The organism is Clostridia bacterium, from assembly GCA_026414765.1.
Taxonomy (GTDB): domain Bacteria; phylum Bacillota; class Clostridia; order Acetivibrionales; family DSM-27016; genus SKW86.
On the sequence record JAOAIJ010000009.1, the window covers coordinates 57,672 to 173,014 of the forward strand.

The window sequence follows — 115,343 nt, forward strand, 5'->3', positions numbered from 1 at the left end:
CTTCTTCTATTGTCTTAATGGAAGCAGCCTCCAGCTTGTCAGCAAACTCTACAAGCTCTGGTATATTGTCCAGCTCTCCACGTTTTCTTAAAGCGCCTGTCCATGCAAACAACGTAGCCATCGCATTTGTGGAAGTTTCCTGCCCTTTCAGGTGCTGGTAGTAGTGTCTTGTAACTGTTCCATGTGCCGCTTCATACTCGAAATGTCCTTCAGGTGAAACAAGTACTGAAGTCATCATTGCAAGGCTTCCAAAAGCAGTAGCAACCATATCGGACATTACATCCCCGTCGTAGTTTTTACAGGCCCAGATAAAGCCTCCTTCCGATCTTATAACACGTGCAACCGCATCGTCTATCAGTGTATAGAAATATTCAATACCTGCAGCTTCGAATTTATTCTTATATTCTGCATCAAATATCTCCTGGAACAAATCTTTGAATCTATGGTCATATTTCTTTGAAATAGTATCCTTTGTAGCAAACCACAAATCCTGCTTCTGATCCAAGGCATAGTTAAAGCATGCCCTTGCAAAACTGATTATTGATTTGTCAGTATTATGCATGCCCATTATAACTCCTGAATCTTTAAAGTCATGGATTGTCTGTCTTGTAACTTCTCCATTTTCCGAAGTAAAAACAAGCTCGGCTTTTCCGGCACCAGGTACCTGAAATTCAACATTTTTATATACATCACCATAGGCATGTCTTGCAATGGTGATAGGCTTTACCCAGCTTTTTACCGAAGGCTTTATACTGTCTACTACAATCGGAGCACGGAAAACAGTTCCGTCCAGGATAGCCCTTATTGTACCATTTGGGCTTTTCCACATTTGTTTGAGTTTGTATTCTTCCACTCTCTGAGCATTAGGAGTGATTGTTGCACATTTTACAGCAACTCCGTACTTTTTTGTAGCCATAGCAGCATCAATAGTCACCTGGTCATCTGTCTTATCCCTGTACTCAAGGCCCAGATCATAATACTCTGTCTTCAGATCTATGTACGGTTCTAAAAGTATGTCTTTAATCATCTTCCAGATGATCCGGGTCATTTCATCCCCATCCATTTCAACCAGCGGAACGTTCATTCTTATTTTTGCCATATCAATTTCTCCTTTAAAATTGGTTGTTAATCTTTTAACGTATGTTTACATTTTGAGAAACTAAGTTTAAACATTATAATTGTAAGCTAAAATTGCTTCATAATCAAGATAGATAATAGGACTATTAGCATTTTTATGCTTCTGCCTCTAAATCATATTTTTATTTTGTCCAGGCTTTTATTATGTCATTTCTCGCTTTAGTTATTGATAACCTTATTCTACCCTGTTTTTCAGGCTATCTGCCATAGAAATCCTGATTACCTTGCTTCTGCTAATCAGCTTTGATAATTCATATGTGAAGACAATGGCTATCAATCCTATTAAGATACTAACCCAGCCAAGTTTTGCCGGAATAGTGATATCCATTTTTGATGTAATCTCCAGCAAGATATTATCGACAGCAGATATTATAAGCGGAATGGATATTGCGTAACCTAAAATAACCAGAATAAAGTTGCCGTTCAGTATCAGCGAGTATATTTTCTTCCTGCTGTAGCCCAGAATTTTCATAAGTGATATGTTTGCCCTATTTTCTTCTATCACAAGAGAAGTAACTATATAAACGATAATCAAACCAATTATAAGTGCAACTCCCCCTATTATCCCTACTATCATCCTTAAAGGCTCCATCATATTTTTATAGCCGTCTACTATATCACTTATTTTTAAAGTTGAAGCAAGTTTCCCTCGCTCAATATCCATTTCAATTTCCGACATCAAGCCAGAATATCCCCCCTCCGGGTATTTGAAAGTAGAATTAAATCTGTCTATTGGCATGAAAATAAAGTCGCCAATAAATGTCTCTGCTATTGAATCAACTACAATATCCGCTTTTTTTGAATCTATTTTATTTTCAACAGAAATGCTGTCTCCTGCTTCCAGCATAAGTTTATCTGCCAGCGGCCTGGTGATTATCACCCGTTCAAAGCTTAATAGCTTGCCGCCATTATCTTTTAATACAATGAGGCGTGCATTTCCCTGAATCCCTTGTATTTTAAAGGAAATTCTTTTCCCATCGCTGTCTTCTGCCGAAAACGGCATAACGGAAGTTTTCTCGCCACTAACCGGTTTATCCGTCTGTATGGAGTTAAGCCTGTAAAAATAGTTATATTTGTACACATTTATATAGCTATCCTTAATCATTCCGTTCATAGAATCAGAAAGTGAAAATCCGAAAAGCAGAAGCATAGAAGCAAAGGCAACACCTGCAACCATGAGAATAGTTCTCGGAATATTTCTTACCAGCTCTCTGATCTTAAACTTAGTATCAAACCTAAACCTGTTAAGTTTAACCTTCTTTTCAATAAACCCAACCTTAACCTTGTTTCCACCGCCCCTTATCAAAACAAGAGGTGACATACAGAGCGCTTTCATAACAACGAAGGCTGTAGTGGGAACTAAAAAGGCAAAAGGCAGTATGAGGCTGAAAATAATACTCACAGCATTATATTCAACGGTAAAATCAGGTACATTATATTGGATATAAATGCTGTAAAACAAAGTTTTCACAAGCATGAGTCCCGGTATGGTTCCCAGGATACTCCCGGAAATAGAAAGTATGACAGCATAGCTGAGATAATGCTTTAATATCTCAATCTTCCTGTATCCTAATGCATATAGTGTACCAATCTGGACAAACTCACCTTTCAGCAGCCTCCACAATACTACTGCAATAAGAAAACAGGTAATTATCAGAATAATGACAGGTATGATTTTCCCTGCCTTGAAGTTGGCTTCAGCATCACCATCAATACCAGAAATTCTTGGGTTGTCTTCGCTGTTGACCCACTTTAGAATTATGTTGCCGTTATTAAGATAGTCTTTCAGCTGCTGAATATTGTTTGCGTTAAACTTAACACTGAAATAACTGAGACTGTCTTCAAAACTCTTGAAGTCTTCTCTTGAAACGACAGCAATACCAAAGGCATCGGGATTATGCAGCAAGTCACTTTCTGTTTTAAGGGGATTTATATAGTCAGGCGACGCCATATAGCCCACAAGTTTAAAGTCAACCCCATCTATTTTCACATACTGTCCAATATTCAGATTATGTGCTTCCGCAAATTTGGGATCTACCAAGATCTCTTTACCATGTTTGATTTTTGAACCTTTTGAAGCTACATATCTGTCCAGCTTTTCCGTTTCCATTAGAATCCGCAGTGTAGTTTCAGTATCATACTTGTAATCTATGGACTTCCGCTCTTCCAGAATAATATCAAATTTTTTCTCAAGCAAATCTATACTCTCAAGAGGCTTCTGTATAGAAAAATAAGCGTCTTCTACCATGTTTTCTGTTCTGAAAGCATCTATACCGTCCATTATGTTCGGACCTGCAATACTAAAGGATACATACAGCATACAGCTTAATAACACCAGAAAAAAGGCCCCTATGTATCTTGATTTATGTTCTTTCATAGTTCTCAGAACTTTTTTATTAAGTACCATTACCACTCAACCCCTTCTGCCGGTATAACATTAACATTGGTCCTGTCTTCTACTATCTCCCCGCTTCTTAGCTTTATCACCCTGTGAGCCATTTCACTGATAGGGCTGTTATGGGTAATTATCAGTATAGTCGTATTGAATCTTTGATTCACACTCTCAATAAGCTTAAGTATTTCTTTTGATGTAGCAAAATCGAGAGCCCCTGTAGGTTCATCGCATAAAAGAAGCTTCGGATTCTTTACCAGAGCCCTCGCTATAGATACTCTCTGCTGCTGTCCCCCGCTCAGCTCTCTGGGGAATCTGTCCCGCATGTCCTTCATACCTACAGCTTCAAGTATTTCATCGATCGGCAACGGGTTTTTACTGATATTCGCTGACACTTCTACATTTTCGTATACAGTAAGATTAGGAATAAGATTATAGAATTGAAATACAAATCCTACAGACTCCCTTCTGTACTCAGTCAACTGATTGTCGTTCATTTTACTGATGTCACTTCCGTCTACAACTACAGTACCGCTGTCAACAGGATCAATACCACCTATCGCATTTAGCAATGTGGATTTACCCGATCCCGAGGGACCCAGTATAACTCCAATCTGCCCTCTGTCTATAGATGTACTTGCATTATTCAGCGCTTTAAATATGACTGTTCCGGTTTTATAAATTTTAGTTACATTCTTTATCTCTAAAAACATCTTGACCACTCCTTGTTCTAGTCTTTTAAAAAATAATTTGAAATCATGTCTGCAAAAAGATTTATTACTTCCGGGAAAATATCACTGCCTATATCATCCTTATGAAAACACATAAAAGCCAAGCCCCTAAACATGCCCGACAGGATTTCAGGATCGCACTCCCTAATAATACCTTTTTTATCCAGCATTTCGTAAATCAAGGTTGTGAAGTTTGTGTCTTCGTTCATATGTGACTGTAATTTTTCAGGCGGCAGCTTTCTCATCAGATACTCCAGCTCTTCCTTATTCAGGCTTTTCATTATGGGGTGCGACGCCAGTACTTCCAAAGCATTCCTTACCAGAGTCTTAAAGCTGCTTTTAGTTACTTCCCCGGATTTTATGAAATCCCCAAAAAGCTGTTCCTTGATTTCCTTTTCAAATTGTTCAAATATCTCAAAAAACAGTTCTTCCTTTGAATTATAAAAAACATAAAATGCACCTTTGGATATTCCTGCTGCTCTTGTAAGATCCTCAACACTTGTTTTCTTTATACCGTATATCGATAAAAATTCTTTACCTTTTTCAATAAGCTTTTTGTTTATGATTTCCTTTTCGCGCTCAGTAAAACCTTTCGGCATATTCCCTCCTGTTTCTATATGACTATATTATTTATTTAGTCATATGTACATTATATTATGCTCCTTATTATTTGTCAATGTAATCGACTAAATATGGGTATACATTTTTATTGTCTTTCACTAAGTTACTTAGATTGTTTTGCTGATTGCCTGGAATTGTTGATGATGATGTGATTCTAAGGAAGGTATAAAATACAGACTGCCTATGACAGCGAAATAAAAGTTTTGGATTGTGCTGGGGAGGAGAATGATGCATTAAAGTTTTTCTAAAAGCCCCTTCCAAAATCCTACATTCTGAAAAGTAGCATTCATGAATACATGTGTAAAGATAGTTTAGCCGGTTTATTTTTGTGCTAGAAATCGCTCCACATTCCCCTTATCGTCTCATAAGCAATCCCTCTTTCCAACTGTTCGAGAAAATCCTTGCGCGGGATTTTCACAGCACCCATTGATTCAAGATGCTCTGTATAAACCTGGCAGTCTATAAATAAAAAGCCTTTCTCCATAAGTTTTGAAGACAGAGTTATAAGTGCTGCTTTTGAAGCATTATCCATAGTAGAAAACATTGATTCTCCAAAAAAACATTTTCCCAGTGATACTCCGTATAAACCGCCGACAAGCCGGTTCTGATACCAGGTTTCAACCGAATGTGCAAAACCTTCATAATGCAGTTTGCAGTAAGCATCTATCATATCTCCGGTAATCCATGTATCATCCGACCTCAATCTGCCGCATGCAGTCATTACTTCTTTGAAACACTTGTCAATAGTTATTGTATATACTTCCTTTTTAAGAAACTTCCTCATGGATTTTGACACCCTTATGTCTCCCGGAAAAAGCACAAACCTGGGGTCTGGTGACCACCAAAGTATGGGCTGTCCCCGGGTATACCATGGAAATATGCCATTGAAATATGCCAGCAGCAATCTTTCAGAGGATAAATCTCCACCTACAGCCAACAAACCGTCCTTGTCCGCCAGCTCGGGATTTGGGAATATCAAGTCATTATTAAGCCTATATACAGGCATAACCCATCTGCCTTTCCTGTATGTCATTAGTAGTGGTTTGCTTTCTACTTTTCCTTATGGATGTCTATCTCCCCATCCTTTATATCTATAACTGCAGTTCCGCCTGCAGCCAGCTCTCCGAACAATACCTCATCCACAAAGTATGTTTTTATCTTCTCCTGTATCAATCTCAGAATTTCCCTGGCTCCGTAAACTGATGAAATACCTTTCTCAGCAAGCCACTCATAACAAGCACCTGTAACCTTTAGTCCAATCCCCTTAGCCGCAAGCTGCTCTTCAAACCTGCCAATTGCCTTCTTTGCAATCAAAAGTGCCATATCTATGTTTATGTGTTTGAAAACAACTACATCATCCAGCCTGTTCCTGAATTCGGGAGAGAAGACTCTCTCAACTTCCTTAATAATAGCCCCATGGTCTATAACTCTTTTTTCAAAGCCTATCATTGTACGCCCTATCTCTCTTGCACCTGCATTTGAAGTCATTATCACTATTACATTCCTAAAATCAGCCTTCTTACCATTATTATCCGTCAATGTAGCATAATCCATAACTTGAAGGAGTACATTAAATATGTCCGGATGGGCCTTTTCTATTTCATCCAGCAGTAATACACAGTGCGGTGTTTTCCTGACAGAATCGGTTAATAGTCCACCCTCTTCATACCCTACATATCCAGGAGGAGCTCCTATTAACCTCGCAACAGTGTGTTTTTCCTGATATTCGCTCATGTCAAAACGTATCAGCGGAATACCCAGCAGCGAAGCTAGTTGTTTTGATAGTTCAGTCTTACCCACCCCGGTTGGTCCTACAAACAAAAGTGAAGCTACCGGTTTTTCTCCTTCGCTGAATCCTGCTCTAGATCTTTTTATCGCTTTAACTACAGTATCAACTGCCTGATCCTGTCCAAATATATTTTTTTTGATAAGTATATCCAATTCTTTTAGTTTTTGCGTCTCATCTCCTGATACACTTTGTTCCGGTATTTTTGCTATAAAAGATACTACTTTTTCTATGTCCTTCCCCGTTATGTCTACAATCTCATTCTCATCGTCAGCTTCCAGCCTTGCTCTTGCACCTGCTTCATCAATCACATCTATGGCCTTATCCGGTAAATGCCTGTCATTGATATATCTGGCAGATAACTCGGCAGCAAGTCTCAATGCATCCTCAGAATACCTCACATTATGATACTCTTCATACTTGTCCTTTAATCCAACTAATATTTTACACGTATCCTCAACTGAAGGTTCCTTAACCTCAATCTTTTGAAAGCGCCTTGATAGCGCCCTGTCTTTATCAAAATACTTTTTATATTCTTCATAAGTGGTAGAACCTATAAACCTGAGCCTACCCGATACAAGGAAAGGTTTAAGTATGTTCGATGCATCCATTGCACCACCCGAAACTGCGCCTGCCCCAACTACTGTATGAATTTCATCTATATAAATAATAGCTTTGCCTTGCTTTTCGATTTCATGTAAGACTTTTTTTATGCGTTCTTCAAAATCGCCTCTATACTTCGTCCCTGCTATCAGTGAACCCATATCCAGATAGTATATTTTGCTGTCCTGTAAAATCCTAGGTACTTTCCCTTCAATAATCAGCTTGGCCAATCCTTCTGTTATAGCTGTCTTTCCGACACCAGGATCCCCCACATGTACCGGGTTGTTTTTAAGCCTTCTGGATAAAATCTGTATAGTCCTCAGAAGTACGTCTTCCCTTCCTATCAGAGGATCAATCTCACCTCTTCTGGCCTTTTCTGTAAGTTCTATGGTAAATAACCCGATAAACTCCTTTTCATTTTCACTTTTTTTCTCTTCTTCATATTTTATAGAATCTCTTGTCTCCCGGGAGCTTTCATCATCCTTTTTTGAAAAAACAGAAACACCGTGTGATATAAATTTAAGTACTCCCATTCTGGTAACACCGTTTTTCTGGAGATAATAACCTGCAAAAGATTCCTTTTCCTCCAGGATTGCTGCAAATATATCCCCTACTTTTATTATCTTCTTTCCCGATGACACCGCATGAGATGCAGATATCTGCATTATACTGCTTACCCCTGCAGACGCCACAGGCTCAGCATCTTCAATCACTGGTATGTTTTCATCCAAAAATTGGTGTATATCTTTTTTCAGAGCCTCGATGTCCCCTCCTGCGTTTTCTATTATCTCCACTGCTTCAATAAAAAACAATGAAGAATACAATATATGTTCAGGCGTAAAATACTCATGGCTGCGAAATTTAGCTTCGTTATAAGCCGCAACCAGTATCTTGTCCATAGTGTTGTCCAGCCTCAAATTAACCTCCTCCTTCTATTCCTCTTCTATAATTGCCTTAAGAGGGAATTCCCTTTCTTTTGCCATATCCTCTACCTGAATTATTTTTGTTATGGCTACATCATAGGTATAAGTACCAACTATACCTTTCCCCTTCTCATGTACATCTAGCATGATCCTTGTTGCATCTGCAGCTGATTTGTGAAATATGACTACAAGTACTTGTACTACAAATTCCATTGTAGTATAGTCATCGTTAAGCAATATTACTTTATACATTTTAGGCCTTTTCAGCTCATATTTTACTTCATCTTTAAAAATAGCACGTTCTGTCATTAGCAAGCACTCCTGTTTTATAAAACTGTTTATATGATTACTTTATAGTGCTGATAAACTTTCTTATGGATTGTCCTACCTGATAAAATTATAGCAATGTATTTTGTAATACACAATATACCTTAATATTTGGCATAGTTTACAGATCGTTTGCCCAGATATTGAATAATACTCTATAAAAGTCTTACAACTCTTAGTAAAAGTGTTTTTAGAGTGCCTGATTATAATTATTGCCATATAGTATAAAAAAAACCAGGTAACCAAATTCTTTTTTGGATTACCTGAATCAATCCGGCTAGCGTTACTAGACCGGATATATAGGTACTACAAGCTGCTAGCTAATCTATAACTGTTCCTGTTCTTCCTATTCCTACAGCCCTTGATGTCAGTGCCCTCCACGTAGCACATCCTGCTACGCCATCCGTAGTAAGGCCTTGAGTCCTTTGAAAGCCCATGAGGGCGTCTCTTGTACCAGGTCCAAAATATCCGTCAAGTCCTGCTCCTGGAAACCCTACTGCATTCAATGCATCCTGAAGCACTAATACATAAACTCCCACACTGCCCTGCGCTAGTGTAGGAAAACCGGCGCCACATGCCGGAACTCCCGTCCTTTTATCTACATGGACCCATGTCGGAGTAAGATACGCGGGTTCCACATACGTCCATACTCCCAAGCTTTCGGCAAAATTCCGGAACCTGTTTCTAGTAGCAGGGTCATACGCTTGTGCTACATCCAGAGCAGTACCGGCATAATGTTGTGATTGGGGAGAATGCCCGCCTTCCCATATTCGCTTAAAAGCAAATCCAACAGGAATACTACGCCCCCAGGCACTTCTTGTAGCATTCCATGCGTCCATTGTTCTTCTGTCCGTCCATATTACGTTTGCTCTTGAGTTAGCACGGAATTCATCAACACTTAACGTATTGCCCCTATTATAAGGCATAGGCTCACTTAAGCCACGTATATAAGTTTCCATAGAGTTTGAAGCAGGATTATAAACATAAATAACTGCCATATTACCAACCTCCTGTAAATATTACATTATATGCATAAACTTACAGTAGGTTTACTTATGTATACTAAGTTTAATCAAAATCTATCCCCGCCATCTTCATCAGATAGATGGCATTCCTGGTTTTTGATATACCCTGATGGAGCTTAAAATCGAAAAATATTTCATTTCCCTTGTAATACTCTCTGAAATGATAGTTTTTTATTCTTTTATCCTCATCCTCAAGCTCGCCTAGCTCAAGATCATGTGTTGAAACAAGACCTATCGAAGCACTCTCAGACAGCTTTTTAACCAGTACCTTAGCTCCGGTATGCCTGTCTGCTGAATTAGTCCCTTTAAAAATCTCATCCAGAAGGAAAAAAATCCTCCTTCCCTCGCGCGCTGCCGTAACTATAGCCTTTATCCGGATTAATTCAGCATAAAAGGACGAAATACTCTTTTCCAGATTGTCACTAACACGCATGCATGTATGAATATCAAAAATTGAACACGAAAACTCTGCAGCACAAACGGGTGACCCTGCATATGCCAAAACCAGGTTAATGCCTGCCGTCCTAAGAAGCGTACTTTTCCCGGACATGTTCGAACCGGTAATCAATAGAACTTTTGCATCCTGATCAAAAACCAAATCATTACATATCCTTTTATTACCTAACAAAGGATGTCCCATATGCCTCGCTTTAAACAAAACCAGTGACTCTTCCAGTCTAGGCATTACCCAATCCGGATTGTCATACGCAAGTTGTGAGAGACTGGAAAGTGCCTCTATCTCCCCAATAACCTCAAGCCACCTTCTCAGGTAAACCCCTGACGCCTGTTTCCAATCCTCAAGTGAAATCTGGCATTGATAATCCCACAACGTAAAAATATCAAATACCATATAAAAAGCATTGTAGCGGTTTGAAATAGAGTCTACCAGCTTTGAAAGCCTGTATATCTGTTTTGAAGCCGTAAGGCCGTTTTCATTAATAAGCTTTTCTTTTAAATCGACCAGGTATACGGATGAAAACTGTTTGCTTTCAACCAATTTAAACAGCCTGTCATAAACCTTTATACTATCCCTGTACCTGCTTACAGCCTCCAGTTCCTTACCTCTATCCTTGGAATTTATCTTTAGCACTACCAGCTGTACTGCCAAAAGAATCAAAGGTATATAAAAAGAAAGTATGCCGGTAACCAATGAAATTGAAAACAGTATAAATGTAAAAGCAGGAAATAACTTAAATGCAACCTTCACCCAGGTCTTACGGTAAAAAAGGTTTTCTTTTTCTGCCCAATCAAATAAAAACTGTGGGTCCAATGCTTCACTAGATATACTCATTCCTTCAGCTGTAAACCGCTGCCTCCAACTCAGCTTTTGAGAAAGCTCTTCTATCGCCTGCTGCCTCTTTTCAATTTGACTAGCCTGTTTTTCAGGTTTGACAAGAGTATTTTTCAGTATTGTCCTGCCTGAAAATGTCTGAGTTACATTAATCATTTGAAACAATGAGCCCTTTCCGAATAAATCCAGGTCAAAAGAATACTCATGCTCCTTATCGGAGTACTCTTCTCCCGTATCTTCAAACTCTTTCCATTCACCAATCAGTCTTTTTAGCGAGTTTTCATTTATTTTGACAATAGAAGTCGTACAGCTTCTATTATTTATCAATCTGATGTGGTTCCATACTATATAAATGAATGCGCATATAGCTGACAAAGCTGAGGCAATACTCAGAATACGCAATCCTATATAATAAACTACCAGCGTAACCAATATGCCGGCAATAAAAATCAAAAGCCTGACATTACTAATGGTATTTACCAGTCTGTTTTGTTTCCTGTTAAGCTTTTTATATCGTTCTATCCTCTTTTTATAGAATACTTCCGGCTTCTTCATACTATAGGTCCTTTCCGATTATTAGTAAGGCAGTTACTGCGTTACTTTAGAAAAAGGAAAATATGCCTGCAGGACATTATTTTCATAAGGCAACACAGTAAAACCGGTAAACTTCAACTCTTGTCTATTCTATCACTTAACTATATTTCCAACAACTTCAATAATATTATTGTCTGAACAGCTTAATATCTGAGATTTGCCTAAGCTGGTTCAGAAACTCAGAGTTTGTAAACTTAGTGATTTATTAATATAATGTTCTCTGCACTTTAAACAGGTAATAAAAATGGTATGCAATTTATTTTATAAATTGCATACCATTCTTTAGTATCTCTTGGTTTAAATCAATTAGTCAACCATATACATCTTGTAGTAATAATCTTCCACCATTCTGGCAGCTGAGAATTCCCACTGAGACATTTTTATACTGGCCATCATCATTTCCAGCCACTTTTTATTATCATTGTAGAAGGTTGGTATTACTTCGTTTAAGAGAACTTTATATAATGACTCGGAATCTACCTTGTCACAATCATCGCCTTCATAGCCGTCTCCAATCTGCCATCCGGTTACTCCATGAACACACCCTTCTGGCCACCAGCCATCAAGTACGCTCAGATTAAGAACTCCGTTCATAGCAGCCTTCATACCGGATGTACCACTTGCTTCCATAGGTCTGATAGGGTTGTTAAGCCATACATCGCAGCCTCTTGTGAGAAGCTTTCCAATTTTCATATCGTAGTTCTGTATGAAAACTACACTTTCAGGGTACAGTTTTGACATTTCATAAAGATTCGATATTATCTTCTTACCTGTCATGTCATTTGGATGAGCTTTTCCTGAGAAAATTATCTGAAGCTTTCCATTTTTAAGTAAGGGCTCAATGATATCCTTTTTCCTGAATATCAAATCACTTCTCTTATATGGAGCAGCTCTTCTTGCGAAACCGATTGTAAGTACGTTTTCCTTAAGCTTGATTCCATTTCTCTTATATATTTCTTCTATCATTTCCCTCTTACCTGCAAGGTGAGCATCCCACAGGCCATTTCCGCCATCATTGTAAGCTTTTACAACTCTGCTGTCCTGCCATGTTCCATTATGAACACCGTTAGTTATAGCTATGATTTCTGATGAACCGGTTACATCCTTCCACATCTTTCTTGCAGTTTCACCATGCAGCTGTGCCACTGCATTTGCTTTTCTTGAAAGCCTTAAGCCTGCAACAGTCATACTGAACGGATCTCCACCAAGTCTCAACATCTGACCGTGTGTAAGGCCATTATAAGCGCCCATGTACTTAAGAAGCTCGTGATCATGTGTTTCATTTCCAGCCACAACAGGTGTATGAGTAGTGAATATTATCTTGCTTCTGGTATCTTCCCATGCCTCTTCAAAACTCATCCCGTCTACATCCATCTTCTGTCTTATCAATTCAATACCAGCAAGCACTGGATGGCTGTCATTAAAATGATATAATTCAATATCAAGACCTAATGCTTGTAAAGCCCTTAGTCCCCCTATACTGAGCAGCATCTCCTGTGCAATTCTCTCTTCAGAGAACCAGCCATATAACTGGCCTGTCAGTAACATATCATTGTTATCCGGTACAAATGTATCCAGCAGATAGAGCGGTACATTATCATACTTGGTACATTTCCATACCTTTGCACTCACTTGTCTTCCACGGATTTTTACCTTAACAACTACACCTGTGTCTTCAAGGAAGTCATATCTGTATTCCGGATAGCTATCAAATGGTTTCCCATCTTCACCTATAAGCTGCTGCGTATAGCCCTGTCTCCACAGTATTCCTACCCCTACCATAGGGAATTCACAATCCTTGGCTGCCTTCATTATGTCTCCGGCTAATATACCAAGTCCTCCTGAATAAATCTTGAAATCCTCATGTAAACCGTACTCCATACAGAAATACGCTACTTTAGGCATCTTTTCGCGATTTTTTTCATTAATTTTAACCACCATTTTACCTCCATTCATAATCTCATCTGTTTTTATTCTAAACAGCCTATAATGATTTCTCCCGGCTGAAGCATTCCCTTCTTACCGTTTTCAAACTCAATATCACACAGACTGCCGTTTTGATATATTATTTTTATGTCCTTCTGCCTTGTTTTTAGTCCTTCAGGGATAAGTGATTTTAAATCTATCCTTGCCCTTGATTCCATACTTCTGTTAGCAACGAAGAACACATACTTGCTGCATTTACTATCATAATAACTAATGAAAGTTATTTTTTTGTTTTTTGTTACTTCATCTCCGCCAATGAACAAATCTTTTCTAGAGATCAAATCTGTGAATCTCTTTCTCAAATCTGCCGCTATGATCAGGAGGTTCTGCATCCATTCCAATTCACTGTTTTTCCAATGTATATAATAGTTATCAAAAAATGCAAGTTTTCCATACATCGGGTCATCTTTTTCCAATACAAACCTACCAGCTTCCGTATTATCCAATCCTAAATTCATCGGCTGCACTTCTACCGCTTCAAATCCATTATTGATAAAAGGAACTGCATTAGGTATAAAACAGTTTAAGAATAAAAGAAGTTCAATCTTTTTCTTATCCTTGTGAACGTGAGCCGCTCGCGGAGTATCCGGCGTTTCCATAGCAGCAGTAATAGGCAATGCCGATTTCATAAGAGTATTTTCAAATAACTTTTTATTGAAGCTCGGCTTCTCAATATCCTTATAAATTGACCAAATAAATCCGCTTATGAAATGGAAACCGTCATCCTTTGCTCCCTGTGCCTTTTCAGGTTCAAATACTTCAGACCATAGAATAAACTGTTTGTTTATTGACTTCGTCCTTTCTACGATATCCCTGTTCAGCTCGGGGGGAAGCGCATGCCCCATATCTATCCTTGCGCCATCTATTCCGTAATTTTCCTGGTAATATGGTATTACATCAGAAACATATTTCCACAAAACTTCATTTTTTATGCTTCCACGATACAGGTTCAAGCAGACTCCATCCTGTAATATATATGGAGGCTGATCTTTTTCAACAAATTTCGCAGCCTTCTCATGGTTATCAAAGTAAAATTTGAGGAAGGTAGCATCAGTCCATGGAGGCTGGGGATCATTTAATACGTTGGAAAATCCCGGTATAGTAGTAATTCCATACTCTTTCTCAATCAGATCCAGAATATTCAATCCCTGCTCGGCTGCCTGCTTCTTTATGCTCTCCCACTTATCAGGATTCAGCTGATTAGGAGGAAGTGTGAACCATTTAAGATATTCAGCCATATCCTTTGATCTGTATAATCTTGAAAGATTCTTATCATTAAGATGTAAAGATTTTTTATCTATATCTATTGATGGTGTCATAAAACTGTCATTGTACTTTAAATCAATCCAATAGAACCAATCCGGATTGTTTTCTATCAATTCATTATCTCTGGATACAGTTCTGAAAACAAAATCAACCATCACTTTTATTCCGAGAATATGACAAGCTTCTACAAATGCTTTAAATTCCGTCTCAATCATTTCTACCGAAAAATCCCCTAAAAGAGGATCGTGCATGTTGGGGTCGAGCCTGTAAATGTTTTTTATTGCATATGGGCCTCCTATTTCACCTTTTTTGTATTTATTGCTATACTCAAAAATGGGCAGGAGGTATATAATATCTACGTTCATTTTCTTCAAATAAGGTAATCTGCATATTGCCTTTAAAAATGTACCCGAGCAAATGCTCCCCTGTTCGTAATGCTCCCATGCTGTAAACATTCTCGGAAGCATACTATAAATCGTATTCTTTGCCAAATCCAGTTCCTGATCATCTTCTTTACATGCCGCTGCTAAAGTGTAACTTTCACCTTTTTCAGGTATGATGTATTTTTCTATGCAAAAAGCTATAAAACTGTATGGATTGATACAAACCTCACCATTTCGTTTTTCATCTGTGGAGTATTTGTCATATCCGGTAAAGTTCCATGCTTCAGGTATAAAAAACTGTCCTGAAAATGTCTTTTCTTTTTTCTTCAAAATGTCCAGTACACTAAATAAATTCTTCATACACCACTTCAGGGAGGGTTTGGGAAATATGTATCAGCTATTTCCCCTCCCTTTACTCACCTCATCAATTTTTAGTTTTTTTTCTTGCTCTAACAATAAGAATTGCAACTATAACCGCGACAACTATAACAACAGCTGCACACACAACTATAATTGTAATATTTGCCATATTTGTTTCTTTAACCTGAAAAACTTTTACACCCCTTGGAGCTACACTTAATTCAAATTTTCCTTTTTTGAATTTTGTCTCAGCCGGTTCAAGAAGGCTAGTCAGAAGACCGCTTTTACTGCCGATTTTATCATCAAATTGCATCTCTGTAGTCTTTTCTTTATCCGAAATGTTAAATGCAACTATTACTGTATTATCTTCAAAGCTTCTTCTATAACATATAAAATCATCTTCTAGCTTGATTATCTTGATATCACCATGAGTCAAGGCTTTATTGGCTTTTCTGACGGAAGCCAGTTTTTTCACATAATCCGTTACAGCTGATTTGGCATTCCAGTCCATATCCCTTCTGTTGTCCGGATCTGCTCCACCGTCTAAAGCTATCTCAGTACCATAGTACATAACAGGTATACCGGTATATGTCATTGTAAATGCTATTGCCTGTTTAAGCCTCTCTTCAGTAAAATCAGTTATCTGACTTATAAACCTAGGTACATCATGGTTGTCAATAAATGTTCCCATCAGGTACTTATTGGGATAGGCATTAGCTTGTTCAATACCTTCAGCCAATCTGCCTGCCGGTTGGTTATTCCCAAATACATCTCCGATAACATAGTGCATTGGAAAATCAACCAGTCCATCCATACCTGTCTTCTGGTATCCGGCAACATAGTTCCAGTTTCCGTCAAATACTTCGCCTATGAAATAAAAATCCGGATAGTCCTTCTTTATCTCATTTACAAATTCAGTCCAGAAGCTTTTTGGTACGTGACGTACGGTATCAAGTCTGTATCCATCTATTCCGGTTTCCTTGATCCACCATTTTGCCATGTCTATAAGATATTTCTTAACTTCGGGATTGTCCTGATTAAAATCTGGAAGTGATGACAACTTGCCTTTTTCAACCTCTTCCTGATTGCTATAGTCAGAAATATTTCCCCAGTCATTGAACCAGCTTTCATACTTGGGATCATCATTCCATGGATGCATCAATCCTGTATGGTTTACAACTATATCAACAATAACCTTTATACCCTTTTCATGCGCTTTTTGAACCAATTCCTTAAGCTTTTCCAAACTTCCGAAGTGTTCATTCGTCTTATAGAAATCAGTAGCCCAATAGCCATGATATCCCGCTACCTGGTTTTCTACAACAGGAGATATCCATATTGATGTAAAACCCAGATCCTTAATATAATCGAGTTTATCGATTATCCCCTGAAAGTCTCCACCGTGGTAACCACTTAGACTGTCCGGCTTAATATCCTGGTCGTTGCTGTTATCACCATTGTAAAACCTGTCAGTCATTAAAAAATATATAAGGTCTTCCTGACCTATCTTTGTTGATTTACCTTCGGCAAGTGCTACACCAGGCATCGACAGTGTGAATATTACTGCCGCTAAAATTATCTTTACAAAAATGCCTCTGTTCTTCATTTCTACCCCCTACCGATTATTACTCTTTTACACCACCAAGTGTCAAACCGTTTATCATAACCTTGGACATCGCCGAGAAAATGATAATTACCGGTATAGCTGTCACAACACACGCCGCACTGAATATACCCCAGTCAGAGCTGAGAGCACCAGTCATGGTAAAGAGTCCTACAGGGAGAGTATGCATTGTTTCGTTTGTAAATACGATGTTTGCCACAACAAACTCATTCCATGCAGCCATAAATGAATTCAGTAAAACCACACCTACAGCAGGTAAAGCCAGTGGTACCATTATACGTCCCAGTATCTGTACAATATTTGCACCATCTATATAAGCACTTTCTTCAATCGATTTTGAAATTGTATCGAAATACCCTTTTAAAACCCAAACGCTAAAAGGTACGGAAGTAGCAATATAGGGGATAATACCACCTGCATATGTGTCTATAAGACCAAAGTTCTTTAAAAGTACATAAGTAGGTAAAAGTGTCATAGGTGCAGGGAAAATCTGTGTTAACAGCATACTAACAAGACCTGCACTTCTACCCTTGAATTTGAATCTTGAAAAACCGTAAGCTGCGCTTATTGAAAAAATTACACCTACCACAGATGCTACAAGTGATATAAACAAGCTGTTCTTTAGCCATGTTGTATACGGTCTGTCTATGAGAGCCCTGTAATAATTGTCAATTGTCGCATTTTCCGGTATAAGACTCAGGTCAGTTGAAAAAAGCGCACTTCCTGGTCTCAGTGATATTTTCACAACATCAAGAAGAGGATATAAGCATACAAGTACAGCTAGAGTCAGCATGATGTATATGAAAATGATTTTTCCATGTGAATCTCTTTTTTCAAACCTTTCACTCTTCATTATTCATATACCCCCTCTCCGCCTTTCATAGCTTTGATAATTGTTGATGAGAATATCAGGAGCAATACGAATATTATTACTGAGAATGCAGCCGCTTTACCGTAGTTAAAGAACGTGAACGCATCCTTATATACTCTTGAAACAAGAATCTGAGTGTCATTGTCACCATTTCTTGCTGTCATCATGTAAATAACGCTTACCATGTTGAAGGTCCAGACAGTTGAAAGTACTATTGCAGGCGTCAACACAGGCTTTATGAGAGGTATAGTTATTTTTAAATGCTTTGTCCAGCTCTTTACTCCATCCAGCTGACCAACCTCATAAAGCTCATGAGGTACACTCTGCATAGCGCCAAGAGTGATGATCATCATGAAAGGTACACCAAGCCATACATTAACGATTATACATGCAGTAAATATCCAGAACGGATCTCCAAGCCAGGAGATACCGGTAATTCCCATGTTATTCAAAACTATGTCAATGGTTCCGTACTGCTGTTGAAACATATTTCTCCAGGTAAGTACTGCAATATACTGCGGTACTGCCCATGGAAGCATCATAATTACTCTGAATATATTTTTTGATGGCAATTTTCTGTTATAAAATAAAGCAAATATAAAGCCGAGTGTAACCGTTAAAATAATATTTATTATAGTCCAGACAATAGTCCTGATTGTAGTGGTATACAGTTCAGTATCCTTGAATATATCCTTGTAGTTATCTATTCCGATAAATTCGGGATTTAAAAAAGTATAAAGATTCATGTTTGTAAATGATAACCTTATACCATAATACAGAGGATATGCAACCATGAATATCAGGACCAGGATTGCAGGAGCAATCAAAATATACGGGGTTATCTTACTTCTTCCTAGCACCTATTTACTCCTCCTTCCTATTAAGTATTGAGGGGAATAAATCTCTTTATTCCCCTCAATAAACTACAGCTTTAATAGATTTATCATATTATTTTATTAATTACTTTTTACCAAGCTGGTTCTTAGCTATCTTCTCTGCTTCAGCCTGGAATACTGCAGGTGCTTCTTCAGGTGTAAGTTTTCCACTCATAACAAGTGCAAACTTAGCTTTCAAAGCATCCCATACAGCTCTCATTTCAGGAGCGTTAGGCATTGGAGTAGCAAATTTCAACTGTTCCGATAATCCCTGTACGTCTGGATCGTTCTTAACGTATGGATCTTCAAGTGCTTGGAGGTTTGTAGGAATTTCTGCAACCATCTTAGCCATAGCGAGCTGTGATTCTGGTGAATTTAACCATTCAACAAACTTCTTAACAGCAGCAGCTCTTGCATCATCTTTAGCAACTTTAGGATTCAAGATGACAACCTTCGCACCACTGTAAGGAGCAGGCATTCCGCCACCGTTAAGTGTTGGGATAGGAGCAAGACCATATTCGATCTTTGAATCTTTCAACTGTTTGAAGAGCCATGGTCCACAAATTGTAAACGCTGCTTTACCTTCTTTGAAGAGAGCGTTAGCTACGTCTGAGTTTGCTTCCTTAGGAGTAATCTTATGAGTGTACTTGAAGTCATATACGAGTTGTGCCATCTTTTTCATAGCGTCAGTATTAAGTGTGATGTTGTTATCATCATCTAATACCTTACCGCCGAATCCACCAAGGTAACCCATTATAAAGTATGGTTCTACCATGTCATAAACCAAACCGTACTGTTTAGGTGCATTTGTAAGTTCTTTTGCTTTTGCTATAAGCTCATCCATTGTCTTTGGAGCTTCTGCTACAAGCTTTTTGTTGTAGATAAGCATTACTGCATTACCTAATCTGTAAGGGATACCATAGATTTTATCTTTGAATTTATACTGATTTACTACATCCTGGTTTAACTGAGCATAGAATTCTGCAGGCATAAATGTGTCAAGTTCAAGAGCTGTACCAGCAGTTGCAAACAATCCTATACTGTCATGTGGTGCAAGAGTGATATCAGGTCCCTGTCCAGCAGCAACCTGTGTCTGCCAGTTGGTTCTAATATCATTGTCATTGTTGTGGATTCTCTTTACTTTGATGTTAGGATTTGCATCTGTAAACTTAACAAGAAATGCCTTCCACCAGTCTTCTTTGAAAACGTTAGGATCATCAAATTCTGAGAATGAAATCTCAATAGGTTTTGCATCTTCCACTTTCTTTGTTTCTTCAGCCTTTGTGCTTCCACTGTTGTCAGTAGTTGTAGGTGTTTCTGTCTTGTCACCACAACCTGCTGTACCTACTACGAGAGTGAAAACCATCATTACGGCCAACACAGCTGTCAATACCTTTTTTACTTGCTTTGACATTTAATTTTTCCCCCTTGTTATATATTTTTCTTTTATAAAAAGACTTTAAAGTCCTTTTACCTATGTTTTGTGCACATATTTGCACAGTTGGTAAATAATTCTCCTGATTCTCTATACTTTTCTGAGTGTCGACTGCCGAATCACCAGTTCTGCCGGTACTATAGCCCTGTTATAACTCTTATAGTCGCTATTAATACCCACTGTCAGCAGTTCAAATGCATTGGAACCCAAGCTGAAAGCATTTACCTCTACAGATGTCAAAGGTGGAATAAAATGATCGGAAAGCGGAGTATTGTTAAACCCAGCAACTGCTACATCCTCCGGAATTTTCAATCCGGATTCTGTCAGATACTTGATTGCTCCAAATGCAAGGAAATCATCACATGCAATAACCCCGGTTGGTCCTGTTTTTTTGTCCATCAGTTTCTTCATTTGTTCGTATCCTGTATCATCAATGAACTTACCTTCTATGGTAAGATCCTCATCGAAAGCAATATTGTGGTCCTCTAAAGCTTTTTTGTACCCCTTTAGACGGTCCAGAGTAACAACAACCCCTGAAGAAAATCCTATCAAAGCAATTCTTTTATGTCCCTGATCTATAAAATGTTTTGTTAAATTATATGCTATTGAATAATTGTTATTATCAACCCAGTTAACTGCCTGATCATTTGAAGGTCTGCCAACAACCACAAACGGAAATTCTTTCTTTGAAAGCTCAGTGATAGTGGGGTCATTCACCCTTGAGGCCAGAAGTATAATCCCCTCTGCTATCCCCCCATTTGCCAGATCGTTAACTATTTGTTTCTCTTCTTTAATACTTGTAGCACTGGATATCAGTATTTTATAGTCATTTTTATGTGCTACCGAGATTATTCCTCTTATTATCTCCGGAATAAAAGGATGTTGAAATGCTTTTTCTGTAGTACCCGGAACAACCAGACCGACTATCTTTGTAGATTTGTTTGCCAGCGAACGTGCTATCATGTTTGGATGATAATTCATATCCTTCATTATTTTCAATATCTTTTCGCGAGTGGCAATACTGATTCTGGGATTGTTTGCGATTACCCTTGATACAGTTGAAGGTGACACATTAGCAACCTTCGCTATATCATTAATTGTTACCCCCATACTACACCTCATCAGTTTAGTTTGTGCATCCGCTTGCACTACATTTATATAATAGCACCAACTTTATCCACCGTCAATAGTATTTTTAGAAACAGCAAGCAAATCGCTAAATAATACGCAAACAGCTGAAACCCGCACAGTTATTGAGTATTTTAACACCCCTACTGTGCCGGCAAAACTTTTTTCCGATAAAAATTTTCGAAATCTGTACCGAGTAGTTTGTGCCAACATTTGCACAATAATTTCAAAAAGGTTTCTATATAATTTACATACTATTATTATTTTCGTATCTTGAGGAAACTCCAAAACTTGTGAATAAGAATTCTGCTTGTAACAATTAAGCTTTTTGAGTGGATTAATTAACAAATACACTTATTAAAGAACAAGTTCTATATTTTTTTTATTTATAATAATCTATTCTATGAATTAGTAAAAATTCCTTCTTTTTTTACAATATTTTTATATTCTATATATATTCAAAGCTATTTTAGTATATACTTAATAATGATATAATAGTCATAGATTAAGGAAGAATATGTTATGGTTTTTAGTTACAAGGTAATAGATTAATACTGTGCGCCTACCCGCAAGTCATGTTTATTATTAGTCAATTACCGACAAATAAAATTTAGCAATCAACATAATCCATAGTTTGAGGGGGTTTATAAATTGAAGCAAAAGATTTTCGTTTTTTTGCTGGCAGTAGTATTCCTGTTTTCGCAGGTGACAGTAGTTGAAGCCAGAGGATCAAGAGGCCGGAGTTTCGGAGGCGGTTTCTCCAAAAGTTCAAGTGGATACTTCGGTTCATCAAAATCTAAGAGTTCCGGAGGCCTATTCTCAAAGAAATCAAGCGGCTCTTCAAAGAGCAGCAGCGGCTATACGGGCAGCAGTAAAAAGAATTCCAGCTCATCAGGAGATTCATCAAGAAGTACACCTGGTTCCTATTCTACTGGTAGTAATACCAAGAGTAAAAACTCGTTTTTCTCAGGATCAAAATCAAAAAAAAGCTCATACATGCAGGATACCTACAATAAACAAGCTTCAAGCTCCAAATTCAACTCATATAAGCAAAACTTGAATTCAGAGCAAAAGCGTGTATATGACAGTACAATGAATACAAACTACCGGGTTAAGGACAGGATGAGCTTTGAAGATGCGATGCAGTCCAGACCAACCAGAATAAATAACTTCAACAAAAGGCCGATCTTCATAAACGTGAACAGAGGTTATTTCGGCGGCCCGATGGGTTACGGCTCCGCATTTATCGGTCCGTGGGATATGTTTTTCCTGATGACTGCCTCCCACATGTTCTGGTATCATCACTGGAATGAAATCCGTCCATACAGGGATCATTTCAATCAAGCAGAGTTTGACAGGTTGGAAGCACGTGTAAAAGAGCTGGAAAGGGAAAACAACGGTATAAGAGATCCAAACTATATGGAACCGGGAATAGATCCGGATCTTCAATTTTCAAAAGAATACCAGCAAAAGCATCTTGACAACATATACTATACAAACAAGTATTCACAGCCTGCCACCAACCCTTTTGCTATTATTTTAGTTATACTGGTTATAGCAATAGTTTTGATAATTATACTTAAGAAGGTTTCCAGGCCAAAACCCAAAAAGACGTATCACAGCAGACTCTACTAAGTTCTGCCTGAAAGTTTAGCCCGGATATCTAATACACATATGCAATAAGGAGGCAGCCCATGTTTGATTCCAAAAACCAGATAATTTCAAAAATATTTAATCCTTTAAATATAAACAAGGATTCGAAAATAGAATTCAATATAGGGGATTTAAGAAATACAGGACTTTACAGTTTTGCATTAATAATTGAATTTGACGTGAATGGAAGAAAATATTCAAGATATGTGATCCATTCCCAAGTTGAAAATACGGAATATATATTTGAAGTATTTCCAGGCAATAACTCTCAGCTTGAAACGCACCTGTACAGTCTGGCAGATACCATTCCTTTCTCTGAAGAATTTCTTGAAGTAGTCGGTCAACTTTATCTTACTACTCCGGACGGTATTGAATATTCACGATGTGTCATGCCCGGCAACGAAGACAGAATTGAAGGTGTACGGGGAAGAGTCAGAGTTTATAACATAGAAACAGATGAAATAGAGAAAGAATACTGGGTAAAAATGTGGGATTATGAAAGAGAGGAAGATGGTCTTACCGAATACCTCAATATCGAAATGTCTGAAGAAACAGGATTATTCAAAATTTTTACAGGTGAAATACTTGAAGATATTTTTTATAAATTCTATCAAAACTCAAAATAGGAGGGTTAATTAATGGATTATTTAAAATTACTGGGGTACAATTTCTTGTTCAGTTTTACCATTATTACCGTGACATTTGTTCTGGGCTGGTTATTATATAACCACGTTGTTTTAAGAAAGATATGTCTTAAAGACTCTTTGTTTGAAAAAGATAATGTAGCTGCATGGGTAGAATTCATAGGTGCTTTTATATTCCCTACATTATACCTTTCAGCAAAAGCTATCGAAGACTCTGCAGATATCATCTGGTGGAAAGATCTATTAATCTGCATTGGGTACGGAATCGCATACATACTGATATTTACGGTATTAAGACTGTCCTCGAATCTTATAGTTAATTCACTCGGTCATAATGATGAACATGGAAAAGTCAATTTGAATAATGAAATATATCATCAGAAAAACATTTCTGCCGCCTTGTTTTCCGTATCTCTTTCAGTTATTTTCGTAAGTTTTGTAAGATTTCTTGACATCATGCCAGGGTATTTTACTACTTCAGTATTCAAAATGTTGAATGTATTGATATTTACCCTTGTCGCATTTATTGCCTACAGTCTTCTGCTAAGACGTAAAACGACACTATCGAAGGAAATCTTTATTGATAATAATCCTGCGGCAGGTATAAGCCTGACAGGCTTCATATTCGCAGTAGAAATAATGCTCACGAATGCTGTAGCTTTACAGGTAGAATTCGACTTGATAGAATTGGCAATCACATCTCTTATTTGGGTTGTATTGTTCGGATTTCTTTCTGTTATATTCAAATGGGGTTTTACAAAACTGATAAAGGTAGACATATGGAAAGAAGTTTATGAGCAGAACAGTATAGGAGCTGCTATAGGCCAATGCGCTCTCTATATAGGGATTGCAAACGTAATAATACATTTCATCAAATAATTATTCTGACATAATTAATTGATACAAGGCTGTTCGGAAGTTAAGCATTTGTAATACGCTTTCTCCCGGAACAGCCTTGTAAGCTTTTTATAAAGCTTTAATCAAACTTCAATCAATGGAAAACATCTCTTTTATCCACTGTATTAGAAAATCCTGTTCTATTTTATTTTCTTTCATCCTATTATGTTAGAAGCAGAATAATTACCGGAGTATTAAGTGAATTCTTTTTTAGTCATACTCTACAACTTCATAGCAGGCGTCATATGCTTGATTATTGGCGTAAATATGATGAGCAGCGGACTTGAAAAAGCAAACCCGGGCATAATAAAAAGAATACTGTCCAAGCTTACATCCACTGCTCCTCTGGCACTATTAACCGGAACTGCTGTCACTGCTTTATTACAGAGCAGTACTGCCGTCACTGTAATAACAGTAGGTTTTGTGAATTCTGGCATGATGAAGCTGTCACAGGCAATAGGCATAATATATGGAGCAAATATCGGAACTACAATAACAGCTCAACTCATGTCTTTCAATCTGACAAATTTTGCCCTTCCAATTTTTATATTTGGATTTTTAACGAAATTTTTTTCACCGAAAATTTCACTAAAAAGCATGGGTAATGCCTTGATGGGATTTGGATTGATGTTTATCGGTATCGGCATACTAAACTCCGGAGTTCCATACATAAAAGACAGCGAGTTTGCCTACAACCTTTTTAAGAATTTTGGCCAAAACCCTTTTATAGGACTCTTGATAGGTATGGTGGCAACAATGCTTGTACATAGCAGCAGTGCTACCGTAGGTCTGACAATAATACTGTTCAACTCCGGTCTGATAAGCTTTGAAGCTGCTATCGGGCTCACCCTGGGAGATAATATAGGAACATGTATAACAGCACAAATGGCAAGTTTCGGATCAAGTACAGCCGCACGCCGCACAGCATGGGCACATACCATATACAATATTATAGGGGTTTTGCTTGCAATAGCTCTATTCACACCATTCGCTGGTATGGTAAGATATATTACATCAACTCTTGGTCAGGATAGTACAAGGCTCATAGCTAATACTCATACAATCTTCAATATTTTAAGTGCAGCTGTCTTTCTACCTTTTACCGGCAGCTTTATAAAACTTATTGAAAAGCTTATCCCCGGACGAAAAGAAGGCAGCAGGTCATTCTGACTCTACCTCTTTCAGTTTATTGACAGTACTGAACCTCTTTTTGAAAAAATTAAGTTGTGAAAGTGAGAATACTAAAATTCCGGTCCAGATAAATCCGAAACCAACTATATGCGTTTTTGAGAAATGCTCTTTAAATATAGCTATCCCAAGTATGAGACTGATGCTGGGTGAAATATACTGCAGAAATCCTATAGTGGACAATTCTACCTTTTTGGCTCCCTTAGCAAAAAGCAAAAGAGGTGTGGCCGTTACAAGTCCTGAACAAGCCAGCAGAATATTGACCGTCAATGATGAATTCAGAAAAGCCGCTGATCCTTCAGTTTGTTTAGTTATCAAAAAAACAACTGCAGCCGGAGCCAGTATTGAGGTTTCCAGGAAAAGCCCCACAGCCGATTCCAGCCGCACCATCTTCTTAAAAAGCCCGTATAGAGCAAAACTGACAGACAGAGCTAAAGCAATCCATGGCAAACTTCCAAATTGGACAGTAATATATACGACTCCGCCTGCTGCAGATATTAAAGCTGTATACTGCCAAAAGCCGAATTTTTCTTTAAGAACAGTCATCCCAAACAAAATGGACATTAATGGATTTATATAGTAACCCATGCTTGATTCGACTATATGGTTGGAGTTTACAGCCCATATATATAAAAACCAGTTGATACCTATCATTAAAGAACAAATTGTTATGAAAAGCATACTTTTCCTGTCTTTAATTGCCTCTTTTACTTTTGCTGCCTTACTGCCGATTACAAGTATCATACCAACAAAAATAAAAGACCAGAATACGCGGTGAGCCAAGATTTCATAAGCAGGTACTTTATTGAGCAGCTTCCAGTAAAGTGGCAGCAGTCCCCACATGCCAAAAGCTGATGCGCCGCATAAAACTCCTGAAGCTCTATCCGATATATCTATTCTCATTATGCCTCTTCCTTTGCAATTATGTTAACCAAGTGATTATATCACTTTTTTTCAAGCGTATCAAATAAAAGTCTATTGCCGGGCCCACATTTCACCTATTCTTTCAAAAGCTTCTTTCAACCTTTTTTCACAAATGGTCAGAGAAATACGTATATAGCCCTCCCCGGAGCTGCCATAACCACTTCCCGGAGCTACAACAACACCTGTTTTTTCAAGCAGCATATCAGTAAACGATTTCGAACTATATCCTTCCGGTACCCTTATCCATAGGTAAAATGCTCCTTTAGGCACCTCAAATTCCAGCCCCAGCTTCTTAAGCTCCTGCATAGCCAGATCCCTTCTACTCCTATATATCCGGCACATTTCATTTATGAAGCCGTCACCCTTCTCAAGTGCCTCTATTCCGGCTATCTGAACGGCAGTAAACACACCTGAATCAATATTTTCCTTCATCTTCTTAAGTTTGGATATGACTTCTCTGTTTCCTACTGCATATCCAAGACGCCACCCGGTCATATTATAGGATTTTGAGAGTGAATGAAATTCTACAGTATTATTTTCCATTGCACCTCCGGCCTGTAGTATGCTTGGAGCTTTTATCCCATCATATGTAAATTCGGAATATGCATTATCATTACACACAACTATATCATTTTCTATTCCATAATTGACTACTCTCTGGTAAAAATCAAGATCAGCCACAGTCCCCGTCGGATTATTGGGGTAATTAACAAAAAGAATTTTACTCCTTCTTGCAACTTCTTTCGGGATTACCGACAGGTCAGGCAAAAAACCGTTTTCCTTCCGCAGCGGCATTTCATAAGGTACACCCCCTGTTAAAGCCGTAGCAAGTTTATACACAGGATACTGTGGATCTGGAACAAGTGTAAAGTCACAATCATTTACAAGCGCAAAGAATATATGCGCAATTCCTTCCTTGGAACCCAGCAATGCTACAACCTCAGTTTCAGGGTCTATATCAACATTAAATCTTCTCTTATAATAGCGGGCTACTGCTTCCCTGAATTCATCACACCCGCTATACTCGGGGTAAGCATGGTATCTTGAGTCTTTTATTGCTTCACTCATTTTATCAATGACAAAATCAGGAGTTGGCAGATCAGGATCTCCAATGCCCAGGTTGATTACATCAATTCCTTTTTCAAGAGCTCTTTTAATATTTGCCTCTATCTCAACAAAAAGATAGGGTGGTGCATTATCCAGTCTTCTTGCCTGTTTCATATAATCCCCCCTCTAACTACATGTAAAAAAGAACTCGCCTTAACACTTGAATCTTCTTTATACTAAATAATATATGCCTATTTTTACAATTTTCTTTGCTAAAGTTGTTTGTTTTATTGCAAAAGTTGTTATAAAACCCAGTTAGCTACCATAGCCTATAATATAACTCATATTGATACCACTTGTCTGCACTTTAACAATGATGAGGGAGGCCTGCATGAAAAAAGGCAAACATACCCAATCTTCTATGAAGCATCTTAAAGAAGAGGATTTTGAATTTTTTCACTATAAAGACGAAGTATCAAGGTATTTTGAATTTAAGAATCATGATGTGTACGAAATATTCTTTCTGATATCAGGCAAGGTAACCTACCTCATTGAGGGTAAATCCTACAAAATGAAAACCGGAGACATACTTCTGATAAACAGCAGTGAACTGCACAAACCGGTTCTCGAATCTGGCGAAATCTATGAGAGGATCATCATTTGGATCAGGCCTGATTTTCTTTACAGGCACAGTTCGGAAAAGTGCGATTTGACACTATGCTTCAATCTGGCTCTGGATAACAAGCACAATCTTATCCGTCTGAATCCCGAAATGCTTCGTACTGTCAGGAATGCAATAGTGCTCTTAGAGCAGTCCTGCGGTACTTCCGAATTCGGGAGTCATATACTGAAGAATGCATATTTAATGGAAATCATCGTTTATTTGAACAGGTACTTCATTTCAAGTGCAAGCAATGGTATTGAATTGGATATCAGCTACAATGAAAAAGTCGACAGGCTACTATCATATATTAACGGAAGCCTTTCGGAAAAACTCACTCTGGACAATCTTTCAGCCAGATTTTTCTTGAATAAGTATTACCTTCTTCATGAATTCAAAAAATTCACAGGTTACTCCTTACATCAGTATATTCTCAGAAAAAGGCTCATACTTGCAAAAAGTCTTCTTAAAGAGGGAAAGCAGATAAATGAAGTGTGTGAAGAATGCGGTTTTGGTGATTATTCAAATTTTATAAGAGCATTTTCGAAAGCCTTTGGAGTGTCTCCCAAAAAATACTATAAAACAGATATCCACTAAACAATTCTTATTTCCTATTGTACATCTTTTCCAGCATGGTCACCCCTTAACAAAGCCTTCTTAATCTCCAGTTTCTGGTTGTATATATCTATTTGACGGTACCAGTAGACAACCAGGAATATGGAAAAACTCTCGACAACTGTAAAGATAACCAGCCATTTTGCATCTACCAGCCAATATCCTGTGGTTAAGCCTGTATGTACATAAACAGCTAATAATAATACTGCAATTATGAAAAAACTGAATATATACCCGATCAGCGGCTTCTTTTTAAACCTCATGGTCAATAGATGCAATAATACAACTACTGTACTAATGATCAGGCCTATAAAGAAATTAAAAACCAGCCTGCCTATGGGCAGATAATCCCGCCCGCTTACCAACATCCAGACAATTTCTATTGCAAAACTCACCAATATCGATCCCAGAAGCACCATAACTATGCTGTTTACAATAACAAATTTCACCTTGTTCATAATTTACCTTCTTATAAACCCAAAAATTCTTTAAAACTTTTTGTATAGTTTTTAGATACTTCTATTTCCCGTCTATTGTCAGAAAATCTCAGTACCAGACGTCTTCCGAACCATGGAATGATTTCTTTTACATTCGCAATATTTGCGATAAAGGATTTCCCTACTCTAATAAACTTGTCCTGCGGCAATCTGGCCTCAAGTTCATACAATTTTTCCTTGACCTTGTATTCACCGTCCTGGGTAATACAATAAGTGTAATTTCCTCTTCCTTCAAAGTAGTAAATCTGGTCAAAGGAAATAACATTAAACCGCTCATCGTTAAATCTTCCAATAATTTTGTTGCTGTCATCATTCACTTTTGCCAGCTTGTTAAGCAGTTCTATCAGGGCAAATATGTTGTCCGGCTGAAACAGGATGCACAATTTATTATCAGGAAGAGAGTACCCCGATTCTATAATGCATATGTCAGCCTGTCCATCAATAGATATATTTCTCCCGGATAACAATTCTATCAGAATCGATTTTACGTTGTCTGAGCAAATCAGATTAGCTTTCATACCATACTCTCACAAGTTTCTACGAATATTTTACTACTATTACTATAATGATAACTCAACATCCAGCCGATTATCAAGTCCGGTACAGCAGTATCAGTTGCTGTACCGGATCATCCCTTTAAAACTCTTAACTATTGACCGTATCATATAAATCAGCTACCATTTCGTCCTTGTAAAAACCCTGGTTATTGCTTAAAATGACGATAATCATATTTTTATCAACCAGCTTATACATCCCTGTACTTATACCAGGTCCGCCACCTGTGATGAAGTATACTTTCCCGAGCTTTTTATCATTATTAAGCATCATACCGTAACCATAATGATATCCCCAATTAGTTTTAACCTTGGAAGTATCGTTTAAGAGCTTTTTCTCATCAAGGTTCCTAAAAAATCTGTATAAATCTTCCGTTGATGAGTATAATCCGCCAGCCCCGTAGAAATTGGATAAATCAAAACCGGTAACCTCAACAATCATGTTCAGACAATATCCTTTAGCTATATTGTCAACTTCACTTGTATCTTCTTCATAGCCTGTGTTCACTAAACCCGATGGCGTAAAAATGCTTTTATTTAAATAGTCAATATATTTATCACCGGATACCTTCTCTATGATTGCAGATAAAATCATGTAGTTGGTGTTGCTGTAATTGAAATCAGTACCCGGCTTACACAACAAAGGTCTGTCTTTAAACCTCGAAATGATTTTCTCCGGGGTATTATGAGCAATAAAATATCTTATGTGGTCTATAACCGATTCATAATAGTTTTCAATACCCGAAGTATGGTTTAGAAGATTATGTATAGTAACATCCTCCCATCCTTTATATTCTGGATAGTACTTGGTTACCTTATCTTCAAGGCTCAGCATCTTCCTTTCCTGTAATTGCATTACCGCCGATGCAGTAAAGCTTTTTGTCATAGAAGCCAGCACATACTTTGTGTCAGGTGTGTTTTTTGTTCTTCCCAAGTAACGTTTTGCATAACCATAACCCTCATTAAGTATGATTCTGTCCCCTTGTGCAACCAGCACAGAACCGCTGAACTTACTTTTCTCCACATACTTCTTTACAACATTATTTAGCCTTATTTCCATCTCACTTTTGTTTTCTTCACTGAATGTACTGACATAAAAGTTATTTCCAATATTGATAGTAGTAATGCTTATGATTAAGACAAGCAATAAAACTATAAGGACTTTAAAGACACCTTTCTTAGTTATCCTCATACTTGATTCCCCTCCTGCAGATCATTTCTTCCAAGCTTCTTGGTAAGTACTTAATATCAATTTCTATATGGATTATAGCATCATACAGTCAATATGACCTTCATATAGTGATATAAAGCACCTTTCTGATGGCAAGAAGGACAAAATCAAGTGTCAAAGTATAACTGCACATTCATGCCTATACCCATGGTCTGAAAACCATATGAGGCTCCTACTTGTTATCTGAAGACTGTTTTTTATACCGTCCTGAATGTATCTTCCGTTCTATCCTTTGAGTGATACCATCCAGGATAATTCCAGAAATAAGAAAATGCGGCTAATCTAACATATCAGAAAAAAACACATTATAGTTCTTCAATCTGAGATATAGTCTGGCCTCATGTAATGCCCATCCTTAGTACCCATCCTGGAAATGGGCACTGATTCTGCCATTTGTAAATATAACAGCCGTCTTTTTATTTCTCCCATTTGGGAGAACAAGAAAAAGAGTAATGTAAAAGTGACATACATTACTCTTTTCTTGAGATTTCTATTATATTGATTTTTGCTTATACCGGCTATTTGCTGAAATAGCGTTCCAGCAGTCCTCTGAACGCCATACCATGCCTTGCTTCATCCTTGCACATTTCATGTACTGTATCGTGTATTGCATCATAATTCAACTGTTTTGCCTTGACAGCAAGATCTTTTTTCCCCTGACATGCCCCAAACTCCGCTTCTACCCTTAACTGAAGATTCTTTTTAGTATCTGCATTCACCACTTCTCCGAGCAGTTCTGCAAATTTTGCAGCATGTTCGGCCTCCTCAAAAGCTATCCGCTTATATGCTTCGGCAATCTCGGGATAGCCTTCTCTATCAGCCTGCCGGCTCATAGCAAGATACATGCCGACTTCCGTACATTCACCCATAAAGTTAGCTCTAAGCCCTGCTACCACTTCAGGGTCTACATCAACAGCAACACCTATCCTATGTTCATCAGCCCACTGCATTACAGTCTCTGACTTTTCCGCAAACTTTTCCTTTGGGGCTTTGCACTGTGGACAATAATCAGGTGCTTCATTTCCTTCATGAACATACCCGCAAATCTTACAAACAAATTTCTTCATCAATAAACCTCCTGAAATCGATATTTAAATAATTTTCTAATAAACTACCCGACCGGACAAAATATATATACCACAAAGCAAAATCTCTAAACTAAAATAACTGATTATTTTAGAAGCAAAAATTACATATCAGATCCGGATGCATTGGTACAAAGCTCGATAATCAGGAAATAAACAGGGTAAACAGTATGTAAATGCACATACCGCTTACCCTGTTATTAATACACATGAAAGTGTCCTGGGCTATTCAGCAATTTTAAGTATATTGAAAACATCTTTTTTAGACAGTTTGACAAAATTTCCTACCATCCAGCTGTCATCACCCGTACACTTGGATGCCATTTCCTCATACCTGTTGTCATTGATACCCAATCCCTTTAGTGTAACAGGAAGACCGATACATTCAAAAAATTCTTCAAGTTTTCTTATACCCTCTAAAGCTACTCTTTCAGGTTCATCAAAATCTATATCCACATTCCATACCCTGTTTGCAAACTGTACAAACCTGTCCATATCATGCTTGTATACATATTTCATCCATGCAGGGAGTACAACAGACAGCCCTGCTCCGTGGGCAACATCGTATATACCACTGATTTCATGCTCTATTCCATGAGATGCCCAATCGCCTTCCCTGCCTGTCCCCAGTATGTCGTTGTGCGCTATGGTTCCGGCCCACATTACTTCAGCCCTAGCCGGATAATTTTCAGGCTCCCGGAGTACAGCCGGGATATTGCGTATTATGGTTTTCATAGTGGCCTCACACAGCCTGTCCGTAAGGTCATTATTTTTTGTATTGGTAAAGTATCTTTCCATAATATGAGCCATTATGTCTGCTGCTCCGCAAGCTGTTTGATAAGGCGGAAGTGTAAAGGTCAATTCAGGATTCAAAATGGAAAATACAGGGCGAATCATTTCAGTAGTCAGTGCCTTCTTGTACCATCCTTCTTCGTTAGTAATAACCGAGCTGGGACTGGCTTCACTTCCGGCTGCAGGTATAGTGAGGACGACACCCACGGGTAATGCTTCCGCAACCTCTGCTCTACCTGTATAGAAATCCCAAACATTACCTTTATACGGAACTCCTGCCGCTATTGCTTTAGCCGAGTCTATTGCACTCCCTCCACCTACAGCAAGAATAAAGCCTATGCTGTTTTCACGGCATATGCTTATACCCTCCTGCACAAGACTTAGTCTGGGGTTCGGCATAACACCGGCAAGTTCAATAAATTCAACTCCTGCAGCATTTAGTGATTTTACTACTGTATCATATAGTCCGGATTTTTTTATACTGCCTCCCCCATAATGAAGGAGTATCTTATCAGCAAAAGCTCTTGTTTGGGCTCCAACCTGATTTTCTGTTCCATGCCCAAAAATTATTTTGGTAGGACATTGAAATGAAAAGTTGTCCATATAATTCCTCCTTAATTCTAGTTAGATAGAAATTGCACAATATGATTTCATTATATAAGTTAAGTGTTATCATATTTAGTCAAAATTTCTGTAATTATGATAGATTTTTTACCTGCCTGACCTTATTACATCTGTTTTCTGCTTATAGCACCGTATATGGGTATTCTCCAATATTTATACATTCACAAATATATATTTTTCTTTTATTATTAGTTAATAGCAGAGTAATCTATTTTTTTTGCAAGGTTACAAAGAGCAGAAATAAACAATACAATATAGTAAAATAGAAGAAAAAATAAATTACACTAAAAAAAATTCACTATATGTATTGTTTTTTGTAGAAGTTTTTGCTAAAATTACACCATATAAATACATTTGTACTCCACACGCGTACAAATTAATAAAAAAGTATACAATCCAATGTCTATATATTAGACAAATATTTATAGGGGTGAGTCATATGAGTAACAAATTAAGAGTAGGTATCGTAGGCGGAACAGGGATGGTAGGCCAGAGGTTCATAACCCTTCTTGATAATCATCCATGGTTTGAAGTAGTATGTATAGCAGCAAGTGAAAAATCATCAGGTAAAACTTACGCAGAAGCAGTTGAGGGAAGATGGAAACTCAGCGCTCCGATTCCTGACAGTGTAAAAAATATAGTTGTGAAAAATGCTTCAAACGTTGAAGAAGTAGCAAAAGAAGTAGACTTTGTGTTTTCCGCAGTTGATATGAAGAAAGAGGAAATCAAAGCACTTGAGGAAGCATATGCAAAAGCAGAAATTCCGGTAGTTTCAAACAATTCAGCTCACCGCTGGACTCCTGATGTACCTATGGTTATCCCGGAAATCAACGATTCCCATTTGGATATCATAAAAGTTCAACAAAAGCGCCTGGGCACTAAAAACGGATTTATAGCAGTTAAGCCTAATTGTTCAATACAGAGCTATGTTCCTGCGCTTCATGCACTGAAAGCTTTTGGAATCAGCAAAGTAACAGCATGTACTTATCAGGCAATATCCGGTGCCGGAAAAAACTTTTCGGATTGGCCTGAAATGATAGATAATGTTATCCCTTACATTGGCGGAGAAGAAGAAAAAAGTGAACAGGAACCATTGAGAATATGGGGTACAATCGAAGGTAATGAGATAGTAAAGGCCAGCTCACCTGTAATTACAACTCAGTGCATCCGGGTTCCTGTAACAGATGGTCACATGGCTGCAGTGTTTGTTTCCTTCGATAAGAAACCATCAAAAGATGAGATAATTGCTCTGTGGGACAGCTATAAAGGAAAGCCACAAACACTTAACCTTCCAAGTGCACCCAAACAATTCCTCAAATACTTTACAGAGGACAACAGACCCCAGACAAAACTTGACAGAGATATCGAAAACGGCATGGGTATCACAGTAGGCAGGCTTAGAGAGGATATTGCATATGATTACAAATTCGTATGTCTTTCCCACAATACAGTAAGAGGTGCAGCAGGTGGAGCAGTTCTCATAGCTGAACTCCTCAAAGCCGAAGGATATATAAAAGCGAAGTAATTAGATTTGTGTAAGGAACTTTCCTAAAAGGGGAGTTCCTTTTTATTTACTTGCAAAATTCAATGTTTTATCAGTAATTAATATTTCAGTGCTTTTTCTTTTCCTGAAAGCACATTGCAGACCCCCTCAGCCATAGCCAACATTTCGTCTTCTCCCGGATATACCAAAACAGGTGCAATAAACCTTACTCTTTCCTCTACATGACTTACAATTTTCGTACTGTAGGCAAGTCCTCCGGTAAGCACTACGGCATCCACACTCCCGCGCATTACCGTACTGCAGCCTCCTATTTCCTTGGCTATCTGATATGCCATTGCCTGTAGCAGCATATCTGCCTCTTTGTCGCCTGCATTGGCTCTATCCTCTATAGTTTTGCAGTCGGCTGTTCCAAGGTAGCTCATCAGACCACCCTTCCCTACTGCCATTTTTTTTACCTCTTGTACTGAGTATTTGCCTGAATAACATATATCTATCAGTTGAAGTACCGGAAGGCCTCCTGAGCGCTCAGGCGAAAAAGGTCCTTCCTCCAGTCCGTTATTTACATCAATTACACTCCCCCTGTAATGAGCAGCAACGGAAATCCCTCCACCCAAGTGCGCTACTACAAGGTTTGTATTGTTGTATTCCTTGCCTAAATCCTTTGCTGCCCTTGCAGCTACAGCTTTCTGGTTCAAAGCGTGAAAAACGCTTTTCCGGGGTATGCATGACAATCCCGAATATCTTGCTATGTCCTCCATCTCGTCCACTACTACCGGATTTACTATAAATGAAGGTATGCCTGCAGGTGAAGCAAGTTCATGCGCAATAAGCCCTCCAAGATTACTTGCGTGCTCACCATATCTTAGGCTTCTCAAATCCTCAAGCATATTGTCGTTTGTATAATAAGTCCCTCCTCTTAGAGGTTTTAGCAAACCGCCTCTTCCTACGATTGCATGCAGGCTCCCAATAGCTATGCCGTTCTCTTCAAGGTATCTGGTAACAGAATCCTTTCTATACTCGTACTGGTCAACGACAGACTTGTATTGAACCAACTCTTCAGATTCATGCCTGATAGTTATTGAAGATATACACTTGATATTTTCAAAATAAGCAACTTTTGTTGAAGTGGAGCCGGGATTAATTGCAAGGATTTTATAAGTTTCAATCATATATTAACCCTCATTGACAGTTATTTTGAATTGCCCGCGCTTACTATGGAAGCCAGAGCAATAGAATAGAGCTTAGCTATATAATCCTCAGCTCTTGAAGTCACCACTAAAGGCACTCTAGCTCCTGTAATCACTGCACAGGATTTTGCCCTGCCAAGGAAAACCAGCGACTTGTGTAATATATTTCCCGCTTCTATGTCCGGCACGACCAGTATATCCGCATCTCCGGCTACAGGGCTTTTTATGCCCTTGTGCACGGCAGCCTCCATATTAATTGCATTATCCATTGCCAATGGTCCATCAACGATACAGTTTTTTATTTGTCCCCTGTCTACCATTTTAGAAAGCGCAGCAGCATCAAGAGTGCACTGCATATCAGGGTTTACTACCTCTACAGCTGCAAGAATCGCTACCTTGGGAACATCTATACCCAGGGCGCACGCTACTTCAACCGAATTCTGTATTATGTCTGCCTTTCTTCCCAGATCAGGCTGGATATTCAAGGCAGCATCCGTAAGAAAAAGCAGTTTATGGTAGCTTTGCAGTTCAAAAACACTTACGTGGCTTAGTACTCTGCTGGTGCGCAGACCTGAAGCCTTGTCAAGCACCACCTTAAGGAAGTCTCCTGTCATTATATTCCCCTTCATAAGGGCATTTGCTTCCCCGCTGCTGGCAATATCAACAGCTATCCTTGCCGCCTTATGAATATCATTCTCCTTAATTATTTCAAACTTCAGAACATCTAATCCTATTCTGTCGGATATCTCAAGAATCTTCTCCTTATCACCAACAAGAACCGCATCTATAAGTCCAAGCTTATAAGCTTCATTTACAGAATGAAGAACACTTTCATCATGTGCCGCAGCAACAGATATTTTCTTCCTGCCGAACTTCTTTGAAACCTCCACAAATTGATCCATTGACCTGATCATTATGCACACCCTCCTGAAAAAGCGGTAGACAACAGTTATTATTAATCTTCCAACACTATATTATATAAAAAAATATTTTGGTATTCTATAGGTATGTTATGGAGAAAAAAGGCATACACGCAGTTATTTCACCCATTCCTTCTCAATAAGCTGATCCTTGAGGTATTTTGCCTTAGGGTTCAGATTTCTGAGGGTGGTTCTGTATATATTCTTTAGTTCGGCAACCTCCCTGAGATACGATTCATCTCCCGAGGAGCGAAATAGCTGAATAAGGTGTTCATAATATGAATCATAAAGCTGGGCATTATATTTTTGAATACTTATAGCCTTTTTATAGTATCTGATAGCTTCATCATTTTTGTTTAATACACTATTTACAAAAGCCAGGTTGGCAGCGATCCTTGGATCATCCCCATTTATTTTTTCCGCTGTTTTCAGATACTCTGTACAGGTGGCAAGAAGCTCCTCAGATATTGTATTGTCGCCATCTATCCCTTTATTATAATAATTCTGTGCCATCATACAGTAAACATCAGGATTTTTATATGTAATAGTCCGATTAAATGAATATATATTATTTGCTTTATCAAAACTGCCCTCGGCTGCATACTTATCCCCAATATATAGCGAAAAAAGGCTTAAGAATGTATATGAGCCCATGAGTATTATCACAGCCGATAATACTGACACAGTACTTTTCAGTCTGTTCTTGGGTACAAGAGTATTTTTTGTGCAGAACGCTGCTTGCATTGCAAACAATACTATAATGGAAGCAAAGGAAAAGTCAAAATCCAGAAAGCTGTGGAATATTACTATTGAGAAAATTAACAGCCTCCTGCCCCTGTATCCATTCCGTTCTCTGGAAATTGTAATAAAGAATACAACCAGCAATGCAATGAAGCTAACAGCACTTAATACCCCGGTATCATATGCAATTTGCAGTATGGAATTATGAATATATCTCACATCATAAAAAGCAGTTTGTTGTGCATATTGAGAATATTCAAAGGAGTTTATGCCATAACCCAATGGATTTTTTGCTATACTTTTGAGTATATCTGAGAATATCAGCAGTCTTTCCTGCAAAACTCCGCTTTGTAGCGAAACATTATATAATCTTGCTTTAAAATTAGTAGGGATGAGCATAAAAAGCAGAATGCATAAAGGAATAATTAGATAAACAGAATAAGTTAATATTTTTCTGCCTGTTTTTCCCATACTCTTCACTTTCCTGAGTACGACGCCTTCACATATTGCAATGAGTAATACTATAATAACAGGCATCACAGGTGATATATATTTAAACGCATACACTGTTAGGGCTGTAAAAATCAAAAGCATAAGGCCTGGTACCTTTTTGTTCCTGATTTCACTCACGGTTCTGAAAACTGCATACAGTGCGAGCAGCAGGAAGGTTGTCCTGGAACCGGTAAAAATAATCCCTGATGTAATAATCAGCTGTTTCCAGAAAGGTGTATCACCCATATACTCAGAATCTCCTGCATACAATGCAAACAGAAGTAATAGAGCATATGTATTTACATAGGAGAAATGAGCCCCTATCCTCACATCTTTCAATAATCCCTGAAAAACAATGGATACAGCTGCAGTAAATAAAACGGTATTATAAATCAGCCTAATAGCTTTATTTTTTTCCATCCTGAAGTTTAGAAAAACTATATAGTATAAAAACATTGAAATGTAGATATTGAATCCTTCAAGTGATTTGGGAAAGCTTTTTGTAATGAGTAAAGAAGGTATGGAAAACAGTACAAAAGCAGAGAACAGTATAATGGTTTTCCTTTCCGGAAGGACAATGTCTTTTCTTTTTCTCATCAGATAGGCAGCTCCAATGATACACAAAACAACAGCTCCCGCATCCTGTCCAAAAAGGTTGTATGGAAAAAGAATAAGTATCAGTAAAATGACAGTTTCAAAAATCATGGAATCTTCCTCACTAAAATACAGATTAAAATCAGAACCATTTTATATCAATCTTTTTTATCCAAATACAATTATAATGTTAATTCATCAATTTGAAAACTAAAAAAAACCGGCTTTGTCAGTTGTGAATCCACAACTGACAAAGCCGACCAGTGTCTTGTATAGTATCCTATATGGAATTAAAGTTTTTCTGCTGCCTTCTGACCTGCTTTGATCCTATACGTATCTGCATTATATGTCCCATATGAAATATAGAAAATCCATTCCCCGGCAACATTATAATATGGATAGTTTTCTAACTGACTTGTTACAGTAGTCTTTGCAGTACCATCCAGCTTAATGCTGTACAGCCCCTTTGCATTATTAATCGTATAATAAACAGTATCATCTACGACTTTCCAGTCGTTAATATTGTCTGTAGTTATTGCAACGTCCTGGGATCCGTCCAGCTTTATCCTCATAAGTTTGCCGGTAAAACTATCCGTGTATATTATCCAGTCACCCGCAAGCTTTACATTATAATTCAGGTATATAGACTTTGAAGCAACTTTTGTTTTTTCACTTCCGTCAAATTTTACCTTGTAGAGGAAGGAATCATCGGCAATATTGTTATAGAAAATCCATCCATCACCGATCAATACCGAATCTGTTTCAAGTTGGGTAACAGTTTTTGTTTCACTTCCGTCCAAAGGCATGCTTACCAGCGCATTATTTTCTTCCTTGCTGTAGAATAGATATCCTTTTGCCAGCTTCCATGTAACTACATTATCACTGATCTTTTCTTCTGCTTTTGTATCAAGGTTCATCCTTGAAAGAGCTCCACTGCTTCTGTCAGTGTAATACAACCACCCGTTATATATGTTATCGATATTTGTATATTTGGTATTTATCTTTTCGGGTTTTGCATTATTACCATCTGCTTTTATTCTGTAAACGTTCTGTTCGTATGTAGAATAGTCATAATTGGAAAAATAGACCCATCCGCCGTCAATTCTGAAGTAATCAATACTTCCTTCATACAGCCTGGTCGTACCTGTGCCGTCAAGCTTAGTCCTGAAGATATTTGCTCCCATGTCTGTATAGAATGCATAGTCTCCATAGAGAGTATACATATAGTGAGAATCTCCAACTATTTCCTTCTTCTCGCCTGTTGAGGCATCTATTTTGTACAGAGCACTTTCAGTTTCTCTAGAGTATATCCAGACGAATTTGTTGTTTGTAGTATCCGAATCGACTAAGAATTGCTCATAAGTTATCTTTTCTTTCTTTTGCTTACCATCTGCCTTTACCTTTATCCATGAGTTGTCTTTATAGTTATAGAAATACACGTTATCTTTTGCGACTATGAACCCATAACTACTAAAATCACACACCTTGATCTTTGAACTGCCGTCAGTTTTCATCCTAGAAATTGATGTACCTTTTACATCCGAGTAGTATATGTAGTCACCCTGCACTTCAAAGTAGCCTACTCCCGTACTGAGTGCTTTTTTATTTCCTATGCCGTCATATTTTACTCTGAAAAGAGAATAATTCTTTGCTCTGTTTGTGTAGTAGACCCACCCCTTGGATACACCTAAATTATTAATGGTTTCGCTAACTACAACAGAAGCCTTCTGTGATCCGTCCACTTTCAGTTTGACTACTTTCCCACCATTGCTGAAATCTCTGTAGAAAACATATCCGTCTGCGTATGTGAGACTGTACAGAGAAATATAACTGTCTGTAAGTTTTTTATTACCCTTGCCATCGATTTTTACAGTGAATAATTTACCATCGCTTGGGTTAGAGTACAATATATAGCTGCCAAATACCCTGAAGCTGTCAATATTTTTTGTGCTTAGTACAGCAGCCTTTGCAGTACCATCACCTTTCATTCTGTAAAGGGTATTATTCTTGCTTGTATTGGAATATATGATCCAGTCGCCTGAAATCTCGTAATTATAGATTACATCGTCGCTTACTTTCTTTTTGCCTGTTCCGTCATTCTTTACTCTATAAAGCTTGTCTTTATCACTACCGTTTTGATAATATACCCATTGCCCTGATGTATACATGCTCCTTGTAGGATCGGAGTATGCAACGGATTTACCGGGTGCGGATTTCTGAACTCTCGAAATACCGTAATTAAAAGATGATTTATTGTAATAAATCCAGTTACCTACTTTTTTTGCAAGATCTACATTAATCGGAGAGCTTGTATCATTGTATGACATACCTATGTTGTCGTTTTCCCATACACGTATAGAGTTGATAGGTCCATAAGATTTAGTCGCATCAGCCTCTGTTGAAAGATCACCTTCAACCTGTTCTGATTCAGCAAAAACAGAGATTCCGCTAAAACTCAGGAGAAGTATTAATGCAAGCACCATACTCATTTTCTTTGTAAATTTGTACATCGTTTTTCACTCCTCATTCAATTTTATTACTTTTTGTGGGAATTTGTGTAAACTGAATACAGCACACTCTAAGCAACAAACAATTCATTCTACATACTGCTTAAGAAAAGAAATATTGTATGTTAAAATATACCTTTCGATATTATACGTCAGAATAGTTTATACTGTCAATCAAGCTTTAGGACAAAAAATGCTCTTTTTATACGTTTTTTATGTGCTCACACTTACATAATTTGCAAAAATTCGATATAATTAAATAAAAACAGCAGGTGGTTAATATGAGCATAGTCCTGAATGGAAATTACTCTGCAAAAAAAAATCAAACTATACTTGTCGAGGGACAGGAAGCTCAATCTCTAAACATCTTGCTTCAAGGCAAGGTTGATGTTTACCTTTCTCCTTTTGAAAAAGTATCGGATATTAAGCAGGAAAATATTCTTAAAAACAGCTATAAGCTATTCAGTCTCAGTGGAAATACGTTTTTAGGGCCAAATGATTTATTCATATCTGGCAAATACTCCTTCAGTTATGTCGCTTCCGAGGATAGCAATGTATTTTCTTATGCCGCACAAAATCGTGAACAGCTGGAAACACTATTGAATACCCAAAAAGATTATGCAGCCTATATAGTAAATTCTACTACTTTACTAATCAGTAATGCTTTTTCATCATTAAGCAAGGTTAACGGCCTGATAAGATCATTAAGCGTACTCACAGATAATCTGATTACATTTTACTGGTCTATAAAAGAATTTTTCGGGTTTCCCTGTACACCTTCAGGGAAGTTCTTCAGGGAAGGCTGGAATATCATAGAGAAGCTGAATGAAAAGGGTGTTGAACTACCCAGGGAATATGATCCGGATTTCTTTGAGCAGGATCATTCAGAATTATTTGATATTGATTATACAAGTATACCAGATATCAGTATGCCTAAGCTGGAATATTACAGGCATTTTTCTACTCTACCTGCCGAGCTTAAGAAAAGTTTTTTAAGTTTCAATCCATTTATTACGGCTTATCACTGTGAGGAAGCTTCTACCCTTCTGTCAGAAATCCAGTCTGATCTAAAAGAAGCATTCAATACTCTTGAAAGCTGTATAAAAAAGCTTTATTCAGAGGATAATGACTGTATTTTAAATGAGTATTTACGTGCAGCCCTTGAAATGAAAAAAATTAACTCGGATATTCCCGTGATTACCAGAGTAATTGACTATATATTGAATAAAGTTAAAGAAATCTGGGGCTTATTTGAAAGTGATTACAACCATAGATTGAAAATAGATATCAACCACATAAACGGGTTACAAAACGAATTGAAAGCTTTGGAAAAATCCCAGTTTCAAGTCACTCCTGCATGTTTCAAAAATGTCGTAGAGGTGCACGACGGCACCGGCAGCATTCCGGTAGAGCTGGAAAACAGCGCACAAAAAATCCTTGAGTATTCAAGAATTCCTTATGACCGTATGGAATACTTTATGACGAATCTGGAATTATTCCGTAAAATGAAAGACAGGCTGTCATCTGACAATGAAGCCAGAGAAGTAAGGAAAGCAATTACTTCCGTTTTCTTTGAAGTTTATGAAGGTGTATTAAAAAGAGTAATTGCTGAAAAAAATACCAGCAGGCTTTACCACATGTTTCTCAGTTTTGCATTTATGGATGAAAAGCTGCTAAGTACCGAGCACATAATTAATCTTTACAAGCTGGTTGATAATCCGTCTTCTGGGGGTTTCTGCCCTGTTCATACCATGAGGGACTGGCTTATAAAAATATTCAATATGGAGAAGGACCCATCGATCAACGAGTTTGGACAGGATTATTTCGATGTTTTCAGAGAGTTGAAAAGACGTAGAGACATTAGTGAAAAGGAAAAGATAGATTATGAAAACGACAGCTATGGAAGGTTAGAATTTGAAATAGCAAACATGTTTAAAACCAATCACAGGTTGTGTTACGGCCAGATAAGCATTTATGTCCCCATACTCCATGATGAAATGATAACAAGAGATCTTTCAAAAGCTCTGATTACTTCAGAAAAGATAAGTGAAAGTGTCAGGAAGATACTGGATGTTGATTTTTCAGTTTTCCACAGAGAAGTATCCTACAGGAATCCTGATTCGGGGATAGAGAAGGAACTGATTATGAAAGCTGTAATACCGGACTTTATACTTGTTCCTATATTCGGCTCCCGGGCATTCATGTGGCAGGAGCTGACAGGAAGAAACAGAAGTACTCCCGGACGCTTCATACTTCCTCTATTCACTGATGAAAATCCTGATGACCTTATAATAAAGCTTATCGGCAACTTCAGGTGGGAGCTGTGCAGAACCATGATGGGAGTATCATGGAATGACATAACTCAGAAATCACTTACCTCTGAATATATGGATTATATACAATTCTACAAAAAGAACAGGGATTTGTCTGAAGAAGCAAAAGAAAAAATAAAATCACAAATACAAAAATACCATAATATGACCAGAGATATCTTTACAGCAGATTATGAAACCTGGATCAACTATGAATCCAAGGGAATAATGCGCCTGAACAAGGTAGTACGCGGGATACTGTATAAACACTGCCCTTTCCCCAGAGAGATAAGAGCTACGCTTGAAAAGCAGCCTCTTTTAGGTGATATTGCAGTCCAATTCAAAAATACCCGCAGCAAGTATGCCCGTGAATTAGAAAATCATTACAATAAATTAACTAAGAGCGGATTGTCACTGGATACTGAATTAATAGAAAACCTCAGGTTCTATAAGGAAATGTAAAAAGATACTTATTTGCACATGAAAGCGGCTTTCCCGCTTTAGAGAAGCCGCTTTTCCAATTCACATTATCTCAGCAATTTGTCATATACGTTTTCATACTCCTTTGCAGAAGTATCCCAGCTAAAATCCTGTTCCATGCACTTTAAGACTAGTTTTCTCCATATTTCCTTTTGTTTGTAAAAACCGACTGCACGCCTGATCGTATAGAGCATGTCATGAGCATTATAGTTTGAAAAACTGAATCCATTGCCTTCCTGAGTCTGTTCATCAAAAGACTTTATAGTATCATTCAGCCCTCCGGTCTCTCTTACTATAGGCACCGTTCCATATCTAAGGCTGAAGAGCTGGCTTAATCCGCAAGGTTCAAACAAGGAAGGCATAAGGAACATGTCGGACCCTGCATATATTCTTTGAGCCAGAACAGCATCGTACTTGATATTTGCAGAAACCTTATGAGGGTGGATAGCGGCTGCATGCCTAAACATGCTTTCGTATTTATATTCCCCTGTTCCAAGAATAACAAGCTGCAAATCAATATCAAGGATTTCCCCGAACACGCATGATATTAAGTCAAATCCCTTCTGATCCACTAACCTTGATATTATCCCTATGACAGGTATATCTTTTTTCTGGGGAAGTCCAAGGTCTTTCTGCAGCATTTTCTTGTTTATATATTTCCCCTCTACATTATGTATATCAAAGTTTGCATATAGCCGTCTATCTACAGCAGGATCATTTTCCTCAAAATCAATACCGTTTATAATACCGAACAAGCTGTCCGAACGTTTATTTAGTAGCGTATTGAGGCTTTCTCCAAAAAAGTCGTATTTTATCTCTTGAGCATAGGTTCTGCTGACTGTTGTTATGACGTCTGAATAAGCAAGTCCCGCCTTCAGGAAGTTAACACAATCATAAAACTCTATACCCTCAGGAGAAAAATATTCCCACCCCACTCCCATCAGCTCCGTAAGTACTTGTTTAGGGAAAATACCCTGATATTTGAGGTTGTGTATTGTAAATATTGTCTTGATACTACGGTAAAAATTCAGATGGCTGTAATGGGCTTTTAATAACAAACTGATGATTCCTGTCTGCCAGTCATTGCAATGTATAATATCAGGTTTGAAACCTATAACAGGAAGAATCTCTATTACAGCTTTACAATAGAAGGTAAACTGCTCAGCTTCATCGCCATACCCGTACAATCCTTCTCTCTTAAAGTAGTATTCATTGTCTAAAAAGTATACTGTCACACCATTATTCACAAGTTTAAAAATACCACAGTACTGGTGTCTCCAGCCAACATTCACATATGTGTAACCTACATACTCCATGTTCTGTATATACTCCTGTGCTATACAGCCATACTTCGGCATAACAACTCTTACATCATGTCCAAACTTCTTCAGTGCTTTAGGAAGAGAACCTGCTACATCTGCCAGCCCACCGGTTTTGGCAAATGGTGCTACCTCCGATGCTGCAAATAATACCCTTATATTTTCCATTACAGACCTCCTGATTTTACAAGTAGAAATCCGGCTTAATTATTACTTTCATCCAATGGTATATTTACGTAATATACTATATAATTATACCATTAAAACCCATCGTTATCAAACAGGGAACTATAGTTTGATTTGCATACCTTAATCACACTCTGAATAATCCGCTTAATATAGCAAAAATATTTTTCCGGGTAATATATCTGCTCCCCGGTAATAAAAATCCTGAAAAAGTAATTTTATGTAGTTTTTTGTTGAAGAATATCAGCATAGGATATAGAATAGATATATAATTCTACAATAATCACTTCATGGTAATATAGTTAATCTTATTTTGGAGGGATCGCATGAATAATTCTACACAGATTCAAAGCACCAACAGAGTTGTTCTTATTATCAACTGTCTCCTAAGCTCACTGCTTATATTCGGCTATGTAGGAGAGTACTTTAAGGGTCTCAAGGAATTCTCTTATGTATTGGTATTTCTATTGATTGTAAGTATCCCCATTATCTCTGCCTCAGTAATTTACTTCAGAAACAAAGGAAGCATCTATATGAAGTTCTTTACTCTTGGCGGCTATTTTATCATGTATATTTTTGCAATGTTTACGTCTGACAGACTTATCGTTTATGTATACCTCTTTCCTATAATATTAATGTATTTCCTTTATTTTGACCTGAAACTGATGGTATACTGCTGTAGTGCTGTATTTGCAATCAACACCGTAAAAATACTCAGGGATATATTTATCAAGAAACTTAATGATCCTTCAATGATTACAGATTATACTGTACAATTCGTATCAGTACTTTTATTCAGTATAGCTTTGATAATTTCAACAAGGCTTTCCAACAGGTTCAATGCCGAAAAACTAAAGAGCATCGAAACAGAAAAGAAAAAGGAACAAGCCATACTGGCTGATGTATTGAAAATAGCATCAATTCTGGATACCAACTCAAAAAAGGTGTATGGAATCGTTGATGAGTTATCTGCAACAACAGAATCAGTAACAAACGCAGTATCAGAGATTGCCAAAGGTGCTTATGAAACTGCCCAGAATATACAGAAACAATCTGAAATGGCTGGAAATATCCACTCAGTAATTGTAGATGCATCCAGTCTTGCCAATAAAATGGGAGGTTTGTCGAACCATTCGGCTGAAGCACTTGATGAAGGAATCAGTATAGTCAACCAGTTAAGCGATAAAACCACAGTTGTAAATGAAAACAGCGGACATGCATACAAGGCTATGATAGAACTCCGTGAAAAATCAAATGAAATCCAAAATATCACCAACATAATCAGAGGCATATCAGATCAGACAAATTTGCTTGCACTGAATGCTTCTATCGAAAGTGCCAGGGCAGGTGAAGCAGGAAAAGGCTTTGCCGTGGTTGCGGAGGAAATCAGAAAACTTGCTGCGCAGAGCAGAGATTCAGCCGGTAACATAGCAAGCATAATCAGTGAGCTTCATCTTAAGGCAGATAATGCAGTGGAAGCTGTTGTCAGCTTGAAAAACATTAATAGTGAACAAAATGAACTGATTGTACAGACAAAGAATATATTTGATGATATCATCCAGAAGATGCTTCAGGTCAATGAGAATGTAAACCTCGTCAACACCAAGATAACTCAGATAGTTTCCACTAACAACCAGATAGTGGAAAGCATAGGTGAAATATCCTCTGCAAGCCAGCAGGCAACAGCAAACGCCGAAGAAGCAAGTTCCATGACTACTATAAACATTGAAAAAGCAAATACAGCCAAGTCTCTTGTAGAAGAACTCATTCATACATCTAAGGAAATGGATAAATATCTGAATCACAACTAAAAAAACCCATATAACAAGAAGAAGGATGCACTGTTGTGCATCCTTCTTCTTGTTATATGGGTTTTTTCCTCTAATACATGAAAAGTTTATTTCTAGAAAAACTAAACATGACTATACTAAAAGGAGATGAACACATGTCCGATAACGAAATAAAAAAATCATATGAGAACAGTGCTGAAAGAATGGAAGGCAGTGAAAAAACACTTGCATCAACCTTAACTCCTTCCGATACTAACGATCCTGCTTTTCATGAAGATATTCACCAAAAGGTAAAAGTAGATTATGAAAAAATAAAAAAGTCGCCACCGATGGAAGAAATCCATAAATGGCAGCGTGAACACATTAAAAAGGCAGATCAGTCAAAAGAAGGATATCCTCTGAATGTAATCATTGACCCTGCCATGAGAGAAATGTACCAGGCAGTGCATGATTCAGGAATGACTAACGTATTTGACCGTTTCAGCCAGCAACAACCAATTCAATGCAAATTCTGCATAGAAGGCCTTTCATGCCAGTTATGTGCCAACGGCCCATGCCGCATAAGTTCCAAAACCCCGCGAGGCACTTGTGGAGTAGATGCACACACAATGGTGTCAAGGAACTTTGTTTACAGGCATGTTACAATAGGCACATCTGCCAATATATTTCACTGCCACCAAGCTGCAAGAACATTAAGGGCGGCTGGCGAAAAGCCTGAGAGCGGACTTAAGATAAGAGATTCCGAAAAACTTAAGAAATATGCTGAAATGGCCGGATTGGATAGCAGCAAACCGGTTAATCAGCTGGCAATAGACTTTGCAGACTGGGTTATAGAGGATATACACAAACCTTTTCACACCCCTTCTTCTGCAGTGGAAGCCTTTGCTCCTGCAATGCGCAAGGAGCTATGGAGAAAACTGGATTTATTTCCCGGAGGAGGATATAGCGAGGTTGCTTTTGCACAAACCCAGTGCATGACAAATTTCACATCAGACCCTGTCGAATTCCTGTTAAGAAGCGTAAGGTTAGGCGTCGCAAATGAATATCAGGGTTTATTCCTGCTGGATATATTACAGGAAATACTTATGGGCACGCAGGAAATCTCAATGAAAAAGCAAAATATGGGACTCTTAAAAGAAAACATGATTAATATTGTTACAAACGGACATATGCCTCTGCTTGCTCATGTAGCGATTGATCTGGCTTCAAGCGAAGAATGGCAGAATAAAGCAAAAGCTGCCGGCGCTGACGGCATACAAGTGCTGGGTCATGTCTGTGAAGGCCAGCAGCTTATCAACTATGAAGGCACACATAACCAAAAGGGTTATGGAGGACAGGAAGGTGAATGGTTATCCCAGGAATACCTGCTTGCTACAGGCGTTGTAGACTTGTTTATGTTTGACTATAATTGCACAGTTCCTACTATGCCTCTTTTTGCAAAGCGCTTTGGAACAAAACTCTTGAGTACACACCCTGTAATAAAACTCCAGGGCACTGAAGCGCTGGATTTTATTCCGGAAAAGATGAGTGAACAGGCAGCCAAAGCACTGGAGAAGGCTATTGATTCCTTCAAACTGCGTAGATCGGAAAACAGAAAATCATATATTCCTCCTCACGTATCCGAGTGCATGACAGGCTTCAGTACTGAATCGGTAAAAAAAGCACTTGGCGGAAGTTTCAAGCCGCTGCTCGATCAGATAGCCGGTGGAAACATACGTGGAGTCGCAACTATTGTAGGCTGCACTACAGCCCGGTACGGACAGGGTGGAAGTAATATATTCAAGATAACAAAAGGGTTGATAGAAAATAACATATTGGTCCTTTCCGGCGGCTGCACCTCCAGTGTTATGGAATATACAGGCCTTACCAATCCAAAGGCGGCAGATGAAGCCGGTGAAGGTCTGAAAGCTGTTTGCAAACAACTCGGTATACCTCCGGTCCTTACATATGGTGCATGTGTGGATATAGGAAAAATGACTCAGACAGCAAAGGAACTGGCGGATGCCCTAGGAGTGGATACCAATAAGCTTCCCTTAGTGATTGGCGCTCCCGAATACCTGGAGCAGAAAGCAGTAGCAGATGCATGTACAGCTGTTGCATTGGGTTGGCTGGTACATGTAGCACCTGTTCCTTCAATCACAGGGAGTGATGTTGTAGTAAAAACCCTGACCGAAACTACAGAAACTCTGGGCTTAGGCAAAGTAGTCGTTGAAATGGATGCAGAAAAAACCATACAAATATATAAGGATCATATAGAGAAAAAGAGAAAAGAATTGGGATTGAATTAGTTCTACAAGAAACAGGGACACTACCCGGTATAAATTTAACTTTTAAAGAATAGTGCCCCTGTTTTTATTCAATTGAACCAACTGATTTATTTCCCCCTGACAGGTTTGTTCTCAACATATACTTAAAAAGTATGGGGGCCAGAACTGTAACCCACAGTCCCATTAAGAAATATCTGAGAAAGTTGCATATGAGCCAATCGGGAAGTAAGGCTTTGACTCCGGATTTTATGCACACAATTACAGAAATGCCGATAACAAACTTTAATATCTGCCGTATAAAAGTAGCCCTGGTTTCATACCGTATAAAGTACAAATCAGCAACATAGCCTAAAATGAAGCTGCATACTACACCTGCAGCCTTATAGTAATCAGCAGAACTAAAAAACAGCATACCCGCCAAAACCGGTATCATTAATAAAAGCACCATATGCTTCCTTTTGCTTTTTTCATGCAACTCAAATATCCTGTTTGAAATGATTACTATTACTATACCAAATACGGCTCCTGCAACAACATCCTGAGGCCAATGCACTCCCAGATATACTCTGGAGAGAGCAACCAGAGTTATTGCAATAGCCCCGGCAATATAAACCCCTTTCTTCCTCACCTCCAACATTACTGAGGTCCAGAAGGACGCAGCAGATTCTGTATGTCCGCTGGGGAATGAATAGCCTGTAGCTGTTTCGGTCCATAATGAGAAAATTCCGGGCTGCCCTATCGGCCTCTGGACTGCCAGTAATTCCTTAATTGAGCTGTTTATAGCTCCATTCATCATAAACGCAAAAGCCAGTTTATATGCAAATCTTTTATTTACACACCAGAAGGTAAAGGTTATTACTATAATAAAGAATGTATCCTCCCCCAGCATAGTAAACAAGATAAAAATACGATCCAGTATTGGGTTTGAAAACTGCTGTAAAAATTTTATCACTTCCACCTTACTATCCTCCAACCTCGCCTGTTATGCGATTTTTCTCTTCAAAAAGAAGGTTGCAAAATAAAATCCTGCTGAAATGAGTACTATGGTAGCACCTGTAGCAGTACCCCAGTAATACGAAAGAATAAGGCCGGAAACTCCTGATATAATGGCTATAAGCAAGGATATTACATGGTACTGCCGGACATTTCCGGAAATATTACGTGCCGCTGCCGCAGGTAAAACCAAAAGCGAATTTATAATCAACAAGCCCACCCATTGAATAGATATCGTTACAATAACAGCAATGATAACAGTAAAGACGATTTCCATCAGCTGTACATTCAGCCCTCTGCTGCTCGCAAGCGACTGGTTTATGCTCACAATCATAAGCTTATTGAATATAAAAATCCAAAAAAACATTACAACACATAATACAATAAACAAAAGCAAAATGTCAAAGGCTGTGATACTTAAAATATCCCCTATCAGATACTTCTGCAAATTTGCAGAGTTCTTCAGTATTATCACAAGTCCGAGCGAAATGGCAATAGAAGAGAATACTCCTATTACAGTATCAGTCGAAGCAGTATTTGCATTCTTGAAAACTACTATAAACACTGCAAATATAGCAGAAAAGACTATCATGGAAAGCAGGGGGCTTTTTACCCCAAGTATGACTCCTATACCTACCCCGGTGAGTGTAGAATGTCCTATAGAATCGGAAAAGAATGCCATCCTGTTATTGACTATCATTGTGCTTAAAATGCCGAAAACCGGTGTTATTATCAAAACAGCCAGAAGTGCATTTTTCATAAATTCATATTGTGTCCACTCAAAGGGTAGAAACGTGTTTACCAATGCATACCAGATATCCATCAATCCTCACTACCACCTTTTCTTTTTTCAGCATCTGCCGGATGAAAATACCCAAAGGTTTCAACTGCACGGGGATGGCTGAATACTTCCTTCGGGCTGCCGCTGCAAATAATAGTCCTGTTTAGAAATATCACATGGTCAGCAAACTTGGAAACCAGTGGCAAATCATGTGAAACCAGTATGATCGTCATATCATAGCTCTTCCTTAGCTCGGAAACAGTATTGTAGAACATTTCCATTCCGCAGTAATCAATGCCGGAAACAGGTTCGTCCAACAGCAGTATATCCGGCACAGGATCGAGAGCCAGAGCCAGCAGTACTCTCTGCAGCTCACCCCCTGACAGCGCACCCAGCTTCCTGTCTATGGCATATTCTGCCTGCACTCTTTCAAGAGCATCAGAAACGCTACTGCGGAGTTTTTTACTGCGAGAAAGCCATACAGGTATTTTTGATTTGCATGCAGCAAACAAATCTAGTACACTGACGGGCGAGCTTCTGTCAAAACTGAGCTGCTGGGGAACATACCCTATTACTGGATGCCCCGTATGAACACCTTTTTCATCTAAAAATTTCAGTTCGCCCTTATGCTTTATTTCTCCAAGCACTGCTTTAAGCAAAGTACTCTTTCCTGCTCCGTTAGGCCCTATTAAAGCTGTAAGCTCCCCGCAGTGAATGTGAATGTTTATATCATCCAGTATCCTGGTTCCTCCTCTTATTACACTGAAATCCTCAATCTTAGTGCAACAAAGCCCACAGGATTTGCTGTTTTTGTTATTAGAAGATATATTGTTTGTCATTTCAGTGCCTCTCGTAATACATCCAGGTTTTTATCCATTATTTTTATATAAGCATCGGTATCGCCGTTTGCTTCCCCAGTAACTGCAGGGTCGAGAGTGAATACTTTCGCCCCCGTCTCCCGCGAAATAGTCTCAGCGGCTCCGGAAGAATACTGTGGCTCAGCAAACAAAGCCTTTATATTATTCTTCCTGACAGTTTCTATGGTATCTTTAAGCTCCTGCGCGCTTGGATCAGACCCCGGTTCTCTTTCAATAACTGCCGCTATATCAAGGACGAATTCTTTGGCGAAATATGTAAATGCTTCATGGAAAGTCACAATCCTTCTGTTTTTCAAATCCTTAAGAGCTTTATGCATCTTTTCTTTTTGCTCTTCAAGCCTCTTTACATATGCCTCAGTATTGGCCTTATATCCCGATTCGTTGTCAGGATCATATTCAGCCAGCTTTCTTCCAATGTTTTGAACCTGCTGAATTGCCTTTGATATACTTACCCATACGTGAGGATTCACTTCTTCAATATGTTCTTCAGCTTTTTCGGTATCTTCATGGTTATGTTTTTCTTCAAGAAGCTCTATACCCTCCGAAGCCTCTATTACCTTCAGGTCTGGAAGCTGTTTTGTGACCTTGTCCATAAAAGCTTCAATCCCGGCACCGTTTATAACAAATATCTGTGCATCGTTCAAGGTTTTCATATTATCGGTAGTCAAGGAATAATCATGAAGACATCCTTTTTGTGGCTCTGTCAGGTTTACAACTTTTATTCCGGGAATATCCTTGACAACATTAATTGTATGAACATACACCGGATAAAAAGACGTCACTATTGTAAGCTTATTGCTGCCGGCTGCGGGCTCTGACTCCATTTTCTGACCGCATCCTGCCATAAGTATAATAATAGTAGTTATCAAAACACATAAATTGAACTTTTTGAGTCTCATTTATATCCTCCCCAGAAATATATCGGTAACTTTAATGCAAATCATTTGCATTTGCATTAATATTATATACCAATATTATAAATTTAAAAACTATTCAATAAATTTTTTTTACAGAAATTACCCATTTTTTATAAATAAATTCTTACCCTCAAATTGACTTATTATCCTTATATAGTAGGAAAATAAAATAGTTTTTTCCTGGAAGAAAAAGTGTAAATATTTTTTAGAAATGACAATGCTCATACAAAGGCTATATTCCGACATTCTGTGACCTAATTCGCTTTAAAGCAATTTATGTACTAAATTAAGTTCTTGATTTTCTATATATTGTGAAATATAATATTCTATGCACAAGATATAGTGGAAACTATATCTAACATGGCCATCATTATGCAATATAATAATAGCAGCATCTTCGCAACAGCCTGATCTAAACAAAAGAGAAAGTCTTTCAATTCGAGGGGGTAATTTACAATGATCACAAAAATCAGAAAAAGGGATGGAAGAGAAGTACCTTTCAACATTGAGAAAATAGCTAATGCTATTTTTAAAGCAGCAGGAGCGACAGGAGGTAAAAACTACGATACTGCACTCAAGCTGGCCGAAAGGACAATTGAATATCTTGAGACCAAGCTGGATAAAAGAACCCCAACTGTCGAGGAAATTCAAGATGCTGTAGAACAGGTACTTATTGAAACCGGACATGCACGCACTGCTAAGGAATTTATCCTCTACAGGGCTGAAAGGACCCGTGTCAGAGAAATGAACACCCGACTGATGAAAGTGTTTGAAGATCTGACATTCAAAGAAGCAAAGGATAATGATACTAAACGTGAAAATGCAAATATTGATGGCGATACGGCAATGGGTACCATGTTGAAGTACGGGTCTGAAGGTGCTAAGCAGTTTTATGAAATGTATATACTGAAACCCGAGCATTCAAAAGCCCATAAAGAGGGCGATATACATATACACGATATGGACTTCCTTACACTTACCACTACCTGCTGTCAGATTGACATACTGAGCCTGTTCAAGGGAGGCTTCAGTACAGGCCACGGTCATCTAAGGGAGCCAAACGATATACACAGTTATTCTGCATTGGCGTGTATTGCCATACAGTCAAATCAAAACGACCAGCATGGAGGACAAAGTATCCCTAATTTTGATTATGGAATGGCACCCGGAGTTGCTAAAACCTTTGCCAAGCTGTACAAGCAGAATATGATTAAAGCTTTGGAATTGCTGACTGATAAGTCTGATGTGGAATCTTTTGTTAAAAACATGTTTAAGGAATTGGAAGAAAAACACGGACTGACTCCTGCATTAAGCATTTCAGATCAATTCATCAAGCTTGAGAGTAATTATCTCACTGAATATATAAAGGATGAAGCTGTTGTACAAAAAGCTCAAAGCTTCACCCGGGAAAAGGCAGAAGCAGAAACTAACAGAAATACATACCAGGCTATGGAGGCATTTGTTCACAACCTGAATACCATGCACAGTAGGGCTGGAGCCCAAATCCCTTTCAGTTCGATAAACTATGGAATGGATGTGTCACCGGAAGGCAGACTGGTAATCAAAAACATACTTCTTGCTACTGAAGCCGGCCTTGGAAATGGTGAAACTCCCATTTTCCCAATACACATTTTCAGAGTAAAGGAAGGGGTAAATTATAACCCCGGTGAGCCTAATTATGACCTGTTCAAACTGGCTTGCAGGGTAAGTGCCAAGAGGCTGTTCCCTAACTTCGCATTTTTGGATGCCCCATATAATCTAAAATACTATGTACCAGGAAAGCCCGAAAGCGAAATTGCATATATGGGCTGCAGAACAAGAGTAGTGGGCAACGTCCACGATCCAGACAGAGAGATCATATATGGAAGAGGCAATCTGAGCTTTACTACGATAAATCTTCCAAAAATAGCTTTAAGAAGCAATAAGAACATTAATATATTCTTTGAAGAACTTGATAAAAAAATTGATCTTGTTATAAATCAGTTATTAGAGCGGTTTGAAATACAGGCACGTAAAAAGGTTAAAAACTATCCGTTTTTGATGGGACAGGGCATCTGGATCGATTCCGAAAAACTGAACTGGGAAGATGAAGTACGGGAGGTTCTTAAGCATGGCACTTTGACTACAGGTTTTATCGGACTTGCAGAATGCCTTAAGGCTTTGACCGGAAAGCACCATGGTGAATCTGAAGAATCCCAGAACCTTGGTATCGAGATCGTGGGCTATATGCGCAAACGTATGGATGAAGCCAGCCAAAAATATAATATGAATTTCACAGTAATTGCAACTCCTGCTGAAGGTACTGCGGGACGTTTTGTGAAGATGGACAGGGCTATTTTCGGAGAGATAGAGGGAGTTACGGACAGGGAATATTATACCAACAGCTTCCACGTACCTGTTTACCATGAGATAAATGCCTTTGATAAGATCAAAATAGAAGCGCCCTATCACGAATTGACCAATGCCGGGCACATAACATATGTCGAGCTGGACGGCGACCCTACAAATAATATACAGGCCTTTGAAAAGGTTGTAAGAGCCATGAAGGAGGCCGGTATAGGATATGGATCCATTAACCATCCTGTAGACCGTGACCCCGTATGCGGATACACCGGTATTATCGGAGATACTTGCCCTGCATGCGGCAGAAAGGAAGGAGAAATCAAGTTTGAAAGGATCAGACGCATCACTGGCTACCTTGTAGGCACACTTGACCGTTTCAATGACGCAAAAAGGGCGGAAGAAAGAGACAGGATAAAACATCTTGCCTGTTCTATTTAAATAAAAATCCAGTTAAATTTTAGCATGAAATGCCGATATTTTATTCAGGAAGAACATATAATACAGAAGGACTCGGTTCAAATCCGCGATATGCTTGACTATACATATGATAAAAGGAATGATTTCAAATGAGCACTGAATTAAGAGTTGCAGGTATCATAAAGGAATCTATAGTTGATGGTCCAGGTATACGAATGGTGGTATTTGCTCAGGGATGCAATCACAAGTGTCTGGGATGTCACAACCCTCATACCCACTCCTTTGTCGGAGGAACTGTAGTAAGTGTAGATTCACTGTTGGAACAGGCCAGAAGAAATCCTCTTCTGGATGGACTAACCTTCAGTGGAGGAGAGCCTTTTGAGCAGGCGGAAGCTTTTGCGGTACTCGCCCGTAAAGCAAAAGCGATGGGGTTAGGTATAATGACCTATACAGGGTATACTTATGAGTTTCTCACACAGCATTCAAATAAAAAGAATGCCTGGAGTGAACTGCTTAACGAAACAGATGTGCTAGTAGACGGCAGATTTGATATCCAGAAGAAAAACGCCCTTCTCAAATTCAGGGGCTCTACTAACCAGCGTATAATTGATTTGAAAAGGACCAGGATATATAAGAATTTAATGCTGGCTGAAGATATAGGATAATATTTCAGATAAAAAACAGGGGTACATATCATTATGTACCCCTGTTTTGTTTATCTATCCTACTTTGACGATACCTGGTATCTATTTCACTCCCGCTAGCTTCTGTGCCAGCTTGACCGCCTCATACGCGTCTCTGGAGTATCCGTCGGCTTCTATCTCATCTGCATATTTTTCATCGACAACAGCTCCACCGATCATAAACTTGCTTTTGATGCCTTCCGCTCTGGCCAGATCTATTACATTCTTCATTTCTACCATAGTTGTTGTCATCAGCGCAGACAAACCTATTATTTGAGCATCCAGTTCCTTCGCTTTGGCTACAATCACCTCTGCACTAACATCCTTTCCAAGATCATGTACTTTAAATCCATAATTTTTAAGCATTAATGCAACTATGTTTTTACCTATATCATGTATATCTCCCTTCACAGTAGCCAGAACTATGACTGCACCACCCATACTGTTCTGACTTTCCGTAGTTTTAAGGAGTGGCTCGATTCGCTCGAAAGCAGTTTTCATCGTCTCTGCACTCTGTATCAACTGAGGAAGGAAATATTTTTTTTCGTCAAAGAGTTTTCCTACCTGGGTAATAGCAGGAATCAGATAGCTGTCAACAATTTCTGCCGGTTTTATGCCTTCACCCAGAGCAATGTCAATAAGTCCGGTAATACTATCCTTGCTCCCTTTCACCACTGCATCATATATTTTTTGAACTGTTGGGATGTGATCCTTTTGCAGTTTACTATCGTGGATTGTATTTTCACCTGTATCCTTGGAGAAAAAGCCTATATAGTTCAAGCTGTTTTTATCTTTCGCAGTTAAAACGTCACAAGCAAACTTAATATTCATAAGTATGTCACTGGATGGGTTTGCTATAGCCATAGTCAATCCCCTGTCTATAGCCATTGCAAGGAAAGCAGTATTTATCCAGCTTCTCTCAGGAAGGCCGAAGGACACATTTGATAAACCCACTACAGTCCCACACTTAAAAATATCCGAACACCACTCGATTACCTTAAGCGTTTCCAGTGCCGCCTTTTGATTTGAGGAGACTGTCATCACAAGTCCATCTACCACTATATCATTTTTCCCATAACCATACTTGCACGCTTCGCAATATACCTGCTCTATTAATTTAATCCTGTCTTCAGCCTCTTCAGGAACCCCCTCGTCACTCAACGGAAGAAGTATGAACATTGCTCCATATTTTGCCGCTACCGGAAGTAGTTTTTCAATCTTTGCCTTTTCTGCAGAAACTGAATTTATCAGGGCCCTCCCGGGATATATCCTTAAAGCAGCTTCCAACACTTCGGGTGATGATGAATCCAGGCAAAGCGGTACTTCAGAAACATTGCTCAGCAGTCCTACCACCTTAACCATTGTTTCCTTTTCATCTATTCCCGGCATGCCTACATTTACATCCAGAACTGCAGCACCCTTTTCAGCCTGTTCAATTGCAAAGCGCCTTACTTCTGTCATTTTGCCTTCTTTGAGTTCTTCCTTAAGCTTTTTCTTACCCGTAGGGTTTATCCTTTCTCCTATGACCGATACAGGTTTATCATATCCGAAAAACACTGTACTTCTTGCTGAAGTAAGCGCACTGAATATTTCGGTCTCTACCTTCGACGGTACCAGCCCGCTTATCCCCCGTTTCATTTCACTTATATACGCAGGTGAAGTTCCGCAGCAGCCTCCTATAAGATTTACTCCTGCCTCCACAAATGCATCTGCATATCTCCCAAACGCTACGGGCTCCATGTCAAAAACCGTTTTCCCATCGATCAGTTTTGGTAGTCCCGCATTCGGTTTTGCCATAAGAGGGACTTTTGCAAAAGGCTTCATCATATTCAAAACTTCCAGCATATCTTCAGGTCCTGTAGAACAATTGCATCCTACTGCATCAGCTCCGAGACTCTGTAGTGTAATAAGAGCCGTAACAGGATCAGTTCCCGTCAAGGTTCTTTTATCCTTATCGAAGGTCATACTGACCATAACAGGCAGATCACAACTTTCCTTTACAGCCAGCAAAGCCGCTCTTGCTTCCTGTATATCCATCATGGTTTCAATAACAAATAAATCAACGCCACCTTCCAGCAGACCTTTCACTTGCTCCTTATATATATCCACACACTCCTCAAAGGGCAAATCTCCGAAAGGCTCTACGAATCTTCCCGTAGGAGCCAGGTCACCGGCAACAAAACAATTCCCTCCTGCTGCTTTTTTTGATAACTCAGCAAGTTCTCTATTTATCTCTACTACTCTGCCGCCAAAACCAAATTCCTCAAGCTTAACCCTATTTCCACCAAAAGTGCAGGAATAAACTATATTCGAACCCGCTTTAATATACTCATCCTGCACATCAAGAATAACCTCTGGATTTTCGATTACCCATTGCTCCGGACACACACCTTGAGGCATCCCCCTTTTTTGCAGTTCGGTTCCGGTAGCACCGTCAAGCATCACTATTCTTTCACGTAAATACTGTCTAAAAGACTTCCTATCCATGCTTTCTCCATCCCTTTCATTGTTTTCAAATCAAAAAATCCCGAGGCGGCTTCTACGCTTAAATCAACCTATGGTGCCAGTCAAGCCTCTTCTACACCTGCTATGGCAATAACAGACTTTTCCGGCATAAGCATAAAACTGTCTGTAAGCTCCATATCCAATTTACCAAGTCCAAGTAATTCAAATATTACCCTTTGATATGACAGCGGCAAATCACCAAAACCCGGGCTATATCTATGCTTTGTAAGTTTCCTGCCTTCTCTTGATAATATCTTGTTCAAAAAATTGCTCAACCAGTTCAGTCCTGCATCTGCTGTCTGTGAAGCTACTGAATCAAGAATTACTCCAAATGCAGCATTCCCGCTATTTATCTCCCGTGATATTCTTTCCACTACATCCTTACCGGCAGTAGAAGCCATTAATACCACTTCACTGCTCATACTCAGCAGCTTTGAAAGATTTTCACTCTTAAAAATAACGCCATTCATAAGTTTTATATGTGACTCACTTCTGTCAACGATGCCAAAACGTCCATATGCACCTCTCACATTGCACAAGAGTTCTCCCGTCCTGATTCCTTCATCGATCATTTTAGTATTGCGCTCATCAAGCACAGTCTTATCTTTTTTATAGCCTATCCGCGCCAGAATCATTTCTCTCCCAGGTACAGCAGAAATATGTTCCAGGTACTTAATATTATTCATTTTATATTCCATACGATATCACCAACTTACCAACTTTGCAATAATTATACTATTAATTACAACTATTTTCAACTATATTCACTCATTTTCATTTAAAAAAATGAATTTATTCAAACTCCTATTTCCCGTCACATGAACCACAGGTGATACAAAGGCTTCAAGTACTAAATATTACAAAAAACAAAGGGATGAGTACAAAACACATCCCCCCTTATTGATTCACCAAATATTATAGTTTTATTCTCTCACTTAAGTTAGCTATAATAGGTTCCATTACAGAAAGCTCTTCTTTTAAGACATTTTATAGATCATACTGATGTAACTTTGGAAAAAGCAAATTCTTGTTTGAGTAAAATGAGCTTTTACTTTCAATAAAGTAAATAAGTACTTTCCCACCAGTAAAACCCTTTCATTTCTGGCGTCTTCAGCCTTCTTTTCCGGGCATATCCCAGTACTGTTTCGTAATTATTCTATTCAGCTCTTCCATTATGCTCACAGTATTCTACCCAAGCTCAATTTAGATAGAAATCACTCTGCTTGTATCAGTTATATCATTATCTTCTTCCTATATCACAAGAAGTTTTGACGGCTCATCGATCTGGAGCCGCCATTTTCCTTTTATGTATGAGTATATATATTCTGTTTTGCCACAGGCAATCCTACAAAATAATTATCTTTCAGGCAAAACTTTTAGTTCTTTTAATAGTTTTCCTTAAACCAATTTATCAAGCGTCCACCAATACTCATTCTTGATGGTACATGTGGAAGCTCATCCTTTCCATACCAGCCTGCATCACTGATTTCCTTTCCGTCAACCTTAATATCTCCGCTCTCATATTCAGCGGTAAAAGCTACCATTAAAGAATCGGGGAAAGGCCATGGCTGACTACCAAAATACTTGGGATTTGCTATCCTGATCCCCACTTCTTCCATCACTTCACGTTTTACACATTCTTCAAAGGTTTCACCCGGCTCTACAAAGCCCGCTATAACACTATATAACCCCCCCGGAAAATGTGCCGAGTGTGCCAGAAGCAGTTTTTTTTCCTTCACAACAGCTACAATTATCGCAGGAGAAATCCTTGGATAACTCACAAGTCCGCATCCTTTACAAATCTTTGCTCTTTCATCACTCTTGGTTTCTGTAACGTTACCACACCTTCCACAATAGCTGTGGGTACTATCCCAATGCAGCAGTTGTGAAGCTCTCCCTGCTAATAAAAATGTATCATCTTCGATCATCCCGAACAGGGATCTTAAGTCTCTATACTCCATACCCTCCGGTGCTTTCAATTGTGAATCAACCTCTGCAGAATAACAGGGTAGTCCGTCAAACTCACCCAGAAACAAGATCCTCAAAGTTTTCAAACCTATTCCTTCCAGATTTCTATATATCGGTAAAGTGTATCCATTATCTTCCGGCTTTACAAGCATCTTCCCTGAGTCAAACAAAAACCAGAATGCTTCCCCCTTGGTTTCTACCGGCGGCATAAAAGCAGGTATATATCTTTTATAAATACTGTCAATTGTCATACTATATCCCTTTTCCCCCTGAATTCAAATTATAAAGTCTATTATACCATTTTTTATTTATATTGCTTACAAAATTGATAATATATGATAATCCATACCTTTCACCTGCATTCCAGTATCAGAATATTTGCCTAAACAGAATAATTGTCCCTACAATCAGAGGCTGATGCAAAATATAGAATAGCAGTGTTTTCCTTCCGGCCCGGCTGATCAAATTATCCTTCATTCTAAACCTAAATACACTCTTTTTATGTTTATACAGCATTTTACCCACAGCAAGCCCATATAAAAATATACCCAACCATGGTACCATGGGATAATAATCGGATGATGTGAATTTCTCACCGACCACCCCGAAAATAAAGTATATGTCATTTGGTACATGTATCCTCTTAACAAAAACCCCGGCCATAATAACCAATGTGCCACTGAAAAGAAGAAGATAGTTTTTTATCCTGGAAAATAACTGTGTAAGGATCATACATACCCCTAGAAAGTGCAGAATTCCGAAAATAATTATAAAACGGGGGTTATAGATCCAGGTCGCCAAAGTAATGGCACCAGCAAAAAATAATACTTTAAATCCTCTTTTCAAATTATTTCTGCTTATGGAACTGCTGACTCCAGAAATGAATATGAAGAGTATAGCTGACATCTTACCTATTAAGTGATTTACCCCACTGCTATAATTGATTCTATAGTCAAACATCTCACTTAAGTCATATATAATATGAAAATAAATCATAAAAACCAGAGCTATACCCCTAAGGAAATCAAGCTCCCAGATACGGTCGCTATACCTGGAGTTATCCGTATGTATCCTCTCTATGGACATTTGCTTTTACTCCTGTATTATATTTGAGTATGCGGTTAAGCAATACATGTTCTTACCAACCCCTGCCGGATTGCTTTTTACTAGATTTATTATTTGTTAATAGGTACGCATAAATGTAAAATCCTGCTGTAACATCTGAAAATTATATGGTATAATTTGTTTAAGCAATATGAATCTAATCTCACATTTATAAAATTTATTACTGTGAGGAAAAAATGATAAAAAAGATTCTTTCTTACATATCTGGCTCTTTTGCAAACACAACTATAACAAATAAATATTACAGGTTTTATCTGGTTATTAATTATACGTCAATAATCGGCTTTATCGCACATGCCAGCTTTATCCCCTTATTTGCATTTTTGGAGGTCAAGTTCCTGGTATTTGTAAACATATTAAGCTGCATAAGCTATGCTGTCTGTTTCTTCCTGAACCGTAAAGGAAAACAAAACATTTCATTTTTTATTGGAATCATAGAAGTTGTTATCCACGCCGTTTTAGCTACATATTTCCTAGGGTGGAACAGTGGCTTCCATATGTATGTAATATGTCTAATCCCTCTTTTATTTTATGCCTCAACTATATGCAACACAGCAAAAAAACTTTTAATTATTACTTTAAGCTTAGTATATCTTTTTATGAACTACTTTTCACTCAACACTGCACCGGTGATAATACTGCCTCAAACCCCTCTGAGTAGGTTGAACTATATGAATATTTCCATGTGTTTTGTCGTACTTGCATTGCTCTCATACTATTACAGCAAAGCTGCAAGTAAATTTGAAGACAAATTGAAAAGTGTAAACAAGGAACTGGAATTTTTGGCTTTCACTGATCCACTGACCGGGCTGCATAACAGAAGAAGAATGCTGGATGAAATAGAAAATCAGATACAGTTTTCCCGGATGAGTAGCAAGCCTTTCACACTGATAATTGGTGATATTGATGATTTTAAAAACTTTAACGATGAACACACCCACGATTGCGGTGATTTTATACTTGTACATATCGCTGCCATAATGAAAAAAATCGTAGATACAAAAGGTAAGATTGCACGCTGGGGTGGAGAAGAATTTATGATAGTACTTCCCGACACAGACCTTGCAAAAGGCAAGGAAATTGCTGAGGCACTACGGAAAGAAATATGCAGTGACAGCGCCAGCTACCATGGTAACAAACTCTTTGTATCCATAACCTTCGGTATTTGTGAGTATAAAAGAAACCTGAAGGTACAGGATATTATCAGCATCGCGGACAAATATTTATATATAGGTAAAAAAAGCGGTAAGAACTGCGTTATGGGATAAGATTACCTACCTGCATACTTTAACCTCTTTCTTTTCATATACCTGATTACCATATAGCATATGGAATAGAATACCAAAAGGATTATCCCCGCTGCCAGCCCCAACCCCTGTCCCGGTACTAAGGGCATACTGACAATTATTCCTGTCACCGCAATAATAGCTGCCCATGATGTATAGGGAAACAAAGGTAATTGGCACTTGCCTCTCGGGGGACACCCATGATTTTTGCGGAACTTATTGTGAGTGAGAAGGATAATTAAGTAGGTAAATAATAACGAAAAACCTCCCGAACTTACCAGGAATATATATACCTCCCTGGGTAGAAAAAAACTCATCCCCAGCCCTATCAGCATAGCAGATCCGGAAAACAGAATACCCCTGTAAGGAACTTCTCCGCTGTCTTTAATCCATGCCGGTGCATGCCCCTCATCGGTTAATGAGCGCATCATCCTCCCAAGTCCGAAAGTAGCAGCAAGCATAGTAGATATTATAGCAGTAACCAGCACTATATTTATTGCTCCAGCTGCCCACCTTATTCCTCTATACTCCAGAGCAGCTACAAAAGGGCTTACTTCCTCACTTATATTTTCTATAGGAATCAACGGGAGTACAAAAGCGATGGCACAAATATATAGTATTGTCAACGTCAGTACAGTATACAAAATAGCTTTCGGTATTGTCTTTACAGGTTCACGGGCTTCTGATGCTGCAAGTCCTATTATCTCAAAGCCTGCATAAGAAAACATGACTATGAGCATGCTTCCTGCTATACCGGTCATTCCCCCTGATAAGAACGGCTGTGCATCCATTAACTCATATCCTGCAGCCGGCTTGCCGGGAAAAAATCCAAATACAAGTGCCATAGCGATAACAATAAATGCAGCAATAGCGAAAACCTTAACACCGGCAAGACTACTCTCCAGCCTGCTCAAATGCTCAGCTCCCAACAGATTGGCAAGGGTAATCAAAATAATTATTAAAGAACCCAGTACCGGAACAGATACCCCGGGAAACCACAATCTGAAAAATATTGACACAGCAATAGCTTCACTTGACATAGCAAGTACAAGACCGGTCCAATAAACCCATCCGGTGACAAACCCTACTGCCGGCCCGAATTCACGCTGGGAAAAAGTACGGAATGAACCGGGATGCGCATCTGCTACTGTCATTTCGGAAAGAGCAAAAAGTATGAAATATACAAGCGCTCCTCCTAAAACATATGATATTATTATTGATGGTCCGGCTGACTTTATGGGAATAGCCGTGCCCAGAAAAAAAGAACCTCCGATTACGGTACCTACTGCCATCATAGTCAGTTGAATTGCTGACAGCCCGCCTTTTTTATTTACCATACCAACCTCCAGCTATAAATTTATGTAAATTCAGGTTTTATTCTATCATAATTTATTATTTGCACTTTTATAATCCTTATTAATTTAATTCCTCCGATATGCCAGCTCGATAATTTTTATTTGAACAAAGCGGATACACATGCTGTTGGAACTAAGTCTGCAACAGCTAAGTTCTTATAACTAAACTCATCTAAAAAAACAAATTAGGTTAACTATTCCGGATCGTTTATAAAGAAAATAAATACTGCATTATAAATAATTACTTGACATAAAGTGTGCATTCAAACAGAAAATATTCATGTGTATAAGAATCTTTACTAAACTTTAAAAGAAAGGTGAATATCTATGAAAAGTATAAAAAGATTTTTATTCTTATTACCTCTGTTTGTAGTTTTGTTCACTGCACAGGCACACGCACAGTCAACTACTCACATAGTCCAACCCGGTGACAGTATGTGGAAAATAGCATCAAAGCATCAGATTGGAATAAGTGAAATAATATCTATTAATCCGCAGATTAAAAATCCGGCACTTATATACCCCGGTCAAAAAATATTAATACCAAACATCGATGCCGTTAAGACACAGGAAAATGAGGTTATACGTCTTGTAAACATCGAGAGGGCAAAAGCAGGACTGCAGCCATTAAAAGCAAACTGGCAGGTTTCGAGAGTAGCAAGGTATAAATCACAGGATATGGCAACAAAAGGATACTTTTCTCATACCTCTCCGACTTATGGATCTCCGTTTAGCATGATGGAGAGCTTTGGAGTGAGATTTTCTGCTGCAGGTGAAAATATTGCCATGGGGCAGAGAACCCCCCAGGAAGTCATGAGCGGCTGGATGAATTCACCAGGGCATAGAGCAAATATTATGAACCCATCCTATACCGAGATAGGAGTAGGGTTGGCCAAAAACAGCACTGGAACCAATTATTGGACTCAAATGTTTATAAAACCTTTAGCATAAGCGGCAAATAAAAAATGAGGGCTGGGTAGGTATCCAGCCCTCATTTTTTATTTGCTTTCCGCATCTTTAAATGCATTTTCTACAGCTTTCATAAAAGCTTTACTGGTAGTCGTAGCCCCGGTTATTACATCCGTATTTGCATTCTGGTCTCTTATTATTTTTTTGAATACACCCTCAGCATAGGTTACATAAGGGCTTCTTCTATTATCTACAGACCGGATTCCTGTAATCTTTTTGTCCTTAACGTCTACGTCAACTTTATATATGTAACTTCCTACCTTCGCTTCACCATGGTATGTTCCGTCACTGATATCAGTAAGTTCCGTATCCTGAATGGCCATATTTCTATAACTGTTCAAACGTACCGAGTTATAACCGGAATATATAAGAAGTGCTAATACTAGCGGTAATACCACCGCAAGGATTTTTTTCCTGTTTACGGCTTTAGCACCTTGTCTTTTCCCCCAGGGCTTATTGACTGAAATAAAGATCAATAGCAATACCCCGGCTATCTCACTCAGCGTAAAGATCAAAGCCTTTTGTAAAAACCCGGAGTATTCTGAGCTTAAGGTTGTAGTATTCAATGCCGCATCAGAAATCGATGTCATACCTCCTACGGCTGGACCCAATCCAAACCATGTAACAAGAAACATGCAGATTATTATAGCCCACTTGCCAATTAACCAGAAGTGTTTCAGAAACCCCCATTCTGTAAACAGTTCAAATACAAATGAAGTCACAAGTATTCCAAAAAAACTGTAATTGACTACCCATGTGTATATTTTGAGTATAGCCAAATCCAAAGGAAACACTTCCCCATCAAAAGCACCATACTTTTTAAGCAGCAGCAAAACAAGAACAGATACCAGCCCTCCCGACATACACGCAGCAAACAGCAGATGAAAACCTTTCAGTATCTTTCTTGCAGAAGTATTAAGTGTCCATACTTTTTCCATAGCAGCTCTCCTTTGTTCATTTTCCCATAATTTTACGCCTGATATTTATATCAGGATGGTGGTATCGGTAGACCTCAGTACACTTACCATTATAGCATATAGCTTTTTGGGGACAATAATGGAAACATGCCAGACACATCTCACACTTGCTTTTCCATTCCGGATTTCCATCCACAAGCTCAATATTTCCTACGGAACATACATCTGCACATATATTGCAGCCCGTACAATTTTCATTGACCGAGTAGTACCTGTCAAGAGTATTGACACGCTCGATAAAAGGCTTATTTCTCTTGTCCAGCATAAAGGCAATAGGCTCAAAATCGAATTTTTTTCTGTTCAGGGAAATCAGATTTATTATCCTGTCTACCTGAGTGCTGAAGGTTCCCAGTATTTTTTTCTGCTTATGAGGCTCCGGCACATTTGCAAGAGTGAAATCATTCATTGGCATATGTATATATGCCCCCATATCAAGCCTCATACCTTTTATACGCAGTAAGCGTTTCATTTGTCTGATAGCTCCCCCAACCAGCGGCCACCCTCTGGTAATAACTGTATATGTATAATCCGTCTCTTTTAGTTCAAGCTTGTTTATAAACTCCTGAACTATCTTTGGCAAACCTAGATAATACAAGGGGAAAATGAAACCTGCCCGTCGGCCTTTAAACTCATACCTCCCTTGTAGGACGGCATCAGCTATGGACACCAATTCACAATCACCTATGCCTTCGCATATCTTTTCAGCAGCCCTTAGTGAATTCCCGGTGCCGCTGAAGTAAAATACCAAATCTCCCATATTGGATCTCTCCCTTTCAAAAATACCCCAGCCTGTGAATTAAGAACAACTTATACACTTTCAGGGTGTAATCCATGGTCTTAACACCTCAATCATTCCTGATAAGTGGTATTTATTGATAATTCTCAAATCATTCGTTATTTTTTCTACACTTGAGTTCTGGCGCATGGTTCCGGAATATATATTAATCAGATTCTCAAACAATACTCTTAATATTGGCACTAAATCATGTACTAAAAAATACTGCCCCTCATCTGAATTCATATAATTTCTTTTTACTGTTTCTATCAGAAAATCTACCAAATCATCTTTAAAATTTTCATATTTGGTTTCTTTTCCATGTTCAACAAGTATGATAAACTGATGTCTGTGTTTTGCCAAAAACCGGATAAACTGCTCAGTAGCCTCAAGATAGGCAGTATCAGTTTTATGTCCCTCAAGACCTTTATCTCTGGCAACAGTCAGCTTCATAAACAATTTTGCTTTAAATTCATTTACAAAGCCTTCAGGCATTATTGAATAGAACAATTCATCTTTGTTTGAATAATATCTGTATATATTTCCAACTGAAATCTTTGCGTTTTTTGCTATTTCAGACATTTTGGCATTAATATAACCCTCGCGCAAAAATATCTGTATAGCAGCATTATCAATTTTTTGCTTAATTTCATCTTTCTTATACTGGGTCACTTTTTTTCACCTGGCCAATAATGAATATGTCATTCACTTTTATTATACCTAACCTGTTACAATTTGTCAAACAGCCCTGCCAGGAGCAATTATGCTTACTTCCTGCTGACCAGCACCAATCCTACAATACAAAGAATAATCCCTAATATGTTCACAGGTTTCAAATGCTCCTTAAATACTGTGATACCCACAGGAATCAGTATCATTGCAACAATAACATTAGCCAGTACGCCGGCTGTACTGATATTCCACCCCGCTCTGAAAGCCAGCAGGAAGCCCATCTCCAATCCTACTATAGCTACTCCGAGGAAAACGCTGGTCCAGTTCAACCTTTTGAACGAATCCAGCATGCCTTCATTGTTCGGATAAAAGGGCAGCACTACCAGACAAGTTATCATTGCGGTTAAATAAGTTACGGCAAGAGATAGCAGCGGATTTGCGTTGTGTGGTATGGATTTTTGAATAAAGTAATAAAAAACATTAGATATTATAGCCAGAATAATTGATACATAATATACCCACATGATTATATCCTCCTGTCTTTTTGTTTGTTATAAATAAACCTCTGTTCCGGTTGATTATGGCATTTGTTTTTCAAAAGCCTTTATCCGAATAGTATCGGCATAATGAATAGACAGTTAATTAATATTAATCCCTGCATTTCTTTAAAACCAAATTTTACATTTTTGTTACAACCCGATATCACAGAACTTTTTCCGGAATTTCCCGTCTAAAAGAATAAGTCAAGAATTCATATAAGCCTGGTAATTTCTATCATAGTAGAATTCATAAATAGTAAGATCGGAAGGAGTCAAAAAAATGAAGTATAAAACAGCTTTCATAATTATATTCTTATTTTCTATCTATGTCTATACAGGTTGTTCAAGCAATGCATCAGATAATTCTGTGGAAAACAGTTTATCTCCCGGCACATCCGCCACCACAAGCACAAACTCAAATATGCCTGAACGTACTTCTCCAGAAGAAGCAAATCAGAATACCGTTTCCTCACAGAATGTGGATAATACCGAGGAGTACGCCTCCGGAATAAAAACAGATACCGGAACATTCAGCGGGGCAATAGACAGCAATTTTATAGAGATCAAAATAAGCGGTGTACCGGATGAAAAAGCTGCAAAAGCATTTATGCTAAGTGAAAATATTAAAGAAGATTTCAAAACAGACGGTTTCGAACCTGGCAATACGGTAAAATTCATCTATATACTCAACCAGCATAACCAACCTGTCATACTGAAAATAGAAAAACTGAATTCACAAAGCATAAGAAGAGAGGAAAATAATAGAAAGACCAAGGCATACCTGCGCCCCGGATCGGATTACTTTATCTATCCAGAAGCCCAGCCCACACTGCTTAGTGCAGCCGTAAGCTTAAAACAGGGAAAGGAAATAAAAATACTAAAAACAGATGGCGACTGGGTAAACATAGAGCAGGAAAAACTCACTGGCTGGATTCCTAAATGGTATATCTCCTCTGATGACAGTACGCCTACAAAACCTGTTTCATCAAAACCGAAAGTACTAACAAAAAATACAGAAGGAAGGCTGTACCCAGACGGAGCCGGAATTAAACTTTTGGAGAAAGGCAGGCTGTTAACTCCGGTTATGCAATGGAATGACTGGTATCAGGTCAAAATAATCGTATATGATATCCCCGCTGTGCAATATGCATGGATACCCATGAAAAACCTGGCTGAGGTTGGCAAGGCTTTATGTATCGAAGGGTATCTCAAAGCAGGCACTCCGGTGCACGAAGTCCCGGAATTTGATGAAGTCTCAGCAAGCCCGGCAAAAGCAATCGGCTACACTATGCCGGTATATATTTCAAATGAAAGAGAAGGCTTTATCCGTGTAAATGCGGCAGGAGGCTGGTCTGCCTGGACCAAAAAAGAAAACCTGGTGTTTGATGCAGATTAATAGGAATAGATGGATTAAAGGCTCAGCTCAACATTCTGAGCCTTTAATCCATCTGAAATCAGGTATAAAACATAATTATTCAAACTTTATTTTTATATGTTGTCTGGCTTCATTCAAGTCAAAGGCTCTAAAATCTGCAAAACTGAAATCCTGCTTATTCGTATATTCTGAAGGGACTGCTATTACATAGCACCCTGCCTTTTTGCCGGCAAGAGCTCCATTGCTGGAGTCTTCAAGTACCAAACATTCACCCGGAGTAACATTAAGCTTTTCTATGGTTTTCAGATAAATTTCGGGATCAGGTTTTCCGTTAATGATCTCGTCCGAGGTTTGTATTACATCGAAATAACTCTCTATTTTCAGCCTGTCCATAATGATTTTCACAAACCTGGCAGGAGAGCCTGTAGCTATTGCAAGCCTGAATCTATTCTCAAGTCCGTGCAGCATCTCAAATAGGCCGGGCATAGGCACAACTTCATTTATGAGCTTTTGTTCAAACGCGTCATCTCTCATCTTTAATATTTCTTCGACAGGTAAGGCCAGACCAAGATCATCTGCGTAAATCTGCATGCATTCCAACGGCTTCCTGCCCATCATTTTCCACAAAGTTTCGTCCTTTACTTCTTTACCAAAGCTTTTAGCAAGCTGCCTTTCAGTATCAAAGTATAGTCGCTCAGTATCTATCATCAAACCATCCATGTCAAAAATAACTGCTTTCATGTTAATCCATCCAGTTCTGTTATATTTAGCCCTTACAATTATATATTCTAATAATGTTCCTGTCTACCGGCCAGAAATATGGGGTACATTTTCTAATACGACCCAGGTTATTACAATTGCCTGTCCTACAACAGTATGATTGCTACTATTACTGTTGCTGCAAATCCAAGCATTACAGGAATCAAATTCTTCCTTGCCAGCTCTACAGGGTCTACTCCGCATATTGCAGCTACAGGAATCACGCTCCATGGAATTATGGTTCCGCCTCCTACCCATATAGTAGTTATCTGACCAAGAGCACCCAAGGTTGCTTTATCAATCCCTATTGCAGATGAAAACGTTTGTGCAAGTGAACCTATTAGCGGCAATCCGGAAAAGCCCGAACCATCCAGCCCGGTAATTCCTCCTATAGTTGCCTGTGTAATCGCTACAGGTATAGTTGATATGGGAATGCTGTTTGACAGGTATACGCCTATATCAGAAAGCAATCCGGTTGCGTTGGCTCCCAGTATTTCTTTAGCCGTACTTTCACTGCCCAGAAAGAAGAACGCGCCTATTACTATAACAGGTGCAAATATTTTGATACCAAACATGAATCCGTCTTTAATATACTCAGCAGTCTTCTCGAGAGAACCGACAAGCTTATGCTGAATCAAAGCAACCGCCGTCATCAGTATAACTGCAGTTCCACCTACAAGAGCTGTTGCATCTCCACCCTTTAAATCATATTTATACATAAGTATCATGTCAGCCAGAAATGCTACCGGTGTAATAACTGCAACAAAGTAAGTTCCTGGTTTTACATTTTCTTTTTTCAAACCCGCACTTGGTTGTGATTTTTGAACAGTCTTATTTTTTAGATCTTTTCTCATAAAAATAAAGGCTGTTAAGACAGTTACAACACTCATTGTAACCCATAAAGGCAAACTCGCCCTCATTATCTCCATAGTGTTTTGTATGCCAGCTGCCTTTGCTGTTATGGAGGGTGCCCCCTGTATAAAGTAATCACTGGATAATCCGATTCCGTGACCGAACAAATTCATCGCAACAGCTGCCCATATGGCAGGTAATCCTGCACCTATCGCTGCCGGCAGCATGATAGCCCCAACCATTGCTACTGCAGGAGATGGCCATATGAACCATGAAATAATCAGCATAACAAAACCAAGCACCCAAAAAGCTATATTTCTGCTTACCATTAACCTCTTTACAGGACTCATCATAAGCTCATCTGCTCCAATATCCTTTAAGGCTTTAGACATTGCAACCACGAGAGATATGATAACTATAATACCCAGAAATTCTTCTCCTGACGCTATCAATGAATTGTATATTACCTGAACTGCTTTTAGCAGATTTCCCGTAAATGCAAATCCGATGGCAAATAAACCGACAATACAAGGTAGTACTATATCCTTTTTAAACGCCATGGTTATGATAACAATCAAAACCATTAATACATAGATTAAGTGTAGCACTCCCAAGTGCATTAAAATAACCCCCTGAATTATGTTATATTACCCTTTCCGAAAAAATACCCAAAGCACCTGCTGCTTTGACTCTTTCATATATCAGTTCTTCATCAGTGGTATACATGCCAAGCGTTTTCATCCGCTCAAAGTATACTGACCCCGAAAACGTATATTTTTTTGACATACCCTCTTCCGTAGCCATAGTCTCTTTTACGTAAGCAATCGCATCACCGGTTGCCAGGGCACCAGGGATCTGAAACAGCGGTTTATTCGCACAAAACCTTACACTGTTATGACCTGCTAAAGTACCAGTTACTATTGCCTCTGTATGACCAACCAGGAGTCCCGCTTTTTCTCCACAGCAAAACAGGTTGTGTATCCCTTGTACCTTTAAGAAATTATCCCTGGGAGCCATTGCAAAGTATCTCATTGAATTACCCAATCCGCCTGCATATGGATCTTCATATCTGGCATTTTCAAAGCCAGGTATCTTCCTAAGATTTTCCAAATCAAAATATGGTGCCATAAGCTTTGCATGTCCTGTATCAAGAAGTATTATGTTATCCTTAAACTCCTTCAATGCATACTGCTGACAGGCCTTAACCCCAAGATGATCTTCCGCAAGCTCCTCGGGTACCGGAATAACAGCAACACCATTCCGATTCAGTTCCATTTGTATTGCTTTTGACAACGACTCTTTATTAAGTTTACAGGAACCGCTCATAGCACCCAGAGAACCGTCCTGTTTCTTACCCACCAGCTCGTCTATTCCTGCCAGACCGGTCAGGCTGATTCTTCCTCCAAAACTATGGCATCTGATTATGCACATAGCACAGCCGTTTCCATATTTAGTGCAGTTTTTTACAGGACCCGCTGTGCCTGTAGCGTCGATATAGACATCCCCGCTGACAGAATTCCCATTACTATCCGTAATGCCCGCTATAGCTCCCTCCTGAATACTCAATTTCTTAATCCTTGTTCTAAAACAGATTTTAATGCCCAGTTCCGACAAATAATTTAGGACTGCTCCATGGATTGCGGATATGTCATAAAGGCTTGCATGTCTATGCCCAGGGAATTCAACATCCCTGTGTCTGGAGTTCCCGTCACATAGCCTGAACAGATCACCGCCTCCCATAGCTATCATCTCTTCTGCAGCTGTATACCTTCCGTTATTTCTCATTATACCGCCAACTAAACCTGTGCCAAGCAGCATATCAGTTTTTTCAACCAGAAGAACCTCTGCTCCTGCTTTTCTTGCGCTTACAGCAGCTGCACAGCCTGCCCATCCTCCTCCAACTACAACAATCCCAGCCATAAATCTCTCCCCTGAATAATTTCCTAGTCAATATTAAAGGCGAATGGATTAACCAATCGCCATCTTATTTTTAGTTACATGTTAAGCCAATCTGCTGTGCCAACCAAGCCGGAATCCAAGAGAATTTTCCGCTTTCGGGACCATCCCCTTCCAGCAAGTTTCATTGAATACTCTTATTTCTCAACTTGTTTACTCTTGTCTGGCCTGCCTCTATCATTATTTAGTTTACATAAATAGTACCCTATTGAATTGTTTTGTGTCAATAACTATACTTACCAGTTAACTTAATGCGTTGTGCCAGCTTCAGATGAGATTACATAGTGAAGAAGCCTAATTAAGTTGTTAACGAAATTAAGAAAAGATAAATGGATATATGTCAAAAATCCGGGTTTATCCCGGATTTTTGACATATATCCATTTATTGTAACATTATACTAAAGTTGAGGATTTCTGAAAGAGTCTGCAATATCAGAAAGAACCTGAGCAATTGAAAGCAATTTCTGATCACTGAACCGTTTCCCCACTAATTGTACTCCTATAGGCAGACCTTCACTGGAAAACCCGACGGGAATTGTAACAACAGGACTGCCTGTAACGTTGAAAGGTATTGTAAACCCCATATTTGCAGCAGCATAGTTAACCTCAGTACCATCTACATTTATGCCTTTTTTATAAACAGGATTAATGCCAATATAGCTGTCAGCCTTCATATGAGTAAAGGCAGGTGTAGCAGTAACCGGACAAACAAGTACATCCCAACCCGAAAAAAGCCCTTCTATTTGCTTTACTAGCCCATAACGGATTTTTTCGGCTTCCAGATACTTTTTCATACTCATATCAAAATATTTCTTCCTACCCAGATATCTTGCCAGAAGCCGGAACACGGCCGGTATTTCTGCACCTATGACAGTATAGAAAAATCTGAGGAAAACATTCCTTGCCGCATTAAAATCAAAATCTTCTTTGTTTATCTTTTTTGTTTTTATCCCTCTTGCCTTCAATTTTTCAATAAAACCCTTAATTGCTTGAGAAGTATCGTTTGATGCTGTAAGTCCGCCCGGATTATCAGTCCATGCAACACGTATATTGTTCAGGTCAAAAAGCTGTTCTGTGTTGATATTTACGGGAGCTACGTCGATTTCTTCTTCATCCGGCCCAGCAATAATACTTAAGCCCAATTCCAGATCCCTTATTGATCTTGCCATAATCCCAACCCTCATAAAAGAACGCAAAGTCCCATATGCCTGCTTTCCTGTGAGAATACCGGTATTTGGCACCAGCTTTTCCGTTGGGACAAGGCTATAAATGCCGCAAAAATGCGATGGTATTCTTACTGACCCCAGCAGATCATTACCTATATCCATAAATGACATTCCCGAAGCTACCGCAGCAGCACTTCCCCCGCTGCTTCCACCTGCTGTACGTTCAAAATCCCATGGATTATTTGTTCTTCCGAACAAAGGACTGTCTGTCTGGCAATCCATTGCCAACTCGGGAAGGTTTGTCTTTCCCAGAATAATAGCCCCTGCTTCTCTGAGACGTCTGACAACTGTAGCATCTTCTAAAGGTATATTATTCTCATAAGCTTTGTGGCTTGATGTAGTACGCATTCCTGAAGTCTCGAAAACGTCTTTAATAGTAACCGGAACTCCATGAAGCGGGCCTGTTTTCTTATTCTGCCTGACAAGATCATCCGCTCTTCCGGCCTCTTCGAGTACTTTCTGGCTATCGTATGTAACCACTGCATTAATGTCTTTGTTAAGTTTTGAAATCTGGTTAATAACTGAATTGGCTACATCTACTGACGTAACCCTGCCCTGCCTTATTTTTTCTCCTATCTCATAAGCAGGCTCAAACTTCAAGTTCTGCATAAATAAACCTCCTGTCAAGTATTATAGCTTTAGCATGATAAAAGCGCCATCCATGCACTTTATAGTGAAATTATCACATATAAAAACATAAAGGCGCTTTTCAATTGTTGCTAAATATTATACAAATCTTGCTAAAATGGTTTTATAGGTATGCAGAATTCCATTATGACGTTACCGGTCTCCCTGTCTGTTCTGTAAAACTCCACACAGGGCTTATCATCCGGAAGGTAACCGTTTGTCATCATCCAATAGCCGTATATGTAATCAATTGTTTGAAAGAAAATCCTGCTAAATTCTGCATCTTCTCTCCCAAAGCAATATGAAAGATATCGGCCGTTTGCATTGACTTTTCTGACCCCTGCCACACCATCAGCCTGGATACTTTCCGGAACAGTTATACAAATATCATACCGGCATTCACTTAACGGAATCACTTCGGGACTGTCAAGTGTTATGCCGATTATCTGCATATCGTCATTTACTAAATCCCTGGCTTTTGCCCAAACAAACAACATCTGGAATGAATTCTCTATTGCTGTACTTTTATACTCTTCCGAAAGTCCTACATTGCGTACATATGCTACATTGAAATCCGGCAAGGAAATAACCCGGATTTTTCTATCTATATCACTGTCTTCCTTTCCATGTATACCTACTGCTTCCCTATGACTTAATGCTGAGCTATCTATTAGCTTTCGTCTGCTCATTTTGCTTTTGACAAACTGAGTAGGGCTGGTTTTAAAATACGCTCTAAAAGATCTGGAAAAATCCGAGTGTGAAGAAAATCCAAACTCAAGTGCTATCGCAGTGACAGTGGCACCAGGACTGTATAAAAGCTTGTTAGCTGCCGCTGTCAGCTTTCGCTTCTTAACATAATTGCTTACACTGTCACCCACTATAGAATGAAATATACGATGAAAGTGATATGGTGAAAAGCAAGCTATATTAGCCAGATTTTCTACCGATAGCTCCAAACTTAAGTTATTATCAATAAACTCCAGTACTTTCGTGATACGCTTAATGTATTCACCTCTGTACTTCATTTCTGAATCCGGTTTAATTTTACTCATTCTAATCCCTTCCATAAAATACCACACGAGAGATTTATCTGTGGGTAATCCCTACTCTATCCGTACAATCTGCCCATACTGCTCATTGAAAAACTCCTTGAGCTCTTTATTTTGTGAAATGAAATTTACACTCCCCCCAACCTGCTTTATCTGAGAATACAAATCGATTATTGAACTGAGTACTTCTGTCTCCATTGATTGTAACTCAGCAAAATCAAATACTATATTCAAGGGTTTAATGAAAAGAAACCCTTGAACCGCATTACACAGAGACTTTACATTTAGTTTGTCAAGGTTGTTTTGCATTTTAATATAAAATGTTCCATTATCATTTACGACAGTGAAAGAAGGCGTATCAACGCCAGCTTCTGGCAGTTTTGTACTGTTTCTGCAGTTCTCTGAGGAAACCTTCACATTCTCTACCTTTGCTCTTTTTGCATTTGCTTCTTCCCTCAGTACCTTATCTATTGTTTCTACAAGCCTCGAATATTCTGCAGGCTTTAGTATATAGTTTTTGGCACCGCATTGAAGCGCCATCAGAACCATATGCTTTTGAGCAATGGCACTGACCATGATGATCCTTGCATCAGGATATTCTGCAATAATTTTTTTGACCGCACCTATACCATCAAGATTCGGCATTGTAATGTCCATCATTACCAAATCCGGTCTGTACTTTTCATACTCCTTGAATGCTTGCTCTCCGTCTTCTGCTTCTGCTATGACATTATGACCTGCTTCGAGCAGCATTGTGATTATCTTTTTCCTCATGACTGCAATATCATCAACAACAAGTATATTTGCCACCAGCCATCCCTCCGTTATATCTCAACAATTATTCTATGAATGTTTTTTCTGATAGTATAAATCCTATATTAAGAGTACCCCCGGAAAATCTGATTTCCATATTCCATACATAATATGACGGATATTTTGCCGAACTGTTCTTTGCATCAATAATAAAAGGTTTATCAAGCACTACCAGATCATCAAAACCCTCAAACAAATTTGCAGCATTACCTGTAATTATATTAGTAAATTCCAAAAGCGATTCTTCAAAGTACTTCTCTTTTCCACCATCTTCCGGGATATCGGAGCAAAATGCTTCAAACACACTTTTTGCCAATTCCTCATCATACCCCAGTATTAACCTGCCTTCCACAACACCCCGTAAAAGCGTAAAAACATTATAACCCTTGAGCGAAAGACTCCCTGTCTTGTCCTGCACGATACTGCTTTCCGATACAAAGTCCAGCCCGGTTTGGCACTTGACCTGCTCTTTTGCTATTACGGATACGGGAATCAGTATATCCTGTATTTTAATTCTGGGAGAACACGAATAATTACTAAAAGGTAAAACAAAAAGAAATTCTGTCCCGGCTCCGGCTTCAGTATGAACCGAGATACTGCCTCCCAACTTCTCAACTTCAGCTTTAACTGCAGCAAGGCCCATTCCCCTTCCGGAAAATTCTGTTACACTATCTCTTGTAGAGAAGTCATCACTAAATATCAGTCCCATAATTTCTGCATCAGGTATGCCATATGCCTCACTTCTGCTAAATAACCCCTTACCAATGGCTTTTTCCCTGATACTGTTTACATTAATTCCACAACCGTCATCAAATATCCTGATGCAAAGGTTCTCTTCCTGTACTTCTACACTACAGCCAATATTGCCGTAATCGCTTTTGCCGTGTTCCAACCTGTCATCAGGTAATTCTATACCATGATCCACAGCGTTTCTAAAGACATGAACCAGCGATTTGACAAAGTCTTTATATTTTCCACTGTCAACCAGTACATCCCCCCCCTCAAGGGTCAGAGGGTATACCAGCTTTCCAAGCTTGTCCGAAAGCCCTGTAGTATAATCACAATAAGAACCAAGCATTTCTTTAAACGATCTGTATTTATATTGACGTATATAAGGAAGCATCTGCATATATTCAGATGGTGTCAGCATCCTGGACATCTTTTCCTCTGCCTCTAAAAGTTTGGATTTATCCATAACCGCAATATTGTTCAGACTATAATATGAGCCGTTCAATACACTCTTAATAACGCTCAGGTCTGAATCTATGCGCTCCTGTATCCTTAAGCCGCTGCAAAAACAGGTAACATCTTCAAGAGTCAAGCCGCTTCCCTTGTTTTCAAGTTCATAAAGCCGATCCTCCACATTATGAAGGTATCTCACAGCATTATTCATATGAAACATGCCTAAACTGCCTTTGATAGTATGTATCTTCCTGAAAACCATGTGCATGATTTCATGGACAGATTTGTTCATTGCGAGTATTTCATTCATTTCAACACTGGTAAAGTAACGGCTGCCGCCCAGCACTTCATCAAAATCATTATAATTTGTAATAGCCTTAACTACCATTTTCAAAGAGTTTTTTTCCTGTTCCATCTGTTTGAGGAGGTTATCCCTCTCAGAAACGTCGGTCAGGATTATCAGCATTTTATTTTTAGTTTTTTGAAATGCATCGTTAATAACCTTATATTCGATCTTTATATGTTTGGATCCAAGCTTTGCAAAATCAGGCAAAAGAGGAATCAGAATCTCGCTCTTACTGCTGTCACTATTCTTCAAAATACTGACTAAAGCGTTATCCACTAAATCTTTCTGTTCCTGGCTGCTGCCAGCCATTATAAGGTCTGTGAATTTATGACCCTTTATTCCCTTCTGAAAAATTCTGTCACATTCCATGCTGTATTCGCTTTCAATAGCCAGATCCTCACCGAAAGTAAGAAACCCTTGCCCTGCATTATCCAAAAGGTTTTTCACAGCACTTGTCTTGATCGATACCATTTGCTCCAAAAGCTCGTTTTTCCCGATTTCCTGGTGATAATCTCTTTCAAGAAGGCTATACAAATGCTCAATTTCCTTATGCGATGTCTCAAGCTGCAAAAATCTTTCCTCCAGTTCATCTGACAAACGCTTTTTTTCCAAACCGTTTTTTATGACCTTTACTAAAGCATTATTATCCCATGGCTTTTCCATATAATAATACAGACCAAGTTCATTTATTCCTTTAATTGCATTTTCCTTGTCTGCATAACCTGTCAGGATAATAGTAACGGCCTTGGGGCATCTGACTTTTGCTTCCCTCAGAAACTCCAGTCCATTCATTTTAGGCATTGTAAAATCAGAGATAATCATATCTATTTTATTATGTAAAAGTTCTTCAGATTCAAGTGCGACTACAGGATCGTTACTACATATTACATTACATTTCAGAAACACCTTTATCAATGTGGAAAGAGACCTGGTAATTATACTTTCATCATCCACAACAAGAATGGTACTGCTCATACCGCAGTCCTCCTAATTAGAAAATAAACACGAATAACGCCGATAAAACTATTCTAACATAGAGAAACAATGTTTTAAACATAATTTTAGCGTTATGCAAACTTATATAAATTAGCTGGCACAACAGGCTAAGTTGTTAGAATACTATGTAATGAAGAAAGCATTTGGAGGTAATATTATGTTCCCATATTCTTTTCCATATTTTTTTCCATATTTCTTTCAGCCTGATACCTTCATAACCAGAGCGACATACAAAATTACTATAAACACTGGTACGCGGACGCTCACCCTTTACAAAGACGGCAAGTGGTTCAAATCCTATCCTGTCGCTGTTGGCAAACCGTCTACCCCAACACCCAAAGGTAACTTCACCATAGTGAATAAGGCATACAAGCCGGGAGGGCCATTTGGTGAGCGCTGGCTGGGCCTCAACAAGCCAGGCTATGGTATCCATGGAACAAACAATCCCGGCAGCATAGGAAAGGCTGTGTCAAACGGGTGCGTAAGACTATACAACAATGATATCATTGAACTTTATAATCTGGTGCCCATAGGAACAGCCGTAACCATAATGTAAACATATAAAACCGTCTTTTCTTAACTATGAGGTTAAGAAAAGACGGTTTATTCATACTTTCAGAATTAATTCAACTTGTGTGATAGTTGGTTTAAATTGCGTCCCATTATTCAGTCAATTTGCACAAGCTCGTAATCAAGGCTTCCCAGTTTCAGTTCTTCAGCGTGCTTTAGAGTCACAAACCAATCAATCCCCGGGTATATTATTTTGAATTTATCACTATGCTCCCCGGCACTGTGACTGCAGTTTTGCTGAATGTTATCGTCAAGGGCACTCCCTTTTATTTCAGGTGCATTGTTTACCATATCAACACATGCCTTATCCAGTGCAACAGGATCATAGGAAGCTGCTATCCCGATATCCGGTACGATAGCAGTATCATTAAACCACCAACAGTCGCAGTTGGGTGATATATTCATTATAAAGCTTATGTGGAAAGCTGGTTTATCTTTTATTGCTGCATATGCATACTCAGCTATCTTTTCTGCAGCTATATCGGCAGCCTCATTGAATTGTATGACAGCCGCATCATACAGACAGGCAGATACACACTGTCCACACCCGATACATTTCACCATGTCAATTTGTGCCTTTTTATTATTGAAATAAACAGCATCCTGAGAACAGCTCTTTGCACACTGTCCGCACCCGATACATTTCTCTTCGATCATAACAGGTTTCGAAGAGGAATGCATTTCAAGCTTTCCGCATCTGGAGCCACATCCCATGCCAAGGTTTTTTACAGCTCCACCGAAGCCTGTCATTTCATGTCCTTTAAAATGGTTAACAGTGACTATGATATCTGCATCTGCAATAGCTGTGCCTATTTTAGCAGTCTTCACATGCTTGCAGTCAATTTCAACCTCTCTTTGATCGGTTCCCTTAATCCCATCTGCGATAATAACATTACAACCTACCGATATAGGATTAAAGCCGTTTTCAGCAGCAGTCTGAAGATGGTCAACAGCATGGGACCGCTTCCCTCTGTATATGGTATTTGTATCCGTAAGGAAAACAAGTCCCCCAAGGCTTTTTAAATAATCCGTAATCCTTCTTACATAGTTTGGTCTGATAAACGCTAGATTCCCTGGCTCTCCGAAATGCATTTTTACGGCAGTAAACTTTTTATCAAAAACTATTTTTTCCATTTCCGCCTTTTTCATAAGCTTGTCCAGTTTCTGAAGAATATTCTGATCCGGCCTTGTCCTGAAATTTGTAAAATATACTTTTGATTTCCCCACAACACGCACCCCTCTTTTTTATTTAGCTAAGAAATAAGTTTTGAAATCCCGAGTTCACTTTCTTCCACCAATCTGTCCATAAAACTGCAAAGATCAGTATACACATCTTCTATCTGCTCTTCCGAATAGTCACTTATCCTGTACATAAATACAAACAGCAGGTTTTCCTTACCCGTTTGCTCTATCACCTCCAGTTGGAGTGAAAGAGTCGGAGCAATAGGGGCTCTGCCTGAATGTGCAGCTATATAGTCAGTTTTAAAACCGTCTACTATAATATCCGGATAGATATAGCAATTAACTGCTGTCTGGAAAAAATTCCTGTACCCTCTCGCAGCAAGCCCCATATCCTGCTTGAGTAATGCAAGAGGGTATTTTCTATTTTTTATACATGCAGTATAACTGGTACTGACATCATCTACAAATTCGTTGAAAGGAATATTATCCTCAATCTTAATTCTTACAGGAATGGCACTTATGCAGTTACCGACCAGGCTCTTACGCTTACCTAGCCTGTTGTGAGTATACGTGCCAAGCATTATGTCTTTTTGCCCTGCTGCCCGATATATATATAAAGCCATAACCGATATAAAAAACTTAGTAAGAGATACTCTTTTATTGCTGCAATATTCTTTGATTCTTACAGATAAATCCTTATTAAGAAGAAAAACCTTTTTGCCGCATATCATTGGCCCAGTAAGAGCAGCATACGATGATTCCGGGAAATCTGACAGCATTTTTCCCCAGAAATCCTTTTCCTCCCTAAACTTCTCTGAATTCAAATATTTGAATTCTTCATCCATATAATCAAAATATGAGCATTCTACAGTATCATCTACTGAGATTCCATTCTTCAGCTTTGTATATATCTCGCAGGTTTGCATGGCAAACAAGGCCGCTGACCATCCGTCTGCATTAAGATGATGCAACTTTGCTACAAGACCACATACATCTTTCTTTATTCTTACTATAGCAAAGTAGAAAAGCTTGCTTTCAAGAAGTTTGAATCCTCTTCTGAATTCATATTCCAACCAGTAATCAAATTGCTTTTCCGGATCCTTTTCCCCACTGAAATCATATGAGTCAACTTCAAACTCCTCATACTGCTCAATATATTGAAACGGCTCCCCGTCCTTCTCAATATATTGTATCCGCATACTGTCATTTTTTTTAACAAATATATTCAAAGCCTTTTTGAAAATATCAAAATCCACATCTCCATATATCCTGACATGCCCACCTATGACATCCCGTCCAGCGGTTCCCAGTGAGGGATCATTAATAAAATTCTGCTCATAATCCCAATTCATCCTTTGTGCATAAGTCAGCGGGTAACATTTTATTCCCTTGTAAGTGATCATAACACGAATTCCCCCTGTTGAAACGGATAGTACAGCATCTTCATACCTTAGTGCAAACAAATATTACACACGAATATATTTCCATTTTAATACATTATTTCCTAATCATTGTACATTAATTTCCATAATATGTCTACTTTTTTTATCTTTATCTTGACATACGATACTAATTTATTGTATTCTGTATGTAAATATTTTACATTTATGGTCTGTGTTTTACAATCTATTTGCAAATAATTGTTTTTATCGGAAAATTTGATTCTTTAACTCCCTTTTAGTTTGATTATTCTAATCCAAGAAAAACTACATTGTCGATAATGCATTTCAGAAAAGGATGTGAGCTGATCATGAGAATTGCTATAATATCAGAAGGCTATCTGCCTGAACTAAACGGCGTATGCATAAGTTTGCATGAAAGACTCAAGTGCTTTTCAAGGCTTGGCTATGAGGTACAGGTGTACATACCTGATTACAGCCATTTAAGTGACCAATACCCGGATTACAAGTCTCATTTGGGAAGTGTTATGCCGGGAATTACAGTAATACCCTATCCAAGCAAGTTATTTGCCCCAAGGCGGATGTGTTTTGCAAAACCTAACTCTTTCAAGACTGTTGAAAGCAGTATCAAACTGTTTAGTCCTGACATAATACACGTGGAATGTCCGGAAAGGCTTTTTTCAGGTTTCTTAACAAGGCCTGGGATAGCCCTGGCAAATAGGCTTAATATTCCCGCAACCGCTTTTTACCATACAAACTATATTCCTTGTATAAAAGAATATAGTGGCGGAATCTGCTTTTTCAGTCTCCCTAAAATCGAAATACTGCTGAAAAAGATAGTCGCATGGATTTACAACAGCTATAAACTGACCATGGTCCCTTCTAAAACATCAATGGCCTATCTCAAGAACTGTGGTATAAAAAACTGTATTCAAGGCCGGTTTCTGGGAGTTGATAAAGATAAATTCAAAAACAGAATCCATGATATTGGTATTGAAAAGAAAATAAGCTCACTGCGTAAGAAAACTAAGATTCTATACGTTGGCAGAATTGATAAGGAGAAGCAAATAAGCAATCTTATAAAGGTATTTGATGCTGTAAGAAAGAAAAGTAATAATAAATGCGGTTTTATAATAGTTGGTGGGGGTGAAGAAGAACAAAAGGTTAAAACCTGGGCCTCAAAGCATGATGATGTAGTTTTTGCCGGACCTGTAAGCAATAGTGAGACAAGTCTGTATTATTCCATAGCCGATATATTTGTTACTGCATCTCCCATAGAGAATTATCCCCTTACAGTATTGGAAGCAATGGCAAGCGGTATCCCTGTAGTAGGCCCTGATCAGGGAGGAGTGGGTGAACTGATACAGCATGGCAAAACCGGCTTGTCGGTTAAACCTTACAGCGTAAAAGCTATAGCAGACTCTATATTACAACTTGTAAACAATGCAAGTCTGCGTAAGGAAATGAGCAGGAATTCCCTGCTGGCAGTAAATGATTTCTCATGGGAAAATTCAGCACTAAAAATGATAAACGTATGGCAGAGTTTACTTAGAGATAAGGGAAAAGTACCAGATATGGACTATGTAAGCCAATCAGCCGGAATCCAGCTTTAATGATTCAGTAATAATTAATAGTTAAATAAATTGTCTATCTGATAAGATAAATAATGCTGCCTAACAAAGAAGCAAGTCCTAACAAAATAATAGACTTGTTGAATCTGTCGGTTTTGCGCCTGTGCCTCAATATATTGAATATCATGGCTATGGTACAGAGCAGGAAAAGTAATATCATTAGAATGAATGAATACCTCAGGAGGTCCTCATCCCAAGTTTTGCGAAGCTTAACATTAAATAGCCTGTCAAAGAAGTTTTCCACTCTTGGCTTAGCTTCTGAAATAATAAATACTACCGATATGATGATAAACCAGCCTATTATCCCGGTCCATTTCACCCATTTGGTAAGCATGTCGGGTCCCTTGCGTCTTTCAACAAAAATCCGCCTGTTTCCACTCATCTAATCACCCTCAGCATTTACTATTGAATTAGCTTGATAATTTTTGCCGATAGAAGATTTGCATAAAAGTCAAATACAATCCCATTATATTCTAGTCTCCAAATTATAGTCAACTATATCTTAACCATTAATATAATAAACGGCTATTCTTCATAAATAAGAATAGCCGTATCTCATGTAACTAAATATACATTTCTTTCCTCAAAGCAGCAACATCTTCACTTTCAAGGTATTCATCATAAGTCATCTGCCTGTCTATCAAGCCCTTAGGTGTTATCTCAATAATCCTGTTGGCTACAGTTTGGACAAACTGGTGGTCGTGAGATACAAAGAGAATAGTTCCTTTAAAGTTTATCAATCCATTATTTAAAGCTGTAATGGACTCCAAATCCAGATGGTTTGTGGGTTCATCAAACAGAAGCACGTTGGCACCGGAAAGCATCATTTTTGAAAGCATGCAGCGGACTTTTTCACCACCGGAAAGGACACAGGCCTTCTTCAGTGCTTCATCACCTGAAAACAGCATCCTGCCCAGCCACCCTCTAAGGAAGGTTTCCGTCTGATCTTTTGAGAACTGCCTGAGCCAGTCTACAAGATTCAGGTCTACTCCTTCAAAAAACTCGGAATTATCCTTAGGAAAATACGCCTGTGACGTTGTGACACCCCACTTTATACTACCGCTGTCAGGTTTGATTTCCTCCATCAATATTCTAAACAAAGTAGTTTTTGCCAGTCCGTTAGGGCCTACAAACGCAATTTTGTCACCCTTGTTGACCATAAAACCTACATCATCCAATACCTTTTCTCCTTCTAATTCCTTGCTTATTCCTGTTACCATCAGGAGATCATTCCCCGCTTCTCTTTCAGGCTTGAAGTCTACAAAAGGATACTTGCGGGATGAGGGCTTAATATCTTCCAATGTAAGCTTTTCCAGCAGACGCTTACGTGAAGTCGCCTGTTTTGACTTTGAAGCATTGGCACTAAAGCGCTGAATAAACTCCTGCAATTCTTTTATCCTCGCCTCAGTCTTTTTATTCATATCCTTCATCTGCTGAAGTGCAAACTGGCTTGATTCATACCAGAAATCATAGTTGCCGACATAAAGCTGTATCTTGCCAAAGTCGATATCTGCTATGTGAGTACATACCTGGTTTAGAAAATGTCTGTCATGTGATACAACTATTACAGTATTTTCAAAGTTAGACAAAAAGTTTTCCAGCCAGGTTATAGAAGAAATATCAAGATGGTTGGTAGGTTCGTCCAACAAAAGGATGTCCGGATTACCAAAAAGAGCCTGGGCAAGAAGCACCCTTACCTTCTCGTTTCCTTCCAGCTCCATCATTTTTTTGCTATGGAGATCCTCACAAATACCAAGGCCGTTTAACAGTGTAGCTGCTTCCGATTCTGCTTCCCACCCGTTTAGTTCCGCAAACTCTCCTTCAAGCTCAGATATCCTTATCCCATCCTCTTCTGAAAAATCAGGCTTGGAATACAATATTTCCTTCTCATCCATTATTTCACAAAGTCTTTTATGTCCCATAATAACTGTCTTTAAGACTTCAAATTCATCAAACTCAAAGTGATTCTGTTTAAGTACGGCAAGCCTCTTACCGGCTGGTATCACTACTTCCCCCTTGTTCGCTTCAATTTCTCCGGAAAGTATCTTTAAAAAAGTTGACTTACCCGAACCATTGGCTCCAATAAGTCCATAACAATTACCCGGAGTAAACTTTATATTTACATTCTCAAACAGTACACGTCCCCCATATCTGAGAGATATACCATTAGTACTAATCATATACTTAACCTCCATATTCTAAAGTGCCTGAAATATTTTCAACCGGGCACACAAAAGCATACCGCAAACAAAATAACATTATAACATACACTGATATTAGCCGCAACAGATTATGCTATCTGGGTTACATATTTTCCTTAACATCCATGTCATAGAATTTCATAATTCTATTGATTTTAAATTCTACATATTGTATTCTATAGAAAATAAATAAGACAGTTCGAAACCATCCTGTCTATAAATAAAACTATGGGCCTGTTTCCGGTAATATCCGACAGTTTTTACCGGAGGAGTACAAATGTATATAAGGACCTTTAGGTCCTTTTTATTTTTCTGATTAATTTTTCATTAATAATCAGAACAGAAAATAAAGCTCAGGCAATCTGATTATCCGGGATGGTGCTATTAACATGGGAGGCGTTTTCTAATGAATGAGAAATTGAGATTTATGACCAGAGCTGCTGTAATAGCTGCTATGTATGCGACACTGACAATAGTTCTAGGCCCTTTAGGATCTGAGGTCATACAGGTAAGAGTATCGGAAGCACTAACAATATTACCTTTTTTCACATCTGCAGCAATTCCAGGCCTTTTTGTCGGATGTATAGTTGCCAATGTAATCATAGGAAATGGGATTTTAGATATCATATTCGGCAGTCTGGCAACTCTTGTCGCCGCTTTCCTCACATACAAGATGCCCAAAAAGTTTCTGGCCCCCCTTCCGCCGGTAATCATAAACGCTTTAGTTGTAGGTATTATGCTTGGGTATCTATTCGGCACCCCGTATTGGTTTGCAATTCTGACAGTGGGAGCCGGCCAGCTTATTGCATGTTATGTTTTGGGGTATCCTTTGTTAATGGTTTTGGAAAAGTATAGGAATAGATTTTTTTAGTTTTTACAGTTTTTTATCACAGGAACTTTTTGATAAACTATTTAAATCTTAATAAAAAGTTGACAAATTATGATATCTTATTTTTTTAGTTAAGTCGCACCCGAAGATAATTGTTATTTTCAGGTGCGACTTACTTATATTTCCAGAGGATTTTCCCATATTTTATAGAATAAAGGTTTATACATAATTCCCTAAAAATGTTGCCTTGAATGTACTTTTGTCTCAAAAAAGGGGGGATACTATGCTTAACACAGGAAAATCACCGGCAATAATTTTTTTTAGTGCAAGATCTAGAGCAGTCAAAACCTTGCTGATATTTGTGCTGCTATCAATTGTTTTGACAATAATAAGCCTGAAGAACTTCCTGCTTTTCCACAGTGTTGTTGAATTGATAGGGATGTTTATTTCTTTTACCATTGCAATAATAGCATACAATACATATCATATTACACAAAAGCAAAGGCTCACATTTTTAGGGGCCTGCTACTTCTTCATTTGTATTATAAACTCTTTTCATTTGCTTACTTTTGAAGGTTTAGGTATATTTAGCATTAATACATCAGATCTCAGTACTTATTTTTCTACCGCTTCAAAGCTGCTTGAAAGCTTGTCTCTGTTATTTATACCATTACTCTTCAAGTCAAGAAAATTTAGCTTGATAAAGCCTACGACTATTTTATCAATATACGCATTTGTATCAGCATTATTGGCTGTTAATGCATATTTTCACGTAACGTTTGAAACTAGGGCATTGGGAGATACTCAGTTTGTATTTGCAAGACAACTGCATGACTTGATAATAACATTAATTATGCTCACAACATTAGTATTGTTATTTTCGAAGAAATACATAAAAAATGAAAAAATCTTCAATTATGTGATCCTATTCGTAATAATAAAAATCATTGCCCAGTTGTTCTTTATATATCACAATAATTCTACTGATATGTACAGCTCGATAGGACATATCTTATGGCTGATATCTTTTTACTTTATTTACAAGGCACTTATAGAGACCAGTTTGAGAAGGCCCGTCAGCATCTTATTCACAAACCTTAATGATACAAATGCAGAACTAGAAAAGATAACCATGCAACTACAGGAGACCAATCAAAGATTACTCCGGGAAAACATGGAACGCAGACAGACAGAACAAAAGCTTTCTCAAAGCAAAAAACGCTACAAGCAATTGGTAGAACTCCTCCCAGAGGCCTTGCTCCTGCACTGTGACGGTATAATAACCTTTGCAAACACTTCTGCCCTAAAGCTTTTTGGTGCATCAATCCTTGAGGATATTGTCGGAAAACATATACTGGACTTTATTCCTGAAAACCTACACGAAGCTTCAGTCCGCAGTATGATTGACATCAATGATCCCGGATATCTTTCACATTCAGATGAAAAGGAATTTATCCGATTGGATAGGACAACAATTTTTACTGAAGTAATTGCCGCACCTGTAACAGACAACGGAAAAACTTCAGTAATGATCATTGCACGTGATATTACAGAGAGAAAAAAATCAGAGGAACTGAAAAGGAGCGTCTATGAAAAAAATGTTCTGTTGAATAAAACCATTGAAATGGACAGAATAAAAACCGAGTTCTTTTCAAACATATCTCATGAGTTGAGAACACCGCTAAATGTAATATTAAGTACCCTTAAGCTGTCATCCAAATATCTGGGTAATAATTTCTCTGTTGATTATGAAAACAAGATGACCAAGAATTTCGGAATAATGAACCAGAACTGTCTCAGATTATTAAGACTTGTCAACAACCTTATCGATGTGACAAAAATTGATGCCGGTTACTTGAAGCCTTATAAGCAAAACTGCAATATTGTGAGTATAATAGAGGACATTACACTCTCTGTAGCTCAATATGTAGAAAGTAAGGGTATTTCACTCTTGTTTGATACTGACGTCGAAGAAAGAATACTTGCATGCGACCCTGAAAAAATCGAAAGGATAATCCTCAATATTCTTTCCAATGCAACCAAGTTTACAAACCGGGGTGGAAGCATATTTGTAAACATATGTGATAAAGAGACCAGTATTATAGTTTCGGTGAAAGATACCGGCATTGGAATTCCGGAGAACAAGCAAAGTGAAATATTCGACAGGTTCAAACAGGTCGACCAGTCATTGACCCGGAACTTTGAAGGCAGCGGAATAGGTTTATCCCTGGTGAAGTCACTGATAGAAATGCATGATGGAACTATAACGCTTGAAAGTGAACCGGGCAAAGGAAGTAATTTTATAATCGAAATTCCAGTAAAGCTGCTTGAAGGTGATAATTCGATTCTTGCTGATAACAAAAACAATACCCAGGACTCGCGTGTAGAAAGAATAAAAGTAGAATTTTCCGATATCTATCATAATATATGATAGATATGGAAATATGTTTTTAAGTATCCTCCTATTTGCAAAACTACTCATCAAACCAAATCCTTAAAGCTGTTTTTCTCTCTTGTAAGTATTTGTGTAGCCTTGACAGCCTGTTCACAAAAATACTCCTGGCTGTTTAAGGGTTTCTTCCCGCGTTTCTGCACCTTTCTGTAGTTGCCGTCCATATCAAGTATTCTCGCTTTGACATTATCTTTCATATATACATCCAAAATATCCTTTACAGTCTTGAATACATTCCTGTCTTCCAAAGGAAAAAGCAATTCGACCCTCCGGTCCAGATTACGACCCATCCAATCTGAGCTCGACAATAGCATAAGCTCATCTCCGTCATTATAAAAGTAAAAAATCCTGCTGTGTTCAAGAAACCGTCCTACAATGCTTCTCACAGTTATGTTTTCACTCAACCCCTTCACTCCGGGCTTTAAACAGCATATTCCCCTTACAATAAGGTCAATTTTTACACCTGCACATGATGCTTTATATAATTCCTTTATTATCTTATCATCTACAAGAGAATTAATCTTTGCTATAATGCGCGAGCCTTTTCCGTTTCTTGCATTTTCTGCTTCGCGTTTTATCAATGAAGCGAACCTGTTTCTTAAATTCACTGGAGCAACATCAAGCTTGTACATGCTTGAAAGTCTGGAGTAGCCCGACAGCATATTGAATATCGCGGATGTGTCCGCACCTATATACGGATCTGCCGTTAATAGTCCGATATCTGTATAGAACCTTGCAGTAATATCATTATAGTTACCGGTTCCAAGGTGAACATACCTTTTGATACCATCTTCCTCGGACCTTACCACCAAAAGCATTTTACAGTGAGTCTTCAATCCCACAAGTCCGTAGATTACATGGCATCCAGCCATTTCCAGACGTTTTGCCCATATAATATTATTCTGTTCATCAAAGCGGGCTTTCAACTCCACAAGCACTGTTACCTGTTTGCCGTTCTCTGCAGCCTGTGCAAGAGCCTCAACTATCGGTGAATTCCCGCTTACCCTGTACAGGGTTTGCTTGATTGCCAGGACTTTAGGGTCGTATGCAGCACATCGTACCAGTTCTACTACAGGGTCAAAGGATTGATACGGGTGGTGCAGCAGGATATCCTTCCCTGAAATCGCACTGAAGATATCATCTTTGTCGGCAAGTTCCGGCACAGGCTGGGGTTGATACGTAGAATATCTTAAGTGGTCATACTCAGGTAAGGAGCTTATTTTCATCAAAAAAGTAAGGTCTAGGGGTCCGTTTATTTTATATACATTCCCGACAGGTACCTCAAATTCTTCCTTAAGTATGCTCAGTAAATTTTCATCCATTTCTTTCTCAATCTCAAGACGTATTACCATACCCCATTTTCTTTTCTTGATAAATTCCTGAATTGCTTCAAGAAGGTCTTCCGCATCCTCCTCATCCAGTCCCTGGTCGGTATTTCTTGTAACCCTGTAGCACGCAATAGTTATCACCTTATGCCCTGTAAACAGAGTATCTATATTCATTTTCACAATATCCTCCAGAAATACAAAGCAGTCCTTGGAATTTTCTGACGGAACTCTTACCAGTCTGTCAAGTACCGAGGGTACTTGTACCATTCCGAAAATAATATCGTCCTCACCCTCTTCATCCTCATTCTCAAGAAGCAGGGCGATATTGAGACTCTTATTCAGAACCAGAGGAAACGGTCTGCTTCTGTCTACAACTACAGGTGTCAATACCGGATAAACCATTTCCTTATAGTACTTATCAAGGTATGCTCTTTGCCTGTCATCGAGATCCTTTTCCTTCAGAAAAAGAATCCCCTCCTTCTTCAATTTTGGTATCAGCGATCTGTTATAGCAATTATACTGGTCATTTACCATCTTCTGTGCCCTTTGAGCTATATGACCTATCTGTTCGTTTGGAAGCATACCGGAAGGGTCAGGCTCGTTGAAGGATGCCCTCATCTGATCGTACAGAGATGCTACTCTGACCATGAAAAACTCGTCCAGATTCGAGCTGACTATGGATAGAAACTTCAATCTTTCAAGTATCGGATTTTCATTATTATTTTCACTTGCTTCCAGAAGCACTCTTTCGTTGAATTCAAGCCAGCTTAATTCCCTGTTAAAGTAATTCTTACTTATCTTGTTATCACTTTTACTCATACTATCATCTCCTTTGCTTCAGAACGGGCCTATACCCCATAACTTCTTCAAAAAAAGTAACGTTTACCGCAAAATTCCATTCTTCAAGAAGCATATCCTCGGAAGACCACGCATTGAAATGAATTTCCTTTTCCGACGTGAGAACATCCACCTTTTTTATTTTCCGCTTATGAGAAATATCCAGGGCTTCAGCAATCCTTAGTATGGCAGCAAGCTTTGACACTATTATCTGATCCGCATCGTCCAGTATCCTGTAGTTCTCGTCTGTAGGCTTCGGTATGTCATGGCTGTGATACCTGGCAATATTGGCTACCAGGCTGAGCTCCCTGTCAGAAAACCCCATGATATCCTGAAAACGTATTATATTATAGGAGTGTATATCATGGCCGCTCAGGTTTACATACTTACCTATATCGTGCAGTATTGAGGCAGCTCTTAAATACAGCCGCTCTCTTTCTCCAAGCCTGTGTATCTTTTTCATCTGGTCATATATTGAAAGGGCATGCTTTTCGATATATTTGCAGTGCTCTTTATCAATAAAATATTTAGCACCTATGTGCCAGACGGAATTAATAATATCTTCGACCGCTTCCCGCCTTCCCGGCGTATCGAGCCACTCATCGACCATATCAGCAAGGAGTCCGTGCCTCAAAGATCCCATAGGTGCATTTATTCCTTCTGCTTTTGTCATTTTTAGCAGGCTGTTGAACAGGATAACCGATGGCAAGAATATTTCTGCCTGATTTCTTGTGAACCCAAACTCCTTGATCAATTGTGAAGTAGTCAAATTACGCACTTTCAGATACAATTTCTTCAGAGCTTCCTTATTTATATAGTTATTCCCCGGATTTTCACCTGTGTCAGGACATAGATCTATAATTGTTTTCAGTTCCCCTCCCAAACCTATAAAACTGTTAATATTCATTTCTGACAAAAGGGGTTTTAAAAAGTCAAATCTGCTCTCTATAAACTCTTCCATTACCTGAGGAAAGTCCAGTGTTTTCTTTTCAAGTTCTGCCAGAATCTCCCTCAAACGCAGAGATCCTACTTTTATATACTCGGTAAATCTAAGGCTTCCCTTGCTGTATACGGACATCTCGACTCCGCCGGAGCCTATATCCACCATTAGCGTTCCCTTTTCATTTGCCGATTTCAGGTTGTTGATCAGTCCCCTTACTGCCTTATACATAAGAAAACGTGCCTGAGCATTGTTAATAACCTCTACTTCCAGGCCTGATCTTACTCTTACCTGTTCAAGTACATACTCTCTGTTTTCAGCCTCTCTAATCCCGCTTGTGCTTGCCGCACGGTAGTTTTTTATTTTGTATTGCTTCATTATACTGTAAAAACCTGAGAGTGTATCACATAATTCATGTATGGATGATACCTGTATCCTACCAATAGCAAAAGTATCTCTACCGATATGTGTCGGTTTATACAAGTCCTCCAGGAATGTTACCTTTCCATCCCGTGTTACCTGTGCTATAACCATTCTTATTGCATTTGAACCTACATCAATTGCTGCAATAGTTTCAAAATTATGTTTTGGCATACCTTTGCTCCCCTTTGATAAAGAACCTCATGTTCAAATCGAAAACTTTACTGCCTGATAAAAGTTCATACTCAGCTTGCATCTAATCAAATTATAACATTTTATTATGTCAATCTGAACACATAAAGTAGAAATTAACAAATATTATCAATCTCTGCTTTTTTGAATATTATGATACTAAGAGGTTTTACAAGAAAGCAGGTAATATTAATTATGAGTTTGTCAGACTCAAATCCTCCTAGTTTTTTAGATAAGTTAAGAAATGATTCCGGAGTAGACGAGTGTAAAAAATTCTTTAGCAGTCTGGTACGGAAGAATACAAGAAAATCATTACGCCTCATAAACGATGAGCAGCTAAACTTCTCAACGCTTTTCGCACTTCAACCGGTTATAAGAAAGCACGGTCTTTACCGCTACTTGACAGTCAGAAACAAAAATGCCCTCAATATTGCTTCTCAAATACGGGCTGTAAAAAATGGCAGTGAACAAAACAAAGCACGCAGTCCAATGCCAATGACCCATTATGAACTGAAGTGGATGCTGGAGACAGGATACAGGGATGACGGTTTAAGCAATGAATACGGTGAGGTGCTTGATTCTGTTTCAATACTGCTTGCCAGGCAATATAAGGATAAAGCAGCTCTGAATATAATAGCTGAAATGCTGTTCAACAGGTATAGAAACAAAGCTTTTATTTACGATCTGGCGTGGGGCTTGCTTGAATCATCCAACCCGGATTGTCTGGTTTTAATAGCAGAAAGGCTGAATTCAGATGTCTCCTCTGATGTGGAACTTGCAAGAAAGCTCCTTAGCTTCATACCATGTATGAATTCAAATACCGCAAGAGAAAATAAAAAGCTGTATCAGGCCGTTTCAAGCTGGATACATGAAAACTACCCGTTCCTTTATTATACAGGTGAAGGATTTCAACAAACCAGCAATCCTGTGCCATATGCCGTTTCCTATGAGGCTAAATACCTTTGTAGGCCTGTATATCCCGAATCAGGCAAAATAAAGGATCCGCTGGGAGAAAACGAAAATAAACTTCTGAGTGATATTAAGGATCTGGATAGCACTAAAAAGTCATTACTGGCAAATTATTCGTATAGGCTATATTGTCAAAACATATACTGGTGGAATAAATGGCTGACCTATCCCGTTGCTGAACAGGTAAGAATTGCAGAAACGATGACAGGAGGATTGCCATGATAAGTATTTACGGCAGCATTATTGACTTTGATACTTTTACAAATAAGCATCAGCTTGCTGGTTTGAAAAGAAAAATTATTGAAATATTATACTCAAGCAGAGAGGTATACAGGTATGACAGCGAAAACCAGTTACTATTCGAACTATCTTTGAGGAAAAACATTATAGATGCTTCCTTGGCACTCTACCGGAGCAGGTTTTCTTTTAAGGTTTTCCGCAAATCCGTATGCAATGAGGATTATTGGATACGTACAGAAGAAGGCGGTTTTTTGCTAAAAGATAATGCAGCACCCTACGACGCAATACGCGATATTTATACAAACAGCTTCAGATACGGCACCGAGTGCTCAACAGCAATAGTCATCATCTATTATGGAGCACTGGCAAACCTTTTTCCGAGTGGACTTTTTAACGACTTTTTCCCCAAAATCTACCTTATGAACTGGCAGCACCTTGATAACCGTTTGGGAGTTACACATCAAAGAAAAGTCATTGATTATCTGCCCGGTGACTGCAGATATTTTAAAAATCCTGATGTAGATCCTCTTACCCCGGAGTGGCAGGGAGAAAATGCTATAGATTTGGGTGACGGTACATATTATGGACATGGAATAGGTATAAAAACTGTAGATGGAATAATAGAAGCCCTGAACAGACATCGAAAGGAAGGTTCTGAAACACCGGCATATTTAGTGGACTCTGCCACACGTCTGAATATGAGATATCTGGCAAATGTATACAACAGTACTGTATTACCTGTTCAAGCGGGTATATAAAAAGGGACTGCTCCATTTTCAGGAGCAGTCCCTTTAGTATTTTAAAGCTTCTCAATATTCTTTCCTGAAGCCTTTCTCATATCAAGCCCTGCCTTATCAAGCATTGCTTTAACTTTTTCATACTCCAAAGGCCTCTTTATCTTAAGTGTTGTGGTTTTTATCAAATCTTCTTCCGAAATAACAAAATAGCGTATGATTTTGTACTGGGGAATAGTCTTGTTTATGTCTCTGATAGCTGCATCAAATACCGATGCAAGTTCTTTGTCCGCAGGTATGCTTCCCCTCTCGTCTGCCAATTTTTCCTTGTCCACAACCAGCTTTGCACATATCTGGATATCACCGTCAGGAGCGACATTCCCCCATACAAAGGAATCCTTTACTCCAGGTATGTTATTAAGCAGCACTTCATATTCTTCAGGGAATGCTTTTTTTCCGTTTGTCAAAACGATCATTGACTTGGCACGGCCGGTTATCCTTATAAATCCGTCTTCATCAATGGTACCCAGGTCTCCGGTCCTGAGCCAGCCGTCAGCGGTAATTGTTTCAGCTGTGGCATCGGGATCCTCATAGTACCCCAGCATTATATTTCTTCCACGGGTGATTATTTCTCCCATTCCATTTTCATCGGGTGAATCAACCGCTACCTCTATACCAGCCATCGGATATCCTATAGTCCCCGGAACATTTACAAAATCGTTATTGGCTGCTACCACCGGAGAAGCTTCCGTAAGTCCGTAACCCTGCAACAGCCTAAAACCTATCCTATCAAAGCCTACAACCACCTCTGTATCTAATGGCGCAGCTCCTGATACCGCCAGTCTCAAGCCCGGTCCAAGCTGATCAAACACACTCTTGAACAGCTTTCTTCTTATATCAATTCCGATTGAACGCAATAAGTCCGATACTTTTATTAATAATGCAAACAATTTCTCCTTGCCGGATTTTTTTATTCCATCCTGTAGTTTTCTGTACATAGCTTCAAATATAGCCGGAACAGCTACCAATACAGTAACGTTATACTCACGAAGATTTTGTGCTATATGTCTGATTCCATCACAGTACGCAATACAGACACCACTGTGCACCATAAACATCAGTCCTATAGTATTTTCGAAGGTATGATGAAGGGGTAATAGCGATAAATGGACATCCCCGGGCCCAATCGCGATTATCGTACTTACTGCGGTAACATTTGAAGCCAGGTTCGAATGCGACAGCATTACACCCTTTGATGTGCTTGTTGTCCCCGATGTAAACAGGAGAACATGCATCTTTTCTTTATCAATCTGAATATCTGTAAAGGATTTATCCCCTGCGTCCAGCATTTCCTTCCCTTTTCTTATCAGTTCGGGCACAGATAGGAACTTGGAAGCATTTTCAGGCACCTCTACAAGGTTTTCCATACAGATAAAATACTTTATTCTATCATTCTTCTTCTCTATTTCCAGCATCATATTGTGGTAGGCAGGGCTATAGAATATAGCTTCAACCTTGCCCCTCCCGATTAGGTTTTCCACCTCATTCTGGGGGAGGTATTTATCCATAGGTACTGCTATTCCCGTGCCGTTTATCACAGAGAAATAACATACGCCCCACTCATACCTGTTTTCACTTATAACGGATATACGGGTATCCTTCAGACCAATAGATATCAAGGCTGTACCCAGACAGTCGATTTCTCTGTCAAACTCCATAAATGTCTTACCTGTAATCCTGCCATCCTTATCCTTGAACTTGAAAGCGGTAGTATTTCCATACCTGTCCGCACTTCCTTTCACAAGCTCCCTGAGGTCATTTACCTTTCTGGGTTCATAGTAGCCCGTACCTTCGACAACTCTCCTACCGTCCTTATCGGTAATATTCACACCCTTTTTCATGCTAACCTCCTCTTAATCTCCCGGCAGGCCATTTAGTTTATTATATGACCAGGTAATAATTATTATTAATTAAATTATACTTGTAAAAAGAATATTTGGCAAGGCAAATACCAATTAACCTTCCATTAATTGCTAATAAAATACAGGTATGAACCGTTACTTTTTTATTCTTTAGTACACGTTTATATCCAATATATATTTAAAGCACCTTCTTGTGAGTACGGACAAGTTCAGATATTCTAGTCAGATAAGTTTCACTGATTTGCATTTTTACATTGAATTGAATCAATATAAATGATACATTAAGAATTATTAAGGGGTACCATTTCTTAGTAAATAATAAATCATATATACAAAAGGAGGCATATAAATTGTCCAATAAAATAATAAAACTGACATTCGGAGAGGAAGTTGCCAATGCTATATCTCACGGAGTAGCATCACTGGTAGTCTTATGCTCACTTCCTGTCGCCGCTGTTATTGCTTACACCAAAGGCTCAATAACAGATGTAGCTGGCGTGACTATATTCTGTATCTCAATATTCATGATGTTTTTGATGTCGACTTTGTATCACGCCATGCAGCATGACACAAAGCATAAGGTAGTTATGAAAATACTTGATCATATTTTTATATACGTTGCCATAGCAGGTACATATACTCCTATTGCACTATCTGTCATAGGTGGATGGCAGGCTGTAGTCATGCTTGCGATACAATGGGTAATGGTACTGTTTGGTATCCTTTACAAGTCTATTTCAAGACGTTCCATGCCTAAGATATCACTTGTCATATATCTGGTTATGGGCTGGACTATCATAATATTCATGCCCTTATTCATAAAAAATGCCAATCCCCCTTTATTCTGGATGATTTTTGCAGGAGGCATTTTATACTCTCTTGGAGCTGTATTCTATGCAAAAAAAGGGTTCAAGTACCACCATATGGTTTGGCATATTTTTGTTTTTCTCGGAGCGCTGACACACTTTATAGGAATATGCTTCTATATGTATAAATAGCATAAAAACAGTAAGGGGCTGAGATAAAATTTTCTCAGCCCCTTACTGTTTTTATGCAGTCTGATTTCACATATACTCCCGTCTTTGTCAGATACTCTCTCTCTGCATATTGCATTTATTATCACCTGCCTGTATAAGCAAGTAACGGGCTTGAACCAGCCTACTTAGAATTTTACCCATTCTACATAAAATTTGTCAGGTTTTAGTCAGATTATGGTGAAATATTACTACATTTGTGATATAATAGTAATAATTAATAAACACCATTTCATAAAAATTACGCTTTCAGTATTTATATGTCATGTCTTAATAACCTGAAAAACATTATTAACCAAATATTTATTCATTATTATCAAATTTATAGCTGCCTAATAGTGGTATTTCATTAATAAAAGGAGTGCATTGTATGAATTTTCATTTTTCCAGCAGAAGCACTAAAACTATTTCCCTTTTAACATTGGTAATATTTCTTGCCCTGATATGCAGTCCGGTAAAACTTTCATCCGCTGCCGATTCAAACACCGGTGAGGAGCTGGTTTTGAAACTGGCACCCAACAAAAGCATCAGCCAGGTTGTGACAAAATACAAGGTTACCGTTGCAGAAACCATCAAGGAACTTGGTATTTATAAAGTCAAGCTTCCCAGGGATGCTAAAAAGGAGGATATTCTGAACAGCTTAAAATCAGACCCTCTTGTTCAGCATTGCCAGCCAAACTATAAATATGCTGCAAGTTCCGAGGCAGAGTACGAGCCAAACGATCCGGATTATGACCTTCAGTGGGGTCTTCCTAAAATCAAAGCAAATCAGGCCTGGGATGCCGCCAGGGAAAAAAGCACGGTAACTCTGGCAGTTTTGGACACCGGGGTGAATACAAGCCACCCGGATCTGGCAGGAAGGTTTGTCAGCGGGTATAATACGATTTCCAACAGTGCAAATGTAAGCGATGATAATGGACATGGCACACATGTTGCCGGTATTGCTGCTGCTATAAGGAATAACAGTAAAGGAATAGCGGGAGTCTCAAATAAAATCTCCATAATGCCGATCAAAGTTCTGGATTCCACAGGTTCCGGCTATACCACAGATATTTGCGAGGGTATAGTATGGGCTGCCAACCGGGGAGCAAAAATAATCAACCTTAGTATGTCTGCTCCCGGTAAGGATGAATTCCTGCAAAGTGCTATCGACTATGCATATGATAAAGGAGCAATAATTGTAGCTGCAGCGGGCAATTCAAATACGGACACGGCTTACTATCCTGCTGCCCTGAATAATGTCATTGCAGTTTCCTCTTTGGATACCTCAGGCTTTAAGGCCTATTCATCAAATTACGGTACATATATCGATCTGACTGCACCGGGAGTCAATATCTACAGTACAGCCTCAGACGGAAAATACGGCTATATGTCGGGAACATCCATGGCAGCATCTTTCGTATCTGCCGCAGCTGCTTACTTGTGGAGCCTTGACAACACATTAACCGCTGAAAAAGTCGAGCAGACATTGAAGGACTCTGCCACCGACATGGGATATTCAGGGAAAGACACCTATTACGGATACGGTCTTATAAATTTGCGTAAAGCTGTACAAGCTTATGCCGTAAATCCTGCTCCACCCGATGCGCCTGCTCAAAATCAGGATGCGGGACAAAATCAGAACAATAATTCAAGCCAGACTCAGAATCCTGTAGAAATTCCAAGTCCGGCTCCGGCCATAGATCCAAATCAGAATACTCAACAGACTCAGAATACAGGCACTACTCAAAAAAAATACGCAAACATAATATACTACTTATCCGAAGATGCCAGTGTTACAATACAAATATTTGATTGTCTGGGCAAACTTATAAGAGTTATTGAAAAAGATGCTTTTAAACCCGCAGGAATCAACTCATGCCAATGGGATGGTAAAGACTCCTACGGCACCCCTGTCAGAGATGGTGTATATACCTATAAAATCGAAGCGGTTGACAGTGCAGGTCATTGGTCTACACCTGCGTCAGGTACTATAATAGTTGAGCGGTATAACCCTTCAATTACACAGGTAAATGATTACCCTGATCCGATAAACCCTCAGAAAGGTATGACAAGCACAATCAGCTATACCCTTTCAGAAAATGCAAATGTTACTATAGATATATATGATAACAATCTAAACCCGGTAAAAAACCTCATAAATACTTATGTGTTTTTCGGTACATCCAAAGCAGTCTGGGATGGAACCAACAATAGCGGCCTGCCGGTAAAAGACGGTTTATACCGGTATGAAATAAATGCAACCGACTCATTTGGCAAAAAAGCAGAAAAGGTTACAGGAACTATAACAGTGGAATTGACAGAAGCAAAAAGGCCTCCTCTAATCAGCAATAATGTAGAAAATCCGAATCCATATACTCCAGGCGGTATTGAGACTATGGCTATTACATATATACTATCAAAAGATGCCAGGGTAAATCTTTCTATAATAAACAATTCAGGATCTACCGTAAGAGTTCTGGAAAACAGTACACAGAAAAAAGCCGGCAGCTCTTCATCGATATGGGATGGTAAAGATTCTACAGGCAAAACAGTTCCGGCAGGAGATTACATCTACAGGATATATGCCGTAGACTCTGATGGTATGATGTCAAATACTGTAGAAGGAAAAATTATTGTAACTGAAACAGTATTCAAGATAACTCTTATGGGAGATAAACCCGACCCCTTCCTGCCTGATGGTACTAGCTACAATACTATTGAATACGCCATATCCCGGCAGGCGGATGTAAAAATCAGCATATCCGACAGCAGTGGCTCCCTGATTGATACAATTTTCAGCGGACGCGTGACAGAAGGTACCAATAAAGCTCTTTGGTACGGTAAAAACTCATCCGGGAAAGTTGTTCCCGACGGAAAATATACATATAGGATCACTGCCACTGACCTTTCCGGAGTAACAGCCTCCCCTGTCACAGGTGATATTATAGTAGCCTCCGGAAATAAGCCTTTGTTGTCATCCGTTAGCGACTCTCCGGACCCATTCATTCCGGCAAGCGGTAGTAAAAGCAATATTTCTTATACACTGAGTGAAACTGCTGTTGTGAGTATCAAGATCCAGGACAGTAAGGGAACTTTGATAAGAACCCTCATAAACAGTACAGTCAGTCAGGGTAATAACCAGGCTATATGGGATGGGAAGGACAATACCGGTAAAACAGTCGTAAGAGGGTTGTACATTTACACCATAGATGCGACAGCGGGTCTCAGTAAAAGGCATGAGCAGCAGACAGGTACAATTACGGTTACAGATAATACTTCAACACTTGCAATAAGCAATTTCAGTGCTGATCCGAACCCATTCCATCCGAATGGCAGTAATAGTACGACTATCTCGTATAAATTATCTGCTGACGCCAAAGTCACAACTACTATCATAGATGCAGCCGGTACAGTAATAAAGGTATTGGAAAGCAATATTCAGAAAGCATCAGGGATTAGTTATACGGAGTGGGATGCAAAAAATTCGGCAGGCAAGCTGGCAGCTATAGGCAAGTATAAGTGTGAGATAAATGCAACAGGTGTTTCAGGTGAACAAGCTTCCATTACAGGAGAAATCTCTGTGCAGTATTCACTGCCTACGATCACCTCTGTTGTCGATTTGCCGGACCCGTTTTCTCCGCCTGTAGCAAAATCGCTCAACATCTCCTTTGTTCTCTCTAAGGATGCTGCCGTAGTACTGAAGGTATATGACCTTGCCGGTAATCCTGTCAGAACATTGATCAATGGGGCTCTAAAATCAGGGGCGAATTTTGTTTTGTGGGATGGGAAAGATTCAAGCGGTAATTTCGTGAGGGATGGAGGTTATTATTCCTACAGGATTGATGCAACAGATAATCTTGGAAACAAAGCCCCGACTTTTGTCGGCGTATTCACCATCGATTCGGTTCCACCCGGTATAGCGATGGAAGCCCCAAGTCCAAATCCGTTTGTCGTATCAGGCGGCAACTCAGTATTTACTTCATATACACTTACAGAGTCTTCAAAGGTAAAAATTGAAGTGTATGATTCAACAAACAGGGTTATAAAGGTTTTGGAAGACAATACCTTAAAAACATCAAGCAGGCAGAATATTTTATGGAACGGCAGAGATACAGAAGGAAACATCGTTTCAGAGGGTATATATAGAATTCAGGTAACCGCAGTTGATGAGGCCGGCAACAACTCCAAGCCGGTATCAGTAACCGTTACAGTAAAACATAAAGGCCCTGTAATCACATGGTTTGATGATAATCCCGACCCTTTTGGGGCGGATGGAAAGGTATGCAGTACAATCAACTACTCCATTTCAAAAAAATCAAAGGTTACGATAAAGATATATGACAGCAGCAATACACTTGTAAAAACCCTGATGGATCAGCAGATAACCATAGGCGGCTCAGCTTCATGGGATGGTACAAACGACTCAGGTGATATTGTCCCAAGTGGAACTTACACCTATAAAATTGATGCAGTAGACGAATATGGTAATAAGGCAGAACAAAAAACAGGTACTGTCACCGTAGACTCAAGTGCACCCGAGCTCAGCAACGGAAGTGCAGACCCCAACCCATTCATCCCCACAGAATAACAGCAAAAACCTATAAATACATATGTGAGGTATAGCTTATGAAACATATTATGAAAAGCATATTTAAAACTACATTACTGCTCTTGGTTTACATGCTGTTTTTCAGACAGACAGTCACTGCCGCGCCTGCAGCCCCCATTGAGAGCAATTTTGTACAGCCTTCTGGAGAAAGTTTCAAGGCTTCTCTGGGTGGTGATGAATGGCTGAACTGGGCAGTATCCAAAGATGAGGATGTTTTAGTGCAGGATACGGACGGCTATTGGAAATACGCGGAAGTATCAGGAGATAAACTTAAGCCCGGTAAAAACAAATACAAAATTCACCAAAAACCAAAGAACATAATAAAAAAGAGTGATCTTATAAAGAAAATAAAAGATAAAAAGATCAAGAAATCCGGCAATGCATCTACCGCGCTTCTGTCTTCTTCATCCGGCGGTACTGCTTCAAATACGGTATCATCCGGCAGTTCATCAGCTATGCAACCGTCAGCCGGAATCAGTCAGACAAGAAAAATAGTCCTGCTTCTGATAGAGTTTTCGAATATTAGTATAAAGTATTCCGAAGCTGACTGGTACAACAGGATTTTCAATACCACTGGCAATTCTGTAAATAATTATTATAGTGAAGTATCAAATGGCATATTTCAATTTTCTCCTGTTAATGAAAGCTATGGTACAGCCAATAATGGCGTAATCAGAGTAAAACTTAACTACCTTCACCCAAACACAGGCTCAAATACAGGTTCTGCAAATCAGAAGATTGTAATGGATGCACTGGTTGCAGCAGATCCAAGCATAAACTATTCCAGCTTTGATACCAATAACGATGGAATAATAACTGACAGTGAGTTACTCATAGTTACTGTAGTTGCCGGAAATGAAGCTGCCACCGGTGGCCCAAGTCCAAGTATCTGGGCTCACAAATGGGGTTTCTCGCTATCCACAAAACTAGACGGTAAGTCTTTTGGCAGTTGGAAAGGTTATACCCAACAAAGCGAGCTTCAGTATTCAAACATGGCTACGATAGGGGTTTTATGCCATGAATTGGGACATGACCTGGGATTGCCTGATTTGTATGACTACGACTCCAGTTCTCAAGGCGTAGGGATACATAGCTTGATGGCCGGCGGCAGTTGGGGAAGAGTCGCGGGCACATCAGATTATCCGCCCGGTTCATCACCTACACACATGGACGCATGGTGCAAAGCATACCTTGGATTTGTAACTCCTCAGATTGTGGAATCTCCAGGAAATTATACGGTGAATTCCTTCGACACAGGAAAGTATAGCGTATTAAAGATACCTACATCAAATCCCAAGGAATATTTCTTAATCGAAAACAGACAGCTAAAAGGATATGATAAGGCTCTTTCTCCCCTATATGTCGGTCCTTCTGTTCCAAGCGGAGGTCTGGCAATATGGCATATAGACGAATCCATTTCATTCTACCGCTGCAATGACAATGAGCTTCACAAAATGGTCGACCTGGAAGAAGCAAATGAAGGCAAGCTTGGTTACAGCCAGTTGGATAAAAGGCTATCCGGCTCATATGACCATTACTTTTACACTGGCAGCTTTACAACCTTCAGTCCCACCACAGTTCCCGGCAGCAACCAGTATAACGGTACAAAGACAAATATTACAGCTACTGTAACATCACCCTGTTCAAGTATTATGACTGTCAATATAACAAAGCCTGTAATACTGATACCAAAGGGAGCATTGGAAGCTCCGGCAACCGGAGCCACAGTAAAAAGGACAAGCAGCATCAGCGGCTGGTTCCTGGATTCAGATGGCGTAATGAGAATAGACGTGCTGGTTGACGGGGTAGTAAAGGGCCAGGCAGTGTACGGTGATGCCCGTGCTGATATCTCAAGCAAATACCCTGAATATAATAACACAAATTGCGGCTTCCATTATGACCTCGACGTATCAAACCTCAGTGAGGGCAGACATGTCCTGACAATACAGGAAGTCTCGAAATCAGGAGTTAAAAACTCCCTGCCTTCCATAGAGATAATTGTAGAAAACATGGCTAAAACGACAATATCATATACATTATCGGAAAATGCATATGTCACAGTTCAGATATACAATAGTGAAGGTATTCTTATAAGGACACTTGAAAACAAGGTATATAGAAATACCGGAATAAACTCCGCTAAATGGGATGGAAGAGATTCTTCAAACAAGCTGGTCGACGATGGTGTCTATACATATAAAATCACGGCTACTGATACATCCGGCCTGGTATCCAAGCCTTTGACAGGTACTATAACAATAAAGCGGGCTCCCTACATAAAATCCATAACCCATACACCTGAGCCTTTTAACCCCGATGGTTCAAACAAAGCTGTTATAAAATATGTAATATCCGAAATTTCTAAAGTCACATTCAGTGTTTATGACCGGAACGGCATATTGATATTCAGCAGGGAAAACATATCTGCTTCTATGGGAGAGAACTCATATGAGTGGGATGGCAGGGATAATACCGGAAAAATAGTTTCATCAGGTGCATACACATATAAAGTTACACCTGTTGATTCAAACGGAAATAAGACTTTAGGACTGTCAGGTACTATCACAGTACTTGTAGACAATACTCCTCCTGTTATCAGTTCAGATACAGTAAGGGTGAACCCGTTCAATATTGCTATGCTTGATCAGGATTCCGTACGCATTAACTATAACCTGTCAGAAAACGCAAAAGTTACGGTTAAGATTTTCGACAGCAATGGGACACTGGTACGTTTGGTAGAAAACAGCCTTGATAAGGCTGCCGGTTCCAATTATGTTTACTGGGATTGTAAGGATGAATCTCAAAAGATAGTAAAAGACGGGGATTACAAATACACTCTGCAGGCTGTTGACTCCGCAGGTAATTCATCAGCTCCCGTATCGGGTATTATTATGATCAGAAGCGCTCTGACTATAAGTTCCGTTTCCGTCACCCCAAATCCTTACTCGCCGGGAGGTGGCAATGTATTATCCATTTCTTATGCTGTATCAGAACCAGCAAGGAGTAAAATAACCATAGGCAGGATAGGAGCCTATACTGTTTTCGAAAAAGTTACCGAAAACAGCACAGGAACTGTAACATTGAGCTGGGACGGTAAGAATAGTACTGGAAGCATAGTACCCGATGGTGAATATTACTATGAAATAACTGCTGTAAAACCGGATGGTACATATGCAAAATCCATATTAGGTACTTTGATGATAACCTCGAAAGCAGTTATCGGTCAAAAGCCTGTAATCGACCTGAATACTTTTAATCCTAATCCATTTGACCCTACAGACAGCAATACGGCAGAAATATCTTACCGACTATCCGAATCTTGCAGTGTAACGATAAATATTATGGATAGTTCAAATGCTGTGATCAGAGTTCTGGAAGCCAATACACAGAAATCTGCCGGTGTGAATTCGATAATATGGGACGGAAAAAGCTCAAATGGAACAACTATACCGGATGGTAATTACACCTATAATATTACAGCTGTAGATAACGAAGGACAGTCCGGATCGTGCTCAGGTAGTTTTGTTGTAAAACGCTATCCGATTTCCATAACCTCGGTAAGCGATTCACCAGACCCGTTCATTCCTAACGGTTCAAACAAGACAGCTATAAGATTTACCTTATCAAAAAACGCATCGGCTGTAATCAGAATATATGATAAAAACAATGCGCTGGTAAAGACTTTTACAATAAACGCCGCAGTAAAAGGTGAAAACATAATTTATTGGGATGGAAAGACTGAATCAGGTAATGCGGTAAAAGACGGTTCATATACATATACAATAGACGCTGAAGATTCCCAGGGTAACAAGTCAAACCAGGTAAAGGGCACAATCAGTATAGATGCGACACCACCTTCAATCTATCAGCATTATGTGGAACCTCCTGTAATTGAACCAGACTGAAATATTAACTTAACTCGTATTATAAGATTTTTCAGTAAGAGTAAGGTACCCAAGAATCAGGGTGCCTTACTCTTACTGTCAGATGAAAAATTATATGCTGTTAATATGGAACTACGTTTGCTGCCTGAGGCCCTCTCTGTCCGTTTTCCAGGTCAAATTGTACCCTCTGCCCTTCTTGAAGAGATTTGTAACCATCTATCTTTATTGCGGAGAAATGTACAAATACGTCATCTCCACCTTCTCTTTCAATAAATCCAAAACCTTTTTCCGCATTAAACCATTTTACTGTGCCTACCATTAAAAACTACACCTCCAGAAATTTTTATCTAACAACACCTAATATATATTATGTTAACACTTATCATTTTTATACTTAAATATTTCTGTGTATCTGTGAAAATTCTGGATAGCTGATGCTATCAGGACTTATTTCCCATTTTGAACATTGTATTTATTTTACATATCGCGTATAATCATATGAGCAACAGTTTTAATCAACCTGCATACTTTACATTTTAAAATATCTTAAGAAGTATTATTAACAATTTATATTTAGTAAATAATAATTTTTAGATAAAGATAAATATCATAATCTGTTGACTAAACTGATTGTAAAAAAAGTAATAGGAAAAGGAAGTAATAATGGAAAACTTGATTTTTAAAGATCTAAATTTATCCGAAGAAATACAAAAAGCACTATCCGATATGGGATTTGAAGAAGCAACACCCATACAATCCAAATCAATACCGCATATACTTGACGGAGTTGATGTTATCGGACAGGCGCAGACAGGAACCGGAAAAACCTGTGCATTCGGGATACCTGCGATAGAAAAAATAGACCATGAGATTGAAGGTATACAGGTATTGGTTCTATGCCCAACAAGGGAACTTGCCATACAGATCTCTGAAGAGCTAAAAAGCGTATCAAAATATAAAAAAGGTATTGGCATATTGCCTGTATATGGCGGACAACCCATAGACCGGCAGATTTCAGCCCTAAAAAAACGTCCTCAGATAATTATCGGAACACCGGGTCGTATAATGGATCATATGAGACGCCGTACTTTAAAGCTGGCAAATCTTAAAATGATTATCCTTGATGAAGCTGATGAAATGCTAAACATGGGCTTTCGCGAGGATATCGATACTATTCTGGGAAAAATACCCGAAGAAAAGCAAACAGTATTTTTCTCAGCTACCATGCCAAGGGAAATCATGGATTTGACTGCCAAGTACCAAAAAAATCCCATTCATATAAAGGCAGCTCACAAAGAATTGACAGTACCTGCCATTGAACAATTCTATCTTGAAGTCAATGAATCCTCAAAATTGGAGATTCTGTCCAGGATTATTGATGCTAGCAATATAAAGCTTTCACTGGTTTTCTGCAATACAAAAAAGCGCGTTGATGAACTAGCTTCCAGCTTACAATCAAGAGGCTATTCTGCTGAAGCCCTCCACGGAGATATGAAACAGGACCAGAGAGACAGGGTAATGGCGAAATTCAGGAAAGGAAATATTGATATTCTCATAGCGACGGATGTGGCTGCCCGCGGAATAGATGTAGATGACGTGGAAGCTGTATTTAATTATGATATACCAAACGATGAAGAGTATTATGTCCACAGAATCGGCAGAACCGGTAGAGCTGGCAGAACCGGCAAAGCCTTTACCTTTGTTGTCGGGCGTGAGATATACAAACTAAGGGATATACAAAAATACACAAAATCCACTGTCAGAATAATGAAGCCGCCTACTTTGACAGACATAGAGGAAAATAAAATAAGTATTCTGCTGGACAAATTAAAAGAATCCATAGCAGCAGGAAATTATTCAAAATATGTTTCATATATAGAAAAAACCCTTGAAGAAGTAAATGCACATGATAACCAGGATAGTTATGTTACATCTCTGGATATAGCCGCCGCTTTACTAAAAATGGTTATAGGCCAAAATGACAACAGAGAAGATATATCTGTTCCGGAAGCCGATGAGGCGGATACCGGTGCTGAGCACGGAATGGTAAGGCTCTTTATTAATGTAGGCAGTAATAATAAAATACAGCCAAGGCATATTATCGAAAGTATCGCCTCTAACACAGGAATACCCGGAAAACTTATCGGTGCAATAGATATTTTTGATAGGTTCACTTTTGTGGAGGTTCCAAGAGAATATGCAACAGAAGTTTTATCTTCCATGAAAAACTATACACTGAAGGGTAAGAGAATAAACATAGAAAAGTCAAATAAAAAGATAAGAGTGAGAAGGAGAGCTTAGCTCTCCTTTTTTGCTTTAACCTTTTTCGCCCTGTTACATATAATATGAACAGAGTAACTTTTATAGGGGAAGCTAAAATGCTTGTTCCACTAAAAATTGCCGGGCTTGCACTGGCAGGAAGAACATTTCTTTCCAAATCAGGATTCAATCCCTTTACAAAGAAAGTCAAAACCTTAACCAAACCCAATTCTCGACCAGTACATACAGGAAACAACCCGATTCCCGCACAAAACCCACTATTAACTCTGGTCAGAGGGTTGTCAGGCTCTTTATCAGGCTTGACGGCATCAATAAGCAAAATAATGAAAAAAACTCCGGGCGAGGACTACAACACCATAATTAAAAGGTTCCTACCGGAAAACCATGAACTTCTGAAACCGCAATACCCGAGAAACTCTGAAAAATACCAGGTTGCTGACTTTGATGATGATTCTGAAAATGAACTGGTAGCCTCATACAGGTTAAACGACGAAATCAGGACAGTTATTCTGAAGAGATATGGCAAACAATGGGCCAAAATAGGCGAGATCAGCAATAAAAATTATGAAAGTTTAAATTATGCAGGCTTTGCAGACATAACCGGTGAGGGCAGAAAGCAGCTGCTGCTTGGCCTAAAAAACAAGGGACAGCCAGGTCAGCTTTACGGCTATTCACTTCAAAACGGAAGCATCAGCACACTATTCACACAAAAATACAACAGATTCGAAATACTGGATTGTACGGACAGTGACAATAGGCTGAAAAAAACCGGGATTAGTATCTGGAATAACGGTCCTGTTCTTGATAATATTGAATTCAAGTATTGGAACGGTTGTGAGCTTGAGCCGGCTGGACCGCAGAATGATTACTATTCCAAAAGAGTGCTTCCTTATTATGCTCAAAAAGCAAAGCAATCACCCCGGAATCCTTCCAATTGGTATAAGCTTGCAGACGCTATGTCAAAAGCGGGATTTCACCGGGATGGTTTGATTGCAGCCGATATAGGAATAGGACTTAACCCTGAAGTTCCTTCAAAAGAAGACTTTTTGCAGCTAAAAGACTCTATAAAAAGCAGCATGAAGCATTGATTGCAGTTCAGAAAAATACCAGCCTGCTGTTTGCTAAGCAAACAACAGGCTGGTTCCATTTTATTTTTACATATTTATTGGTTTATAGTTGTCAAAGGATAACTGGAATAGATTTTGATATGATGAAATCAATCCTTCCAAAAGAGAACTCAACCGGGATGCAAAAAGCTTCGGTAAGCTTTGTCAAATTCTTGCCGCTACTGACATATTGGGGCTCCAGTTCAAGCTCAATATCATCATTTGACATGTTTACAAGAAACAATCCGTTAATAAGGTTTAAAAACTCTCCTACAGCTGCCTGTACATACTCATCATTTTCAGTATAGGCTTCATCAGCATATCTGCCTGCAAAAGCGATAAAGGTTTTTTGATCTGCAGCTATGCATGTATAAAGACTTGCCTCCCCTTTGATTTCCTGAGCAGCCATCCAGTCAAACTTATATTCATTCACTGATATAGGATTAAGTGGTCTGAAATCCGCATCAATAAATCTGATGATATTTCTGATGAGCAGGGCAAAATAGCCTTTATAGACCTTACTTTCATCTGAATTGTCAAAACTATAGAAAGTATTTACTATTTCATCTATATCCTCATTCTGAAGTGAATTGAACTGTTCATTAGTAAGGCTGTAATCTTTCTTATAGTCATCAAGAGCTTCACTGAACTTCTCCAGTGTCATATATCCCTTGTCCACCATTGCCTGCCCTAGGAGTAAGTGTCCTGATTTTTGTGTTGAAAGCAGGACTTTAAGTTTTTCCTCATCCAGAAAGCCCATTTCTATTGCCAACTCGCCGAATTTTTTGTCTACTTTCGCCTGCATGCCGTGTACTGCACTCACATCAGCTGCTGACATATAGCCTGAGTTGACTGCCATTACACCCAGCTTTAGGTGTACATTTTTCTGATAATCCAATGCATCTTTCAATTGCTCAGGGGTGACCAGTTTCTTATTTAAAAGGTAACTGCCAAAAAATTGAGTAAACATCAGATTATCACGCCTCCTTATTATAGTTCAGTACTATATTTCTTATCTGGGCTTCATCAAAGGGCTTTTGTATGAATTCATAAGCTCCTGCCTCAAGTGCTTTTTTCAGGTGTGTTTTGGTTCCTGAAGACGATGCTATTACTACTTTTGCGTTCCCATCAAATTCAAGTATTTCTGTTACTGCTTCTATTCCTCCTTTTACGGGCATTACAATGTCCATAAACACAAGATCCGGCTTATGCTCCTTATATGTATCTACTGCGCTTTGCCCATCTGCTGCTTCCAAAATCTCACTACATCCGCAGGACAGCAGACAATCCTTCAACTTTTTTCTGATAAGGATTGAATCGTCACAGACCAGGACTCTTAAAACACTTGATCCCATAGCATTTCCCCCTTAAATTTAGGTGATAAAAAACAAGAATTCTTTAGAACTGTAGGAATTAATTGTTTACTTTTTGTATAATTATATCACAATTTGTCGTAAATTATCAATTTTTCTGTTTTACTTCTTTTCTAAAAAGCTTCCAGCCTATGGCAGCCAACATCCATATACCTACAGTAAATATATCTGCCGCAGAAACGTTTAGAGCCGGGTTAATTCCAACCTGCTCAGGGCTGTCATTTATCAGGTAGGTCCAGGTAGAAGTAGGTGCCTTCAAGCCTTCCTTATCCATATCTACCCCATCTTCAGTTATCTCCGCTACGGCAAGTTTTCCCGCAATCTCATTTACAATATCCTGCTGGAAATTTCTGAAGGACTCGACTGAAATCTTATTGAACTCATGCACGGGTGTTTTACCTGCTACATTTACCAAATGAATGCTCTCACGGATATAGGACATATAATCCAGGTAATCTGCCCAGCACTTATTGATATAAAAAAGTGTAACCTGCTTTTCCGCCTTTCTAAGAGGCTGCTCTCCCACCCTTTCCAGCAGCAACTGATACCGCTCCTGCAGTAAATCAGGCATCAGCCCTGTATATACCCTGTCACAAAGTACTCCTTGCCTCCATTCATAAACAGACTGCCTTTGCTTTTCCATGATTGATGAATACTTGCTTAAAGTCAGACGGATATCTGTATTTTGACCTTCTATGATCCTTTGAACATTTCCCACACGCTTTTTGATTATTTTATTCTCTATGGGATTTTCCTGATTTTCGGGATATAGAGAAGCCGGAATCAGTTCTTTAAATCTGTAGCGCTTAAACAGGTCATCCTCCAGACTGATAAAAAACCGTGTAGAACCGGGGTCTCCCTGCCGTCCTGCACGTCCTCTCAGCTGGTCATCTATACGGCGGCTTTCATACCTGTTTGTTCCGATTACATATAAACCTCCAAGCCGGACAACTTCTTCCCGGTTCAGTTCCCATGCACCACCAAGCTTAATATCAGTTCCCCTGCCTGCCATATTCGTTGACACAGTGACTGCTCCTATAGCTCCTGCCTGTGCTATAATACCCGCTTCCAGTTCATCATTTTTAGCGTTCAAAACCTGGCATACCACGCCAGATTCTCTTAAGGCTCCGGCAAGTTGCTCCGACTCTTCCACGCTGCATGTGCCTACCAGTATAGGACGCCCTGTACTGTGAACCCTGACGATTTCAGATGTGATAGCCTTAAGTTTTGCTTCCTTATGTGTAAATATCACATCCTCCAAATCCTCCCTTATACAGGGCTTGTTTGTAGGAATAACCAAAACATTCAACCCATAAAACTGCTGGAATTCATTTGCAGATGTAGCTGCAGTGCCTGTCATGCCACAGATTTTCGGATATAGTCTGATAAAATTCTGTAAGGTTATTGACGAAAGGATTTGTCCCTTGGTATCTGAGATAATTCCCTCTTTTGCTTCAATAGCTTCCTGAAGGCCATATGGCCAATGTCTCTTATCCGCAACACGTCCGGTAAATTCGTCAACCAGTTCGATTCTGCCATTGCGCACAATATAATCTACATCACGCTTCAGAAGTACTTCAGCATGCAGTGCATTATTTATATCCACCAAAAGTTTAAGATTTTTTTCGTCATAAAGATTTCCTGCACCCAGTATTGTTTCTACAAGGTTGAGACCCCTATCCGTAAGATATACAGTCCTTTCATACTCTCCTACCTCATAATCGGCATGAGCCTCCAGAGATCTGATTATCTCAGTCATATGGCCCGGCTCAATGTAGTTGTCTGTTTTGCCTGCAATCACTAATGGAATCCGTGCTTCATCTATCAGTATTGAGTCTGCTTCATCTATTACTCCAAAATTGAACGGCCTCAAAACAAGCTCTTTCCGATCTGTACAAAGAAACTCTTTAAGGTAGTCAAAGCCTGCTTCCTTTGCAGTCAGGTAAGTAATATCCTTTTCGTATGCTCTACGCCTTTCCGATAATGACATCCCTTCTCTCACATGCCCAATGGAAAGCCCTAAAAATCCATACAGGGGCCCCATCCATTCAGCATCCCTCTGTGCAAGATAATCATTGAACGTAAGCACATGAACTCCCCTGCCGGAAATAGCGTTCAGATAAACAGGAAGTACTGCTGTAAGAGTTTTTCCTTCTCCTGTCTGCATCTCTACCAGGTTACCGTCATGCATCGCAATTCCTGCTATAACCTGTACATCAAAGTGTTTCATTCCCAGTATTCTGCGCGCCGCTTCTCTGACAAGCGCAAAGGCCGGGATAAGAAGCTCATTCTCACTCAAGCCATTCCGTGCCTGCCGGATTAATTCAAGCGACATATCCCTGAGCTGCGAATCGCTTAATGATTCCAGTCTAAACTCATTTATCTTCTGTAGCCATATTTTATATGGCTCAATATCAAAATCAACGGATCGGTTTCGCAGTTTTCGCGCTATAGATTTAAAACTAACCTTGTTTTTAAGCATAAAAAATCCTCCCTGTGAAATCATAAAGTCCGATAGCACCGTGCATCAATCAATTGCACTCACTACCTGTAGAGCACTAAATACTCCATCTGAGGACAAGCTGATCTAAGCTGTCCAAAACTAAACTGCTTTCACAAGAAGGCTGCGTGATTCTTTGAGAGTATGATAAAAAACCAGAATCATAATACTGATAAAGTAAATGATATCAAGAGTAATAATTGCGGAATTTGATATACGTTTCAGGCAGCATACAACAGACAAGGAAATCACTACTGCATGCAGCACGAACATGAGGAATGCATTAAGAGCGGGA

84 protein-coding genes, 1 pseudogene and 1 riboswitch (2 of these 86 cut by a window edge) are annotated in these 115,343 nt (G+C 38.9%); of the genes and pseudogenes, 25 read left to right on the forward strand and 60 right to left on the reverse strand.

Annotation, left to right across the window (positions count from 1 at the left end; all coding sequences use genetic code 11):
- The 16 genes from N3I35_01365 to N3I35_01440 form a co-directional block, all read right to left on the reverse strand.
- A protein-coding gene (locus tag N3I35_01365; protein ID MCX8128730.1) for an NADP-dependent isocitrate dehydrogenase crosses the window boundary here: on the reverse strand, positions 1–1,099 show its 5' portion. Its footprint begins 107 nt before the window's first position; the window shows 1,099 of its 1,206 coding nt (coding positions 1–1,099); the start codon lies at positions 1,097–1,099; its stop codon lies off the left edge, out of view.
- A gap of 213 nt (positions 1,100–1,312) precedes the next feature.
- Positions 1,313–3,544: an FtsX-like permease family protein gene (locus N3I35_01370; GenBank protein MCX8128731.1), complete on the reverse strand. Its 2,232-nt coding sequence runs from the start codon at positions 3,542–3,544 to the stop codon at positions 1,313–1,315.
- Entirely contained in the window at positions 3,544–4,242 is a 699-nt protein-coding gene (locus N3I35_01375; protein ID MCX8128732.1) for an ABC transporter ATP-binding protein, read from the reverse strand. The genes N3I35_01370 and N3I35_01375 overlap by 1 nt, the downstream gene beginning before the upstream one ends.
- A gap of 17 nt (positions 4,243–4,259) precedes the next feature.
- On the reverse strand, positions 4,260–4,859 hold the full coding sequence (locus N3I35_01380) for a TetR/AcrR family transcriptional regulator (protein ID MCX8128733.1): 600 nt from the start codon (positions 4,857–4,859) through the stop codon (positions 4,260–4,262).
- A gap of 353 nt (positions 4,860–5,212) precedes the next feature.
- Positions 5,213–5,887: a leucyl/phenylalanyl-tRNA--protein transferase gene (gene aat, locus N3I35_01385; GenBank protein ID MCX8128734.1), complete on the reverse strand. Its 675-nt coding sequence runs from the start codon at positions 5,885–5,887 to the stop codon at positions 5,213–5,215.
- 44 nt (positions 5,888–5,931) lie between these two features.
- Positions 5,932–8,187 carry an ATP-dependent Clp protease ATP-binding subunit ClpA gene (gene clpA / locus N3I35_01390; GenBank protein ID MCX8128735.1) on the reverse strand — a complete coding sequence of 752 codons (2,256 nt, stop codon included), beginning with the start codon at positions 8,185–8,187 and terminating at the stop codon, positions 5,932–5,934.
- Positions 8,188–8,202: 15 nt separating this feature from the next.
- Positions 8,203–8,502, reverse strand: a complete 300-nt coding sequence (locus tag N3I35_01395; protein ID MCX8128736.1) for an ATP-dependent Clp protease adaptor ClpS — start codon at positions 8,500–8,502, stop codon at positions 8,203–8,205.
- 338 nt (positions 8,503–8,840) lie between these two features.
- On the reverse strand, positions 8,841–9,518 hold the full coding sequence (locus N3I35_01400) for a peptidoglycan-binding protein (protein MCX8128737.1): 678 nt from the start codon (positions 9,516–9,518) through the stop codon (positions 8,841–8,843).
- A gap of 70 nt (positions 9,519–9,588) precedes the next feature.
- Positions 9,589–11,391 (reverse strand): DNA mismatch repair protein MutS, encoded by a 1,803-nt coding sequence (locus tag N3I35_01405; GenBank protein ID MCX8128738.1) that lies wholly within the window; start codon positions 11,389–11,391, stop codon positions 9,589–9,591.
- Between the two features lie 345 nt (positions 11,392–11,736).
- Positions 11,737–13,371 (reverse strand): alpha-glucan family phosphorylase, encoded by a 1,635-nt coding sequence (gene glgP / locus N3I35_01410; protein MCX8128739.1) that lies wholly within the window; start codon positions 13,369–13,371, stop codon positions 11,737–11,739.
- Between the two features lie 29 nt (positions 13,372–13,400).
- Positions 13,401–15,425: an alpha-amylase family glycosyl hydrolase gene (locus N3I35_01415; protein ID MCX8128740.1), complete on the reverse strand. Its 2,025-nt coding sequence runs from the start codon at positions 15,423–15,425 to the stop codon at positions 13,401–13,403.
- Positions 15,426–15,489: 64 nt separating this feature from the next.
- On the reverse strand, positions 15,490–17,031 hold the full coding sequence (locus N3I35_01420) for an alpha-amylase family glycosyl hydrolase (protein MCX8128741.1): 1,542 nt from the start codon (positions 17,029–17,031) through the stop codon (positions 15,490–15,492).
- Between the two features lie 19 nt (positions 17,032–17,050).
- Positions 17,051–17,902 (reverse strand): ABC transporter permease subunit, encoded by an 852-nt coding sequence (locus N3I35_01425; protein ID MCX8128742.1) that lies wholly within the window; start codon positions 17,900–17,902, stop codon positions 17,051–17,053.
- Entirely contained in the window at positions 17,902–18,780 is an 879-nt protein-coding gene (locus N3I35_01430) for a sugar ABC transporter permease (protein MCX8128743.1), read from the reverse strand. Before N3I35_01430 ends, N3I35_01425 begins: the two co-directional genes overlap by 1 nt.
- A 100-nt stretch (positions 18,781–18,880) precedes the next feature.
- A complete protein-coding gene (locus tag N3I35_01435; protein ID MCX8128744.1) occupies positions 18,881–20,209 on the reverse strand; it encodes a maltose ABC transporter substrate-binding protein in 1,329 nt (442 codons plus the stop codon).
- A 111-nt stretch (positions 20,210–20,320) separates the two neighbouring features.
- Positions 20,321–21,352: a LacI family transcriptional regulator gene (locus tag N3I35_01440; GenBank protein MCX8128745.1), complete on the reverse strand. Its 1,032-nt coding sequence runs from the start codon at positions 21,350–21,352 to the stop codon at positions 20,321–20,323.
- Positions 21,353–22,009: 657 nt separating this feature from the next.
- On the opposite strand from N3I35_01440, the gene N3I35_01445 reads away from it, so the two are divergent.
- From N3I35_01445 to N3I35_01460, 4 genes are all read left to right on the forward strand, one after another.
- Entirely contained in the window at positions 22,010–22,993 is a 984-nt protein-coding gene (locus tag N3I35_01445; protein MCX8128746.1) for a hypothetical protein, read from the forward strand.
- A gap of 59 nt (positions 22,994–23,052) precedes the next feature.
- Positions 23,053–23,637 (forward strand): hypothetical protein, encoded by a 585-nt coding sequence (locus N3I35_01450; protein ID MCX8128747.1) that lies wholly within the window; start codon positions 23,053–23,055, stop codon positions 23,635–23,637.
- A 12-nt stretch (positions 23,638–23,649) separates the two neighbouring features.
- Complete coding sequence (locus N3I35_01455; protein ID MCX8128748.1) at positions 23,650–24,534, forward strand: hypothetical protein; 885 nt, start codon at positions 23,650–23,652, stop codon at positions 24,532–24,534.
- 216 nt (positions 24,535–24,750) lie between these two features.
- Positions 24,751–25,722 carry a Na/Pi cotransporter family protein gene (locus tag N3I35_01460; protein ID MCX8128749.1) on the forward strand — a complete coding sequence of 324 codons (972 nt, stop codon included), beginning with the start codon at positions 24,751–24,753 and terminating at the stop codon, positions 25,720–25,722.
- On the opposite strand, the gene rarD is transcribed toward N3I35_01460, so the two are convergent.
- Entirely contained in the window at positions 25,714–26,643 is a 930-nt protein-coding gene (gene rarD, locus N3I35_01465; protein MCX8128750.1) for an EamA family transporter RarD, read from the reverse strand. The genes N3I35_01460 and rarD overlap by 9 nt on opposite strands.
- A 72-nt stretch (positions 26,644–26,715) precedes the next feature.
- Positions 26,716–27,885 (reverse strand): LL-diaminopimelate aminotransferase, encoded by a 1,170-nt coding sequence (locus N3I35_01470; protein MCX8128751.1) that lies wholly within the window; start codon positions 27,883–27,885, stop codon positions 26,716–26,718.
- Between the two features lie 217 nt (positions 27,886–28,102).
- On the opposite strand from N3I35_01470, the gene N3I35_01475 reads away from it, so the two are divergent.
- Positions 28,103–28,969: an AraC family transcriptional regulator gene (locus N3I35_01475; GenBank protein MCX8128752.1), complete on the forward strand. Its 867-nt coding sequence runs from the start codon at positions 28,103–28,105 to the stop codon at positions 28,967–28,969.
- A gap of 14 nt (positions 28,970–28,983) precedes the next feature.
- Here N3I35_01475 and N3I35_01480 read toward each other — a convergent pair whose 3' ends face one another.
- From N3I35_01480 to N3I35_01500, 5 genes are all read right to left on the reverse strand, one after another.
- Positions 28,984–29,445: a hypothetical protein gene (locus N3I35_01480; GenBank protein MCX8128753.1), complete on the reverse strand. Its 462-nt coding sequence runs from the start codon at positions 29,443–29,445 to the stop codon at positions 28,984–28,986.
- An 11-nt stretch (positions 29,446–29,456) separates the two neighbouring features.
- Positions 29,457–30,002, reverse strand: a complete 546-nt coding sequence (locus N3I35_01485) for a LytTR family transcriptional regulator DNA-binding domain-containing protein (GenBank protein MCX8128754.1) — start codon at positions 30,000–30,002, stop codon at positions 29,457–29,459.
- Between the two features lie 127 nt (positions 30,003–30,129).
- Complete coding sequence (locus N3I35_01490) at positions 30,130–31,230, reverse strand: beta-lactamase family protein (protein MCX8128755.1); 1,101 nt, start codon at positions 31,228–31,230, stop codon at positions 30,130–30,132.
- Positions 31,231–31,787: 557 nt separating this feature from the next.
- Positions 31,788–32,336, reverse strand: a complete 549-nt coding sequence (locus N3I35_01495; protein MCX8128756.1) for an NADH peroxidase — start codon at positions 32,334–32,336, stop codon at positions 31,788–31,790.
- A gap of 243 nt (positions 32,337–32,579) precedes the next feature.
- Positions 32,580–33,749: an iron-containing alcohol dehydrogenase gene (locus N3I35_01500; GenBank protein ID MCX8128757.1), complete on the reverse strand. Its 1,170-nt coding sequence runs from the start codon at positions 33,747–33,749 to the stop codon at positions 32,580–32,582.
- Between the two features lie 460 nt (positions 33,750–34,209).
- Here N3I35_01500 and asd point away from each other — a divergent pair, with 460 nt between their 5' ends.
- Positions 34,210–35,295, forward strand: a complete 1,086-nt coding sequence (gene asd / locus N3I35_01505) for an aspartate-semialdehyde dehydrogenase (GenBank protein ID MCX8128758.1) — start codon at positions 34,210–34,212, stop codon at positions 35,293–35,295.
- Between the two features lie 77 nt (positions 35,296–35,372).
- Here the strand turns inward: asd and buk are convergent, their stop codons facing one another.
- From buk to N3I35_01525, 4 genes are all read right to left on the reverse strand, one after another.
- Entirely contained in the window at positions 35,373–36,443 is a 1,071-nt protein-coding gene (gene buk, locus N3I35_01510; protein ID MCX8128759.1) for a butyrate kinase, read from the reverse strand.
- Between the two features lie 20 nt (positions 36,444–36,463).
- Positions 36,464–37,375 (reverse strand): phosphate butyryltransferase, encoded by a 912-nt coding sequence (locus N3I35_01515; GenBank protein MCX8128760.1) that lies wholly within the window; start codon positions 37,373–37,375, stop codon positions 36,464–36,466.
- Positions 37,376–37,498: 123 nt separating this feature from the next.
- Complete coding sequence (locus N3I35_01520; protein ID MCX8128761.1) at positions 37,499–39,319, reverse strand: O-antigen ligase family protein; 1,821 nt, start codon at positions 39,317–39,319, stop codon at positions 37,499–37,501.
- A 179-nt stretch (positions 39,320–39,498) separates the two neighbouring features.
- Positions 39,499–41,718, reverse strand: a complete 2,220-nt coding sequence (locus N3I35_01525) for a DUF5050 domain-containing protein (protein MCX8128762.1) — start codon at positions 41,716–41,718, stop codon at positions 39,499–39,501.
- Positions 41,719–41,996: 278 nt separating this feature from the next.
- Here N3I35_01525 and N3I35_01530 point away from each other — a divergent pair, with 278 nt between their 5' ends.
- Entirely contained in the window at positions 41,997–44,489 is a 2,493-nt protein-coding gene (locus N3I35_01530) for a cyclic nucleotide-binding domain-containing protein (GenBank protein MCX8128763.1), read from the forward strand.
- A gap of 65 nt (positions 44,490–44,554) precedes the next feature.
- On the opposite strand, the gene glgA is transcribed toward N3I35_01530, so the two are convergent.
- On the reverse strand, positions 44,555–45,985 hold the full coding sequence (gene glgA, locus N3I35_01535; GenBank protein ID MCX8128764.1) for a glycogen synthase GlgA: 1,431 nt from the start codon (positions 45,983–45,985) through the stop codon (positions 44,555–44,557).
- Positions 45,986–46,338: 353 nt separating this feature from the next.
- Between glgA and N3I35_01540 the strand changes: the two genes are divergently transcribed.
- Both N3I35_01540 and cooS read left to right on the forward strand, forming a co-directional pair.
- On the forward strand, positions 46,339–47,823 hold the full coding sequence (locus tag N3I35_01540; GenBank protein ID MCX8128765.1) for a methyl-accepting chemotaxis protein: 1,485 nt from the start codon (positions 46,339–46,341) through the stop codon (positions 47,821–47,823).
- 134 nt (positions 47,824–47,957) lie between these two features.
- The gene (gene cooS / locus N3I35_01545) at positions 47,958–50,090 is read left to right on the forward strand and encodes an anaerobic carbon-monoxide dehydrogenase catalytic subunit (protein ID MCX8128766.1); all 2,133 of its coding nucleotides are present in this window, start codon (positions 47,958–47,960) and stop codon (positions 50,088–50,090) included.
- Between the two features lie 64 nt (positions 50,091–50,154).
- On the opposite strand, the gene N3I35_01550 is transcribed toward cooS, so the two are convergent.
- From N3I35_01550 to N3I35_01565, 4 genes are read right to left on the reverse strand one after another with little or no spacing between them, the layout of a single operon-like run.
- A complete protein-coding gene (locus N3I35_01550; GenBank protein MCX8128767.1) occupies positions 50,155–51,027 on the reverse strand; it encodes a phosphatase PAP2 family protein in 873 nt (290 codons plus the stop codon).
- A gap of 24 nt (positions 51,028–51,051) precedes the next feature.
- Complete coding sequence (locus N3I35_01555; GenBank protein ID MCX8128768.1) at positions 51,052–51,885, reverse strand: metal ABC transporter permease; 834 nt, start codon at positions 51,883–51,885, stop codon at positions 51,052–51,054.
- Positions 51,885–52,682 carry a metal ABC transporter ATP-binding protein gene (locus tag N3I35_01560; GenBank protein MCX8128769.1) on the reverse strand — a complete coding sequence of 266 codons (798 nt, stop codon included), beginning with the start codon at positions 52,680–52,682 and terminating at the stop codon, positions 51,885–51,887. Before N3I35_01560 ends, N3I35_01555 begins: the two co-directional genes overlap by 1 nt.
- Complete coding sequence (locus tag N3I35_01565; protein ID MCX8128770.1) at positions 52,679–53,620, reverse strand: metal ABC transporter substrate-binding protein; 942 nt, start codon at positions 53,618–53,620, stop codon at positions 52,679–52,681. The genes N3I35_01560 and N3I35_01565 overlap by 4 nt, the downstream gene beginning before the upstream one ends.
- Before the next feature lie 474 nt (positions 53,621–54,094).
- Between N3I35_01565 and N3I35_01570 the strand changes: the two genes are divergently transcribed.
- Together N3I35_01570 and nrdG are read left to right on the forward strand one after the other, a co-directional pair.
- A complete protein-coding gene (locus N3I35_01570; GenBank protein ID MCX8128771.1) occupies positions 54,095–56,419 on the forward strand; it encodes an anaerobic ribonucleoside triphosphate reductase in 2,325 nt (774 codons plus the stop codon).
- Positions 56,420–56,547: 128 nt separating this feature from the next.
- Positions 56,548–57,063, forward strand: a complete 516-nt coding sequence (gene nrdG, locus N3I35_01575; GenBank protein ID MCX8128772.1) for an anaerobic ribonucleoside-triphosphate reductase activating protein — start codon at positions 56,548–56,550, stop codon at positions 57,061–57,063.
- A gap of 81 nt (positions 57,064–57,144) precedes the next feature.
- Here nrdG and N3I35_01580 read toward each other — a convergent pair whose 3' ends face one another.
- From N3I35_01580 to N3I35_01595, 4 genes are all read right to left on the reverse strand, one after another.
- The gene (locus tag N3I35_01580; GenBank protein ID MCX8128773.1) at positions 57,145–59,568 is read right to left on the reverse strand and encodes a homocysteine S-methyltransferase family protein; all 2,424 of its coding nucleotides are present in this window, start codon (positions 59,566–59,568) and stop codon (positions 57,145–57,147) included.
- Positions 59,569–59,648: 80 nt separating this feature from the next.
- Positions 59,649–60,284, reverse strand: a complete 636-nt coding sequence (locus N3I35_01585) for a methionine synthase (GenBank protein MCX8128774.1) — start codon at positions 60,282–60,284, stop codon at positions 59,649–59,651.
- 687 nt (positions 60,285–60,971) lie between these two features.
- Positions 60,972–61,805, reverse strand: coding sequence for an NAD(+) diphosphatase (nudC, locus tag N3I35_01590; GenBank protein ID MCX8128775.1), 834 nt, complete (start codon positions 61,803–61,805; stop codon positions 60,972–60,974).
- A gap of 118 nt (positions 61,806–61,923) precedes the next feature.
- Positions 61,924–62,640, reverse strand: coding sequence for a DUF1624 domain-containing protein (locus N3I35_01595; protein ID MCX8128776.1), 717 nt, complete (start codon positions 62,638–62,640; stop codon positions 61,924–61,926).
- Positions 62,641–62,855: 215 nt separating this feature from the next.
- Here N3I35_01595 and N3I35_01600 point away from each other — a divergent pair, with 215 nt between their 5' ends.
- Entirely contained in the window at positions 62,856–63,947 is a 1,092-nt protein-coding gene (locus N3I35_01600) for a GGDEF domain-containing protein (protein MCX8128777.1), read from the forward strand.
- Positions 63,948–63,949: 2 nt separating this feature from the next.
- Here the strand turns inward: N3I35_01600 and N3I35_01605 are convergent, their stop codons facing one another.
- Positions 63,950–65,302 carry an amino acid permease gene (locus N3I35_01605; GenBank protein ID MCX8128778.1) on the reverse strand — a complete coding sequence of 451 codons (1,353 nt, stop codon included), beginning with the start codon at positions 65,300–65,302 and terminating at the stop codon, positions 63,950–63,952.
- Positions 65,303–65,647: 345 nt separating this feature from the next.
- Here N3I35_01605 and safA point away from each other — a divergent pair, with 345 nt between their 5' ends.
- On the forward strand, positions 65,648–66,271 hold the full coding sequence (gene safA / locus N3I35_01610; GenBank protein ID MCX8128779.1) for a SafA/ExsA family spore coat assembly protein: 624 nt from the start codon (positions 65,648–65,650) through the stop codon (positions 66,269–66,271).
- Between the two features lie 47 nt (positions 66,272–66,318).
- On the opposite strand, the gene N3I35_01615 is transcribed toward safA, so the two are convergent.
- From N3I35_01615 to N3I35_01630, 4 genes are all read right to left on the reverse strand, one after another.
- Complete coding sequence (locus tag N3I35_01615; GenBank protein ID MCX8128780.1) at positions 66,319–67,227, reverse strand: FMN-binding protein; 909 nt, start codon at positions 67,225–67,227, stop codon at positions 66,319–66,321.
- A gap of 16 nt (positions 67,228–67,243) precedes the next feature.
- A complete protein-coding gene (locus tag N3I35_01620; GenBank protein ID MCX8128781.1) occupies positions 67,244–68,023 on the reverse strand; it encodes an EFR1 family ferrodoxin in 780 nt (259 codons plus the stop codon).
- 60 nt (positions 68,024–68,083) lie between these two features.
- Positions 68,084–68,713, reverse strand: a complete 630-nt coding sequence (locus N3I35_01625; protein ID MCX8128782.1) for a TetR/AcrR family transcriptional regulator — start codon at positions 68,711–68,713, stop codon at positions 68,084–68,086.
- A gap of 95 nt (positions 68,714–68,808) precedes the next feature.
- Positions 68,809–69,237 carry an EamA family transporter gene (locus tag N3I35_01630; GenBank protein ID MCX8128783.1) on the reverse strand — a complete coding sequence of 143 codons (429 nt, stop codon included), beginning with the start codon at positions 69,235–69,237 and terminating at the stop codon, positions 68,809–68,811.
- A 295-nt stretch (positions 69,238–69,532) separates the two neighbouring features.
- Between N3I35_01630 and N3I35_01635 the strand changes: the two genes are divergently transcribed.
- Positions 69,533–70,648, forward strand: coding sequence for a hypothetical protein (locus N3I35_01635; protein ID MCX8128784.1), 1,116 nt, complete (start codon positions 69,533–69,535; stop codon positions 70,646–70,648).
- Between the two features lie 75 nt (positions 70,649–70,723).
- Here the strand turns inward: N3I35_01635 and N3I35_01640 are convergent, their stop codons facing one another.
- From N3I35_01640 to N3I35_01670, 7 genes and pseudogenes are all read right to left on the reverse strand, one after another.
- Positions 70,724–71,368: an HAD family phosphatase gene (locus N3I35_01640; protein MCX8128785.1), complete on the reverse strand. Its 645-nt coding sequence runs from the start codon at positions 71,366–71,368 to the stop codon at positions 70,724–70,726.
- A 125-nt stretch (positions 71,369–71,493) separates the two neighbouring features.
- On the reverse strand, positions 71,494–72,858 hold the full coding sequence (locus N3I35_01645) for a hypothetical protein (GenBank protein MCX8128786.1): 1,365 nt from the start codon (positions 72,856–72,858) through the stop codon (positions 71,494–71,496).
- A gap of 22 nt (positions 72,859–72,880) precedes the next feature.
- Entirely contained in the window at positions 72,881–74,158 is a 1,278-nt protein-coding gene (locus N3I35_01650; protein ID MCX8128787.1) for an FAD-dependent oxidoreductase, read from the reverse strand.
- A 48-nt stretch (positions 74,159–74,206) separates the two neighbouring features.
- Positions 74,207–74,379, reverse strand: a riboswitch (Lysine riboswitch).
- Between the two features lie 213 nt (positions 74,380–74,592).
- Positions 74,593–76,029, reverse strand: a complete 1,437-nt coding sequence (locus N3I35_01655; GenBank protein ID MCX8128788.1) for an amidase — start codon at positions 76,027–76,029, stop codon at positions 74,593–74,595.
- Between the two features lie 131 nt (positions 76,030–76,160).
- A complete protein-coding gene (locus N3I35_01660; protein ID MCX8128789.1) occupies positions 76,161–77,099 on the reverse strand; it encodes an AraC family transcriptional regulator in 939 nt (312 codons plus the stop codon).
- A gap of 453 nt (positions 77,100–77,552) precedes the next feature.
- Positions 77,553–77,909: pseudogene (locus N3I35_01665) on the reverse strand (response regulator).
- Positions 77,910–77,934: 25 nt separating this feature from the next.
- On the reverse strand, positions 77,935–80,412 hold the full coding sequence (locus N3I35_01670; protein MCX8128790.1) for an ATP-binding protein: 2,478 nt from the start codon (positions 80,410–80,412) through the stop codon (positions 77,935–77,937).
- A 178-nt stretch (positions 80,413–80,590) separates the two neighbouring features.
- Between N3I35_01670 and N3I35_01675 the strand changes: the two genes are divergently transcribed.
- Positions 80,591–80,989: a L,D-transpeptidase gene (locus N3I35_01675; GenBank protein ID MCX8128791.1), complete on the forward strand. Its 399-nt coding sequence runs from the start codon at positions 80,591–80,593 to the stop codon at positions 80,987–80,989.
- A gap of 110 nt (positions 80,990–81,099) precedes the next feature.
- On the opposite strand, the gene N3I35_01680 is transcribed toward N3I35_01675, so the two are convergent.
- Entirely contained in the window at positions 81,100–82,230 is a 1,131-nt protein-coding gene (locus N3I35_01680) for a DUF362 domain-containing protein (protein MCX8128792.1), read from the reverse strand.
- 26 nt (positions 82,231–82,256) lie between these two features.
- Positions 82,257–83,588 carry a condensation domain-containing protein gene (locus tag N3I35_01685; GenBank protein MCX8128793.1) on the reverse strand — a complete coding sequence of 444 codons (1,332 nt, stop codon included), beginning with the start codon at positions 83,586–83,588 and terminating at the stop codon, positions 82,257–82,259.
- A gap of 347 nt (positions 83,589–83,935) precedes the next feature.
- Between N3I35_01685 and N3I35_01690 the strand changes: the two genes are divergently transcribed.
- Positions 83,936–85,198 carry a glycosyltransferase gene (locus tag N3I35_01690; protein ID MCX8128794.1) on the forward strand — a complete coding sequence of 421 codons (1,263 nt, stop codon included), beginning with the start codon at positions 83,936–83,938 and terminating at the stop codon, positions 85,196–85,198.
- 34 nt (positions 85,199–85,232) lie between these two features.
- Here the strand turns inward: N3I35_01690 and N3I35_01695 are convergent, their stop codons facing one another.
- Positions 85,233–85,598, reverse strand: coding sequence for a hypothetical protein (locus N3I35_01695; protein MCX8128795.1), 366 nt, complete (start codon positions 85,596–85,598; stop codon positions 85,233–85,235).
- A gap of 181 nt (positions 85,599–85,779) precedes the next feature.
- Entirely contained in the window at positions 85,780–87,396 is a 1,617-nt protein-coding gene (locus tag N3I35_01700) for an ATP-binding cassette domain-containing protein (protein ID MCX8128796.1), read from the reverse strand.
- Positions 87,397–87,823: 427 nt separating this feature from the next.
- On the opposite strand from N3I35_01700, the gene N3I35_01705 reads away from it, so the two are divergent.
- Both N3I35_01705 and N3I35_01710 read left to right on the forward strand, forming a co-directional pair.
- Positions 87,824–88,288 (forward strand): QueT transporter family protein, encoded by a 465-nt coding sequence (locus N3I35_01705; GenBank protein ID MCX8128797.1) that lies wholly within the window; start codon positions 87,824–87,826, stop codon positions 88,286–88,288.
- Positions 88,289–88,529: 241 nt separating this feature from the next.
- On the forward strand, positions 88,530–90,677 hold the full coding sequence (locus N3I35_01710; GenBank protein MCX8128798.1) for an ATP-binding protein: 2,148 nt from the start codon (positions 88,530–88,532) through the stop codon (positions 90,675–90,677).
- Positions 90,678–90,727: 50 nt separating this feature from the next.
- Here N3I35_01710 and N3I35_01715 read toward each other — a convergent pair whose 3' ends face one another.
- Together N3I35_01715 and N3I35_01720 are read right to left on the reverse strand one after the other, a co-directional pair.
- Positions 90,728–92,845: an RNA degradosome polyphosphate kinase gene (locus N3I35_01715; protein MCX8128799.1), complete on the reverse strand. Its 2,118-nt coding sequence runs from the start codon at positions 92,843–92,845 to the stop codon at positions 90,728–90,730.
- Between the two features lie 4 nt (positions 92,846–92,849).
- On the reverse strand, positions 92,850–94,397 hold the full coding sequence (locus N3I35_01720) for an HD domain-containing protein (GenBank protein ID MCX8128800.1): 1,548 nt from the start codon (positions 94,395–94,397) through the stop codon (positions 92,850–92,852).
- A gap of 213 nt (positions 94,398–94,610) precedes the next feature.
- Here N3I35_01720 and N3I35_01725 point away from each other — a divergent pair, with 213 nt between their 5' ends.
- Positions 94,611–95,606: a hypothetical protein gene (locus tag N3I35_01725; protein ID MCX8128801.1), complete on the forward strand. Its 996-nt coding sequence runs from the start codon at positions 94,611–94,613 to the stop codon at positions 95,604–95,606.
- The gene (locus N3I35_01730) at positions 95,603–96,382 is read left to right on the forward strand and encodes a protein-glutamine gamma-glutamyltransferase (protein ID MCX8128802.1); all 780 of its coding nucleotides are present in this window, start codon (positions 95,603–95,605) and stop codon (positions 96,380–96,382) included. The genes N3I35_01725 and N3I35_01730 overlap by 4 nt, the downstream gene beginning before the upstream one ends.
- A 41-nt stretch (positions 96,383–96,423) precedes the next feature.
- Here the strand turns inward: N3I35_01730 and N3I35_01735 are convergent, their stop codons facing one another.
- Positions 96,424–98,259 carry an AMP-binding protein gene (locus N3I35_01735; GenBank protein MCX8128803.1) on the reverse strand — a complete coding sequence of 612 codons (1,836 nt, stop codon included), beginning with the start codon at positions 98,257–98,259 and terminating at the stop codon, positions 96,424–96,426.
- 371 nt (positions 98,260–98,630) lie between these two features.
- Here N3I35_01735 and N3I35_01740 point away from each other — a divergent pair, with 371 nt between their 5' ends.
- The 3 genes from N3I35_01740 to N3I35_01750 all read left to right on the forward strand — a co-directional run bounded on the left by N3I35_01740 (position 98,631) and on the right by N3I35_01750 (position 107,810).
- Positions 98,631–99,278, forward strand: a complete 648-nt coding sequence (locus N3I35_01740) for a hemolysin III family protein (protein MCX8128804.1) — start codon at positions 98,631–98,633, stop codon at positions 99,276–99,278.
- A 406-nt stretch (positions 99,279–99,684) separates the two neighbouring features.
- Positions 99,685–103,884: a S8 family serine peptidase gene (locus N3I35_01745; GenBank protein MCX8128805.1), complete on the forward strand. Its 4,200-nt coding sequence runs from the start codon at positions 99,685–99,687 to the stop codon at positions 103,882–103,884.
- 38 nt (positions 103,885–103,922) lie between these two features.
- Complete coding sequence (locus N3I35_01750; GenBank protein ID MCX8128806.1) at positions 103,923–107,810, forward strand: M6 family metalloprotease domain-containing protein; 3,888 nt, start codon at positions 103,923–103,925, stop codon at positions 107,808–107,810.
- Between the two features lie 100 nt (positions 107,811–107,910).
- On the opposite strand, the gene N3I35_01755 is transcribed toward N3I35_01750, so the two are convergent.
- Entirely contained in the window at positions 107,911–108,108 is a 198-nt protein-coding gene (locus tag N3I35_01755; protein MCX8128807.1) for a cold-shock protein, read from the reverse strand.
- 344 nt (positions 108,109–108,452) lie between these two features.
- Here N3I35_01755 and N3I35_01760 point away from each other — a divergent pair, with 344 nt between their 5' ends.
- Entirely contained in the window at positions 108,453–110,090 is a 1,638-nt protein-coding gene (locus N3I35_01760; protein MCX8128808.1) for a DEAD/DEAH box helicase, read from the forward strand.
- A 77-nt stretch (positions 110,091–110,167) separates the two neighbouring features.
- On the forward strand, positions 110,168–111,157 hold the full coding sequence (locus N3I35_01765) for a hypothetical protein (GenBank protein ID MCX8128809.1): 990 nt from the start codon (positions 110,168–110,170) through the stop codon (positions 111,155–111,157).
- Between the two features lie 91 nt (positions 111,158–111,248).
- Here the strand turns inward: N3I35_01765 and N3I35_01770 are convergent, their stop codons facing one another.
- The 4 genes from N3I35_01770 to N3I35_01785 all read right to left on the reverse strand — a co-directional run.
- Positions 111,249–112,145 carry a chemotaxis protein CheX gene (locus N3I35_01770; protein ID MCX8128810.1) on the reverse strand — a complete coding sequence of 299 codons (897 nt, stop codon included), beginning with the start codon at positions 112,143–112,145 and terminating at the stop codon, positions 111,249–111,251.
- 7 nt (positions 112,146–112,152) lie between these two features.
- Complete coding sequence (locus N3I35_01775; GenBank protein MCX8128811.1) at positions 112,153–112,530, reverse strand: response regulator; 378 nt, start codon at positions 112,528–112,530, stop codon at positions 112,153–112,155.
- A 106-nt stretch (positions 112,531–112,636) separates the two neighbouring features.
- A complete protein-coding gene (gene secA2, locus N3I35_01780) occupies positions 112,637–115,030 on the reverse strand; it encodes an accessory Sec system translocase SecA2 (protein ID MCX8128812.1) in 2,394 nt (797 codons plus the stop codon).
- A 120-nt stretch (positions 115,031–115,150) separates the two neighbouring features.
- Positions 115,151–115,343, reverse strand: partial view of a hypothetical protein gene (locus N3I35_01785; protein ID MCX8128813.1) — the 3' portion only. Its footprint extends 137 nt past the window's final position; the window shows 193 of its 330 coding nt (coding positions 138–330); the start codon falls outside the window, past its right edge; its stop codon occupies positions 115,151–115,153.

Bases quoted from the DNA above. Each gene is read 5' to 3' on its own strand.
- N3I35_01370 (MCX8128731.1), bottom strand. From the start codon at position 3,544: ATGGTACTTAATAAAAAAGTTCTGAGAACTATGAAAGAACATAAATCA.
- N3I35_01375 (MCX8128732.1), bottom strand. From the start codon at position 4,242: ATGTTTTTAGAGATAAAGAATGTAACTAAAATTTATAAAACCGGAACA.
- N3I35_01380 (MCX8128733.1), bottom strand. From the start codon at position 4,859: ATGCCGAAAGGTTTTACTGAGCGCGAAAAGGAAATCATAAACAAAAAG.
- aat (MCX8128734.1), bottom strand. From the start codon at position 5,887: ATGCCTGTATATAGGCTTAATAATGACTTGATATTCCCAAATCCCGAG.
- N3I35_01395 (MCX8128736.1), bottom strand. From the start codon at position 8,502: ATGACAGAACGTGCTATTTTTAAAGATGAAGTAAAATATGAGCTGAAA.
- N3I35_01400 (MCX8128737.1), bottom strand. From the start codon at position 9,518: ATGGCAGTTATTTATGTTTATAATCCTGCTTCAAACTCTATGGAAACT.
- N3I35_01405 (MCX8128738.1), bottom strand. From the start codon at position 11,391: ATGAAGAAGCCGGAAGTATTCTATAAAAAGAGGATAGAACGATATAAA.
- glgP (MCX8128739.1), bottom strand. From the start codon at position 13,371: ATGGTGGTTAAAATTAATGAAAAAAATCGCGAAAAGATGCCTAAAGTA.
- N3I35_01415 (MCX8128740.1), bottom strand. From the start codon at position 15,425: ATGAAGAATTTATTTAGTGTACTGGACATTTTGAAGAAAAAAGAAAAG.
- N3I35_01420 (MCX8128741.1), bottom strand. From the start codon at position 17,031: ATGAAGAACAGAGGCATTTTTGTAAAGATAATTTTAGCGGCAGTAATA.
- N3I35_01425 (MCX8128742.1), bottom strand. From the start codon at position 17,902: ATGAAGAGTGAAAGGTTTGAAAAAAGAGATTCACATGGAAAAATCATT.
- N3I35_01435 (MCX8128744.1), bottom strand. From the start codon at position 20,209: ATGTCAAAGCAAGTAAAAAAGGTATTGACAGCTGTGTTGGCCGTAATG.
- N3I35_01440 (MCX8128745.1), bottom strand. From the start codon at position 21,352: ATGAGGTGTAGTATGGGGGTAACAATTAATGATATAGCGAAGGTTGCT.
- N3I35_01450 (MCX8128747.1), top strand. From the start codon at position 23,053: ATGTTTGATTCCAAAAACCAGATAATTTCAAAAATATTTAATCCTTTA.
- N3I35_01455 (MCX8128748.1), top strand. From the start codon at position 23,650: ATGGATTATTTAAAATTACTGGGGTACAATTTCTTGTTCAGTTTTACC.
- rarD (MCX8128750.1), bottom strand. From the start codon at position 26,643: ATGAGAATAGATATATCGGATAGAGCTTCAGGAGTTTTATGCGGCGCA.
- N3I35_01470 (MCX8128751.1), bottom strand. From the start codon at position 27,885: ATGAAACAGGCAAGAAGACTGGATAATGCACCACCCTATCTTTTTGTT.
- N3I35_01475 (MCX8128752.1), top strand. From the start codon at position 28,103: ATGAAAAAAGGCAAACATACCCAATCTTCTATGAAGCATCTTAAAGAA.
- N3I35_01480 (MCX8128753.1), bottom strand. From the start codon at position 29,445: ATGAACAAGGTGAAATTTGTTATTGTAAACAGCATAGTTATGGTGCTT.
- N3I35_01485 (MCX8128754.1), bottom strand. From the start codon at position 30,002: ATGAAAGCTAATCTGATTTGCTCAGACAACGTAAAATCGATTCTGATA.
- N3I35_01490 (MCX8128755.1), bottom strand. From the start codon at position 31,230: ATGAGGATAACTAAGAAAGGTGTCTTTAAAGTCCTTATAGTTTTATTG.
- N3I35_01495 (MCX8128756.1), bottom strand. From the start codon at position 32,336: ATGAAGAAATTTGTTTGTAAGATTTGCGGGTATGTTCATGAAGGAAAT.
- N3I35_01500 (MCX8128757.1), bottom strand. From the start codon at position 33,749: ATGGACAACTTTTCATTTCAATGTCCTACCAAAATAATTTTTGGGCAT.
- asd (MCX8128758.1), top strand. From the start codon at position 34,210: ATGAGTAACAAATTAAGAGTAGGTATCGTAGGCGGAACAGGGATGGTA.
- buk (MCX8128759.1), bottom strand. From the start codon at position 36,443: ATGATTGAAACTTATAAAATCCTTGCAATTAATCCCGGCTCCACTTCA.
- N3I35_01515 (MCX8128760.1), bottom strand. From the start codon at position 37,375: ATGATCAGGTCAATGGATCAATTTGTGGAGGTTTCAAAGAAGTTCGGC.
- N3I35_01520 (MCX8128761.1), bottom strand. From the start codon at position 39,319: ATGATTTTTGAAACTGTCATTTTACTGATACTTATTCTTTTTCCATAC.
- N3I35_01525 (MCX8128762.1), bottom strand. From the start codon at position 41,718: ATGTACAAATTTACAAAGAAAATGAGTATGGTGCTTGCATTAATACTT.
- N3I35_01530 (MCX8128763.1), top strand. From the start codon at position 41,997: ATGAGCATAGTCCTGAATGGAAATTACTCTGCAAAAAAAAATCAAACT.
- N3I35_01540 (MCX8128765.1), top strand. From the start codon at position 46,339: ATGAATAATTCTACACAGATTCAAAGCACCAACAGAGTTGTTCTTATT.
- cooS (MCX8128766.1), top strand. From the start codon at position 47,958: ATGTCCGATAACGAAATAAAAAAATCATATGAGAACAGTGCTGAAAGA.
- N3I35_01555 (MCX8128768.1), bottom strand. From the start codon at position 51,885: ATGGATATCTGGTATGCATTGGTAAACACGTTTCTACCCTTTGAGTGG.
- N3I35_01560 (MCX8128769.1), bottom strand. From the start codon at position 52,682: ATGACAAACAATATATCTTCTAATAACAAAAACAGCAAATCCTGTGGG.
- N3I35_01565 (MCX8128770.1), bottom strand. From the start codon at position 53,620: ATGAGACTCAAAAAGTTCAATTTATGTGTTTTGATAACTACTATTATT.
- N3I35_01570 (MCX8128771.1), top strand. From the start codon at position 54,095: ATGATCACAAAAATCAGAAAAAGGGATGGAAGAGAAGTACCTTTCAAC.
- nrdG (MCX8128772.1), top strand. From the start codon at position 56,548: ATGAGCACTGAATTAAGAGTTGCAGGTATCATAAAGGAATCTATAGTT.
- N3I35_01580 (MCX8128773.1), bottom strand. From the start codon at position 59,568: ATGGATAGGAAGTCTTTTAGACAGTATTTACGTGAAAGAATAGTGATG.
- N3I35_01585 (MCX8128774.1), bottom strand. From the start codon at position 60,284: ATGGAATATAAAATGAATAATATTAAGTACCTGGAACATATTTCTGCT.
- nudC (MCX8128775.1), bottom strand. From the start codon at position 61,805: ATGACAATTGACAGTATTTATAAAAGATATATACCTGCTTTTATGCCG.
- N3I35_01595 (MCX8128776.1), bottom strand. From the start codon at position 62,640: ATGTCCATAGAGAGGATACATACGGATAACTCCAGGTATAGCGACCGT.
- N3I35_01600 (MCX8128777.1), top strand. From the start codon at position 62,856: ATGATAAAAAAGATTCTTTCTTACATATCTGGCTCTTTTGCAAACACA.
- N3I35_01605 (MCX8128778.1), bottom strand. From the start codon at position 65,302: ATGGTAAATAAAAAAGGCGGGCTGTCAGCAATTCAACTGACTATGATG.
- safA (MCX8128779.1), top strand. From the start codon at position 65,648: ATGAAAAGTATAAAAAGATTTTTATTCTTATTACCTCTGTTTGTAGTT.
- N3I35_01615 (MCX8128780.1), bottom strand. From the start codon at position 67,227: ATGGAAAAAGTATGGACACTTAATACTTCTGCAAGAAAGATACTGAAA.
- N3I35_01620 (MCX8128781.1), bottom strand. From the start codon at position 68,023: ATGGGAGATTTGGTATTTTACTTCAGCGGCACCGGGAATTCACTAAGG.
- N3I35_01630 (MCX8128783.1), bottom strand. From the start codon at position 69,237: ATGTGGGTATATTATGTATCAATTATTCTGGCTATAATATCTAATGTT.
- N3I35_01635 (MCX8128784.1), top strand. From the start codon at position 69,533: ATGAAGTATAAAACAGCTTTCATAATTATATTCTTATTTTCTATCTAT.
- N3I35_01640 (MCX8128785.1), bottom strand. From the start codon at position 71,368: ATGAAAGCAGTTATTTTTGACATGGATGGTTTGATGATAGATACTGAG.
- N3I35_01645 (MCX8128786.1), bottom strand. From the start codon at position 72,858: ATGCACTTGGGAGTGCTACACTTAATCTATGTATTAATGGTTTTGATT.
- N3I35_01650 (MCX8128787.1), bottom strand. From the start codon at position 74,158: ATGGCTGGGATTGTTGTAGTTGGAGGAGGATGGGCAGGCTGTGCAGCT.
- N3I35_01655 (MCX8128788.1), bottom strand. From the start codon at position 76,029: ATGCAGAACTTGAAGTTTGAGCCTGCTTATGAGATAGGAGAAAAAATA.
- N3I35_01660 (MCX8128789.1), bottom strand. From the start codon at position 77,099: ATGAGTAAAATTAAACCGGATTCAGAAATGAAGTACAGAGGTGAATAC.
- N3I35_01670 (MCX8128790.1), bottom strand. From the start codon at position 80,412: ATGAGCAGTACCATTCTTGTTGTGGATGATGAAAGTATAATTACCAGG.
- N3I35_01675 (MCX8128791.1), top strand. From the start codon at position 80,591: ATGTTCCCATATTCTTTTCCATATTTTTTTCCATATTTCTTTCAGCCT.
- N3I35_01685 (MCX8128793.1), bottom strand. From the start codon at position 83,588: ATGATCACTTACAAGGGAATAAAATGTTACCCGCTGACTTATGCACAA.
- N3I35_01690 (MCX8128794.1), top strand. From the start codon at position 83,936: ATGAGAATTGCTATAATATCAGAAGGCTATCTGCCTGAACTAAACGGC.
- N3I35_01695 (MCX8128795.1), bottom strand. From the start codon at position 85,598: ATGAGTGGAAACAGGCGGATTTTTGTTGAAAGACGCAAGGGACCCGAC.
- N3I35_01700 (MCX8128796.1), bottom strand. From the start codon at position 87,396: ATGATTAGTACTAATGGTATATCTCTCAGATATGGGGGACGTGTACTG.
- N3I35_01705 (MCX8128797.1), top strand. From the start codon at position 87,824: ATGAATGAGAAATTGAGATTTATGACCAGAGCTGCTGTAATAGCTGCT.
- N3I35_01710 (MCX8128798.1), top strand. From the start codon at position 88,530: ATGCTTAACACAGGAAAATCACCGGCAATAATTTTTTTTAGTGCAAGA.
- N3I35_01715 (MCX8128799.1), bottom strand. From the start codon at position 92,845: ATGAGTAAAAGTGATAACAAGATAAGTAAGAATTACTTTAACAGGGAA.
- N3I35_01720 (MCX8128800.1), bottom strand. From the start codon at position 94,397: ATGCCAAAACATAATTTTGAAACTATTGCAGCAATTGATGTAGGTTCA.
- N3I35_01725 (MCX8128801.1), top strand. From the start codon at position 94,611: ATGAGTTTGTCAGACTCAAATCCTCCTAGTTTTTTAGATAAGTTAAGA.
- N3I35_01730 (MCX8128802.1), top strand. From the start codon at position 95,603: ATGATAAGTATTTACGGCAGCATTATTGACTTTGATACTTTTACAAAT.
- N3I35_01735 (MCX8128803.1), bottom strand. From the start codon at position 98,259: ATGAAAAAGGGTGTGAATATTACCGATAAGGACGGTAGGAGAGTTGTC.
- N3I35_01745 (MCX8128805.1), top strand. From the start codon at position 99,685: ATGAATTTTCATTTTTCCAGCAGAAGCACTAAAACTATTTCCCTTTTA.
- N3I35_01750 (MCX8128806.1), top strand. From the start codon at position 103,923: ATGAAACATATTATGAAAAGCATATTTAAAACTACATTACTGCTCTTG.
- N3I35_01755 (MCX8128807.1), bottom strand. From the start codon at position 108,108: ATGGTAGGCACAGTAAAATGGTTTAATGCGGAAAAAGGTTTTGGATTT.
- N3I35_01760 (MCX8128808.1), top strand. From the start codon at position 108,453: ATGGAAAACTTGATTTTTAAAGATCTAAATTTATCCGAAGAAATACAA.
- N3I35_01765 (MCX8128809.1), top strand. From the start codon at position 110,168: ATGCTTGTTCCACTAAAAATTGCCGGGCTTGCACTGGCAGGAAGAACA.
- N3I35_01770 (MCX8128810.1), bottom strand. From the start codon at position 112,145: ATGTTTACTCAATTTTTTGGCAGTTACCTTTTAAATAAGAAACTGGTC.
- N3I35_01775 (MCX8128811.1), bottom strand. From the start codon at position 112,530: ATGGGATCAAGTGTTTTAAGAGTCCTGGTCTGTGACGATTCAATCCTT.
- secA2 (MCX8128812.1), bottom strand. From the start codon at position 115,030: ATGCTTAAAAACAAGGTTAGTTTTAAATCTATAGCGCGAAAACTGCGA.